The sequence below is a fragment of the Kitasatospora phosalacinea genome (assembly GCF_000716545.1).
GTDB lineage: Bacteria > Actinomycetota > Actinomycetes > Streptomycetales > Streptomycetaceae > Kitasatospora > Kitasatospora phosalacinea.
On the sequence record NZ_JNWZ01000024.1, the window covers coordinates 1 to 82843 of the forward strand.

78 protein-coding genes are annotated in these 82843 nt (G+C 74.4%); 31 read left to right on the top strand and 47 right to left on the bottom strand.

All coding sequences use genetic code 11. The features are described from left to right. Positions 1 to 111: 111 nt before the first annotated feature. Complete coding sequence (locus OO48_RS14380) at positions 112 to 1302, bottom strand: glycine C-acetyltransferase (protein WP_033216009.1); 1191 nt, start codon at positions 1300 to 1302, stop codon at positions 112 to 114. A 48-nt stretch (positions 1303 to 1350) separates the two neighbouring features. After that, positions 1351 to 2382 carry an L-threonine 3-dehydrogenase gene (gene tdh / locus OO48_RS14385; protein WP_033216011.1) on the bottom strand — a complete coding sequence of 344 codons (1032 nt, stop codon included), beginning with the start codon at positions 2380 to 2382 and terminating at the stop codon, positions 1351 to 1353. Positions 2383 to 2795: 413 nt separating this feature from the next. Here tdh and OO48_RS14390 point away from each other — a divergent pair, with 413 nt between their 5' ends. Continuing rightward, the gene (locus OO48_RS14390) at positions 2796 to 4754 is read left to right on the top strand and encodes a fibronectin type III domain-containing protein (RefSeq protein ID WP_063830674.1); all 1959 of its coding nucleotides are present in this window, start codon (positions 2796 to 2798) and stop codon (positions 4752 to 4754) included. Between the two features lie 60 nt (positions 4755 to 4814). On the opposite strand, the gene OO48_RS14395 is transcribed toward OO48_RS14390, so the two are convergent. Continuing rightward, entirely contained in the window at positions 4815 to 6032 is a 1218-nt protein-coding gene (locus OO48_RS14395) for an FAD-dependent monooxygenase (protein ID WP_033216013.1), read from the bottom strand. A gap of 169 nt (positions 6033 to 6201) precedes the next feature. Between OO48_RS14395 and OO48_RS14400 the strand changes: the two genes are divergently transcribed. Continuing rightward, positions 6202 to 7158 (top strand): TetR/AcrR family transcriptional regulator, encoded by a 957-nt coding sequence (locus OO48_RS14400; RefSeq protein ID WP_033216015.1) that lies wholly within the window; start codon positions 6202 to 6204, stop codon positions 7156 to 7158. Here OO48_RS14400 and OO48_RS14405 read toward each other — a convergent pair. Continuing rightward, entirely contained in the window at positions 7131 to 8195 is a 1065-nt protein-coding gene (locus OO48_RS14405) for an ATP-dependent DNA ligase (RefSeq protein ID WP_033216017.1), read from the bottom strand. The genes OO48_RS14400 and OO48_RS14405 overlap by 28 nt on opposite strands. Positions 8196 to 8296: 101 nt before the next feature. On the opposite strand from OO48_RS14405, the gene ligD reads away from it, so the two are divergent. Beyond that, the gene (gene ligD / locus OO48_RS14410) at positions 8297 to 9298 is read left to right on the top strand and encodes a non-homologous end-joining DNA ligase (RefSeq protein WP_209439481.1); all 1002 of its coding nucleotides are present in this window, start codon (positions 8297 to 8299) and stop codon (positions 9296 to 9298) included. 161 nt (positions 9299 to 9459) lie between these two features. After that, positions 9460 to 10932, top strand: a complete 1473-nt coding sequence (locus tag OO48_RS14415; protein ID WP_051732126.1) for a serine hydrolase domain-containing protein — start codon at positions 9460 to 9462, stop codon at positions 10930 to 10932. A 43-nt stretch (positions 10933 to 10975) separates the two neighbouring features. Here the strand turns inward: OO48_RS14415 and OO48_RS14420 are convergent, their stop codons facing one another. Then, complete coding sequence (locus tag OO48_RS14420) at positions 10976 to 11791, bottom strand: NAD(P)H-binding protein (RefSeq protein WP_033216113.1); 816 nt, start codon at positions 11789 to 11791, stop codon at positions 10976 to 10978. Positions 11792 to 11878: 87 nt separating this feature from the next. On the opposite strand from OO48_RS14420, the gene OO48_RS14425 reads away from it, so the two are divergent. Beyond that, positions 11879 to 12298, top strand: coding sequence for a winged helix-turn-helix transcriptional regulator (locus tag OO48_RS14425; RefSeq protein ID WP_033216021.1), 420 nt, complete (start codon positions 11879 to 11881; stop codon positions 12296 to 12298). A 32-nt stretch (positions 12299 to 12330) separates the two neighbouring features. Here OO48_RS14425 and OO48_RS14430 read toward each other — a convergent pair whose 3' ends face one another. Next, complete coding sequence (locus OO48_RS14430) at positions 12331 to 12948, bottom strand: helix-turn-helix domain-containing protein (RefSeq protein ID WP_033216023.1); 618 nt, start codon at positions 12946 to 12948, stop codon at positions 12331 to 12333. 119 nt (positions 12949 to 13067) lie between these two features. On the opposite strand from OO48_RS14430, the gene OO48_RS14435 reads away from it, so the two are divergent. Then, a complete protein-coding gene (locus OO48_RS14435) occupies positions 13068 to 14081 on the top strand; it encodes an alpha/beta hydrolase (RefSeq protein WP_033216025.1) in 1014 nt (337 codons plus the stop codon). A gap of 7 nt (positions 14082 to 14088) precedes the next feature. On the opposite strand, the gene OO48_RS14440 is transcribed toward OO48_RS14435, so the two are convergent. Next, a complete protein-coding gene (locus OO48_RS14440; RefSeq protein WP_033216027.1) occupies positions 14089 to 15525 on the bottom strand; it encodes an MFS transporter in 1437 nt (478 codons plus the stop codon). Between the two features lie 121 nt (positions 15526 to 15646). On the opposite strand from OO48_RS14440, the gene OO48_RS14445 reads away from it, so the two are divergent. Then, positions 15647 to 16645, top strand: coding sequence for an Lrp/AsnC family transcriptional regulator (locus tag OO48_RS14445; protein WP_033216029.1), 999 nt, complete (start codon positions 15647 to 15649; stop codon positions 16643 to 16645). A 149-nt stretch (positions 16646 to 16794) separates the two neighbouring features. Further along, the gene (locus OO48_RS14450; protein ID WP_033216031.1) at positions 16795 to 17160 is read left to right on the top strand and encodes a putative quinol monooxygenase; all 366 of its coding nucleotides are present in this window, start codon (positions 16795 to 16797) and stop codon (positions 17158 to 17160) included. Here the strand turns inward: OO48_RS14450 and OO48_RS14455 are convergent. The 3 genes from OO48_RS14455 to OO48_RS14465 are packed head-to-tail and all read right to left on the bottom strand — an operon-like array spanning position 17135 to position 20566. Continuing rightward, positions 17135 to 17863 (bottom strand): succinate dehydrogenase/fumarate reductase iron-sulfur subunit, encoded by a 729-nt coding sequence (locus tag OO48_RS14455; protein ID WP_033216033.1) that lies wholly within the window; start codon positions 17861 to 17863, stop codon positions 17135 to 17137. The genes OO48_RS14450 and OO48_RS14455 overlap by 26 nt on opposite strands. Beyond that, a complete protein-coding gene (locus OO48_RS14460) occupies positions 17860 to 19803 on the bottom strand; it encodes a fumarate reductase/succinate dehydrogenase flavoprotein subunit (protein ID WP_033216035.1) in 1944 nt (647 codons plus the stop codon). Before OO48_RS14460 ends, OO48_RS14455 begins: the two co-directional genes overlap by 4 nt. 31 nt (positions 19804 to 19834) lie before the next feature. Further along, positions 19835 to 20566 carry a succinate dehydrogenase cytochrome b subunit gene (locus tag OO48_RS14465; protein ID WP_033216115.1) on the bottom strand — a complete coding sequence of 244 codons (732 nt, stop codon included), beginning with the start codon at positions 20564 to 20566 and terminating at the stop codon, positions 19835 to 19837. Positions 20567 to 20650: 84 nt separating this feature from the next. On the opposite strand from OO48_RS14465, the gene OO48_RS14470 reads away from it, so the two are divergent. Further along, positions 20651 to 21598 (top strand): LysR family transcriptional regulator, encoded by a 948-nt coding sequence (locus OO48_RS14470; protein ID WP_033216037.1) that lies wholly within the window; start codon positions 20651 to 20653, stop codon positions 21596 to 21598. Positions 21599 to 21639: 41 nt separating this feature from the next. After that, a complete protein-coding gene (locus tag OO48_RS14475; protein ID WP_245194643.1) occupies positions 21640 to 22182 on the top strand; it encodes an MOSC domain-containing protein in 543 nt (180 codons plus the stop codon). Between the two features lie 18 nt (positions 22183 to 22200). Here the strand turns inward: OO48_RS14475 and OO48_RS14480 are convergent, their stop codons facing one another. The 7 genes from OO48_RS14480 to OO48_RS14510 all read right to left on the bottom strand — a co-directional run bounded on the left by OO48_RS14480 (position 22201) and on the right by OO48_RS14510 (position 33041). Beyond that, positions 22201 to 22851, bottom strand: a complete 651-nt coding sequence (locus tag OO48_RS14480) for an HD domain-containing protein (protein WP_033216039.1) — start codon at positions 22849 to 22851, stop codon at positions 22201 to 22203. Positions 22852 to 22934: 83 nt separating this feature from the next. Then, the gene (locus OO48_RS14485) at positions 22935 to 25700 is read right to left on the bottom strand and encodes a helix-turn-helix transcriptional regulator (protein WP_033216041.1); all 2766 of its coding nucleotides are present in this window, start codon (positions 25698 to 25700) and stop codon (positions 22935 to 22937) included. A 122-nt stretch (positions 25701 to 25822) separates the two neighbouring features. Further along, complete coding sequence (locus OO48_RS14490) at positions 25823 to 27973, bottom strand: M4 family metallopeptidase (RefSeq protein WP_033216043.1); 2151 nt, start codon at positions 27971 to 27973, stop codon at positions 25823 to 25825. A gap of 265 nt (positions 27974 to 28238) precedes the next feature. Then, positions 28239 to 29228, bottom strand: a complete 990-nt coding sequence (locus OO48_RS14495) for a formylglycine-generating enzyme family protein (RefSeq protein ID WP_033216047.1) — start codon at positions 29226 to 29228, stop codon at positions 28239 to 28241. Positions 29229 to 29345: 117 nt separating this feature from the next. After that, positions 29346 to 30731: a sulfatase family protein gene (locus OO48_RS14500; RefSeq protein WP_245194644.1), complete on the bottom strand. Its 1386-nt coding sequence runs from the start codon at positions 30729 to 30731 to the stop codon at positions 29346 to 29348. A 971-nt stretch (positions 30732 to 31702) separates the two neighbouring features. Then, on the bottom strand, positions 31703 to 32377 hold the full coding sequence (locus OO48_RS14505) for a hypothetical protein (RefSeq protein WP_209439482.1): 675 nt from the start codon (positions 32375 to 32377) through the stop codon (positions 31703 to 31705). 106 nt (positions 32378 to 32483) lie between these two features. Then, a complete protein-coding gene (locus tag OO48_RS14510; protein WP_033216051.1) occupies positions 32484 to 33041 on the bottom strand; it encodes an RNA polymerase sigma factor in 558 nt (185 codons plus the stop codon). Positions 33042 to 33353: 312 nt separating this feature from the next. Here OO48_RS14510 and OO48_RS14515 point away from each other — a divergent pair, with 312 nt between their 5' ends. After that, complete coding sequence (locus OO48_RS14515) at positions 33354 to 34169, top strand: SAM-dependent methyltransferase (RefSeq protein WP_033216053.1); 816 nt, start codon at positions 33354 to 33356, stop codon at positions 34167 to 34169. Positions 34170 to 34200: 31 nt separating this feature from the next. On the opposite strand, the gene OO48_RS14520 is transcribed toward OO48_RS14515, so the two are convergent. Further along, entirely contained in the window at positions 34201 to 34968 is a 768-nt protein-coding gene (locus tag OO48_RS14520; RefSeq protein WP_033216055.1) for a GntR family transcriptional regulator, read from the bottom strand. Between the two features lie 206 nt (positions 34969 to 35174). Between OO48_RS14520 and OO48_RS14525 the strand changes: the two genes are divergently transcribed. Beyond that, positions 35175 to 36692, top strand: a complete 1518-nt coding sequence (locus OO48_RS14525) for an alkaline phosphatase family protein (RefSeq protein ID WP_051732127.1) — start codon at positions 35175 to 35177, stop codon at positions 36690 to 36692. A gap of 42 nt (positions 36693 to 36734) precedes the next feature. Here the strand turns inward: OO48_RS14525 and OO48_RS14530 are convergent, their stop codons facing one another. Continuing rightward, on the bottom strand, positions 36735 to 37907 hold the full coding sequence (locus OO48_RS14530) for an 8-amino-7-oxononanoate synthase (protein WP_051732137.1): 1173 nt from the start codon (positions 37905 to 37907) through the stop codon (positions 36735 to 36737). Between the two features lie 203 nt (positions 37908 to 38110). On the opposite strand from OO48_RS14530, the gene OO48_RS14535 reads away from it, so the two are divergent. After that, entirely contained in the window at positions 38111 to 39301 is a 1191-nt protein-coding gene (locus OO48_RS14535) for a HEAT repeat domain-containing protein (protein WP_033216057.1), read from the top strand. Positions 39302 to 39308: 7 nt separating this feature from the next. Here OO48_RS14535 and infA read toward each other — a convergent pair whose 3' ends face one another. The 4 genes from infA to OO48_RS14555 form a co-directional block, all read right to left on the bottom strand. Continuing rightward, positions 39309 to 39533, bottom strand: coding sequence for a translation initiation factor IF-1 (infA, locus tag OO48_RS14540; protein WP_033216059.1), 225 nt, complete (start codon positions 39531 to 39533; stop codon positions 39309 to 39311). Between the two features lie 63 nt (positions 39534 to 39596). Continuing rightward, the gene (locus OO48_RS14545; protein ID WP_033216061.1) at positions 39597 to 40352 is read right to left on the bottom strand and encodes a GNAT family N-acetyltransferase; all 756 of its coding nucleotides are present in this window, start codon (positions 40350 to 40352) and stop codon (positions 39597 to 39599) included. A gap of 267 nt (positions 40353 to 40619) precedes the next feature. After that, a complete protein-coding gene (locus OO48_RS39795; RefSeq protein ID WP_342449646.1) occupies positions 40620 to 41030 on the bottom strand; it encodes a DUF6882 domain-containing protein in 411 nt (136 codons plus the stop codon). A 178-nt stretch (positions 41031 to 41208) separates the two neighbouring features. Next, positions 41209 to 41559, bottom strand: coding sequence for a DoxX family protein (locus OO48_RS14555; protein ID WP_033216063.1), 351 nt, complete (start codon positions 41557 to 41559; stop codon positions 41209 to 41211). A gap of 136 nt (positions 41560 to 41695) precedes the next feature. Between OO48_RS14555 and OO48_RS14560 the strand changes: the two genes are divergently transcribed. Beyond that, complete coding sequence (locus OO48_RS14560; RefSeq protein ID WP_245194646.1) at positions 41696 to 42547, top strand: LysR family transcriptional regulator; 852 nt, start codon at positions 41696 to 41698, stop codon at positions 42545 to 42547. Between the two features lie 59 nt (positions 42548 to 42606). On the opposite strand, the gene OO48_RS14565 is transcribed toward OO48_RS14560, so the two are convergent. The 4 genes from OO48_RS14565 to OO48_RS38300 form a co-directional block, all read right to left on the bottom strand. Beyond that, positions 42607 to 43083 carry a rhodanese-like domain-containing protein gene (locus OO48_RS14565; RefSeq protein WP_033216065.1) on the bottom strand — a complete coding sequence of 159 codons (477 nt, stop codon included), beginning with the start codon at positions 43081 to 43083 and terminating at the stop codon, positions 42607 to 42609. Positions 43084 to 43491: 408 nt separating this feature from the next. Then, entirely contained in the window at positions 43492 to 43638 is a 147-nt protein-coding gene (locus OO48_RS38295) for a hypothetical protein (protein ID WP_157845453.1), read from the bottom strand. Between the two features lie 62 nt (positions 43639 to 43700). Beyond that, entirely contained in the window at positions 43701 to 44402 is a 702-nt protein-coding gene (locus OO48_RS14570; RefSeq protein ID WP_051732128.1) for a class I SAM-dependent methyltransferase, read from the bottom strand. A 205-nt stretch (positions 44403 to 44607) separates the two neighbouring features. Beyond that, a complete protein-coding gene (locus OO48_RS38300; protein ID WP_051732129.1) occupies positions 44608 to 44853 on the bottom strand; it encodes a histidine kinase in 246 nt (81 codons plus the stop codon). A 173-nt stretch (positions 44854 to 45026) separates the two neighbouring features. Between OO48_RS38300 and OO48_RS38305 the strand changes: the two genes are divergently transcribed. Together OO48_RS38305 and OO48_RS14580 are read left to right on the top strand one after the other, a co-directional pair. After that, complete coding sequence (locus tag OO48_RS38305; RefSeq protein ID WP_157845454.1) at positions 45027 to 45173, top strand: hypothetical protein; 147 nt, start codon at positions 45027 to 45029, stop codon at positions 45171 to 45173. A gap of 482 nt (positions 45174 to 45655) precedes the next feature. Beyond that, positions 45656 to 46438: a class I SAM-dependent methyltransferase gene (locus tag OO48_RS14580; protein ID WP_209439484.1), complete on the top strand. Its 783-nt coding sequence runs from the start codon at positions 45656 to 45658 to the stop codon at positions 46436 to 46438. Here the strand turns inward: OO48_RS14580 and OO48_RS14585 are convergent. Further along, the gene (locus OO48_RS14585) at positions 46420 to 47094 is read right to left on the bottom strand and encodes a hypothetical protein (protein ID WP_033216067.1); all 675 of its coding nucleotides are present in this window, start codon (positions 47092 to 47094) and stop codon (positions 46420 to 46422) included. The genes OO48_RS14580 and OO48_RS14585 overlap by 19 nt on opposite strands. 201 nt (positions 47095 to 47295) lie before the next feature. Here OO48_RS14585 and OO48_RS35165 point away from each other — a divergent pair, with 201 nt between their 5' ends. Then, positions 47296 to 49434 carry a serine/threonine-protein kinase gene (locus OO48_RS35165; protein WP_157845455.1) on the top strand — a complete coding sequence of 713 codons (2139 nt, stop codon included), beginning with the start codon at positions 47296 to 47298 and terminating at the stop codon, positions 49432 to 49434. Between the two features lie 222 nt (positions 49435 to 49656). Here the strand turns inward: OO48_RS35165 and OO48_RS14595 are convergent, their stop codons facing one another. Beyond that, a complete protein-coding gene (locus OO48_RS14595; protein WP_081952120.1) occupies positions 49657 to 50160 on the bottom strand; it encodes a MarR family winged helix-turn-helix transcriptional regulator in 504 nt (167 codons plus the stop codon). Between the two features lie 110 nt (positions 50161 to 50270). Further along, positions 50271 to 51158, bottom strand: a complete 888-nt coding sequence (locus OO48_RS14600; RefSeq protein WP_033216069.1) for a nitroreductase/quinone reductase family protein — start codon at positions 51156 to 51158, stop codon at positions 50271 to 50273. A 348-nt stretch (positions 51159 to 51506) separates the two neighbouring features. On the opposite strand from OO48_RS14600, the gene OO48_RS14605 reads away from it, so the two are divergent. After that, the gene (locus OO48_RS14605; protein ID WP_033216071.1) at positions 51507 to 52961 is read left to right on the top strand and encodes a chitinase; all 1455 of its coding nucleotides are present in this window, start codon (positions 51507 to 51509) and stop codon (positions 52959 to 52961) included. Between the two features lie 32 nt (positions 52962 to 52993). Continuing rightward, positions 52994 to 55174, top strand: coding sequence for an RICIN domain-containing protein (locus tag OO48_RS14610; protein WP_033216073.1), 2181 nt, complete (start codon positions 52994 to 52996; stop codon positions 55172 to 55174). Positions 55175 to 55278: 104 nt separating this feature from the next. Here the strand turns inward: OO48_RS14610 and OO48_RS14615 are convergent, their stop codons facing one another. The 3 genes from OO48_RS14615 to OO48_RS14625 form a co-directional block, all read right to left on the bottom strand. Continuing rightward, positions 55279 to 56880 carry an MFS transporter gene (locus OO48_RS14615; RefSeq protein WP_033216075.1) on the bottom strand — a complete coding sequence of 534 codons (1602 nt, stop codon included), beginning with the start codon at positions 56878 to 56880 and terminating at the stop codon, positions 55279 to 55281. Between the two features lie 76 nt (positions 56881 to 56956). Continuing rightward, positions 56957 to 57460, bottom strand: a complete 504-nt coding sequence (locus OO48_RS14620; RefSeq protein WP_051732132.1) for a MarR family winged helix-turn-helix transcriptional regulator — start codon at positions 57458 to 57460, stop codon at positions 56957 to 56959. Positions 57461 to 57505: 45 nt separating this feature from the next. Then, on the bottom strand, positions 57506 to 57925 hold the full coding sequence (locus OO48_RS14625) for a VOC family protein (RefSeq protein WP_051732133.1): 420 nt from the start codon (positions 57923 to 57925) through the stop codon (positions 57506 to 57508). Between the two features lie 151 nt (positions 57926 to 58076). Between OO48_RS14625 and OO48_RS41020 the strand changes: the two genes are divergently transcribed. Further along, positions 58077 to 58757, top strand: a complete 681-nt coding sequence (locus tag OO48_RS41020) for a VanZ family protein (RefSeq protein ID WP_342449647.1) — start codon at positions 58077 to 58079, stop codon at positions 58755 to 58757. 59 nt (positions 58758 to 58816) lie between these two features. Here OO48_RS41020 and OO48_RS14635 read toward each other — a convergent pair whose 3' ends face one another. After that, positions 58817 to 59299: a macro domain-containing protein gene (locus tag OO48_RS14635; protein WP_033216077.1), complete on the bottom strand. Its 483-nt coding sequence runs from the start codon at positions 59297 to 59299 to the stop codon at positions 58817 to 58819. Between the two features lie 94 nt (positions 59300 to 59393). Continuing rightward, entirely contained in the window at positions 59394 to 59888 is a 495-nt protein-coding gene (locus OO48_RS14640) for a MarR family winged helix-turn-helix transcriptional regulator (RefSeq protein ID WP_033216079.1), read from the bottom strand. 130 nt (positions 59889 to 60018) lie between these two features. Here OO48_RS14640 and OO48_RS14645 point away from each other — a divergent pair, with 130 nt between their 5' ends. After that, positions 60019 to 60861: an NAD(P)H-binding protein gene (locus OO48_RS14645; RefSeq protein ID WP_033216081.1), complete on the top strand. Its 843-nt coding sequence runs from the start codon at positions 60019 to 60021 to the stop codon at positions 60859 to 60861. Positions 60862 to 60904: 43 nt separating this feature from the next. On the opposite strand, the gene OO48_RS14650 is transcribed toward OO48_RS14645, so the two are convergent. The 4 genes from OO48_RS14650 to OO48_RS14665 form a co-directional block, all read right to left on the bottom strand. Beyond that, the gene (locus OO48_RS14650; protein ID WP_033216083.1) at positions 60905 to 61903 is read right to left on the bottom strand and encodes a TIGR03842 family LLM class F420-dependent oxidoreductase; all 999 of its coding nucleotides are present in this window, start codon (positions 61901 to 61903) and stop codon (positions 60905 to 60907) included. Between the two features lie 33 nt (positions 61904 to 61936). Then, entirely contained in the window at positions 61937 to 63325 is a 1389-nt protein-coding gene (gene hydA / locus OO48_RS14655; protein WP_033216085.1) for a dihydropyrimidinase, read from the bottom strand. Positions 63326 to 63330: 5 nt separating this feature from the next. Further along, entirely contained in the window at positions 63331 to 64173 is an 843-nt protein-coding gene (locus OO48_RS14660; RefSeq protein WP_033216087.1) for a nitrilase-related carbon-nitrogen hydrolase, read from the bottom strand. 159 nt (positions 64174 to 64332) lie between these two features. Beyond that, a complete protein-coding gene (locus OO48_RS14665; protein ID WP_209439485.1) occupies positions 64333 to 64929 on the bottom strand; it encodes a hypothetical protein in 597 nt (198 codons plus the stop codon). 136 nt (positions 64930 to 65065) lie between these two features. Here OO48_RS14665 and OO48_RS14670 point away from each other — a divergent pair, with 136 nt between their 5' ends. Further along, positions 65066 to 65416 carry a PRC domain containing protein gene (locus OO48_RS14670; RefSeq protein ID WP_033216089.1) on the top strand — a complete coding sequence of 117 codons (351 nt, stop codon included), beginning with the start codon at positions 65066 to 65068 and terminating at the stop codon, positions 65414 to 65416. Between the two features lie 30 nt (positions 65417 to 65446). On the opposite strand, the gene OO48_RS14675 is transcribed toward OO48_RS14670, so the two are convergent. Then, a complete protein-coding gene (locus tag OO48_RS14675) occupies positions 65447 to 66061 on the bottom strand; it encodes a TetR/AcrR family transcriptional regulator (protein ID WP_033216091.1) in 615 nt (204 codons plus the stop codon). Between the two features lie 184 nt (positions 66062 to 66245). Between OO48_RS14675 and OO48_RS14680 the strand changes: the two genes are divergently transcribed. After that, entirely contained in the window at positions 66246 to 66839 is a 594-nt protein-coding gene (locus OO48_RS14680; protein ID WP_033216092.1) for a hypothetical protein, read from the top strand. Positions 66840 to 66872: 33 nt separating this feature from the next. On the opposite strand, the gene OO48_RS14685 is transcribed toward OO48_RS14680, so the two are convergent. Then, positions 66873 to 67352, bottom strand: coding sequence for a GNAT family N-acetyltransferase (locus tag OO48_RS14685; RefSeq protein ID WP_033216093.1), 480 nt, complete (start codon positions 67350 to 67352; stop codon positions 66873 to 66875). A gap of 194 nt (positions 67353 to 67546) precedes the next feature. Between OO48_RS14685 and OO48_RS14690 the strand changes: the two genes are divergently transcribed. Then, positions 67547 to 68497 (top strand): beta-ketoacyl-ACP synthase III, encoded by a 951-nt coding sequence (locus tag OO48_RS14690; protein ID WP_033216094.1) that lies wholly within the window; start codon positions 67547 to 67549, stop codon positions 68495 to 68497. A 28-nt stretch (positions 68498 to 68525) separates the two neighbouring features. Here OO48_RS14690 and OO48_RS14695 read toward each other — a convergent pair whose 3' ends face one another. After that, on the bottom strand, positions 68526 to 68846 hold the full coding sequence (locus OO48_RS14695; protein ID WP_033216096.1) for a hypothetical protein: 321 nt from the start codon (positions 68844 to 68846) through the stop codon (positions 68526 to 68528). Between the two features lie 203 nt (positions 68847 to 69049). Here OO48_RS14695 and OO48_RS14700 point away from each other — a divergent pair, with 203 nt between their 5' ends. Then, positions 69050 to 71542, top strand: coding sequence for a DEAD/DEAH box helicase (locus OO48_RS14700; RefSeq protein WP_425338542.1), 2493 nt, complete (start codon positions 69050 to 69052; stop codon positions 71540 to 71542). A gap of 7 nt (positions 71543 to 71549) precedes the next feature. Here the strand turns inward: OO48_RS14700 and OO48_RS38310 are convergent, their stop codons facing one another. Further along, positions 71550 to 71693, bottom strand: coding sequence for a hypothetical protein (locus tag OO48_RS38310; protein ID WP_157845456.1), 144 nt, complete (start codon positions 71691 to 71693; stop codon positions 71550 to 71552). Between the two features lie 135 nt (positions 71694 to 71828). On the opposite strand from OO48_RS38310, the gene OO48_RS14705 reads away from it, so the two are divergent. Continuing rightward, positions 71829 to 72623, top strand: a complete 795-nt coding sequence (locus OO48_RS14705) for an aminoglycoside phosphotransferase family protein (protein ID WP_051732134.1) — start codon at positions 71829 to 71831, stop codon at positions 72621 to 72623. Here OO48_RS14705 and OO48_RS14710 read toward each other — a convergent pair. Next, a complete protein-coding gene (locus tag OO48_RS14710; protein WP_051732135.1) occupies positions 72613 to 73482 on the bottom strand; it encodes a helix-turn-helix transcriptional regulator in 870 nt (289 codons plus the stop codon). The two genes, OO48_RS14705 and OO48_RS14710, sit on opposite strands and share 11 nt — an antisense overlap. A gap of 232 nt (positions 73483 to 73714) precedes the next feature. On the opposite strand from OO48_RS14710, the gene OO48_RS14715 reads away from it, so the two are divergent. Further along, positions 73715 to 74488, top strand: coding sequence for an SDR family NAD(P)-dependent oxidoreductase (locus OO48_RS14715; RefSeq protein ID WP_033216100.1), 774 nt, complete (start codon positions 73715 to 73717; stop codon positions 74486 to 74488). 25 nt (positions 74489 to 74513) lie between these two features. On the opposite strand, the gene cpt is transcribed toward OO48_RS14715, so the two are convergent. Together cpt and OO48_RS14725 are read right to left on the bottom strand one after the other, a co-directional pair. Beyond that, a complete protein-coding gene (gene cpt / locus OO48_RS14720; protein WP_209439486.1) occupies positions 74514 to 75077 on the bottom strand; it encodes a chloramphenicol phosphotransferase CPT in 564 nt (187 codons plus the stop codon). Positions 75078 to 75086: 9 nt separating this feature from the next. After that, entirely contained in the window at positions 75087 to 75695 is a 609-nt protein-coding gene (locus OO48_RS14725; protein WP_245194647.1) for a TetR-like C-terminal domain-containing protein, read from the bottom strand. A gap of 152 nt (positions 75696 to 75847) precedes the next feature. On the opposite strand from OO48_RS14725, the gene OO48_RS14730 reads away from it, so the two are divergent. Then, on the top strand, positions 75848 to 76858 hold the full coding sequence (locus tag OO48_RS14730) for a zinc-binding dehydrogenase (protein ID WP_033216102.1): 1011 nt from the start codon (positions 75848 to 75850) through the stop codon (positions 76856 to 76858). Positions 76859 to 77224: 366 nt separating this feature from the next. On the opposite strand, the gene OO48_RS14740 is transcribed toward OO48_RS14730, so the two are convergent. Beyond that, the gene (locus OO48_RS14740) at positions 77225 to 78448 is read right to left on the bottom strand and encodes an MFS transporter (RefSeq protein ID WP_051732136.1); all 1224 of its coding nucleotides are present in this window, start codon (positions 78446 to 78448) and stop codon (positions 77225 to 77227) included. 375 nt (positions 78449 to 78823) lie between these two features. On the opposite strand from OO48_RS14740, the gene OO48_RS14745 reads away from it, so the two are divergent. The 3 genes from OO48_RS14745 to OO48_RS14755 all read left to right on the top strand — a co-directional run. Continuing rightward, positions 78824 to 79807, top strand: coding sequence for an ArsR/SmtB family transcription factor (locus OO48_RS14745; RefSeq protein ID WP_033216106.1), 984 nt, complete (start codon positions 78824 to 78826; stop codon positions 79805 to 79807). A 183-nt stretch (positions 79808 to 79990) separates the two neighbouring features. Continuing rightward, positions 79991 to 80512: a carboxymuconolactone decarboxylase family protein gene (locus tag OO48_RS14750; RefSeq protein WP_081952123.1), complete on the top strand. Its 522-nt coding sequence runs from the start codon at positions 79991 to 79993 to the stop codon at positions 80510 to 80512. 220 nt (positions 80513 to 80732) lie between these two features. Beyond that, the coding region (locus OO48_RS14755; RefSeq protein WP_033216108.1) for a glycosyl hydrolase family 28-related protein at positions 80733 to 82843 on the top strand (2111 nt) is incomplete at its 3' end.

Sequence of the window (82843 nt, forward strand, 5' to 3'; positions counted from 1 at the left end):
GCCGGGAACGGCTCCCCGCGCCGGGCGGGCCGCCCCTGGGGGGCGGGTGCGGGCGGCCCGTGGGGTGGGTGCGGTTGAGGGTGCCCGCACCTGGTCCGGTCGGTTCGCGGGTCAGGCGTCCAGCGCGGTGCGGGCGTCGACGAAGGCGGCGACGGCGCGCTCGACGTCCTCGGTGCTGTGCGCGGCGGAGAGCTGGACCCGGATCCGGGCGGCGCCGTGCGGCACCACCGGGTAGGAGAAGCCGATCACGTAGACGCCCCGCTCCAGCAGCAGTTCGGCGAGCCGGCCGGCCCTGGCGGCGTCGCCGACCATGACCGGGGCGATGGCGTGCTCGCCGGGCAGGATCTCGAACCCGGCCTCGGTCATCTTCGTCCGGAACAGCTCGGTGTTGGCGCGCAGCCGGTCGCGCAGGTCGTCGCTGGTCTCCAGCAGGTCGAGCACGGTGAGCGAGGCGGCGGCGATCACCGGGGCGAGCGAGTTGGAGAACAGGTAGGGGCGGGAGCGCTGGCGCAGCAGGGCGACGATCTCGCGGCGGGCGGCGACGTAGCCGCCGGAGGCGCCGCCGAGCGCCTTGCCGAGGGTGCCGGTGATGATGTCGACGCGGTCCGTGACGCCGTGCAGTTCGGGGGTGCCGCGGCCGGTGGGGCCGACGAAGCCGACGGCGTGCGAGTCGTCGACCATGACCATGGCGTCGTAGCGGTCGGCGAGGTCGCAGATCTCGCGCAGCGGGGCGATGTAGCCGTCCATGGAGAACACGCCGTCGGTGACGATCAGGCGGCGGCGGGCGTCCTGGGTGTCCTGGAGCTGCTTCTCCAGGTCGGCGAGGTCGCGGTTGGCGTAGCGGTGGCGGCGGGCCTTGGAGAGGCGGATGCCGTCGATGATGGAGGCGTGGTTGAGGGCGTCGGAGATGACGGCGTCGCGCTCGTCGAGCAGGGTCTCGAAGACGCCGCCGTTGGCGTCGAAGCAGGAGGAGTACAGGATGGTGTCCTCCTGGCCGAGGAACTCGGACAGGCGCCGCTCCAGTTCCTTGTGCACGTCCTGGGTGCCGCAGATGAAGCGGACGGACGCCATGCCGTAGCCCCAGCGGTCCAGGGCGTCCTTGGCGGCGGTGACCACGGCGGGGTGGTCGGCGAGGCCGAGGTAGTTGTTGGCGCAGAAGTTGAGCACCTGGCCGCCGTCGCCGGAGGTGACGGTGATCTCGGCGGACTGCGGGGTGCCGATGACGCGTTCCGGCTTGAACAGGCCGGCTTCGCGGATCTCGGAGAGGGTGGCGGCGAGGTCGTCGCGGACGTTCTCGAACACGGGGTGTCGCTCCTAACGGCGGGTCGGCGGGCGGGCGCGGAGGGCGGGTTACAGCGTCGTCCAGTCGAGGATGACCTTGCCGCAGTTGCCGCCGGCGGCCTCGTCGAAGGCGGCCTCGTAGTCCCGGGCGGCGTGCCGGCCGGTGATCACCGGGGTGAGGTCGAGCCCGCCCTCGAGCAGCACGGACATCGCGTACCAGGTCTCGAACATCTCGCGGCCGTAGATGCCCTTGATGGTGAGCATCGAGGTGACCACGCGGGCCCAGTCGATCGGGAAGTCGTCGGCGGGCAGGCCGAGCATGGCGATCTTCCCGCCGTGCGTCATGTTGGCGATCATCGACTGCACCGCCTCGGGGCGGCCGGACATCTCCAGGCCGACGTCGAAGCCCTCGCGCAGGCCGAGCTGGTGCTGGCCGTCCTCGATGGTGTGCCGGGAGACGTCGAGGGCGAGGGTGACGCCGAGCTTGCGGGCGAGGTCGAGGCGGTACGGGGAGACGTCGGTGATCATGACGTTGCGGGCGCCGGCGTGCTTGGCGACGGCGGCGGCCATGATGCCGATCGGTCCGGCGCCGGTGACCAGGACGTCCTCGCCGACCAGCGGGAAGGACAGCGCGGTGTGCACGGCGTTGCCGAACGGGTCGAAGATCGCGGCGACGTCGAGGTCGACGGGGACGCGGTGCACCCAGACGTTGGAGGCGGGCAGCGCAACGTACTCGGCGAACGCGCCGTCCCGGTTGACGCCCAGGCCGATGGTATTGCGGCACAGGTGGCGGCGGCCGGCCAGGCAGTTGCGGCACTTGCCGCAGACCAGGTGGCCCTCGCCGCTGACCAGGTCGCCGACGTTGACGTCGGTGACGGCGGCGCCGGTCGCGGCGACCTCGCCGACGAACTCGTGGCCGATGGTCATCGGGGTCTTGATGGTCTGCTGGGCCCAGTTGTCCCACTTGCGGATGTGCAGGTCGGTGCCGCAGATGCCGGTGCGCAGGACCTTGATCAGGACGTCGCCGGGGCCGATCTCCGGTTCCGGGACGTCGGTCATCCAGAGTCCGGGTTCGGCGTTCAGCTTGACGAGTGCCTTCACGGCGAGCGCTCCTGACGCGGGTTCGGGCGGGTCTGCGGTCGGCAGGCCCTGGGGTGGGCCTCGCGGGGTCGCAGGCCCGGTGGGGCGGCCCGGCGTGCGGCGGTGGCCGGCCCGGCAGGGTGAAATCTGCCTGGTCACCGCGGGTGCGGTCCATCGAGGAATTCTTAACGGGTGCCACAGCTGGGCTGAACGATCGTGCCCGAGCTGGGCCCGGGCCTCCGCCTCGGCGTGCCGCAAGACACCCGGACGGAGCAGTGGCGGGGCGGCACCCGGAGGGTGTGCGCCGGGGCCTGACGGGGGGTCAGCGGAGTGTCCGCGCCTTGACCTAGCCTTGACATAACCAATTGGTCCAGTCCATTTTGTTGTGCGCGCTCCCTACGCACCTCCGCCCCCATCCCCCACTGGAGGTACCCGTGCACGCCCCCAACCGCCGCGCCACCGCGGTCGGCGCGGCCGCGCTGCTGCTGGCCACGGCCGCCGTCGCCGCCGTCCCGAGCAGCGCGAGCGCCGCGAACGTCCTGACCAACCCCGGTTTCGAGACCGGCACCCTGAGCGGCTGGTCCTGCTCCGGCGGCCTCGGCTCGGTGGTCTCCACCCCCGTCCACGGCGGCAGCAAGGCGCTGGCCGGCGCGGTCAGCGCCTCGGACAACGCCAAGTGCGTCCAGACCGTCGCGGTGCAGCCCAACACCACCTACTCGCTGTCGGGTTGGGTGCGCGGCAACTACGTGTACCTCGGTGTCACCGGCGGCACCTCGACCTGGACGCCGTCCGCGGCCGACTGGAAGCAGCTGACGGTGAGCTTCACCACCGGCGCCTCGCAGACCAGCGCCGAGGTGTACCTGAACGGCTGGTTCGGCCAGGGCACGTACTACGCGGACGACATCAGCCTGGACGGCCCGGGCGGCGGCACGCCGGACACCCAGGCGCCGACCGCGCCCAGCGGCCTGACGGCCACCTCGACGGCGGCCACCCAGGTCTCGCTGTCCTGGGGCCCCTCCAGCGACAACGTCGGCGTCACCGGCTACGACGTGTACCGCAACGGCACCCTGGTCAGCACCGTCACCGGCACCACGGCGACCGTCACCGGTCTGACCGCGGGCACGTCGTACACCTTCACCGTGAAGGCGCACGACGCCGCGGGCAACGCCTCGGCCGCGTCCAACTCGCTCTCCGTGACCACGCCTTCGGGCGGCGACACGCAGGCGCCGACCGCTCCGGGCAACCTGACGGCGACCGCCACGGCGGCCACCCAGGTCTCGCTGTCCTGGGGCGCGTCCAGCGACAACGTCGGCGTCACCGCGTACGACGTGTACAAGAACGGCGCCCTGGCGACCACCGTCACCGGCACCACGGCGACCGTCACCGGTCTGACCGCCTCGACCTCGTACACCTTCACCGTGAAGGCCCGCGACGCGGCCGGCAACGCCTCGGGGGCGTCCAACTCCCTCGCGGTGACCACGCCTTCGGGCGGCGGCGGCACGCCCGGCACCTTCAAGCAGGCCGCGCCGTACCTGTACAACGGCTGGGGCAACCCGCCGTCCCCGACCACCGTGATGAACGCGACCGGCATCAAGTGGTTCACCCTCGCCTTCGTGCTGGCGCAGAACGGCTGCAACCCGACCTGGGACGGCCAGCGCCCGCTGCTGAACGGCGTGGACCAGCAGACCATCAACGCGGTGCGGGCCGCGGGCGGCGACGTCGTCCCGTCCTTCGGCGGCTGGTCGGGCAACAAGCTCGGCCCGAACTGCGCCGACGCGAACGCGCTGGCCGGCGCCTACCAGAAGGTGATCGACGCCTACGGCCTGAAGGCGATCGACATCGACATCGAGAACACCGACGAGTTCGAGAACTACACCGTCCAGGACCGCATCCTGAGCGCGCTGAAGATCGTCAAGCAGAAGAACCCGGGCATCAAAACGATCGTCACCTTCGGCACCGCGACCAGCGGCCCGACCGCCCCCGGCAACCGGCTGATCGAGCAGTCCAAGGCGCTGGGCGCGGACATCGACGTCTTCACCATCATGCCGTTCGACTTCGGCAACGCGTCGACCGACATGTACGCCGCCACCGTCAGCGCGGCGAACGGCCTGAAGAACAAGCTCAAGTCGGTCTACGGCTGGGACGACGCCACCGCCTACTCGCACCTGGGCATCTCCGGCATGAACGGTCTCAGCGACAACAACGAGACCACCACCGTGGCCAACTGGACCGCGATCCGCGACTGGGCCAACACCAACCACATCGCCCGCCTGGCGTTCTGGTCGGTCAACCGCGACCGCGGCTGCGCGGGCGGCGGCCTGCAGGAGACCTGCTCCGGCATCGCCCAGTCCGACTGGCAGTTCACCTCCATCACGGCCGGCTTCACCGGCTGACGCACCACCACCCCCGACGGCCCCGGTCCCACCCCACAGGGACCGGGGCCGTCCCCGTGCTCAGGCGAAGGCCCGGGTGTAGTCGGGGAGTTCGACGGCGGAGGCCTTGGCGGCCTGGGCCTCCATGATGCGGCGGAGGGGTTGGCGGGTCATCCAGCGTATGGAGGCGGCGCGCAGGGCGATCATCGGGGCGCTGTTGGGGGCGTAGCCGCGGATGCCGCCGGGCGGGAGTTGCTGGGCCTGGGCGGCGTAGGGCCGCATGCGGTGCTGGTAGGCGGCGTAGGCGGCGGTGAAGTCGCCTCGGGCGGTGGCGAGTTCGCCCGCCAGGAGGTATGCGCCGACCAGGGCGAGGCTGGTGCCGAGGCCGGTGAGGGGGGTGGGGCAGCAGGCGGCGTCGCCGATCAGGGCGGTGCGGCCCCGGGCGTAGCCGTCGAGGCGGACTTGGCCGAGGTGTTCGAAGTAGAAGTCGTCGGCGTCGGCCATCGCGGCGAGCAGCCGGTCGGTCTCCCAGCCGGCGCCGGCGAACTTCTCGGTGAGCAGGCGCTGCTGGGCGGCCGGGTCGCGGCGGTCGTGGGCGATCGGGGCGGAGCGGAAGCTGAAGGCGACCTTGGTCTCGCCGGGCAGCCGGCCGGGGCGGGCCATCACGACCCGGCCGCCGGGGGCGTTGTACATCAGGAACCAGCCGTCGAGGTCGAGGTCGAGGCGGGCGGTGAACCAGGCGGTGTAGCCGCCGAGCGGGACGAAGTGCTCACTCTCCGGGCCGAAGGCGAGGCGGCGGGTGGCGGAGTGCAGGCCGTCGGCGCCGACCGCCAGGTCGAAGCGGCGGGGCGGGGCGTTCTCGAAGGTGACGTGGACGCCGTCGGCGTCCTCGCGCAGGGCGGTGAGGGTGTCGTCGAAGAGGTACTCGACGTCGTCGGCGACGGCCTCGTGGAGCAGGCCGGCCAGGTCGCCGCGGAGGATCTCCAGGTCGGAGACGATGCCCTCGCCGCCGAAGAGCTCGGTGGGCATCCGGGCGGTGTGCCGGCCGCGCCGGTCGACCAGGGCGATGCCGCGCTGGTCGACGGCGAGTTCTTCCGCCCGTTCCAGCAGGCCCATCCGCTCGATGACGGTGCGGCCGGCGCCGCGCAGGTCGACGGTCTGGCCGCCGGGCCGGGGGGCGGGGGCCCGTTCCACCACCACCGGGCGGAAGCCCGCCCTGCGTAGCCAGTACGCCAGGGCGGGGCCGGCGATGCCGCCGCCCGAGACGAGGATGTCGGGGTTGGTCGTCGCGTTCTCCATGACACTAAATGTACGCCGTACGCACTGCACTAGACAAGGGTGCTGAAGGGAGGTTCCGGATTGCTGCACTAGTGCGGTAGAGCACCTGGACGGCCGCCGGAGACTGGTGCCGCGCACCAGTCGGCAGCTAGCATGGCGCCCACTGGTGCACTAGTGCGGAGGTGGGCGGGTGGACCGCTACGAGCAGATCGCGGCCGAACTGCGGGAGCGGATCGAGCGCGGCGAACTGCGCCCGGGCGACCGGGTGCCCTCCACCCGGGAGATCACCCGCCGGTGGAACGTGGCGATGGCGACGGCCACCAAGGTGCTGGCGCAGCTGCGCGACCGGGGCCTGGTGCGGGCCGTCCCGGGCGTGGGGACGGTGGTCGCCGGGCGCCCGGACCCCGCACCGGCCCGTTCCGGGGGGCGGCAGCTGCCCCGGCGGCCCGCGCCGGAGGGCGTGCTGACGGCCGGACGGATCGTCGCGGCGGCGGTCGCGGTGGCCGACGCCGAGGGCCTGGAGGCGCTGTCGATGCGCCGGGTCGCGGCCGAGCTGGACGTGGCCACCATGTCGCTCTACCGGCACGTCCCGGACAAGGACGGCCTGGTGCACCTGATGATGGACCGGGTGTTCGCCGACGTGTCGTTCTCCGCCGCGCAGGGCGCGCTCGGCTGGCGGGCCCGGCTGGAGCTGGCCGCCCGCCTGCTCTGGGGCCTGTTCCGGGCGCACCCCTGGCTGGCGTCCGCGCTCTCGGTGACCCGGCCCCAGCCGGTGGCCAACGCGCTGCCCTTCGGCGAGTGGGTGCTCTCCGCCCTGGTCGCCGAGGGCCTGGGCGTGCAGGACGTGTTCACCGCCTACCTGACGCTGTTCAACTACGTCCGGGGCACCGCGCTCAACCTGGAGATGGAGGCCGCCGCGGAGGCCGCCACCGGGCAGGACTCCGAGGAGTGGATGGACCGGCAGGAAGGCGTGTTCATGGAGCTGGTCGCCGCCCACCCGACCTTCCTGCGGCTCACCCGGGAGGGCTACGACTTCGACCTCGACCGGCTCTTCGAGTTCGGCCTGCAACGTCTGCTGGACGGGCTGGCCGCGCTGATCGGGCGGGCGGCGGCGCCGGCTCAGGACAGCAGCGCGCCCAGGTCGTAGGAGACCGGCTCCTCCAGCTGCGCGTACGTGCAGCTCTCCGGCGCGCGGTCGGGCCGCCAGCGCTTGAACTGCGTGGTGTGCCGGAACCGGGTGCCCTCCAGGTGGTCGTAGCCGACCTCGGCCACCCGCTCGGGGCGCAGCGGCACCCAGGAGAGGTCCTTCTTCCCGGTCCAGCGGCTGACCGCGCCGGGCAGCCGACTGCCCGCCTGGGCCTGCTCGTCCTCCCAGTGCGCCCACGGGTGGTCGCCCATCCGCTCCGGGTCCAGGCGCAGCGGGGCGAGTTCGGCGGCGAGTTCGGCCCGGCGGGCCATCGGGAAGGAGGCGCTGACGCCGACGTGCTGGAGACGGCCGTCGCCGTCGTACAGGCCGAGCAGCAGCGAGCCGACCACCGGCCCGGACTTGTGCTCGCGGTAGCCGGCCACCACGCAGTCGGCGGTGCGGACGTGCTTGATCTTGAACAGGGTGCGTTCGCCGGGCCGGTAGGGGGCGTCGAGCGGTTTGGCGACCACGCCATCCAGGCCGGCGCCCTCGAAGCGGGAGAACCAGCCGCGGGCGGTGTCCAGGTCGGTGGTGGCGGGGGTGAGGTGGACGGGCGGGGCGGCGCCGGCCAGCAGCTGGGCGAGTTCGGCGCGGCGCTCGACCAGCGGGCGGCCGGTCAGGTCGTCGTCGTCCAGCGCGAGCAGGTCGAAGGCCACCAGGGTGGCGGGGGTGCGCTCGGCCAGAGTGCGGACCCGGGAGGCGGCGGGGTGGATGCGTTCCAGCAGCTCCTCGAAGTGCAGCCGCCCGTCGTGCGCGATGACGATCTCGGTGTCGACGACGCAGCGCTCGGGCAGCCCCTCCCGGACGGCCTCGACCACCTCGGGGAAGTACCTGGTCAGCGGCTTGCCGGTGCGGGAGCCGAGTTCGACCTCGTCGCCGTCGCGGAACACGATCGCCCGGAAGCCGTCCCACTTGGCCTCGTACTGCATGCCGGGCGGGATCGCGGCGACGGGCTTGGCCAGCATCGGGGAGACCGGGGGCATCACGGGGAGCTGCATGCCTCCGATGGTGGCCCGCCGGGGCGGGCGGGGACGGCGTGTCGGGCCGGGCGGCGTGTCGCGCGACGCGGGCGGGGCGGGGCGGTGCCTAGCGTGGGGGCATGGCTGGAGCAGCGGTGGAACTGGAGGTCGGCGGCCGGACGGTGCGGCTGTCGAACCCGGACAAGGTCTACTACCCGGAGCCCGGGTACACGAAGCGGGACGTCGCCGAGTACTACCTGGCGGTCGCACCGGGGGTGCTGCGCGGGCTGCGGGAGCGGCCGACCACGCTGCAGCGCTTCCCGGACGGCGTGGACGGCGAGTTCTTCTACCAGAAGCGGGCGCCGAAGAACGTCCCCGACTGGCTGCCGACCGCGCGGATCGCCTTCCCGTCCGGGCGCAGCGCGGACGAGGTCTGCCCGACCGAGGAGGCCGCCGTGCTGTGGGCGGCGAACCTGGGCTGCCTGACCTTCCACCCCTGGCCGGTGCGCCGCGCCGACACCGAGCACCCGGACGAGCTGCGCATCGACCTGGACCCGCAGCCCGGCACCGGTTTCGCCGACGCCGTCCGCGCCGCGCTGCAACTGCGGCCGCTGCTGGAGGAGTTCGGGCTGACCGGCTGGCCCAAGACGTCCGGCGGCCGGGGCCTGCACGTGTACGTGCCGGTCGAACCGCGCTGGACGTTCACCGAGTGCCGGCACGCCGTGATCGCGCTCGGCCGCGAGCTGGAGCACCGCTCGGGCGGCGAGGTCACCACCGCCTGGTGGAAGGAGGAGCGCGGCGCCCGGATCTTCGTCGACTACAACCAGATGGCCCGCGACCGCACCATCGCCTCCCCGTACTCGCTGCGCCGCCGCCCGCAGGCCACCGCCTCCGCGCCGCTGCGCTGGGAGGAGCTGGAACGGGTCTCCCCCGCCGACTTCACGCTGCGCACGCTGCCCGGGCGGTTCGCCGAACTCGGCGACGTGCACGCCGGCATGGACGGCCGACCCGCTTCGCTGGAGAAGGTGTTGGAGCTCTACGCGCACCAGGGGGCGGGCGACCTGCCCTACCCGCCGGACTTCCCGAAGATGCCGGGCGAGCCGTCCCGGGTGCAGCCGAGCCGGGCCAGGAAGCGGGACTGACGGCCGGGCGGGGGGCGGGCCGGCCGGGACGGGGACGAGGCGGGACGGGGAGCGGGAGGGGACGCGGGCGGAAAAGCCGTGGAACCCCGTCCGCGCCGTCCGTAGCATGCGCGGGTCGGCCCGCCCCCGCTCCAGGGGCCCGCACCTGTCAGGGAGTCAGGATGTCCGCTCCGCGCGCCCTGTTGCCGCGTTCCGCTCCGTCCGCCGCCGGCGTCTCGTCCCGGGCGGTCGGCGCGCTGCTGGACCGCCTGGCGGCGCGTTCCGTCGAGTGCCACTCCCTGATGGTGGTGCACCGGGGGCGGGTCGTCGCCGAGGGCTGGTGGGCGCCGTACTCGGCCGAACGCCCGCACCTGCTCTACTCGTTGACCAAGTCGTTCACCTCGGTCGCGGTGGGCCTGGCGGTCGCCGACGGGCTGCTGTCGACGGAGGACCGGGTGGTGGACGTGCTGCCCGAGCGGGTGCCGGCCGGCGCCTCCGAGCAGGCCCGCCGGCTCACCGTCCACCACCTGCTGACGATGACCGCCGGGCACCCCGTGGACAGCCTCGCCGAGGCGTGGGAGCGCGAGCCCGGCGACCTGGTGAAGGGCTTCCTGGGCCTGCCGTTCGCCGTCCCCGAGGGGACGCGGCACGTCTACGACAACGCGACCACCTTCCTGCTGGCCCGGATGGTGGAGCGGGTCACGGGGCGCGGCCTGCCGGAGTTCCTCGACGAGCGCCTGTTCGGGCCGATGGGCGTCGACCACGCCGAGTGGGACCGGGTCGGCAGCGGCGCCGCGTTCGGGTTCCACGGGCTGCACCTGAGGACCGAGGCGGTGGCGGCCTTCGGCGAACTGCTGCTGCGCGGCGGCCGCCGGGGCGGGCGGCAGCTCGTCCCGGCCGAATGGGTGGAGCTGGCGACGGCCCGGCACGTCGACTCGGTGCCGTTCCGGGAGGGCGTGGACGACCCGGACTTCTCCTGCGGCTACGGCTACCAGTTCTGGATGTCCCGGCACGGCTACCACGGCCACGGCGCCTTCGGGCAGCAGTGCGTGGTCGTCCCCTCGCACGACCTGGTGGTGGCCGTCACCGCGCAGGGCGACTCCCAGCCGGTGCTCGACGCCCTGTGGGAGTGCCTGCTGCCCGGTGTCGGCCGGGCGGACGGCCCGGACGACGACGCGGCGCTGGCCGAGCGGCTGCGGCGGCTCTCGCTGCCGCCGGTGCCGGGCGCCGCCGGGCCGGGGCGCTCGGCCCGCGCGGTGCTCGACGCCTCCCCCGAGGGCTCCGCGCTCCCGGACGGGGCGGCGGTGTCCGTCGATCCGGCCGACGGGGGGTGGCGCGTGCGCCTCGGCCCGCTCCCGGAGATCCTGGTCGGGCACGGCGGCTGGCGGGAGAGCGCCCCGCTGGGCCGCCCGGTCCTCGCGGTCGGCGCCTGGCAGGACGGCCCCCGACAGGACGGCCCCCGGCAGGACGGCCCCCGGCAGGACGGCGCCTTCGTCGCCGACCTGTACCCGGTCGCCACCCCGCACCGCGTCCGGTTGGTGGTGGACGGCGCGGCGGGGAGGGCCACGGCGGTGTGGAGCACCGTCCCGCTGACCGGTCCCCGGCTGGAGTTGCACCTGCGCTCGCCGCTGATGACCCGGCCGGACGTCGGGTAGCGCGGGTGCTCGGGTGCGCGCCGGGCGGGGCGCTGACCCACTGTCAGGCGATCGCGCTCGCGCTCGCGGCGGCGACGGAGACGGCGACGGCCAGCGGGTCGCGGGCGGGGCGGCCGAGGAGGTCGGTGAGGTCGGGGGTGGTCCCGGCGAGGAAGCCGTGGCGGATGCCGGTGGCGATCGAGGCGAGCATCGGCGGTTGGAACGGGAGGAGTCCGGGGGTCTCGTCGAGGAGGCGGCGGTACTCCTCCAGTCCGATGGTGCGGTGCGGGACGCCGAGCCGGTCGGCGACCTGTCCGGCCGTGACGGGCGGGCCGACCAGGTCGAGGGTCCGGCCGCGGTACGGGGCCGGGTCGGCCGCGACGGCCGCCGCGGCGTCGGCGAGGTCCGCCCGGGCGACGGCGGCCAGGGCGCCGTCGCCGAACGGGGATTCCAGGCCGCCGTCGTTCCAGGTCAGCAGGGCACCGAAGAGTTCGGCGTACAGGCCGTTGCGCAGGATCGTCCAGGGCAGGGCGCCGGTGCGCAGCAGTCGTTCGGTGGCGCGGTGGGCGGCGGCGAAGGCGAGGTGGTCGCCGGCCGTGGTGAGGCTGGTGTAGACGACGTGGCCGACGCCGTCGCGGGCGGCGGCGTCCAGGACGGCCGCGTGCCGGGCGATCACCCGGTCGTCCTCGGCGTAGCCCGCGGAGACCAGCACCAGGGTGGAGACGCCGGTGAGGTCGAGGCTCGCCGGGTCGTCGAAGTCGAGCCGGCGGGTCCCCTCCCCCGGGGTGCGGCTGCCTCCGGTCGCCGGGGTGCCGCGGTCCCGCAGGGCCGTGAGGATCGCCGAGCCGAGGTTCCCGTTCGCTCCCGTCACCAGGATCATGCCGGTCACCGCCTTCCGTCGTGGTTCTCTTCGGTAACTAGGCTTGATCCTCGATCGCAGCACCACCGGCCACAAGGAGGCAGTTCGGTGTCACTCACGCACACGGGAGTAACCACCCCCGCGGACCTCGACCCCTGCGGGCGGCACGACCACCCCGACTGCGGGATCCGGGACGTGCTGGACCGGATCGGCGACAAGTGGTCGGTGCTCGTGGTCGTCGAACTCGCGGGCGGGCCGCGCCGGTTCCGCGAGTTGCAGCGCGCCGTCGAGGGCATCTCGCAGCGGATGCTCACGCTCACCGTCCGCCGGCTCGAACGCGACGGCCTGGTGCGGCGCACCGTGTACCCGACCGTCCCGGCGCAGGTCGACTACCGGCTGACCGACACGGGGGCCGGACTGACCCACCTGGTCAAGGCGCTCGCCGACTGGTCGCTCGCGCACCGCGAGGTGATCGCCGAGGCCCGGGCGGCGTACGACCTGGAGCACCCGGGCCACGACATCCGCTGACGGCGCGCCACCGGCCTGCCCGGACCGCACACCTAGCCGGTGGCCGGGCGCAGGCGCAGGCGCTCGCCCTGGGGGCCGAACATGACCAGGTACTCGGTGGGGCGGTCGGGGGCGGCGTTGGCGACTCCGTGCGGGGTGCGGGTGTCGAACTCGGTGGCCTCCCCGGCGGTCAGGACCAGGTCGCGGTCGCCGAGGGCGAGGTGGAGGCGGCCGGAGAGCACGCACAGCCATTCGTGGCCCGGGTGGGAGACCTGGCGGGGCCGCGGCGGGGGCTGGGCGGTGTCCGTGGCGGGCGGGACGGCGGGCAGGACGTGCTTGTGGGCGTGCAGGCCGCCGACGTAGGGGGTCAGCGGGAGCACCGTCTTGGCGTTCGCCGGGCGGGCGCGGCGGGGCACGGACGCGGGTGCGGGCCGGGCGGTGCCGGTCAGTTCGTCGAGCGGGACGCCGTACTCCCGGGCGAGCAGGAGCAGCACCTCCAGGGTGGGTCTGCGGCGGCCGGTCTCCATCCGGGACAGCGTGCTGGGGGTGAGGCCGGTGGCGCGGCACGCCTCGCTGAGGCTGGCGCCGTGCCGTTCGCGGGCGGCGCGCAGTCGGGGTCCCATCGCGGCCAGCAGGCGGTCCACGTGGCCGTCCGGGGTTTCGGTGGTCATCCGCCTGGCGCCTCCTGCCTGGGGTTTTGCCGATACGGCAAGGATAGTCCCCCCGGCGGGACGGGGTGGCGCATGATCGACGCGTCCCCTCGTCCGTCCCGTCCGCTGGAGGAGCCGTCATGTCCGTCTCGCGAGGAACCGCCGCGCCGGGCCCGGTCGCCGGGCCGCGTCACCGAACCGTCGCCGGCCCCGGTGGGCGGCTGCACGCGGTGGAGCAGGGGGAGGGTCCGCTGGTGCTGCTGGTGCACGGGTTCCCGGAGTCCTGGTACTCGTGGCGGCACCAGCTGCCGGCGCTCGCCGCGGCGGGGTACCGGGCGGTGGCGCCGGACGTGCGCGGCTACGGGCGTTCGTCCCGGCCGGCCGGTCCGGCGGCGTACCGGATGCGGGAGCTGGTGGCGGACAACCTGGCGCTGGTGCGGGCGCTGGGCGCGGAGACGGCGGTGGTGGTCGGGCACGACTGGGGGTCGAACATCGCGGCGGCGTCCGCGCTGCTGCACCCGGAGGTGTTCCGCGCGGTGGGCCTGCTGAGCGTGCCGTACGCCCCGCCGGGCGGGCCGCGGCCGAGCGAGGTGTTCGCGGGGATGGGCGGGCCGGAGGAGTTCTACGTCTCGTACTTCCAGCGTCCGGGGCGGGCCGAGGCCGAGATCGAGCCGGACGTCCGGGGCTGGCTGGCGGGTTTCTTCGCGGCGCTGTCGGCGGACACCATGCCGGGCCCGGAGGCGCCCGACCCGCACTTCGTCTCCCGCGCCGAGGGGGCCACGCTGCGCGAGCGCTTTCCGCGCGGGGTGCGCCCCGGTTGGCTGTCGGAGGCCGATCTCGACTTCTACGCGGGCGAGTTCGAGCGCACCGGCCTGACGGGCGCGCTGAACCGCTACCGGAACATGGACCGGGACTGGGCGGAGCTGGCCGAGTTCGACGGCCGGCCGATCGAACAGCCCGCGCTGTTCGTCGGCGGGACGCGGGACGCCTCGACCACCTGGATGGCCGGGGCGATCGACGCCTTCCCGCGCACGCTGCCCGCGCTGGCCGCCGCCCACCTGCTGGAGGGCTGCGGCCACTGGGTGCAGCAGGAGCGCGCCGTGGAGGTCAACGAGCTGCTGGTCTCCTGGCTCGACGCGCTCTCGAAGGGCTGACGCTCCGTCAGGAGGGCTGCGGGGAGCGCTCCTCGACGACAACGGCGGGCTGCGGGGCGGGCGCGGCGGCGGCCGGGCGGCGGACCAGCAGGACGACCAGGGCGGCGGCGAGCAGTCCGGCCGCGCCGGCGGTCAGGTAGACGTGGTCGAGGGCGGCGGCGTAGGCGTGCCGTGGGCCGGCGCCGTCCCGGTCGCGCAGGGTGCGCTGGAAGACGGTGCCGAGGGCGGCGATGCCCAGGGCGTAGCCGAGCTGGCGGGCGGTGTTGAAGGCGCCGGAGGCCATGCCGGCGCGTTCGCGCGGGACGGTGGCGAGGGTGGCGGACATCATCTGCGGGGTGGCCAGGCCGACGCCGGTGCCGGTGCCCAGCAGGCCGGGCAGCAGGGCCGTCCAGTCGGAGCCGGACGAGACCAGGGCGAGCAGCAGGGTGCCGGTGCCGATCAGGGCCAGGCCGAGGGCGATCGGCAGCCTCGGGGGTGCGCCGCGCAGCAGCCGGGTGCCGAGCGGGGCGGTGACGAACGCGGCGGCGGCGAGCGGGCAGACGGCGAGTCCGGCGCTCAGCGGGCCGAGGTGGAGGACCTGCTGGAGCCACAGGCCGGTGTAGGTGAGTTGGGCGAAGGCGGCGGCGCTGAGCAGCAGTCCGGCGGCGGCGAGTCCGGCGAAGGCGGGGTTGCGCAGCAGGCCCAGGTCCAGCAGGGGGTGCGCGGTGCGCAGTTCGACGGTGGTGAAGACGGCGAGGGCGAGCGCGGCGGCGGCCAGGACGGCGAGCACCAGGGGGTCGGTCCAGCCGCGTTCGCCGCTCTCGATCAGGCCGTAGGTGAGGGCGGCGGCGAACAGGGTGAAGGCGGCGGCGCCGGGCAGGTCGAAGCGTCCGGCGGGGCGGGCGGTGCGGGCGGGGTCGGCGGCGAGGCGGCGGACGGTGAGCCAGCCGGCCAGCGCGGCGACCGGCAGGTTGACCAGGAAGATCGAGCGCCAGCCGAACTGCTGGGTGAGCAGCCCGCCGAGCACCGGTCCGGCGGCGGCCGCGGCACCGTTGACGGCGCCCCAGACGCCGAACGCGGTGCCCCGGTCGCGGCCCTGGTACGCGGTGTTCAGCAGGGCCGTGGTGGAGGTCATCATGGCGGCGCCGCCGATGCCCTGGACGGCGCGGGCGGCGATCAGGGTGCCGGCGCCGGGGGCGAGCGCGCAGACCAGCGAGGCGAGGCCGAAGGCGGCGAGGCCGGCCAGGTAGAGGCGGCGGTGGCCGAGGCGGTCGCCGAGCGAGCCGAAGACCATCAGCAGGGCGGCGAGGGTGAGGGCGTACACGTCGACCACCCACTGCAGGGCGGTGAAGGTGGAGTGCAGGTCCTCGGACATCTCGGGCAGCGCGGTGTTCACGATGCTGGCGTCGACCAGCAGCATGAACGCGCCGACGCAGATCGCCGTCAGGGGTGTCCACTTGCGCACGGGGCGGCCGTCCTTCCGGGGCGGGGTCGCTTGTTCTCCCCGTACTGTCGGGCCGGGGCGCGGCTTTCCCCTAGCCGGTGCGCCGCTCTCGGCGTTTTCCGACGCTGTCTATCATGGGGCGGTGGGATCCGACACGCACGACCTGATCGACCGACAGCTGGTGCACGCGCTGCAACTGGCCCCGCGGGCGGCGTTCAGCCGGCTGGCGGCGGTGCTGGGGGTGTCCGACCAGACGGTGGCGCGCCGGTACGGGCGGCTGCGCGGGACGGGGGCGATCCGGGTGCTGGGGTTGAGCGACCCGGAGCGGCTGGGCGAGGTGCGCTGGCAGCTGCGGGTGCGCTGCACGCCGGACTCGGCGGGGGCGGTGGCGGCCGCGCTGGCCCGGCGGGAGGACACCGTGTGGGTGTCGCTGAACTCGGGCGGCACCGAGATCGCCTGCACGACCCGCACCCCGCCGGACCGCTCGGACCACTCGCTGCTGCTCCAGCACCTGCCGCGCACGCCGAGCGTGCTGGGCGTGGCCGCGCACTGCGTGCTGCACACCTTCTTCGGCGGGGCGCAGAGCCTCACGGCCAAGTCCGGCGCGCTGACTGCCGAACAGGTCGCGGCGCTCACCGCGACCGGGCCGCGGGCGGCCGAACCCGACTCCCCCGCAGCGGAGTTGGACGCGACGGACCGGCGGCTGCTGGGCGTGCTGGCGGTGGACGGGCGGGCCCCGCTGGCCGAACTGGCGGTCGCCTGCGGGAAGTCGGAGAGCACGGTGCGCCGCCGGCTGGAGGAGCTGACCGCGTCCGGCGCGCTGTACTTCGACCTGGACGTGGACTGGCGGTTCTTCGGGCTGCGCACCCACACCTGCCTGTGGCTGAACGTGGTTCCGTCCGAACTGGCCGCCGCCGGTGCGGCGTTGGCCGGGCACCCGGAGGTGGCGTACGCCTGCGCGACGACCGGCCCGAGCAACCTGCACGCGGTGGTGATCACCCGCAGCGTGCGGGAGCTGTACGGCTACCTGACCACCCGGGTGGCGGCGCTGCCGGGGGTGCAGCACCTGGAGACCGCGCCGACCATCCGGATCGTCAAGGGGCCGGGCCCGCTGCCGCTGTCCTCCCCGCGCGACATCTGACGGCTCGTCAGACGGTCTGCGGGATGCGGGCGGTGAGTTCAGCGAGGGCGTCGCGGGCGGTGGCGAGTTCGCCGATCCGCATCATGTGACCCGCCCCACGCCGCCGCGACCTGAACCTCACACCGGTGTCACATCCCACGGTTGCCGACATGACGACGAACCAGGACACGAACGCGCACGCGCACGGCACCGACCCCACCGGGCCCGTCGCACTGTACGGCTTCCTCACCCCGAAGGACGGGCACCGGGAGCAACTCCGGGAGCTGCCGGCCTCGTTGGTGGAGCCATCGCGCTCGCACGCCGGCAACCTGGTGTACCGGCTGCACGAGCAGCAGGACGGCCGGTTCTTCCTGTACGAGCTGTGGGCGAGCCGGGCGGACCTCGCGCTGCACCACGGCACGGCCGTGCTCGAGGACGTGCTGGCGCGGCTTCCGGAGCACTTGGCGGGTGCCCCGGAAGCCCACGAGGGGTGGTTGGCCGGCGAGCCGGTCAGCTCCGCAGGAACTCGCGGTTGAGGCGGGCGATGCCGGTCAGCGGGATGCCCTTGGGGCAGGCGGTGGCGCACTCGCCGGTGTTGGTGCAGCCGCCGAAGCCCTCGGCGTCCATGGTCTCCACCATGTTCCGCACCCGGGAGGCGCGTTCGGGCGCGCCCTGCGGGAGGACGTTGAGGTGGACGACCTTGGCGGCGGTGAACAGCATCGCCGAGCCGTTGGGGCAGGCGGCGACGCAGGCCCCGCAGCCGATGCACTCGGCGTGCTCGAAGGCCAGGTCGGCGGCCTCCTTGGGGACGGGCGTGGCGTGCGCCTCGGGAGCGGAACCGGTGGGGGCGGTGACGTAGCCGCCGGAGCCGATGATCCGGTCGAGGGCGGAGCGGTCCACCATCAGGTCGCGGACCACGGGGAAGGCGCCGGCCCGCCAGGGTTCGACGTCGATGGTGTCGCCGTCGTCGAAGTGCCGCATGTGCAGCTGGCAGGTGGTGGTGCGTTCGGGGCCGTGGGCCTGGCCGTTGATGACCATGCCGCAGGCGCCGCAGATGCCCTCGCGGCAGTCGTGGTCGAAGGCGACCGGGCGTTCGCCGCGCAGGATCAGCTCCTCGTTGAGGGTGTCGAGCATCTCCAGGAAGGACATGTCCTCGCTGATCCCGGAGACCCGGTACTCGGTCATCTCGCCCGGGGTCTCCGGGCCTTGCTGGCGCCAGATGCGCAGGGTGAGGTTCACGCGTAGCTCCGCTGGGTGGGGTGGACGTGCTCGAAGACGAGATCTTCCTTGTGCAGGACGGGTGCGGTGCCGGTGCCGGTGAACTCCCAGGCGGCGGCGTAGCCGAACTCCTCGTCGCGGCGGGCGGCTTCGCCGTCGGGGGTGGCGGACTCGGTACGGAAGTGGCCGCCGCAGGACTCGGCGCGGTGCAGCGCGTCCAGGCACATCAGTTCGGCGAGTTCGAAGTAGTCGACCAGCCGGTTGGCCTTCTCCAGCGCCTGGTTGAGCTCCTCGCCGGTGCCGGGCACCTTGATCCGGCGCCAGAACTCCTCGCGGATCTCCGGGATCCGGGCCAGGGCGCGGCGCAGTCCGGCCTCCTCGCGGGCCATTCCGCACTCCTCCCAGAGGAGTTCGCCGAGTTCGCGGTGGAAGGAGTCGGGGGTGCGGTCGCCGTCGACGGCCAGGATCAGGTTCAGCCGGTCGGCGGACTCGGCTTCCACGGCGGTGAGTTCGGGGTGGTCGGCCGGGACGGCGTCCAGCTTGGTGCGGCCCAGGTAGTCGTTGAGGGTCGGCGGCAGCACGAAGTAGCCGTCGGCGAGGCCCTGCATCAGGGCGCTGGCGCCGAGCCGGTTGGCGCCGTGGTCGGAGAAGTTGGCCTCGCCGATCGCGAACAGGCCCGGGATGGTGGTCTGCAGGTCGTAGTCGACCCAGAGTCCGCCCATCGTGTAGTGGATCGCCGGGTAGATCCGCATCGGGACGGTGTACGGGTCCTCGGCGGTGATCCGCTCGTACATCTCGAACAGGTTGCCGTACTTGGCCTCGACGGCGTCCCGGCCGAGCCGGGCGATGGCGTCGGCGAAGTCCAGGTAGACGCCCTGCCCGCCGGGGCCGACGCCGCGGCCCTCGTCGCAGACCACCTTGGCGGCCCGGGAGGCGATGTCGCGGGGCACCAGGTTGCCGAACGCCGGGTAGATCCGCTCCAGGTAGTAGTCGCGCTCGTCCTCGGGGATCCGCGCGGGCGGGCGGGTGTCGCCCTTGGCCTTGGGGACCCAGATCCGGCCGTCGTTGCGCAGCGACTCGCTCATCAGGGTCAGCTTGGACTGGTGGTCGCCGGAGCGCGGGATGCAGGTGGGGTGGATCTGGGTGAAGCACGGGTTGGCGAACAGGGCGCCGCGCCGGTGGGCGCGCCAGATCGCGGTGGCGTTGGAGTTCTTGGCGTTGGTGGAGAGGTAGAAGACGTTGCCGTAGCCGCCGGTGGCGAGCACCACGGCGTCCGCGGTGTAGGAGCGGATCTCGCCGGTGACCAGGTCGCGGGCGACGATGCCGCGGGCCCGGCCGTCGACCACCAGCAGGTCGAGCATCTCGGTGCGCGGGTGCATCTCGACGTTCCCGGCGGCGATCTGCCGCGACAGCGCCTGGTAGGCGCCGAGCAGCAGCTGCTGGCCGGTCTGGCCGCGGGCGTAGAAGGTGCGGGAGACCTGGACGCCGCCGAAGGAGCGGGTGTCGAGCAGGCCGCCGTACTCGCGGGCGAACGGGACGCCCTGGGCCACGCACTGGTCGATGATCTCCACCGAGACCTCGGCGAGGCGGTGCACGTTGGACTCGCGGGCCCGGAAGTCGCCGCCCTTGACGGTGTCGTAGAACAGCCGGCGCACCGAGTCGCCGTCGTTGCGGTAGTTCTTGGCCGCGTTGATGCCGCCCTGCGCGGCGATCGAGTGGGCCCGGCGCGGGGAGTCCTGGAAGCAGAACTGGACGACGTGGTAGCCCTGTTCGGCCAGGGTCGCGCCGGCCGCGCCGCCGGCCAGGCCGGTGCCCACCACGATCACGGTGTGCTTGCGGCGGTTGGCCGGGTTGACCAGCTTGGCCTCGAACCGCCGCTGCTGCCACCGCTGTTCGATCGGCCCGGCCGGGGCGGCGGTGTCGGCGACGGGTTCGCCGAGCGTGTAGTCGAGGTAGCTCATCGGGGCGTCTCCATGGTTCGGGTGGGGCGGCTCATCGGACCAGTCCGGCCATCACGGCCACCGGCACCGACAGGAAGCCGGCGGTCAGCAGCAGCGCCAGCCCGTTCGCCGCGAGCTTCAGCCCCCGGTCCCGGCGCGGGTTGTTGGCGCCCAGGGTCTGCGCGGCGCTCCAGAAGCCGTGCCGCACGTGCAGGCCGAGCGCCAGCATCGCCAGGCAGTAGATCCCGCCCGAGTACCAGGTCGAGAACGAGGCCACGATGTTCTGGTACGGGTGGCCCTCCTCGGCGGCCGGGTTCACCGTGAGGGTGGTCAGGTCGAGGATGTGCCAGACGATGAACAGGCCGAGGATCACCCCGCCCCAGCGCATCGTCCGGGTCGCGTACGTCGCCCGCTGCCGCTGGTGGACGTACTTCACCGGGCGGGCCTTCAGGTCGCGGCGGGAGAGCTGGTAGGCGGCGGTGCCGTGGGCGAGCACGGCCGCCAGCAGGACCAGCCGGGCCAGCCAGAGGAACCAGCCGTAGTGCAGGAACGGCTGGCCCAGGGTGCGCAGCCAGTGCGCGTAGCCGTTGATGTCGTCCGGGCCGGAGAACACCTTGAGGTTGCCGAGCATGTGGGCGACCAGGTACGCCAGCATCACCAGGCCGCTGACCGCCATGACCGCCTTCTTGCCGACGGAGCTGCGCCACAGCGACGCCAGGGAGGACGGGTGCCGGCCTGGGGCGGGGGTCCGGGTCGTCCGGTTGGTCCGGGTAGCAGAAGCCATGACCATGACCGTAAGCCGGGTGTGTCGGAGGTGTCCAAGACATGGAAGCGCCGCTCACGATAGGTGGTGCCTATGATGGCTGGTGTGCAGTTGCACCAGCTCGCCTACTTCGTCGCGGTCGCCGACGCCCGGCACTTCACCCGGGCCGCCGAGCTGAGCCACGTCTCGCAGCCCTCGCTGTCCCAGCAGATCCGCTCCCTGGAACGGGAGTTGGGAGCCGAACTGTTCCACCGCTCGCGCTCCGGGACGACCCTGACCGACGCCGGGGAGGCGCTGCTGCCGCTGGCCCGCCGGATCCTGGCCGACACGGACAGCGCCCGGCGGGCCGTCGCCGAGACGGTGCAGCTGCGCCGCGGCCGGGTCCGCTTCGGCGCGCCGCCCTCGCTGTGCGCCAGCCTGGTCCCGCAGGTGCTGGGCAGCTACCGGGCCGAGTACCCGGGCGTCGACCTGCGGCTGACCGAGGGCGGCTCGCGCGACCTGGTCCGCGACCTGGAGGCCGGGCAGCTGGACCTCGCGCTGGTGGTCGCCTCCCCGGTGTCCGAGCCGTCCGCCGCGATGGACGTCACCCCGCTGCTGCACGAGGACCTGGTGCTGGTCTCGGCGTCCCCGCTCCCCCGCCGCCGGGCCCGGATCACCGACCTGCGCGGCCGGGGCCTGGTGATGTTCCGCGAGGGCTACGACGTCCGCGAGACCACCCTGGCGGCCTGCCGGGCGGCCGGCTTCGAGCCCTCGTACGCCGTCGAGGGCGGCGAGATGGACGCCGTGCTGGCCGCCGTCCGGGCCGGTCTCGGGCCCGCGGTGGTGCCCGGCATGGTCGCCGCCAGCGCCGCCCTGCCCAGCACCCCCTTCGCCCCGCCGGGCCTCGGCCGCACCATCGCCCTCGCGCACGGCCGCGACCTGCCGCTCACCCGCGCCGCGGCCGCGTTCCGCGGGGCGCTGCTCACCTACCTCCGCGAGGCCGACCGCACCGGTTCGCTGCCCCCGGGCACCCTGCTCCTCCCCCCTGCCCGAACCGGACCGGGCCCCGCGTAGGGTGGGTGCACGGAACATCGGTGCGACGAGAGGTGGTCCGGGTGACCGGGAACGTGGTGGCGGTCAGCAGGAACGAGGAGTACTCGTTCACGAAGCCGAACCGGGACGGGATCCGGCTGGTGGCGGGTCTCGGGGTCGAGGGCGACGTGCACGCGGGGACGACGGTGAAGCACCGCTCCCGGGTGGCGCAGGACCCCTCGCAGCCGAACCTGCGGCAGGTGCACCTGATGCACGTCGAGCTGTTCGAGGAGCTGGCGGAGGCCGGGTTCACCGTCGCACCCGGGCAGTTGGGCGAGAACGTCACCACCCGGGGCGTGGACCTGCTCGGCCTGCCGGTCGGGGCGCTGCTGCACCTCGGGGCGGAAGCCGTGGTCGAGGTGACCGGGCTGCGCAACCCGTGCGCGCAGATCGACGACTTCCAGCACGGGCTGCTCAAGCGGGTGGTGCACCGGGACGAGAACGGCGAACTGGTCCGCCGGGCGGGCGTCATGGGCGTGGCGCGGACCGGCGGCGCGATCCGCCCCGGGGACGGCATCACCGTCACGCTGCCGGACGGGCCGCACCGCCCGCTCGAACGGGTCTGAGCCGGGGCCCGGGCGGGATCAGGGGCCGGGGCGGGACCAGCCCCGGGCCTCGCCCTCGTCGATGAGGCGCCGGGCGGCGGCCCACAGGGCGGCGGACGCGTCGCCGATGACGGCCTTGCGGGCCCGCACGTCGGCCGCGGTGACTCCGGGGGTGCGCCAGGTGCCGCCGCGGGCCATCCAGTTGAGCAGGAGGGGCTGGAGGCGGTCCATGGCCTTGGCGAAGCGGGCCTCGGGGGTGCGGCGGGCCTCGAACTCGTCCCAGTGGGAGCGCAGCAGGCGGGTCTGGTCCTCGGGCAGCAGGGAGAACAGCTCGTCGGCGGCCGCCGCCTCGCGCTCCTCCTGGTCGACGGCCCCGGCGCTGTCGTACAGCGGGGTGTCGCCGGCGTAGATCTCCACCAGGTCGTGCAGCAGGACGAGTCGGACGGTGTGGCCGACGTCGATCGGCTCGTCGGCGTGTTCGGCGAGGACCGTGACCATCATGGCCAGGTGCCAGGAGTGCTCGGCGTCGTTCTCCCGGCGGTCGGCGGCGGCGAGCGGGGACTGCCGCAGGACCGTCTTGAGCCGGTCCACCTCCACCAGGAAGGTGAGTTGGGCGCGCAGCCGCTCGTCGAGACCGTCGGGGAAAGGGGTCCGGTCGACGAGCGGGCGTCGGCGTTCCTCGTCGCTCATGGCCCCCATCCTGCCAGACGGGCGTCCGGGCCCGGGGCCACGGGCCGGGTCCCCGGGTGGGCGCTCCTCCTCGACGGCGCGGATCAGTCCCGGTGGCGGGCGAGTTCGGCCCGCCCCCGGACGCCGTACTGGCGGTAGAGCCGGGTGAGGTTGGCCTCGACGGCCTTGACGGAGAGGTGGAGGCGGGCGGCGATCTCGCGGTTGGTGGCGCCGGAGCGGATCAGGGCGAGGATCTGCTGCTGCATGGGGGTGGGGTCGGCTTCGAGGGCGTCGAGGGCGGCGAGGGCGGCGGCGGCGTGCTGCTGCCAGGGCAGGCAGCCGGCGGCGGTGTAGCGGGCGTGGGCCTCCTGGAGCGCGGTGCGGGCGGCGGCGCGGCGGCGGGCGCGGCGTTCCAGGGCGCCCAGGGCGAGGTGGGCGCGGGCGAGTTCGAGCGGGTAGGGGTGGGTGTCGGGGATCAGGGCGCGCAGCGTGTCGGCGGCGCGGCGGGGGTCGGTGGCGGCGGTGAGGTGGGCTTCGGCGCGGTGCAGGCCGAGGGTGAGGACGTCGCGGCCGAGCCGGGTGGCGCGGTCGCGGGCGTCGGCGAGGGTGGCGGCGGCTTCCTCGGGGCGGCCGGAGAGGGCGAGCGCCTCGGCCAGGTCGGCGTCCACCAGGAAGAGCGAGGGGTCGGTGAACTCCATCCGTCTGAGCAGGAGTTGGCACCGGGTGAGGTGTTCGGCGGCGGCCGGGTGGTTGCCGCGCAGGAGTTCGACGCGGCCGCGCAGGCCGTGGGCGTAGGAGAGCCATTCGCGGTCGTGGTCGCTCTCGGCGGCGCGGATCGCGGAGTCGAGGAGGCGGGCGGCGCGGTCGGCGGTGCCGCCGTTGAGTTCGGCGGCGCCGCCGAGGACGCGGGCCGGGCCGGGGCTGGGTTCGATGCGTTCGCGCAGGTCGTGGGCGGCGCGGCCGGCGGCGTACGCCTCGGCGCAACGACCGGCGCGCTCGTAGACGGAGGCGGAGATGTAGAGGACGTTGGCGAGGTCCTCGGTACGGCCGGCGGCTTCGACCTCGGCCCGCAGGGATTCGACCTCGGCGACGGCGCGGGGCAGGTCGCCGCTGCGCAGGGCGGCGACGGCGAGCCCTTCGCGGCAGAACACGGCGGCGGCGGTGGGGGGCCGTCCGGCGGCGAGGCGGCAGCCGCGTTCGAGTTGGGCCAGGCCCAGGGCCGGGTCGGTGAGCAGGGTCAACGGGGCGCGCTGGGAGAGGAGTTCGACCAGCAGGTCGGGGTCGTCGGCGTGGTCGGCGTGCTTCTCGGCGGTGGCGAGTTCGGCGAGTCCTTCGGCGCGGTCGCCGCGGTGCAGGGCGCGGACGGCGCGTTCCTGGTGGACGGCGGCGGTGAGGGCGGGGTGGCCGCCGGTGTCCTCGGCGGCGGCGGCGAGCAGGGGTTCGGCGCCGGGGTGGTCGGGGCCGAGCAGGCGGGCGAGCAGGATCCGGGCGTGGACGCGGACGTCGGCGGCGGGGGCGTCCTCCAGGCGTTCGCCGCAGGCGCGGGCGAGGTCGGGCAGTCCGGCGGCGGCGGCGTTGCGGGCGGCGGCGAGCAGGCGGCGTCCGGCGGTGTCGGGGTCGGGGGTGTGGTCGGCGGCGAGGCGGAGCAGGTCGGCGGCGGTGCCGGGGGCGCCGCGGGTGAGCGCGGTGTCGGCGGCGCGGTGCAGCCGGGAGGCGAGCCGGGGGTCGGGGGCGTCGGCGGCGAGGGCTTGGTGGCGGACTTGTTCGACCGGGTCGGCGGCGAGGTGGGCGAGCAGTCGGTGGGCCTCGCGCAGGGCGTCGGGGGTGGCGTCGGCCAGGACCACTTCGGCGACCAGAGGGTGGCTGAACTGGGGCGCCCCGGCGGGGGTCTGCTGGACGATGCCGTGGCGGCGGGCGGCGGCGAGCGGTTCGGTGACGGCGGGGGGTAGGCCGGTGCCGCTGCGGGCGGCGGCCAGGACGGTGAGCGACTGCCGTGCGGCGTCGGGGAGTTCGCCGAGCCGGGCGGAGACCAGCGCGCGCAGCCGGTGCGGGACGTCGAGCGGGCGGGCGGGGTCGGCGGCGAGTGCGCTCTCGCTGCCGCCGGCGGCCAGCGACCGCCCCAACTCCAGGGCGTAGTAGGGGTTCCCGCCGCTGACGGTGTGGACGCGGGTGAGGGTGAGCCCGCTCAGGCGCAGGTCGAGCCGTTCGCGCAGCAGGGCGCCGGTGCCGCGTTCGCCGAGCGGTCCGACGGCGATCTCACGGGCGGCGGGCGGGCAGAGCGCGCCCATCTCGGGTGCCGCGTCGGCGTGTTCGGTGCGTTCGGTGACGGCGAAGCGGACCTGCCGGTCGGTGAGCCGGCGGGCGGCGAAGGCGATGACCTGGCGGCTGGCCTCGTCGAGCCACTGGGTGTCGTCGAGCAGGACGAGGACGGGGCCGCGCTGGGCGAGCCGGCGCAGCGCTTCGAGGACGGCCACCCGGACGGCCAACGGGTCGGTGGGGGTGCCGGGTTGGGGTGCGCGGTGGAGCAGGGCGCACTCCAGGGCCTGGCGCAGGTGGTCGGGCAGGTCCTCGGCGAGGCCGGGGAGGGCCTCGCCGAGGAGGTCGATCAGGGCCAGGTGCGGCAGGTCCGCCTCGGCGGCGGTGGGGCTGCTGCGCAGAACGGTTCGACCGGCCGGCCCGGCCTCCTTGGCGAGCGTGTCGAGCAGCGCGGTCTTTCCGATGCCGGCCGGCCCGTGCAGCAGGACGCCGCCGCTGGCGGCGAGTGCGGCGCGGATGTCGGCGAGCAGGTGGGCGCGGTCGACGAGTGGGGGCTCGGTCGGGTCCGCCGGGGTGGGGGCGGACCCGGCCGGTCCGGGGAGGAAGCCGGTCATGGCGGTCAGTGTGCCGCCTCCGCACCGGCTGCGCGAGGGTGTCGCATGAACACGACACCCTCGCGACCCGCTGTTAAGTCCCTTTTAAGGCTTGATCATTGGGGCCCGCGCGGGGCCTCCGGTCAGCCGACGCTGACGTCGTCGACCAGGAAGACCGTCGACAGGTAGGCGTCCTCCTGCCCGGTGAGGGCCAGGTTGACGGTCTGGCCGCGGAAGGCGCTCAGGTCGACGGTCTTCTGCACGTAGCCGGAGGAGGCGTTGGCGTTGGAGTACGTCGCCAGGGTCTGGCCGTTGGCGCTGACCTTGAGCGTGTCGTAGGCGGTGGCGCCGGTCTCCTGGGTGGTGACCTTCAGCCAGAAGGTGAGCTTCGGGCTGCCGGCGGACGGGACCGCGACGTTGTTCTGCGAGAGGGTCTCGCTGGCCGCGGAGCCGTAGCCCATCATCCAGGCGTACCAGGAACCGCCGTGCGCCTGCTGCTGGTTGGAGTTGGTGATGTCGTCGGCGCTCTGCGTCCAGCCGGTGGCGCCCTGCTCGAAGTCGCCGTTGGTCAGCGCGTTGCCGGGGTTGGGGTTGCCGGTGGGCGAGGAGGTCGGCGACGGCGACGGGGACTGGCTGCCGCCCGGGTCGGGCAGCGCGGTGCCGAGCGAGACGGCGGCCCACGCCTTGGAGACGAGGTAGCGCTCCTGCGAGTTGGCGCCGTACAGGTCGGCGGCGGCCTGCAGGGTGGCGGTGCGGGCCGAGGAGTAGTTGGTGGTGGAGGTCATGTAGGTGGACAGCGCCCGGTACCAGACGGCCGCGGCCTTGTCCTTGCCGATGCCGCTGAAGCTGTCGCCGTTGCACGGAGTGCCGTTGTGCGACAGGCCGCCGATGGTCTTGGCGCCGGTGCCCTCGGCCGCCAGGTAGAAGAAGTGGTTGGCGATGCCGGAGGAGTAGTGCACGTCGACCTGGCCGGCCCGGCTGCTGTAGCAGGACAGCGAGGAGCCGTCGGCGGCCGGGTTGTCCATCCGGCGCAGGTAGCCGTTGCCCATCCGGAGCTTCTCGCCGATGTAGTAGTCGCCGGGGTCGGTGCTGTTGCCGGCGTAGAACTCGACCATGGTGCCGAAGATGTCGCTGGTGGCCTCGTTGAGGCCGCCGGACTCGCCCGAGTAGTTGAGGTTGGCGGTGGCGGCGGTGACGCCGTGGCTCATCTCGTGGCCGGCCACGTCGAGCGCGGTGAGCGGGGTGTTGCCGTTCTGCGAGGAGCCGTCGCCGAAGGACATGCAGAAGCAGGAGTCGTCGTAGAAGGCGTTCAGCAACTGGTTGTCCACGTGCACGTACGCCGGGGCGCCGCGGCCGTCGTTGCGGATGCCGGAGCGGTTGAAGGTGCTCTTGTAGTAGTCCCAGGTCTTCGCCAGACCGTAGGAGGCGTCCACTGCGGCGCTCTCGCGGCTCGAAGTGGAGCCGTTTCCCCAGGAGTTGGTCGACTTGGAGAACGTCCGGGCGTTCTGCGCGGGGTTCGACTGCGGGCTGTTGTACGAGTCGTAGACGACGGTGGAGCCGTGCAGCGCGTCGGTCAGGGTGTAGCCGCTGCCGCCCTGGCTGGTCTCGATGGTGACCTGGCCGACGTTGACGCCGTTGCCGCTGCCGGAGACGGTCTGGTTGACCTCGTACTGGTCCAGCACCGCGCCGCTGGCGGCGTCCACCAGGACGGCCTCGCGGGAGTCGGCGCCCGCGTCACCGGCGCCGGTGACGGTGTTGCGGTAGGCCAGCACCGGGACCTTGCCGACCGCCCAGACCACCAGCTGGCTGGTGTCGAGGTTGGTGGTGCGGGCCTGCTTGACGTGCTTGGCGCTGCGCACGGCGGTGGCCGAGGCGTCCTTGTCGGACAGCTTGGGCGTCACGCCCGCCACCTTGATCGCGCCCTGGTGGGCCCAGGTCGTCGAGGTGGTCTTGCCGTTCTTGTCGTGGTGCACCACCAGGTCGCCGCCGATCACCGGCAGGCCGCGGTAGGTGCGGTCGTAGCGCACGTGCCGGGAGCCGTCGTTGTCGACCATCACGTCCTTGGGCAGCAGGCGCTCGTCCGGCCCGAGGCCCAGGCTCTTGGCGAGCCCCTTGGCCTCCTTCTCCGCCTGCTCCATGACCGCGACGCGACCCACCGGGGTCATCGCCTGGAAGCCGGCACCGTTCGCGGCGGTGCCGCTGGCCAGTGCGGGGGACTGGGAACTCGCCACCGCCACGGTGCCCAGGGTGAGGGCGGCCGCAACAGCTGCCGCCAGAGCGGTCTTGCGGTTCATCGGGTTTCCTCCCACCGAGCCGGGGTTGGTGGGGGACGGCCGGCGGCACCGATGGGGTGTGGTGTCGCGGCCGGTTTCAGCTCGGCGGCAGGACGCTAGGACCGCGGGGCGATCCCGCGACATGCCCTCGCCGACCCGGCAAGGGCCGGTCAAGGGTGCGGCCCGGCCGCTCCCGGGGAACCCTCGACGGGCCTTCGGCGGGCGTTGCCCGGCACCGGCGGGCGTTGTCGGGCGCCGGCGGGTGCCGACCGGCTGTGGCGGGTGTTCAGCGGGCCACGCGGAAGCCGATGTTCCCGCTGGAGCTGTCGGGGGTGTTCGAGGAGCGGGCGGCCAGCCGGTAGCGGTTGCAGTAGGAGGCGTGGCACATGTGGGAGCCGCCGCGCATCACCCGGGCGGTGCCGGTGGGCGGGCCGAGCGGGTCGTGGCGGGTGGCGGGCGTGTCGGGGCGGTGGTGGTCGGCGCTGAAGTGGTCGGCGCACCACTCCCAGACGTTCCCCAGCACGTTGTACAGGCCGTACCCGTTGGGGCGGTAGGAGCGGACGGGCGCGGTGGAGCGGTGCCGGCCGGTGTTGCGGCTCGGGAAGTCGCCCTGCCAGATGTTGAGCATCTCCCGTCCGCCGGGGGCGAGTTCGTCGCCCCACGGGTAGCGGGTGCCGCTGCCGCCGCCGCGCGCCGCGTACTCCCACTGGGCCTCGGTGGGCAGCCGGGTGCCGGACCAGGCGCAGTACGCCCGCGCGTCGTTCCAGGAGACGTGCACCACGGGGTGCTGCTGGCGGGCGGCGAAGTCGCTGCCGGGCCCCTCGGGCGCGCGCCAGGTGGCACCCTCGACGGCCCGCCACCACGGGGTGGCGGCGACCCGGGGAGAGGCGGCCCGCAGCCGGTCGGTGAGGAAGCCCTCGAAGACGAAGCTGGAGCCGAAGCGCTCGGCGTCGGTGACGTGTCCGGTCTCCCGGACGAAGGACGCGAACTCGGCGTTGGTGACGGTGGTCGCGGCGATCGCGAACGGTGCGAGCCGCACCTCGCGGACGGGCCCCTCCCCGTCGCCCGGGATCCCGTCCGGGTCCTGCCCGCCCATCAGGAACACCCCGCCGGGCAGCTCCAGCAGCCCCCGGGTGGCCCGCAGCGCGGCGGGCGACGGGGCGGCGGGCGCGGCAGGTGCGGCGGGCGCGGCTTGCAGGGTCAGGGCGGGCAGCGGCGACGGGGCGGGCAGGCCGAGGTCGGCGGGCTCGTGCCCGGGGGTGCAGCAGGAGAGCATGGCGGCCTCTTCGGTTCGGGTGGTGCGGGCGCGGGTGCGGGTGGGTGCGGGTGGGTCCGGCCGGCCACCGGGAGGCGACCGGCCGGGCTTCGCGGGGAACGCGCCGGGCGGTGGCGGTCAGGCCGTGCGCTCGGCGGCGAGGGCGGCCGCGAGGGCCGGGACGCCGAGCGCCTGCTCCTGCGCGGGCGTGGCCTGGTACAGCTTGTTGACCAGCTGGTACGGGTCGGCGTCCAGGTCGTAGTACTCGCGGAAGGCGACCTCGCCGGTGCCGACGGGCAGGCCGTCCGCGTCGGTGTGCAGCTTGTAGTACTCGGTGTACTGCTCGGTCTTCGACAGGTACGAGGACCAGGTGTGCGGCCGCCCGGCCTGGTGGACGCCCTGCTCCCAGTACTCGACCAGCAGGTGGTCGCGGCTGTGCGTGCCGAGCAGCGAGTGCCCGTCGAGCGCCCAGTCGGGGGTGATCCCGGCGGCCTCCAGGATGGTCGGGGCGAGGTCGATGTTGGCCACGATCCGGTGGTCGACGGGGCTGCCCGCGCCGAGTCCGCCGGCCGGCCAGGAGAGGTAGAACGGCACCTCGACGGAGGGCAGGTAGGGCACCGACTTCTTCGACCAGCCGTGGTCGGCCCAGGTGTAGCCGTTGTCGCCGAGGTAGATCACCAGCGTGTTGTTCAGCTGCCCGAGCGCGGCCAGCTTGTCGTGCAGCGCCTGCACGGCGTCGTCCACCGAGAGCAGGGTGCGCAGTTGGCGGGCCCGCAGCTGCCGGGCGGTGGCGAGGGTGGCGGTGGCGTCCTGGATCCACTGCGGCTTGTCGCTGCGGTCGGCCTCGTCGACGGAGGGGCGGCCGTTCCAGGCCGGAACGGTGGTGTCGGCGTACTTGGGCTCGGGCGTGTTGGGCTCGTGCGAGGCCTTCGGGGCGACGAACGCGAACCAGGGGCGCGGGTCGGTGGCGGCCTTGTCGAGGAAGGCCAGCGCGTGGTCGCGGATCACCGAGGTCGAGTAGCCGGGGATGGTGCGCACGGTGCCGTTGTCGTTGTACTGGCCGTCGCTGTAGACCACCGGTGCGGACAGCAGCCACTCCTCGAAGTGCGGCGGGTTGTCGGCCGGCTGCCAGGCGTTCAGGTACTTGCCGAACAGGCCGGTGCGGTATCCGGCCTGGCGCAGCGCCCGCTGGATCGTGTCGTGCTGGTCGAGGTTGTACGGGTGCCCGTTGTCGCGGACGCCGTGGTGGTGCGCGTACTGCCCGCTGAAGATCGACGAGCGGGACGGCGCGCACAGCGGCGTGGTGACGTGCCCGGAGGTGAACCGCACGCCGTGCCCGACCAGCCAGTCCACCGTCTTGGGGGTGGCCCACTCGGTCTGCTTGGGCTGGTCGTCGGTGAGGATCACCAGGATGTTGGGCCGGGCGCCGGCCGCGGCGGCGGCGCTGCGGGCCCCGAGGGCCAGCGGCAGCGCGGTCGCGGCGGCCACCGAAGCGGCGCCGGCCAGGAAGCCGCGACGGCCCAACTTGGCTTCGTCACGGGGAGGTTCGGGGTTCCGACTCATGGCGTGCAGGCCCTTTCGCTGAAGTCGCTGGATGCGCTGGAGTCCACTGGAGGGGTGGCGGCAGGCGGTGCGAGTCGGCGGGCGTCCCCGGCCGGGCGGATCGTGCGCGGCGCGCTGACGGTGAACCTACGGGCGCGCCGGAGCGGCCCGCAATCGACCGCGGACAGACAACGCACGCTTTTCACGGGCCCGTTGCAATGTTTCGCCCGTCGCCGTGCCTCTTGCGGAACCTCCGCCCCGGAGCCCGCCCCCGCATCCGTCCCGGCGCCGCGCGACGAAACCCGGTCCCGCACGGCGGCCCGGGCCTCCTGGACGACCGATTCCGCGGGCCCGGTCCGGTCCTGTGGCCTGCGGCCCGGGCCGCAGGCGGCCTCCGCGACGGCGAGCCACCCGAGGTGCCAACGACCACCAGCAGCACCGGCGACCTGCAGCCCTCGTCGCACAGGCCGAGCGCCCCGGCTGTGCGGTGCGGTCGCACTCCACCTCGACCAGGCGTTCCTCCCACGCGTCGAGGGCCGCGTCGAGATCGGCGAGGCGGTCGAAATCCTCCGCCGACGGCCGTCCGGCCGGGATCGCCACCGTGGCCGCCGGATCCGCCCCGCCCGGGAACGGCTCGGCGAACACGCCCGGCCCGACGGGTTCGAGGAGTCCGCCCGCCCAGTACCGGCCGGTGGAACCTCCGCGCCGCACCGGGAGGAGGCCGTGGGCCGGAGCGGCCCCGCCGGCTCCGACGTGCGGCAGGAACGAGCGGTAGTCCTCGGACAGGTCGACGTCCAGCCGCGACCGGAGGTCGGCGACCTCGGCGGCGGTCAGCGGGGCGTCGAGCGCGAAGCCGTGCACCCTCGCCCCGAACACCTCGTCGCCGCCCGGCCCGGCGGCGGGCGCCGGAACCCGTTCGCGCGCCCCGGTCCGGTCGGTCGTGGCGCCCGGCCCTACCGGCCGGCCAGGTCTCGGCCCCGGCCGGCCAGGTCACGGACCAGGGTGCTGCTCACCTGCGGGAGTTCGCCGTACTCGGGGTCGTCGCAGTCGACCGGGAGCTGGTGGATCACCGCGGCCAGCCGGGGCGGGAGCTTCACGTCCAACCCCTCGTGGCACAGTGCGAGGATCTCGGCGAGCACCGCGGACGGGAGCAGCGCGTCGCGGCAGCCCAGCACCGGCCGCGGGGGGCGGGGGCCGGTGGCCAGCGTCTCGGCCTGGCGGCGCCAGACCTCGGCGTCCAGGAACTCGCCGAGGCTGCGGTGCAGCAGGCTCAGGCAGGACGCGGCGGTGTACGAGCCGCCGCCGGCCGCGAACTGCCACCAGAACTGGGCGCCGTCGCGGTGGTGGGCCGCGTGCAGCAGGGCGCCCAGGACGAGTGCCCCCTCGGGGTGGATCCGCCGGTCGTTGACGAGCAGGTCGAGCGAGGCGGCGGCGGTCGGCATCGCGAGGACCAGGGTGGTGGCGAGGTCGAGTTCGTGGGCGGCCTGCAGGTGCTCGGAGGGGAAGGGGCGCGGCGCGGTCAGCAGCCGGTCCCAGGACACGCCGGTGTCGTCGGGGCGCGGTCGGGGCGCCCGGACGGGCGAGTGCAGGCCGTCGTGTCCGGCGCTCGTCGGTGTTCCCCTGGTCATCCGTGCTGCCCGCTCATCGGTGCTCCGCCTCTTCGCCCTCTTCCTCTTCTTCTTCCCGGCCGTCGCCCGCTCGGCCCGTACCGCCCGTCCGGGACGTGCCGCCGGTTCACCGCTGCCGCTCGCCGCGGGCGCCGAGGGCGGTGGCCAGGCGGTCGAGGGCCTGGCCCGCGGTGGAGCGCACGTTGGCCTCGGTGGTGGCCAGGCAGTCGGCGATCTGGGCGTCCGTCAGGCCGAGCAGGTAGCGGAGCACGACCACGTCGTGGCGCCGTTCGGACAGTCCGCACAGCGCAGCGTACAGCCGCTCGTGGCTGCCGTCGGCCTCCGGCAGGTGGTGCGCCCGCTCGGCGGCGGCCCGCACCGCGTGGACCCAGAGCGGGACGAACCCCGGGGAGGGCGGCGGTTGGCCGTCCATCATCCGGCGCAGCAGGGCCGCGCCGACCTCCTCCTTGAGGATCGTCCAGGCCTGGAACGCCGGGAACTGCTCGCGCAGGATCCACGGCCACTCCTGCCACACCCGGCCCTTGGCGGTCTCCACGGCCTCGCGCGCGTCGCTGTCGCGCAGGCGGGTGCCGGCGAAGCCGGACCACGTCCTGTGGTGGGTGTCGCAGAACGCGTCGAACGTCAGACGGTGCCGGTCCCCCACCGCCCAGTCACTTTCGTTCACGCGCCCGACTCCTCCCCGGCGCCACCGGACCGCCTGCCGGCAGCGCGCCACTGCGGGAACTCGCTTCCCCTGGAGGAACATTAAGGCGAATCAGGTACCGAGATGGTAATCCGGCCCAAGAGGTTTCAAGATCAGACATAAGTCGTTCCAGCCGAAAAGCTGCCTATCTGGCGCCCCGACCGGTTCCGACCGTCGGTTGATCACTTCCGATCGGTTCGTCGTGGTACCCCACCGGGTGAAGTCCGCACCCTTGATTGTCCGTTCACCCGTGTGGGCATAGTGGGCGCAGTGACGGACGATCAGGGGGAGCCCATGGCAGACGCACGCGAGCGGACCGACGAGGTCGAGGTCAGCCTCGACATCCACCTGGCGCACTCGGCCCGCATGTACGACTTCTACCTGGGCGGCACCACCAACTTCCCCGCCGACCGGGAGGCCGCCGGCCGCGCCCTGGCCGTCTTCCCGTACGCCCGCTCCGCCGCCCGCGCCAACCGCGCCTTCATGCGCCGCACCACCCGTCGGCTCGCCGAGGCCGGCATCCGGCAGTTCCTCGACATCGGCACCGGCATCCCCACCTCCCCGAACCTGCACGAGGTCGCCCAGCGGGTCGCACCCGACGCCGCGGTGGTCTACGCCGACAACGACCCGATCGTGCTGCTGCACGCCCAGGCCCTGCTGCGCGGCACCGAACAGGGCGTCACCGCCTACGTCCAGGCCGACGTGCGCGAGCCCGAGGCCCTGCTGGAGGCCGCCGCCCGCACCCTCGACTTCGACCGGCCGATCGCGCTCAGCATGAACGCGCTGCTGCACTTCGTCCCGGACGAGGCCCACCGGATCACCGAAGGGCTCAAGGCCCGGCTGCCCAGCGGATCCGCCCTGGTGATGAGCCACCTCACCCCGGACTTCGCCCCCGACGAGACCGCCCGGCTGATCCAGGTCTACACCGCCGCCGGCACCCCCGTCGCGGCCTGCACCAGCGAGGAGTTCGGCCGCTTCTTCACCGGTTGGGACGTCCTCGACCCGGGCATCGTCGCCACCCCCCGCTGGAACCCCTCCCCCGAGGACGACACCGAGCACATCACCGACGCCGGCGCCTCCTGCTACGGCGCCGTCGCCATCCGTCCCTGACACCCCCGGCGCGGCGGCCGGCCGGGCCGGGTCAGTCGGTGGTGGGTGCGGTCAGGTCGAGGGTGAAGCTGAACCTGTCGCCCCGGTAGAGGGTGCGGACGAGTTCCAGCGGGCGGCCGTCGGCGTCCCGGCTGCGGCGGTGCAGCAGCAGCATCGGCAGGGCGGGCGGGGTGCCGATCAGCAGGGCCTCGCGCGGGGTGGCGAGCACCGTTTCGATCCGCTCCTCGGCTCCGGCGAGGTGGACGCCGCGTCCGCGCAGGTAGCCGTAGAGCGAGCCGGCCGGGTCGAACCCGTCCGCCAGTTCCGGGGCGCGGGTCACCGGCAGGTAGGTGGACTCCAGGCCGACGCGTTCCTCGTCGGCGCGCAGCACCCGTTCGAGGTGCCAGAGCGGTTCGCCGGGCGGGACGGCGAGGCGGTCGGCCAGCACGGGGTCGGCGGGCTGCCGGTCCAGGGCGATCAGGGTGCGGCCGGGGCGCAGGCCCTGGCGGGTGACGCCCTCGGTGTAGCTGGCCGGCGACAGCGGCTGTTCGATCTTGGCGCCGGCCACCACCGTCCCGCGCCCCTGGCGGCGCAGCCGTCCTTCGACCAGCAGGTCGCGCAGGGCCTGGCGGACGGTGGCCCGGGCGACGCCGTACCGCTCGGCCAGGTCGGCTTCGGTGGGGAGCCGCCCGCCCGGCGCCAACTCGCCGATCAGTTCCTGGATCTCGGCCTTGACCAGGTAGTACTTGGGCACCCGCCCGTGCTCGGGGACGCCGGACCGGGCGGGGGCGGGGGGTGTGCGGGGGGTGCGGTGGTCCACCGACCCAGGGTATCGAGCGCCCGTCCGCCCCTCCTCCCGTTCCGGTCGAGCACCGACGGAACATCACGGACGGATAACGTGTCTGGACTGGATTTTGACACTTGTTCATACAAGCGTGGACTGGCTGCGGGCTCGCGCTCGTCCGCCCGGCCCATCCTCGGTTGCCGGTGCAACCGCACCGTTTCGCTTTCCCGTTGGGAGCCCCCGTGCGCAACTCCCGTTCCGCCAAAGCCCTTTCCCTCTCCGCCGCGGCCGTCGTCGCGGCCGCGCTGGTGCCGCTGGGCACCTCGTCCGCCTCGGCCGCCACCGGCGCGTACAACGGTCTGCCGAACGGCAGCAAGCAGGCCAAGACGCTGGTGATCGGCATCGACGGCACCCGGTACGACAAGCTGCTCGCGGCGGACGCGCCGAACCTGAAGTCGCTGATCGCCTCCGGCACCACGGCGACCTCCGACCTGTACGCCGACCCGTTGGCGCCGACGCTCTCCGGCCCGGGCTGGTCGACCATCGCCACCGGCGTGTGGCCGGACAAGCACAGGGTGCTGGACAACAACTTCACCGGTTCGCGCTTCGACCTGTACCCGGACTACGCGAGCCGGCTGGAGGCGGCCGACCGGGCCGAATCGACGCTGGTGATCGGCTCCTGGAACCCGATCACCGCCAACGTCTTCAACGGCACCGCCGACCTGCGGATCCCGGAGAGCGAGAACGACGCGAAGACCGCCTCCGACGCCGCCGACTACCTGGCGCACGGCAACCCGGACTCGGTGTTCCTGCACTTCGACGAGGTGGACGAGGCCGGGCACTCGTACGGCGGCGCGTCCAGCCAGTACCTGGCCGCGATCCACGGCGCGGACGGCCTGGTCGGGCAGGTGCTGGCCGCGCTCGAGACCCGCGCCACGTACGCCGCCGAGGACTGGATGGTGGTGGTCACCACCGACCACGGCCACACCGACGCGGGCGGCCACGGCGGCAACACCGCCAACGAGCGCCAGACCTGGATGGTCCTGAACGGCCGGGGCTACCCCGCCGGGGCGCACCGCTACGACGTCAAGCCGGTGGACATCGCGCCGACCGTGCTCAAGCACCAGGGCGCGCCGGTCGACCCGGCCTGGGGCCTGGACGGCAGGCCGGTGGACGAGATCGTGCCGGACGGGTTCGACGCGCTGCGGCCGAGCCTGCGGACCCGGGTCGACGAGACCGGCATCGGCTCGGCGGTCAAGGGCTTCACCCACACCCCGCCGGCCGGCTGGAGCATCGACAACTCGCGGATGCCCTCCGGCGGCGTCACCGAGTGGCGCGGCTGGGCGTTCGCCACCGACGAGTTCTGGACGGCGGCGCAGCCGGGCCAGAGCCGGGAGACCAACGTCCGGGCGCGCGACGTGTTCGCGGTCGCGGACTCCGACGAGTGGGACGACAAGTCGCACGGCACCGGCCAGTTCGACTCGACGCTGGTCAGCCCGGCCTACCCGGTGGCGGGCCGCACCCGCGGCACGCTGTCCTTCGCCACCGACTACGAGGTGGACGGCCCGCAGACCGGCGACGTGTACGTGTCCTTCGACGGCGGCGCCGCGCAGCCGGTGAAGTCCTACCGGGCCGACCTGAACACGGTCGAGCACCTGGACGTCGCCGTCCCGGCGGGGGCGTCGACGGCCAGGTTCCAGTTCCGCTACACGGGCACCAACTCGGCGTTCTGGACGGTCGACCAGGTCGTCTTCAACTGACCGCGCCCCCTGCGGGCGGGCCGGTTCCGGCGGCCCGCCCGCTCAGCGGGTCTTGAGCACCACGCCGACCGCGAAGGCGATCTGCTCGTCCGTCAGGTCGGCGCGGGCGGTCAGCCGCAGGCGCGGGACGCCGTCGGGGACGGACGGGGGCCGGAAGCAGCCGACGGCCAGGCCCTCGTCCCGGCAGGCGGCGGCCCAGCGCACGGCGTGCTCGGGGTCGTCGGCGCGGACGGAGACCACGGCGCCGTCGGGGGCGGAGGCGTCCAGGCCGGACTCGCCGAGCCGGTCGGCGAGTTCGCGGGCCACCCGCAGGGCGTCGGCGGCCCGGCCGGGTTCGGCGCGCAGCAGGCGCAGCGCGGCGAGGGCGGCACCGACGGCGGCGGGGGCGAGGCCGGTGTCGAAGATGAAGGTGCGCGCGGCCGAGACCAGGTGGCGGATCACCCGCTCGGGGCCGAGGACGACGCCGCCCTGGGAGCCGAGGGACTTGGAGAGCGTCGCGGTGGCGACCACGTCGGGCTGTCCGGCGATGCCGGCGGCGGCTCCGGCGCCCGCGCCGCCGGGGCCGAGCACGCCCAGGCCGTGCGCGTCGTCGATGACCAGCGCGGCGCCGTGCCGCCGGGCGGCGGCGAGGTGCGCGGCGAGCGGGGCGGCGTTGCCGTCGACCGAGAACACCGAGTCGGTGACCACCAGGGCGCGCGGTTCGGCGCGGCCGGCGAGGGCCTCGCGCACCGACGCGGGGTCGCAGTGCGCGGCGCGGGTGACCCGGCCCCTGGCCAGGCGGCAACCGTCGATCAGTGAGGCGTGGTTGTGGGCGTCGGAGACGATCAGGGTGTCCGGCCCGGCGAGCGCGGTGAGCACGGCGAGGTTGGCGGTGTAGCCGGAGGAGAACACCAGGGCGGCCTGGTAGCCGCAGAACTCGGCGAGTTCGCGCTCCAGCGCGGTGTGCGCCTCGGTGGTGCCGGTGACCAGCCGGGAGCCGGTCGCGCCGCCGCCCCAGCGGAGCGCGGCCTCGGCCGCGGCGGCGGTCACCGCCGGGTGGCGGGTCAGCCCCAGGTAGTCGTTGGAGGCCAGGTCCAGCACCGGGTCGTCGGCCGGGCGGCTGCGCAGCCGCCTGGTCAGCCCGGCCTCCTCGCGGACGGCCGCGGCCTCGTCCAGCCAGTCGAACACCCGGTCCGGTGCCGTGGCCTCTTCCCTGACCTGCGCGTCTCCCGCCATGCCCGGCACTCTGTCACCCTCCGCGAGGCCGGGGCAACGCGCTCCGCCCCGATGTGCGGCGTCCCACACTCCCCGCTCCGGCCCCTCCTGCCCGGGAGGCGTCCTGGAGCCGCTCGGGAACCGTCCCGGCACCGCCCTGACACCGCCCTGACACCGCTCGAAAACCGCTCGCCCGGACCGGGGCGGGGCGCCACACTCGCCCGGTGGACACCTCCCCGCTGACGGCCGCGATCGCGCGCGGCGACGAGTACCCGTTCCTCGTCCTGCTCGGCGAGGTGCCCGACGCGGAGCTGTCCGGCCCGACCGGGACGCTCCTGCTGGAGGCCGTCGCCCGGGCCGGCTGGACGAGGGCGGCGTGGGAGCTGGTCGGCAACCGGGGCGTGGACGCCTCCCTCCCGTGGGCGGACGGCGTCGACCCGGTCGACTGGGCGGCGCGGCAGGGTCTGGCGGAGCTCCTCGGGTGCCTGCTGGAGGGGCGCGGGGACCGGGCGGCGCTCGGTTCTCCGCACCGCCGCGCGCTGCGGACCGCCGAGGCCGCGATCGCCGCCGACCCCGGCGCTCCGGTGTCCTGGCGCGGCGTGGTGACGGCGGTGGAGCACGCGCTCGGCGTGCACCGCGAACCCGAGGTGCTGATGGCCCGCGCCCTGGTGCACGCCGCACCGGGCAGCGGGGACTGGGAGGAGTCGCTGTTCGCCCTGGCCCTCCGGAGCGACCGCGCGCTGTTCGACTGGGCGTGCGCGCGGGTGTCCGACGCCCGGTCGGTGGAACAGCGCCGCTTCGCCCTCGACGCGCTGCGGCACCTGCACCCCGGCCTGAACGTCCTCGCGGACGACGACGCCCCCGGCTTCTCGGCGGACGCCGTCGCCTTCCTGCGCCCGCTGCTGGACACCGAGGACGATCCGTACGCCCTGCGCGTGCTCCTGCACGCACTGGACGCACACGGCTGGGACGACTGCCGGACCGCGCTGCGGTACACCGGCCACCCGGACCCGGAGGTCCGCCGGGCGGCCGCCGGAACGCCGCTGCGGGCCGTCGCGCAGCACGGCGGCGGCGCGGGCCCGGACGTCCTCGCGTTCGTCCTGGCCCGCGCCGCCGACCCGCGGCCGGAGGCCCGGATCGCCGTCGCCGACGCGCTGTACCGCGCGCGGCACCGCGCGGGCCTGGACACGCCCGAGGTCCGCGCGGTGCTCACCGGTCTGCTGGACGACTCCGACACGCTGGTGCGGGTCAAGGCCGCGGGCGCGCTGGCGCTGTACGGCGATCCGCGCGGCCGGGCCGTGTTCGAGGGGATCCGGCGGGGTTTCACCGGCCGGCACGGCTACGGCGCCTGGCAGGCCCAGGAGATCGCCCACCTGGTGGGGACCTGCGCCGAGGCGCCGGCGCCTCGGGGGTGACGCCTGGTCAGTTGCGGTAGCGGTACATGATGCGACCCCTGGTCAGGTCGTACGGGCTGAGCTCGACCAGGACGCGGTCGAACGGAAGGATCTTGATGTAGTTCTTGCGGATCTTTCCGCTGATGTGGGCGAGCACGTGGTGGCCGTTCTGCAGTTCCACCTTGAAGGTGGCGTTGCGCAGGCACTCGAGGACGGTGCCTTCCAGTTCCAGGCCTTTTGATACGCGGGGCAAGGGATCTCGATTCTCTGGTGGGAAAACTGGGTGTCTGTCAGGAGTCTCTGACAGGAGTGTCCGTCAGGGGTGGACCAGGTGCAGGAGGTGACCCGTCCGTTCGGCGCCGAAGCCCTCCAGGAGGGTGACGGCGGCGGTGCGGGACTGGTCGACCTCGGTACGGGCGGTGGTGGTACCGGTTTCGTGCAGGGCGTGCAGGGCGTGGGCGAGCAGGGAGCGGCCGAGGCCGCACCGCTGGTGGGCGGCACGGACCGCGAGCAGCCCGATCCGGGCGGGGCCCCGGCCCCGGGGGCGGACCACCCGGACCAGGCCCGCGTACCGGCCTTCGTGGACAGCGACGGCGTACAGGGACGGGTCGATCAGAGTGTCCCCCGGCGGACCGGGTCGAACCTCGGCGGGCATGGTGTGCCAGCCGGGGCCGGCCGCGACCTCGGCGCGGATCTCCCGGTCCAGCAGTCGGAGTTCGGACTCGTCGGCCGTTCCGGCGGGCAGGACGGTGACGCCCGGGGTGGGGCTGGGGATAACAACGTCAGTGGACAGGAGATATTCCCATTCCTGCCGCTCGAGGACAAACCCGGCCCGCTCCCAGCGGGAGAGGGCACCGGTGTCGTCCCCCGCGAGCAGGGTGCGGAGCGGGGCGGGCAGGGCGGCGAGCATCGCGGTGGCCAGCGGTTCGAAGGCGGCGTCGTCCCACACGTCGATGCTGACGAACCGTCGGCCGTCGGGGCGCGCGAAGACATCGCCGTGGCCGACGACCACGTCGTCGGCGAGGGCCTTCCACTGGGTCTCGTCGACCCGGGTGATCTGCACGGTGTTCATGGCTTTCGCCTCTCAGGAGTGCTTGCGTTCTCACGCGGGCGCTCCCGACGACACCTGTGTCAGTCGTTACACCGTGGGGGAAGGGGGGAGCACCCGCCTCGATCCAGCTCTCATCGGGAACTCACCTCCTCGCTTCCGGTCACGGCGCTCCGAACAGTAGCAACCCGCCGCCGTCCGGCCAACTCATTTGTTTCCGGCCCGCTCCCCGCCCGGCCCGGTCCCGCCCGGCCCGGTCCCGTCCGGCCGGGGTCTCACCCGACCGGGATCTCACCCGACCTCGACGGTGCGGGTGGAGCCGTCCGCCCGGGTGAGGGTGACGGGGCCGAAGGTGATGATCGCGTCCGAGCGGGCGCCCGGGCCCCGGTAGAACCCGGTGGCCCGGGTGACCCGGACGGCGATCGCGGCCAGTGCGGAGGCGGTCTCGACGTCGGCCCCGAGCGCCGGGGCGGCGAGCGCCCCGTAGCCCCTGGCCTCGGCCCGGTCGCGGACGGCGCGGGCGTCCCGGCTCAGCTCGGGCAGGATGCTCTCGTCGGCCCAGGACCACATCCAGCTCTCCCCGCGCGGGCTCCAGCTCGCCAGGATCTGCGCGGGCGCGACGGCCGTCCGGTCCGGAACGTCCGGGTGATCAGCCCGGTCCGCTGGTCCAGCCCCCACCGGTCGGCCGTCCCCAGCCCCCACCGCGCGTGCGCCCCGGCGAGCCGCTCGATCTGCTCGTGCCCCTCCGCCGCCAGCGCCCCCAACTCCTCCTCGGTGCCCTCGTCCGGTCCTTCCGCCACGTCGATCCGCATGCGGCGTGGTCTCCCGCTCCCCCGCGCCGCACCCGGCGGCGGCCCCGGGCGCCCCGGCCGGACGAGCGTCAGGCGAGGGACAGCCACAGGGCCGCGGCCGCGGCGGTGAGCAGCGCGAGGTTGAGGCCGATGCGGCGGTCCCCGCCGGTCAGGTGCACCGGGACGGCGCCGACCTGCAGCAGCAGGAGGCCGGTCGCCGCGGCCGGGGCGGGCCAGGCGACGAGGGCGGTGGGCAGGAGCAGGCCGGCGGCGCCGAGCAGTTCGAGGCCGCCCAGGGCGCGCAGGGCGGGCAGCGGGACGCGGTCGACCCAGGCCATCATCGGGCGGAGCCGGTCGGGGCTGCGCAGTGCTTTCAGCGCGCCCGCGTAGAGGTAGAAGAGGGCGAGCGGTCCGGCGACGATCCAGTAGGCGATTCTCATGGCTCCCGTGGTTCCCGTGCGTGGGCGTCGGTGGCGCGGGCCCGGTCGGCCGCGCCCCGACGAGTCCACCGCCGGGGCCGGGCGGCTGTCCAAGACCCGTTCCGGGCCGCCGGTACCGGATGGGTATCGTCGCAGCGTGGAGCTACGGACACTGCGGTACTTCGTGGCGGTCGCCGAGGAGCTGCACTTCGGCCGGGCCGCCCGCCGCCTGCACATCAGCCAGCCGCCGCTGAGCCGGGCGGTCCGGCAGCTGGAGGCCGACCTCGGGGCCGCGCTGCTGGTCCGCTCGCCGGCCGGGGTCGCGCTCACCCCGGCGGGCGCGGTGCTGCTGGAGGAGGCGCGGGCGCTGCTCGCCGGGGCCGAGCGGGCCCGGCTGCGGGTGGGCGCGGCGGCCGGGAGCGCGGGCATCACCGTCGGCATCCTGGGCGACGGCACCGACCCGGGCGTGTTCCGGTCGGCGGCCGCCTTCCGCCGCAGCCGTCCGGACGTCGACGTCCGGGTGCGGGAGACCGACCTGACCGACCCGACCTGCGGGCTGCGCGCCGGGCTGGTGGACGTCGCGCTCACCCGGGCGCCGTTCGACGGGGCCGGGCTGGCGGTGCGCACGCTGCGGGCCGATCCGGTGGGCGCGGTGGTGCGCGCGGACGACCCGCTGGCCCGCCACGAGCGGCTGTGGCTGGCCGAGCTGGCCGACCGGCGCTGGTTCAGGTTCCCGCCGGGCACGGATCCGCTCTGGCAGGCGTACTGGCACGGCGGCGCCCCGCGCGAGGGGCCGGTGGTGCGGGGCGTCCAGGAGTGCCTGCAGTCCGTCCTGTGGAACGGCACGGTGGGCCTGGCGCCGCTCGGGCACGAGCTGCCCGCCGAGCTGGCGGTGGTGCCGCTGGTCGACCTGGAGCCGAGCCGGGTGGTGGTGGCGTGGGACGCGGACCGCAACGACCCGCTGGTCCGCGCCTTCGTCGAGACGGCGACGGTTGGGTACCGCGCCTGAGTGTCCGGGCGCCTGAGCATCCGGGCGCCCGGGCGCCTGAACGCCTGCGTACCGGGAGTTCAGCAGGCGCAGGAGATGCCCGAGCGCGGGGCGGTCAGGTCGTCGACCGGGCGCTGCTCGCTGCCGGCGGCGGTGTCGTACGCGAAGCCCTCGCGGGCCCAGTACTCGAAGCCGCCGAGCATCTCCTTGACGCGGTAGCCGAGCCGGGCGAAGGCCAGCGCGGCGCGGGTGGCGCCGTTGCAACCGGGGCCCCAGCAGTAGGTGACCACGGTCAGGAACGGGTCGATCGTCCCCGGCGCCAGCTCGGCGATCCGCGCGGTGGGCAGGTGGACGGCGCCGGGGATGCGGCCCTGGTCCCAGGCGGCCTCGCTGCGGGTGTCGACCACCACGATGCCGGGCACGCCGGAGGCCAGGTCGGCGTGGACGTCGGAGACGTCCGCCTCGAAGGCGAGCCGGGCCGCGTAGTGGGCCGCGGCCTCGGCCGGGGCGGCGGCGGGGACGTTCAGGACGGCGCTGGTGACGGCGGTGGCGGACATGGGGGTGCCTCGTTTCTGGCGGTGCTCGTGGTGGTGCGGGGGCTCCGGGCCGGGAGCCGGGGTTCCGGTGGGCCGTCCCGGTTGCCCCGGTCGGCGACGGCTCCAGTCTCGCGGCCCGCGCGCCCGCCCCACGAGTGGCGTGAGCGCCTACGACCGCCAAGATCCCGCCAGCCCGCCGCGCCCCGCACGCCGCGTCCCGTGCCCCCGTCGGTCCGGGGCGCACGGCCCCGGTCCCGTCCGGGTGCGTCCAGCGCGCCGGACAGCGGAAAACGGGCCGCCGAGTCGGGAAACGCCCGCTCAGACGGGGTCCGCGGCCCCGGCCCGGTCCACCGCCCGCAGGGCGTGCGACGCGGTGGCGCCCGCCGGGAGCCCGGCCTCCGCGACGGCCTATCCGGGAGCCGCCCGGCCCTACTCCCGGACCGCCACCGCTTCCTCCCGGAACGCCACCGCTTCGTCGCCCCGCTGCACCAACCGCCGCCGCCCCGCCCGGGCCAGCAGGCCGGTCATCGTCTCGGCGGCCCGGATGGCGGCGACCGGACGGGCGTGCACGGTCACGGGGACCTCCCGTGACGGGAAGGGCTGCGGCCGGGCCGCCCTGGTACCGAGTCGGGCGGCCTTCACCCGTCGCGGCGCTGGGGGCGGGCGTCGGCACCGTCCCCGCCAGGCGCCGGCGCGTGCCCGCTGTCGGCGCCGGCCGGGGCGCGGAAGACCAGCAGGTACCGCCAGAACAGGAGCCGCCGCATCCTGGCGCCGGGCAGCAGTCCGGCGGCTTCCCGCCGCGTCCGCGCGTAGGTCATCATCGGCGGCGCCACCGGTGCCCGGACCGCGTCGGGGCCGGCCGGGCGGGTGCCGCGGATCCGTTCGGCGAGCGCGACGGCGGTGCGCGCGGCCGCGTTGACGGGGACGGCGGCCAGGCTCCACAGCCAGTCCGTCCGGGACTCCTCCGGGTAGCAGCCGAGCACCACCAGGACCCCGCCGGGCGCCAGCGACTCCCGCAGCGTCCGAACGGTCTCGAACGGCATGTGGTGGAGGCTGGCCAGGCAGGAGATGAAGTCGTAGTGCGCCCGGGGCAGTTCGACCCGGGTGACGTCGGCGTGCCGGAACCTCGGCGCCCGGCCGTCCGCCCCCACGGCGGCCAGTGCCCGAGCCGCCTCGATCGCCTCCGCCGAGGGGTCGACCGCGTCCACCTCGATCCCCGACGCGGCCAGCCGCCGGGCGAAGCGGCCCGTTCCACAACCGACGTCCAGCGCGGTGCGGCAGCCGGGCGGGAGGTGGCGCAGCAGCAGGCGGTGGTAGTGGTCGTTGTGGTTGAAGGGCATGCGGCACACCCTGCCACAGGCCAACTCCCTTCCCTCAGCAGGATTCACCGCGTCCACACCGCTCGGCGCCCGCCGAAGACGGCCGCCGACGGTCCGGGCCCGGCGGGCCGGCCGTACCGGGTTCAGCCGCGTGCTCCGGGGGTGGCGGCCGCGCCGTCCCGCTGCACCCGGTCGGCCAGGGCGGCCGTGGCGGCCGCGGCCCGGATCATCGCCTGCTCGTCCCGGCCGCGCCGCACGACGACGGGCTTCCGGCCAGGTTGCCGAGCTCGGCGATGGCGTCCTTGGCATCCTGGTGGGCGGTGTCGATGACCTGGCGGGCGGCCTCCGGGAGGTCGTCGCCGAGGGCGGCCTTGGCCAGGCCGAGGTTGACCGCCATCGCCACCAGCCGCTGCTGGGCGCCGTCGCGCAAGTCCCGTTCGATCCGGCGGCGTTCGAGGTCTGCCGCGTCCACCACTCCGGCCCGGCTCGCGGCGAGGTCGTCCGACCCGCTGTTCGAGCCGCTCGGCGCGGCTCGGGCCGAGCAGGGCCGTGGCACCCCGGGTGTCGGCCCGGGGGAGGAGGCCCGCCGGCCTGGCGTCGGCCCAGAGCGCGGCCAGGCCCGTGACGGTGAGGCAGGCGGCCCAGGTGGTGTACCCGAGGTGGGCGACCTTCCAGGACAGCGGGAGCAGCATCGTCCACGCCAGCGCGGTGGACGCCGCCAGGCCGGCGAGCAGCAGCGCCAGGACGGCCGGCGCTCCCGCCCCGACCAGCGGGCCGACCAACAGGTGGTAGGCGATCCGGCGCCACGCCGGACGGGCGGCCCGGCTGCCCCGGCCGGGCCGCGGACCGCGGGCCGCGGGCCGCTGCGGCGCGGTATCTCGACGCCGAGCAGGGACCGGAAGCGGAGGCGGTGGACGGCGGTGGGCAGGAGCGCCGGCAGCAGGAGCAGCGCGCAGCAGAACCCGGCCGCCTGCGCCGGCACCCCGGCCGCCAGGAAGGTGATGTGCCGCCGTGGCGCCCCGAGTTCGCCGCCGAACCGCTCGACCGCACGGGTAAGGATTCGCATGCCGTCACGATAGCGGTGCGTGTACCGAGGGTCCCCCATGCAGGCTTCCGTCTTGATGGTGTATCCAGCACCACCGAAAAGACGGTAGGAGGCTTCAGAGACAGGGCTTTCCCGATCGGCGAACCTTGGGACCGACGACGCCGAGCCGGTTCGATCACCGCTTCGGCCAGCCGACATGACGCGACGTCAGGAAGTGGAGGAACTGGTGATGGGTGTTCGTTCGGTGCTCGGCAGGCCGGGGGTGCGCTGGGGCGCGGCCGCGGCGGCCGCAGGTGCGGCGGCCTGGTCCTGGTGGGCGTTCGACTCCGCGCCCTACCCGTACGCGCAGCACCGGCTGCTCGACCTGCCGCTGCCGCTGCTCGGCCAGCGGCGGCTGGAGTCGCTGCTACGGCCGCAGCGCGGCGAGCGGGTGCTGGAGATCGGGCCGGGCACGGGGCTGCAGTCCTTGCGGACGGCACCGCGGCTCGGCCCCGAAGGGCGGCTCGACGTGGTCGACGTCCAGCAGGAGATGCTCGACCACGTGATGGCCCGGGCCGCCCGGGAGGGCGTCACCGGCATCGTCCCGACCAGGTCGGACGCCGGCGCCCTGCCGTTCCCCGACGGCGCGTTCGACGCGGCGTACCTGGTGACCGCCCTCGGCGAGACGCCGGATCCCGGCACGACGCTGACGGAGCTGCGCCGGGTGGTGCGGTCCGGCGGGCGGGTCGTGGTCGGCGAGTTCTTCGACCGGCACCAGGTCCGCCGCACCGCCCTGGCCCGCCACGCCAACGCCGCCGGGCTGCACGTCACGGGGCTGATCGGGCCGCCCTTCGCCTACTTCGCCCGGCTGGAGCCGTGCCGTTCCGCCAGGGGCCACGACACCCCGCCGTCGGAGGCCCACATACCGGAGGCCCACATACCGGGGGCCCACCTGCCGACGGCCTGCGCACCGGCACCGAAGGGTCACCGACCGGAGGTCCGGCTGGCGGGGCCTCACCCGGCGGTCGGGTAGCCGATCTCCGCGATGTCCTCGGCGAGCTCGGTGAGGTCCAGCTCCGGGTTCAGCGCGCGCACGACCTCCCGGGTGAGCGGCCGCTGGGCGTACACGTGACGGACGGCCTCGAGGTCGACGCCCACCTCGTAGTACTCCTCGGCGAAGCTCCGGTACGCCTCGGGGCGGCCGTCCAGCAGCAGTTCGAACAGCCCGGCGGCGCCGCCGTCCTCGTCACCGCCGCCCGGCACGGGGGCGGGCTCGCTCGCCCGCCAGGCGGTGTCGGCCGCCTCACGCCAGAAGCAGACCGTGGCCTCCAACCACCCCTCCCCGTCGGAGAACGCGGGTTCCTCGACCTGCGCCCGGAACGCCTCCGGCACCCCGCCGAGCAGCCCGGGCCACGGCCCCGCCGCTCCCCGCCCGGCCGGGCTCAGCGCGGACTCGTGGTCGAATCCGCGGGCGAAGGCGCCCGCCGCCGTGAAGACGATCGAGTACTCGTTCCCGCAGCCGTCCCGCATCGAGGCCATCGTCTCCCTCGGCGCCCACCGGGAGTCGCACGAGTAGTACCTGTCCTCCCACACCGGGCTCAGGATCGCGTCCAGCACCGCCAGGGCGCGGCAGCGCTCCAGGACGACCGGGGTCTCGGGCAGACTACTGATCAGTTCGGCTACGTGCACCCGCCCATTCGAACACCCCCCGCCGACAGCGCCGGCCGTAGGGCCAGGCGCGGTGTTCGCCGCCCCCGAACGGCGGGCCCGGAGCGGTTCCACGGCGGCGGTCCGGCTCCCGGCCGGGCTGGTAGATTCCCGGACAGACCGGCCCGCACGCCCCGTGTCCCGCCACGGCGCGCCCCGGTCGGGGAGACCGGGGAGGCACTCTTGGCCGCAGGACGGATGCTCGCCGCGCGCTACCGGCTGGACGAGCCGATCGGGCGCGGCGGGATGGGCGAGGTCTGGCACGGGTGGGACGTGGCACTGGAGCGCCGGGTGGCCGTCAAGCTGCTGTACGCCGACCCGTACGACCCGCGCGGCACCGAACTGTTCCTCAACGAGGCCCGGATCGCGGCCCGCCTCACCCACCCCGGCATCGTCACCGTCCACGACCTCGGCCACGAGCCCGACGGGACAGCCTACCTGGTGATGGAGCTGCTCACCGGCACCAACCTGGCGGTCCGGCTCCGGACGGCCGGGCCGCCGCCGGTCGCCGAGGCGGTGAACTGGACGCTCCAGCTCTGCGACGCGCTCGCGTTCGCGCACGCCGAGCGGGTGGTCCACCGGGACTTGAAGCCCGCCAACCTGTTCCTGGACCGGAACGGCAGGCTGACGATCCTCGACTTCGGCATCGCCAAGTACCGCGAGGGCCGCTCCGACTCGCACAGCCGGGTGATGGGCACCGTGGCGTACATGCCGCCGGAGCGCTTCCACGGCCGCTCCGGCGACCACCGGGGTGACTTGTACGCGCTCGGCTGCGTCCTGTTCGAGTTCCTCACCGGCCTGCCGCCGTTCGGCACCGGCGACCCCGTCCCGCTGATGCTGCGCCACATCTCCGAACCGGCCCGCCCGCCCGGCCCCGAGGCGCCCCGCCCGCTTCCCCCGGAGCTCGACCGCCTGGTCCTCGACCTGCTCGCCAAGGAACCGGACGAGCGCCCCCGGTCCGCCGCCGAGGTCATCGACCGGATCCGCCACCTCTCCGCCGAGACCTCCGGAGCCGCGGACGTGCCGACGGGGCGGGACACCGTCCGGCTGCGGCCACCGGCCGCCCCGCCGACGGCCGTGACCGTCCCGCTGCCCGCGCCGGCACCAGCACCAGCACCAGCGGTCACGCCCGCCCCCACGACAGTGCCCGCACCCGCACCCACACAGACGCTCCCCGCCGACACCGTGAAGGCAACAGCGGTGGCCACGGCGGTGGCCACGACCCCGCTCCCCCGCCAGCCCCCACGACCTCACCCCCAACCCCAACAACCACAGCTCCCGGCGGACGCCGTCCCGGGCCCCGGGCTGCACGCCGAGGAGTCGGTGTACGTCGACTGGATCCGCACCCTGCACGCCGCCGGCCAACTCCCGCCGCCGGAACGGATGCTGGCCCGGTACGGCCGTGGCTACCAGTCCAGCGCCTGGGTCGGCGCGGTGGCCCGGGCCTGGCCGGCCGCCGGTCTCGGTGCGCTGCTCGCCACCTACGAGAACGCCCGGCTGCCGCACCTCGCCAACGAGATCGTCCGCAGCATCCCCACCCACCGCGAGAGCGCCGAGATCCCCGCCGTCCTCGCCGGGATGCGCGACGCCGGGCAGGAGCGCCGGCTCACCGCGCTGGCCGCCGCGTTCGAGGCCGGTGGCACCGACCAGGAACCGCCCGCGCCGGTCCCGCACGCCCAGCGGGCCGTTCCCGTCAGCGCGGCGCGGGCGGCGCTGTTCGCCCAGTTCGCCCACCGGGTGCGCGCCGTCGTGGCCCGCCGCTCGGCCCCGGTACCGCAGCGGCGGGCGGCACCGCCGTTCGCCGCGGTCGTGGCGGCGGTGGCAGCGCTCACCTGGGCCGGGTCCGCGGACGAGGCTTCGTTCCTCGACTGGATCCGCTCGCAGCCCTCGGACGAGGGCCGGTTCCGGGCGGAGTGGCTGCCGACGCTGCACCAGGTCCAGCACCCGGGTATCTCACCGGACGACCTGGTGTCGGCGGTCGCCCGGGCCTGGCCGGCCGCCGAACTCGGTGCGGTGGTGAAGTCCTTCCACGCCACCGGGCGGTTCCCGGTCGCCGAGCGACTGGTCCTCCTGGCCCCCTCGACGCGGACGCCCGAGGAGTTCCCCGCGCTGGTCACCGGGTTCCGGCGGGCCGGTCAGCACGGACGGCTGGAAGCCCTGCTGTGGGAGACGAGCCGGCTGCCCCAGCCGTTCGCCGTGTCGGTCGCCACCGCCCTCTCCGCCGCGGGCGACGCCGACGCCGCCGAAGCGGTCCTGCACCCCCGACCGATGACCGTGGGAGAGCACCGGAACCTGCTGCTCAACCGCGGCCCACTCCGCTGACCGTCCCGCCCTCCCAGCCCCGTCCCTCCCAGCCCTCAGCCCCTCCCCCTACCGTGCGGTGTCGCCCAGCGCGCCCCGCATGCGGTCGATGAGGTCGATGAACTCGGAGACCGGTAGTTCGACGGTGAAGGCCCGGTCGGCGTGCTCCGGTCAGCGGGGGTGCCGGAGCGGTGGGAGGAGCCGGACGAGCGGTTCCGGCGCGCGGGGTCGCCCGGCGGACGGTCAGGAGCCGTCCGCCGCGCCCTGCTCGTAGGCGGCCATGGTCCGGACGAACAGCGCGCGTTCGGCGGGGGTGAGCGGGGCGAAGGCGGCCTGCCAGGAGACGGCGCCGTTGGCGAGCCAGCGTTCGATGGCGGTGCGGGTGGCGGGGTCGGCGGTCAGCGAGACGATGGTGCGCCGACGGTCGGCCGGGTCGGGGCGGCGTTCCAGGACGCCCTGGCGGGTGAGGTCGCCGACCATCAGGCTGGCCGTGGTGTGGGCGACTTCGAGTCGTTCGGCGAGCGCGCCGACCGGCATCGGGCCGTCGAAGACCAGGTAGGCCAGCAGTGAAAGGTGCCGGGGCGCGAGGTGGAACCCGGCCAGTGCCTCGGGGACGGCGATCCGCTTGACCCGGGCGGCGACCCGGGGCATCAGCAGCAGCATCGCCCGGACGGCGTCGTCCGCGGACAGGCCCTCCCCGACGGAAGCGGAAGCGGGGACGGCGGCGGAAGCGGACGGGTCGGTCATCCGTCCTCCCGGGTCAGTGCACGCACGGTGCGCGTGCGGTACGCGTGCGGTACGCGTCGAGGTCCGGCGCCGCGGTTGCGGGGCCGGACCTCACGGTACCGGACAGCCGGTCAGCGCTCCGGGTGCGGGGCGGACACGGCGAGCAGGTGTTCCTCCTCGTAGGCGAAGTGCGCCTCCAGACCGTCGGTGAGCCGGTCGAGTTCGGCGCGCAGCGCGGCGGGGTCGTCGGCGCCGGGCGCGGCGAGGTGCGCTTCGAAGCGGGCGAGCGCGTCGGCGACGGTGCGGTGGTCGGCGCGCAGGCGGGCGATGACGGGGGCGAGTTGCGGGTACTGCCGCTGGAAGGCGGTGAACGCGCCCTCCTCGCGGATGTGGTGCATGTCGAGTCCGTGGCAGAAGCTCAGGCAGCGTGCGCGCAGCTGGGCCGCCAGGTCGGGGCCGGGAGCGGGATCGGCACCGTCCAACCGGCCGTGCAGGTCGGCGCCGTCCAACCGGCCGTTCAGGTCGGCGAGTTGGCGGCGGAGGTCCTCGTGGTGGAGCCGGAGCCCGGCGACGATCGCGGCGGGCAGGCCGGGGTCGCCGGAGAGGTCGAGCGGGTGCAGGGCGATGACCGGGATGGCCCGGCCGGCCCGGCCGGCGTACTCGGCGAAGGCGGGGACGCGGCGGGCCTGTTCGGCGTACTGGCGGGCGCGTTCGTCGGGGTCGAGTTCGACGGGGCGGACCGAGTGGGCGGCGATCCCGCCCGCGCCGTCGGGGAGTTCGGCGGTGCCGCCGCCGGCGGCGAGCAGGTTGCGGTACCAGAGCGGGTGCTGCGGGGCGCCGCCGTTGGAGCCGAAGACCAGGTAGCGCCCGGCGTCCTCGCGGTAGACGAGCGGGGTGGTGCGGGGTCGGCCGGTGCGCCGTCCGGCGGTGGTGAGCAGTAGCAGGTCGGAGAAGCCGTCGACCTTTCCACCGTTGGCCCGGAACTGTGCGATGACGTGCTGGTCGAAGCCCTCGGCCATGGTGCGTGCCTCCCCGTTCCGCGCGGCCCGTGACCGGTGCCGCGACGATTCATATTTGCCAGCAAATACAATTTAGGCGCGTCCCGACCTGCCGGTCAACACCAACATCCGCTCCGCACACGTCCTTCGAGTCCTGTAGGCACGGGGGTTGACGTGACCGCGCAGACGCCCCTAACTTCACGTCTTGAAAAAGGTCCAGACCAGAGCCGACAGGGCTGTTGGCCACCACCACTGATCCCCCGTCAGGGGGACGTTCCGCCCTGCCCGGACCACTCCGGACGCTCCCTCAGGCATCGCTTCGCGTTCACTTCATGAACGAGTGGACGTCGTCCCCCACGAGGAGCCGCCTTGATCCGCACCCGCAGCAACTCCCGCCTCCGCCCCCGCCCCCGCCTCCGCGCCGCGGCGGCCGCCGTCGCGCTGCCCGCCACGGTGGCCGGCCTACTGGTGGCCGGCGCCGGCCAGGCCGCGGCCGCCGCCAACGCCGGGCCCGGCTTCCCGGCGCACTACGCGGCGCCGTACCTGGAGACCTGGAACTCGCCGAACACCCTGGCGGACGCCCGCAACAGCGGCGGGCTGAAGTACGTCACCCTCGCCTTCGTGATCAGCGACGGCAGCTGCAACGCCACCTTCAACGGCAACACCCCGATCACGGACGCCGGCTGGACCAGCGCGATCAACGCGCACCGGGCGGCCGGCGGCGACGTGATCGCCAGCTTCGGCGGCGCCTCCGGCACCGAGCTGGGCCAGGCGTGCACCAGCGTCTCCACCCTCCAGGCCCAGTACAAGCGGGTGGTGGACGCGCTCAACCTGACCAGGATCGACCTGGACGTCGAGGGCGGCGCGCTGAACGACACCGCCGCCAACGACCGCCGCAACCAGGCGCTGGCCGCGCTCCAGCAGGCCCAGGCGGCCGCGGGCAAGCGGCTGGACGTCAACTACACGCTGCCGGTGAGTCCTTCGGGGCTCGAACCCAACTCGATCAGCCTGCTGAACAACGCCAAGAGCCGCGGGCTGACCGTCAACGCGGTCAACATCATGACGATGGACTACGGCTCGCCGATGGACATGGGCCAGGCCGCGATCAGCGCCGCCAACGGCCTGCACACCCAGCTGGGCCAGATCTGGACGTCCAAGACCTCCGAGCAGCTGTGGGCGATGGAGGGCAACACCCCGATGATCGGGGTCAACGACACCACCTCCGAGGTGTTCTCCACCGCCAACGCGCAGACCCTGGAGTCCTTCGCCGCGTCCAAGGGCATCCAGCTGCTCGCGTTCTGGGCGGTCGGCCGCGACAAGGCGTGCGCCACCACCGGCACGCTCTCGGACAGTTGCAGCGGCACCCCGCAGTCGGCGTACCAGTTCTCGAAGACCTTCAACGCGATCACCGGCGGCTCCACCACCCCGCCGCCGAGCGGCCGCACCGGGCAGATCACCGGCTACGGCGGCAAGTGCGTGGACGTGGCGGCCGCGAGCTCGGCCAACGGCACCGCGGTGCAGCTCTACGACTGCAACGGCACCGCCGCCCAGCAGTGGACGGTCGGCACCGACGGCACGGTCCGGGCGCTCGGCAAGTGCCTGGACCTGACCTCCGGCGGCACCGCCAACGGCACCCAGGCCCAGCTGTACGACTGCAACGGCACCGGCGCGCAGCAGTGGCAGGCGCAGGCGAACAAGACCCTGGTGAACCCGGCCTCCGGCCGCTGCCTGGACGCCACCGGCCCGTCCTCCGCGAACGGCACCCGGCTGCAGGTCTGGGACTGCTTCGCCGGCGCCAACCAGCAGTGGAACCTGCCCTCCTGACCTCCCGTCGACCTGAGAAAGGAGCGACCCCCATGCGCAGCAGCAGGAAGTTCCTCCCGCTGACCGCCACGGCCGGCCTGCTGGCCTCCGCCACGGCGCTGTTGGCCCCGGCCCCGTCCGCGCTGGCCGCCGTCCCGACCGGGGCGACCACCCTGGTGGCGCAGAACTCCGGCAAGTGCGTGGACGCCGCCGCGGCGGCCACCGCCGACGGCACCGCCGTCCAGCAGTACGCCTGCAACGGCACCACCGCCCAGCAGTGGCAGGTCCAGGACCTCGGCACCGGCTACGTCCGGATCAACAACCAGAACGACACCTCGAAGGCGCTGGACGTCACGGACGTCTCCACCGCCGACGCCGCCAAGGTCCAGCTGTGGACGTACGGCGGCGGCCTGAACCAGCAGTGGCAGGCGGTCGCCGAGGCGGGCGGCGCGTACCACTTCGTCAACCGCAACAGCGGCAAGTGCCTGGACGTGCCGAGCGCCTCCACCGCCGACGCGGTGCAGCTCCAGCAGTACACCTGCAACGGCACCGCCGCGCAGTCCTTCACCTTCGGGAGCACCGTCACGAACCCGCCCGGCACGCCCGACTTCGGGCCCAACGTGACCGTCTTCGACCCGTCGACGCCCGCCGCGACCGTCCAGGCCAAGCTGAACGCGGTCTTCGCCCAGCAGGAGACCAACCAGTTCGGCGCCCAGCGCCAGGCCCTGCTGTTCAAGCCCGGCAGCTACGGCGTGGACGCCAACGTCGGCTTCTACACCCAGGTCGCGGGCCTGGGCCTGTCGCCCGACGACGTCACCATCAACGGCGCGGTGCACGCCGAGGCGGACTGGTTCCAGGGCAACGCGACGCAGAACTTCTGGCGCTCCGCCGAGAACCTGTCGGTCAACCCGACCGGCGGCACCGACCGCTGGGCGGTCTCCCAGGCCGCGCCGTACCGCCGGATGCACGTGCGCGGCAACCTGCAACTGGACGACGGCGGCTGGTCCTCGGGCGGCTTCGTCGCCGACTCGAAGATCGACGGCCAGGTCCGCTCCGGCTCCCAGCAGCAGTGGCTCTCGCGCAACGCGCAGTGGGGCAGCTGGACGGGCTCCAACTGGAACATGGTGTTCGTCGGCGCCGTCAACGCGCCCGCCAACTCCTTCCCCAACCCGCCGTACACCACCGTGGGCCAGACCCCGGTGGTCCGCGAGAAGCCCTTCCTGTACGTCGACTCCGCGGGCGCCTACAAGGTGTTCGTCCCGGCGCTGCGCTCGAACACCTCCGGCACCAGCTGGGCGGGCGGCGCGCAGCCGGGCAGCTCGCTGCCGATCGACCAGTTCTTCATCGTGAAGCCGGGCGCGACCGCGGCCGACATCAACGCGGCGCTGGCGCAGGGCAAGAACCTGCTGTTCACGCCGGGCGTCTACCACCTGAACCAGACCCTGAACGTCAACCGCGCCGACACCGTGGTGCTCGGCCTGGGCCTGGCCACCCTCGTCCCGGACAACGGGATCACCGCCGTGAACGTCGCGGACGTGGACGGCGTCAAGCTGGCCGGCCTGCTGATCGACGCCGGTACGGTCAACTCGCCGGTGCTGATGCAGATTGGCGCGGCCGGCTCCTCCGCCGACCACTCGGCGGACCCGACCTCGCTGCACGACGTGTTCTTCCGGATCGGCGGCGCGGGCGTCGGCAAGGCCACCCAGTCGCTGGTGGTCAACTCCGACGACGTGATCGGCGACCACATGTGGCTGTGGCGCGCGGACCACGGCAGCGGGGTCGGCTGGACCAGCAACACCGCCGCCAACGGGCTGGTCGTCAACGGCGACGACGTCACCATGTACGGCCTGTTCGTCGAGCACTACCAGCAGACCCAGGTGATCTGGAACGGCAACGGCGGCCGCACCTACTTCTTCCAGAACGAGCTGCCCTACGACCCGCCGAACCAGGCCGCCTGGACGAACGGTTCGACCCGCGGCTACCCGGCCTACCAGGTCGCCCCCGGCGTCAGCACGCACGAGGCCTGGGGCCTGGGCTCCTACGCCTACTTCAACGTCAACCCGGCCGTGGTCGAGGACCACTCCTTCGAGGCCCCGAATCGCTCCGGCGTCCGCTTCCACGACATGGTGACCGTCTCGCTCGGCGGCACCGGCACCATCGCCCACGTCATCAACTCCACCGGCGGCCCGTCCAACTCCACCACCAACGTGGCCAACCTGGTCGCGTACCCGTAGACCCGGCCCCCACCGGAAGACCGGGGCCGCCCCTCCGTGCGGGAGGGGCGGCCCCGGTGCTCGCGGCGGCCGGGCCGGCGGCCGGCGAACTTCCTGACCCTCCGTCAGTCCTCCTTCACGGCGAGCCGCTTGGGCAGACCCGCCAGGGCGAGCAGGGCGCCGAGGGCACACAGGACGGCGGTGGTGAGGGCGGCGGTGTGCACGCCGTTCAGGAAGGCGTGGTGGGCGCCCTCGGTGACGGCGGCGCGCAGGTCGGCGGGCATGGTGCCGGTGACGGGGGCGACGCCCATCGCCACCGCGTCCTTGGCGGACGCCAACTGCCCGGCGGTGTCGGCCGGGACGCCCGCGGCGGTGAGCGCGCCGGGCAGGGTGGCGCCGACCCGGCTGCCGATCAGCGAGACCAGGACGGAGGTGCCGAGCGCGCCGCCGACCTGCAGCGCGGTGGACTGCAGACCGCTGGCCACCCCGCCGTCGCGCACCGGGGCGCTGCCGACGATGGCGTCCGAGGAGGCCGACATCACCATGCCGACGCCGAGGCCGATCAGCACGAACGGCGGCCACATCGCCGCGTACGGCGAGTGCGCGTCCCAGGTCAGCAGGCAGAGCGCGGCGACGCCCTCCAGGGCCATGCCGAGCGGCATCGTGAAGCGGGAGCCGAGGCGTCCGGTCAGCGCGGCGCCGAGCGGGGCGGCGACCACCGAGGCCAGGCTGAGCGGCAGGGTCCGCACGCCCGCCTGGACGGGGGTGAGGCCGCGGACGTTCTGCAGGTACAGCATCAGGAAGAAGATCACGCCGAGCAGCATGAAGAAGTTGACCGCGGTGACCACCGTGCCGATGCCCAGCGCCGGGCTGCGGAACAGCCGCATCGGCAGCAGCGGGTGCTCGACCCGCGTCTCGTGGCGGACGAACAGCGCCAGCAGCGCCAGGCCGGCCGCGATCGCGCCGAGCGTGCCGGCCGAACCCCAGCCCCAGCTCTCGCCCTTGACCACGCCGAACACCAGCGCGACCAGGCCGAGCGCCAGCAGCAGCACGCCCAGCAGGTCGAAGCGGTGCCGGCCGCCGGCGTCCCGGCTCTGCGGCAGCACCAGCGCGCCGAACGCCAGGCCGGCCAGGCCGATCGGCAGGTTGATGAAGAACACCGACTCCCAGTTGACGTGCTCGACCAGCAGGCCGCCGACGATCGGGCCGAGCGCGGTCGAGCAGGACGCGACCATCGCCCACAGGCCGACCGCGGTGCCGAACTGCCGGGGCGGGAAGACCGCGCGCAGCAGGCCGAGCGTGTTGGGGATCAGCAGCGCGGCGCACACGCCCTGCAGGGCGCGGAAGGCGATGACGCCGCCGATCGAGCCGACCACGCCGATCAGCACCGAGGCGACCACGAAGCCCGCGACGCCCGCCAGGTAGAAGGTGCGGCGGCCGAACCGGTCGCCCAGCTTGCCGCCGAGGATCAGCAGCGCGGCCATCGCCAGCAGGTAGGAGTTGGTGACCCACTGCAGCCCGGCGGTGGAGGCGTGCAGGTCGCGGCCGATCTCCGGGTTGGCGATCGAGACCACCGAGCCGTCCAGGTTCACCATGAACAGGCCGACCGCCACGGCCACCAGGGTCAGCCACGGGTTGGCGCGCGGCCCGCCGGGAGCGGATGCGGGAGCGGGTGCGGGAGGGGAGTGCGCGGGCACGACGGGGTGCCCCGCCGGGGAAACGGGCATGGAACTGCCTTGTCTGGACGAGTACGAGTACGAGTACGGCTACGGGTACGGCTATGGAAGGAACGCCGGCGGTTCGTCAGCCGGCGGTGCTGGTGCCGCTGGTGCTGTCGCCGTCGACGGCGTACAGCAGCGCGGTGAGCGCCTCCAGCGCGCCGCAGGCCGAGCCGAGCGCGCCGCGCTGGCCGTCGGTCAGGGCGGCGAGCAGCTGCGTCAGGTGCGCTTCCTTCAGGGCCCGCGCCTCGGCGAGGCGGCCCAGGGCGAGGGGCGTCGGGTGCAGGTGGGCGACCCGCTTGTCCGCGCTGTCCGCCCGGCGTTCCAGCAGGCCCTGCTCGGTGAGCTGGGAGACCAGCGCGCTGACGTTGTTCGGCTTCATCTGCAGCACCCGCGCGCTCTCCCGCACCGTGGTGCCGGGCCGTTCCTCGACCAGCCACAGCAGGGCGAGCTGGCCCTCGGAGAGCGCCGGGTGCGGGAAGTCCCGCGCGAGCCGCCGTTCCAGGGCCCGGTTCAGGGCGGGCAGCAGCGCCACGAGCACGGAGGCCGTGGGGTCCGCGTCGCCGCCGGGGGCGCTGGAGTCGAGCACGGGCCCCACTTTAGGTATGCATGGATACCTATGTCAACGTACCCATCACGCGTCGGCAGCACCGGCTGCCCCGGCGCCCCCGGTGGCCCCCGCCGCCCGCTCCGCCGCGCTGCGCAGCACGCAGAACTCGTTGCCCTCCGGGTCGGCCAGCACCGCCCAGCCCGTGCCGTCCGGGTGGCGGTGGTCGCCGACCAGGGTGGCACCGAGCGCCAGCAGGCGCGCCACCTCCGCGTCCCGCCCGGTGTCGTCCGGGCGCAGGCACAGGTGGACCCGGTTCTTGACCGTCTTGGCCTCGGGCACCTGGTTGAAGTACAGCACCGGCCCGCCCTCCGGGGTCACCTGCGTCTCCCGGTCGCCCGGTCGGCACTCCGGGTCGACCGGGCCGCCCGTCACCTCGCTCCAGAACCGGGCCAACCGGTAGGCGTCCGCACAGTCGATCGCCACGTTCTGCACCGTCGAAACCATGTCCGCGAGTCTCCCCGCCGGTGGCCCGGCGCGCGACCCGGCCGCGCCGGGGGCCGGAACCGCCCGGCATGGAGCCGCCGCCGCCGGGTATCAGGCGCAGGCACGGAACGGGGAGCCGGGGATCGGACGCGCGAAGGGGAGGACCTCGACGGTGGGCAACGGACGGACGGCGGAGGCCGGGCAGGGGAAGCCGGAGCGGGCGGGCATCGACCCGGCGGGCGGGAGCGCCTCCCCGTGGCACTGGCAGCACTGGAAGCACCGGCTGTCCCGACGGCCCGAGCCCGTCGAGTCCGAACCCGTCGAGCCCGAGCCCGTCGAGCCCGCGCCCGTCCCCACCGCCCGGCGGGCGGAGCGGTCCGGGCAGCCGTTCCTGCACCGTTCCGGGCCGGTGTCCGCCGTCGTCCGGTGGCTGATCCTGCTGGCCGGCCTGGTGCTGACCGTGGTGTTCGCGGTCGGGCTGGCCCGGGTGACGCTGGTGCCGGAGCCCGGCGCGCAGAGCCTGGTGCACCCCAACTTCCACCTCGGCGCCTCGCTCCGCGCCTACCTGGACCAGCCCGCCGTCCGGGCCGCGGTGCAGCAGGTCGGCGGGAACGTCCTGCTGGGCATGCCGTTCGGCGTGCTGCTGCCGGTGCTGTTCCCCCGGCTGCGCAGCGTCCTGGCCGCGACGGCGCTGACCGCGCTGGTGATGGTCACGGTCGAGGCGGCGCAGGGCCTCCTGGTGGAGGGCCGGGCGTTCGACGTGGACGACGTGCTGCTCAACACCTTCGGCGCCCTGCTCGCCCACCTGCTGCTGGGCCGCCGGATCGGCCGCGCCCTGTACGAGCGGCGCTGACCCTGAGGGGTGGGCGTTCGCCCGGGACGGCGTGCCCGTCCCGGGCGGGGAGGCCGCGGCTACCCGTGGTCGTAGACCGTCACCGGTATCCCCTGGTCGGTGAGGCGGGCGGTGATCAGCGGTTCGATCCGCTCCCACTTGCCGCCGGCCAGGCCGCAGCCGATCCGGGGCATGTGGACGGAGGCGCCGAGGCGCCGGGCTTCGGGGGCGAGCCTGGCGAGCGCGGCGTCGATCGCCTCGTAGCGGACGGGGACACCGGTGGAGCGGGCGGTGCGGGTGCCGCGCTGGCCGATCATGTTGGCGACCCAGAGGTGCGGGGTGACCTGGACCAACTGGAGGGCGCCGAGGGCGAAGTCGTTGCGGGAGCGCTCGCGGTGCCAGCGGCGGTAGGCGGCTTCGGGTTCGGGCCAGCGGCGGGAGAGGGCGAGGACGAATCCCTTGCCCCAGCCGCCGAGGTCGTTGCAGACGTGGGCGATGACCCGCGGGCCCTTGCCCCGGGGCGCGGTGGCGTCCCCGCGCAGGTAGGTGATCGTCTCGGCCATGCCCACCATCCTGGCAGCCGCCGCCGACGGTGCGCCCCGATCCGCCTCGGCCCTCGCGCCGACCTTCGCGCCGACCTTCGCCCCGACCGTCGCGTCAGCCGTCGCGGCGGCGGTCCTTCAGGCGGTCCAGGGAGTCGACGTACTTGAGCATCAGGCGGGCGAACTCCAGGCGTTCGCCGTCGGCCCAGTCGGCGGTGATGTACTCGAACGCGGAGCGCTGGTGGCGGCGGAAGCGGGCCATCAGTTCGGTGCCCCGGGGGCTGAGGTGCAGGACGGTGCGGCGGCCGTCGTGCTGGGAGGCGGCGCGGAGCAGGTAGCCGGCCTTGATGTTGTCGGTGACCATCCGGCTGGCGACGGAGGGATCGACGGCGAGGAGTTCGGCGATCGCGCCGACGGTGACCTCGGCCTCGGAGTCGCGGGTGTGCTCCAGGACGAGGTTGAGCACCAGGGTGCGGCTGAGGTCCTTGGCGGAGATGGGGTGCTCGACGTCCAGCAGCGAGGTGCGGCGCAGCTTGCCGAAGGCGGGGCCGACGGCGTCCAGCAGTTCGTCCGCCGCGGGGTGCGGCCGGTGGGCCTCGTTCTTCGTCATGCGCCCATGGTAGGCGCGCAACCCCGGCCAGGTGCATGGGGGAACACATAAGTGCGTTGCTTCGCAATTACGTGCATGACAGCATGTATCTGCGAGCGAACGCGCGCACTCTTCTCTCCCGGGGGTTCCCATGACCGTTCTCGTCACCGGCGCACGCGGCAAGGTCGGCCGCGCCGTCCTGGAGCGGCTGCACGCCGCCGGCCGGCCCGTCCGCGCCGCCAGCGCCCGCCCGGCCGAACTCGCCGTCCCGGCCGGGGTGGTGGGCGTCGAGCTGGTGCTGAACCGGCCCGCCACCTTCGCCGCCGCGCTGGAGGGCGTCCGCCAGGTGTTCCTGTACCCGGAGCCCGCGGGCATCGACGCGTTCACCGCGGCCGCCCGGGCGGCCGGCGTGGAGCACGTCGTGCTGCTGTCCTCCTCCTCGGTGCTCGCGCCGGGCGCCGAGAGCGACCCGCTGGGCGCGCACAACCTGCGGGTCGAGCAGGCGCTGGCCGTCTCCGGCCTGCCCACCACCCTGCTGCGGGCGGACGCCTTCGCCAGCAACGCGCTCGGCTGGTGCGCGGCGATCGGCGCCGGCCTGCCGGTCGAACTCCCCTACCCGGAGGCCAGCCTGGCCCCGGTCCACCCGGCGGACGTCGCCGACGTCGCGGTGGCCGCGCTGTCCGGCCCCGAGCTGCGCGGCCGTGCCGTCACGCTCACCGGCGGGCAGCGGCTGACGCTGCGCGAGCAGGTCGGCGTGCTGGCCGACGTGCTGGGCCGGCCGGTCCCGGTCGAGACGGTCACCCGGGCCGAGGCCGAACGCCAGTTGGGCCGTTTCATGCCCGCCCCGTTGGTCGGCTCCCTGCTCTCCTTCTGGGCCGCCGCCAGCACCACCCCCGCCACCATCGGCGACACCACCCGCACCCTGCTCGGCGTCCCGGAGCGCACCTTCCACCAGTGGGCGACCGAGCACGCGGCCGCGTTCACCGCCGGCTGACGCCCGGTCACCCCCCGCCCCCTCCGGGGGAGTCGGCGGGTGCTCAGGCCAGCGCCGGGATGACGTGCGCCCCGTACGCGTCGATGACGGCCTCGCGCGCGTCGTGCATCGCGTACAGCGCGAACTGGTCGACGCCCAGGTCGCGCAGGGCGCGCAGCTTCTCGACGTGGGCGGAGACCGGGCCGAGCAGGCAGAAGCGGTCGACGATCTCGTCGGGCACGAAGGCGGTGTCGGGGTTGTCGGCCCGCCCGTGGTGGGAGTAGTCGTACCCCTGGCGGTCCTTGATGTAGTCGGTCAGTTCGTCGGGGACCATGCCGGAGTGCTCGCCGTAGCGCGCCACCAGGTCGGCGACGTGGTTGCCGACCATGCCGCCGAACCAGCGGCACTGCTCGCGGGCGTGCTGGAGGTCGTCGCCGACGTAGGCGGGGGCGGCGACGCAGACGGTGACGGCGGCGGGGTCGCGGCCGGCCTCCTCGGCGGCCCGGCGGACGGCCTTGATCATCCGTTCGGTGAGGTAGGGATCGGCGAGTTGGAGGATGAACCCGTCGGCCTTCCGCCCGGCGAGGGCGAGCGCCTTGGGGCCGTAGGCGGCCATCCAGACGGGCAGCTTCCCGTTCTCGATCCAGGGGATGCGGACCGGGCTGCCGTCGACCTCGGCTTCCCGGCCCTCGGCGAGGTCGCGGATGGCGTCGATGGCGGCGCCGAGCCGGGCGAGCGTGTTGGGGCGGCGTCCGGCCACCCGCATCGCCGAGTCGCCGCGGCCGATGCCGCACACCGTCCGGTTGCCGTACATGTCGTTGAGGGTGGCGAAGGTGGAGGCGGTGACCTCCCAGGTGCGGGTGCCGGGGTTGGTGACCATCGGGCCGACGCGGAGTCGTTCGGTGTGCTCCAGGATGCGGCTGTGGATGACGAAGGGCTCCTGCCAGAGGACGGCGGAGTCGAAGGTCCAGCCGTGGCTGAAGCCGGCCCGTTCGGCGCGGCGCATCAGTTCGACGACCTTCGCGGCCGGCGGGTCGGTCTGCAGGACGAGTCCGAAGTCCACTGCGGGGGCTCCTCGCGGAAGAGAAGAGGGGTGTCAGAGGTACTGGCAGGCGGAGCGGGGCAGGAAGGCGCCGTGCCCGGGGCGGCCGAGGTAGTCGCCGCGGTCGAGCAGCACCTCGCCCCGGGAGAGCACCGTCTCGACCCGTCCGGTGAGGGTGCGACCCTCGTACGCCGAGTAGTCGACGTCCATGTGGTGGGTGGCGGCGGAGAGGGTCTGCACGGCGTGCGGGTCGTAGATCACCAGGTCGGCGTCGGAGCCGGGGGCGATGGTGCCCTTGCGCGGGTGGAGGCCGAACATCCGGGCGGGGGCGGCGCAGGCGAGTTCGATCCAGCGGGTGCGGCTGATCCGGCCCTCGACCACGCCCTGGTGGAGCAGGTCCATCCGGTGCTCGACGCCGGGCAGGCCGTTGGGGATCTTCGAGAAGTCGTCGCGGCCGAGTTCCTTCTGCCCCTTGAAGCAGAACGGGCAGTGGTCGGTGGAGACCACCTGCAGGTCGTCGGTGCGCAGGCCGCGCCAGAGCGCGGCCTGGTGGTCCTTGGGGCGCAGCGGGGTGGAGCAGACGTACTTGGCGCCCTCGAAGCCGGGTTCGGCGAGGTTGTCGGTGGACAGGAACAGGTACTGCGGGCAGGTCTCGCCGAAGACGGGCAGGCCGAGGTCGCGGGCGGCGGCGATCTCGGCGAGCGCCTCGCGGGCGGAGACGTGCACCACGTACAGCGGCGCGCCGGCGACGCGGGCGAGTTGGATCGCCCGGTGGGTGGCCTCGGCCTCCAGCAGCGCCTTGCGCACCTCGCCGTGGTGGCGGGGGTCGGTCTCGCCCCTGGCCAGGGCCTGTTCGACCAGGACGTCGATGGCGGGGCCGTTCTCGGCGTGCATCATGGTGAGCGCGCCGAGGTCGGCGGCCCGCTGCATGGTGCGCAGGATCTGTCCGTCGTCGGAGTAGAAGACGCCGGGGTAGGCCATGAACAGCTTGAACGAGGTGACGCCCTCGCCGACCAGGCCCGGGAGTTCGCGCAGCACCGGCTCGTTGACGTCCGAGACGATCATGTGGAAGGCGTAGTCGACCGCGCAGTTGCCGTCGGCCTTGGCATGCCAGTCGTCCAGCCCGGCGCGCAGCGAACCGCCCCTGCGCTGGACGGCGAAGTCGACGATGGTGGTGGTGCCGCCCCAGGCGGCGGCCCGGGTGCCGGTGGCGAAGGTGTCGGAGGCGCGGGTGCCGCCGAACGGCATCTCCATGTGGGTGTGCGCGTCGACGCCGCCGGGGACGACGTACTTCCCGCTCGCGTCGAACACCCGGTCGGCGCTCCACCGCTGGCTGCCCGGCAGGGCGAGCGCGACGACCCTGCCGCCCTCGACCAGCACGTCGGCGTGCGTCTCCTCGGCGGCGGTGACGACCAGTCCGCCGGTGATCAGGGTCCGGGTCACCGCGCTCAGCCCTCGGTCAGCGGGCCGTAGGCGTCCGGGCGCCGGTCCCGGTAGAACGCCCACTGCCGGCGGACCTCGTCGATCGTTCCGAGGTCGAGGTCGCGGACGACGAGTTCCTCGCTCTTGTCGGAGGCGACCTCGCCGACGAACTGGCCGCGCGGGTCGACGAAGTAGCTGGTGCCGTAGAAGTCGTCGTCGCCGTACTCCTCGACGCCGACCCGGTTGATCGCGGCGACGAAGTACTCGTTGGCGACGGCGGCGGCGGGCTGCTCCAGCTGCCACAGGTACCCGGACAGGCCGCGGCTGGTCGCCGACGGGTTGTAGACGATCTCGGCGCCGGCCAGGCCGAGCGCCCGCCAGCCCTCCGGGAAGTGCCGGTCGTAGCAGATGTACACGCCGACCTTGCCGACCGCGGTGTCGAACACCGGCCAGCCGAGGTTTCCGGGCTTGAAGTAGTACTTCTCCCAGAATCCGTGCACCTGCGGAATGTGGTGCTTGCGGTACTTGCCCAGGTAACTGCCGTCGGCGTCGATCACGGCGGCGGTGTTGTAGTAGAAACCGGCCTGCTCGATCTCGTACACCGGCGCGACGATCACGATGCCGAGCTCCTTCGCCAGCGCCCGCATCCGCCGCACCGTGGGCCCGTCCGGGACGGGCTCGGCCCAGGCGTAGTGCTCGGGTTCCTGCACCTGGCAGAAGTACGGGGCGTTGAACACCTCCTGGAACCCGATGATCCGCGCGCCCTGCCCGGCGGCGTCGCGCGCGGCGCGTTCGGCGGCGGCGAGCATGGTCTCCTTGTCGCCCGTCCACGCGGTCTGGAACAGGGCTGCCCTGACGACACGACTCATGGCCGTAACTCCTCGTCTCGACGGCGCGAAGGCGCGGCGGGGAATGGCGCGGTAGCGCTTCAGAGCGTTGAGACTAGGAGTTCCGCGGCGAATGGCCGGGTGCCACGCGGGAGGAACGGGAAATTGGCCGACCCGCGCATTCCTCCGATTTTCCGCCGGTCATTCCTTTTTCGCGCCGAGCCCGCTCTCGCCGAGCCCGCTCTCGCCGGGCTCGCTCTCCCCGGGTTCGCTCTCCCCGGGTTCGCTCTCGCCGGGCTCGCCCGCGTCGGGCCCGGCCCCGCCCGGCCCGGACTCGTCCCGGTGGGTGAAGGCCAGGGCGCCGCCCACGGCTCCGATGATGATGAGCGCGACGGCGATGCTGATCCCGCCGGAGTGTTCCCAGTAGACGTCGCTCAGATTGACGAGGTTGGCGGTCTCGTCGACGATCAGCGCGGTGCCGGTGCCGTAGGCCAGGCCCATCCAGGTCCGCCAGCGCGGCGACCGCTCGACCAGGCCGAGCGCCCCGACGATCATCAGGACGAGGATGCCCCACACGTAGTGGTGGAGGTGGACGCCGCCCGCCGAGACGTTGCCCACGCCGGCGGCGTCGATGTGGATCAGCCAGGTCAGCAGCCGCAGGAAGCCGAAGGTGAGGGTGAAGCCCCACCACGCCAGCACCAGGCCGCGGCGGGTGGGGGAGACCTCCCGCCAGCGGCGGGGACGGCGCCGGTCCGGCCCGCGCGGGGACGGCTGTTCCTGCTCCGGAGGTGCGTCCATCCGCCGACCCTAGCCCGTCGGCGCGGCACCGGACCCGCACGCCACACGGCCCCGCCCCGCCCGGGGCATGACCGGGCGCCGCCGGGGCAGCCGGGTCCCACCGGGGGATCTACGTGGACGGACGGAGGAGGCGGCTGTGGCCGACGGACTGTGGGACTACGAGGGTGCCGAGGGGTACACCGCGGGCTCGGACCTGACGGGTTACCGGGTCGAGGCGATCGACGGCCACATCGGCAAGGTCGACGGACACACCGAGGACGTCGGCGCGGGCTACCTCGTGGTCGACACCGGCCCGTGGATCTTCGGCCGCGAGGTGCTGCTCCCGGCCGGCACCGTCACCCGGGTCGACCACGACGGGAGGACCGTGTTCCTGGACCGCACCAGGGACGAGGTGAAGAACTCGCCCGCCCGCGACGGCGGCCACCACGGCGACGACCCGGCCTACCGCGACCGGCTCGGCGGCTACTACAGCGGCGGAACCCTCTGACCCCGCGCGGCGGCCCGGCCCGTCGGGGGCTCAGCAGGCGACGGCGGGCAGCAGGCGGTCCAGGGCGCGGCGGGTGCGGGTGGCGGCGAGCGGGTCGCGGAGCAGTTGCAGGGCCTGGTTGAGCGCCAGGTAGATGCCGGTCAGCTCGTGGACGACCTGCTCGGGGTCGGTGTCGGCGGACAGGTCGCCGGCTTCGACGGCGAGCCGGACCTCGCCGGCCAGCCGGCGGCGCCAGACCATCAGCAGCCGGGCCACGTTGCGCCGGACCGGCCCGTCGTGGGCGTCGAACTCGACGGCGGCGGTGGTGAACAGGCAGCCGCCGGGGAAGACCTCGCGGGCGTGCTCCAGGTAGTCGATCCAGTTCTGGCAGACCGCCCGCAGCCGGCGCAGGCCCGGGTCGACGGCCGCCGCCGGATCCCACACCAGGGCGGTGAAGAGGGCGGACGCCCGTTCCAGGGTGGCCAGTTGGAGGGCTTCCTTGGTGCCGAAGTGCCCCAGCACGCCCGCCTTGGACAGCCCGAGGTCACCGGCCAGCCGTCCGATGGTCAGCCCTTCCAGCCCGTCCACCGAGGCGAGGGCGACGCTCCGGTCGATGATCCGGGCCCGGGTCCGGCGGGCCTCGACCACGGTGCTGCGCGGGCTCATCGTTCCTCCTCCGTGCTCCGGCTCGTCCGGACGCCACCGATCCGCGCCCCGGCCCGGAATCCTACGTCGTGCGCCCCGGGGGCGCGGCGGACCGCGCCGCCCCCGCTTTTCGTCACAGCGACGAAAAGATGTTATCGTCCATCTGACGCTAATAGCTGCCCGACCGCCGCCCCAGGAGGACGCCGTGGAGGAACGCACCGAGGAACGCACCGAGGAACGCACCGAGGAACGCACCGAGGACCGCCCGGAGCGAGGCACGGAGGGAGAGCCGCTCTGCCGTGCCGTCTTCACGCCCGGCTGCGACCGGACGCTCCGCTCCCCCGACCGGCACCACCCCGACGAGTGGACCGTCGACTACGGCCGGCGCACCGGTCCCCGCCTGCGGGAGGACCTGCCGGAGCACCTGCTGCGCGCGCTGGCGACCAGCGAGGCCGTCGACGTCCTCGTCGCGGTGCTCGCCCACCCCCGGGTGCCGTCCGACCTGGTGGACGGGCTGCTCGACGACCCTTCGGAGCTCGTGCGGCGGGCCGCCACCCGGCGGACCGGCGACGTCGACGCGCTGTGGCGGGCGGCGGAGGACGTCCGGACCGTCCGGGTGGCCGCGGCCTCGAACCCGCACGCACCCGCCGACCTGCTGGCCGAACTCGCCCGCGACCCCGACCGGAACGTCCGGTGCACCGCCGTCCGCAACCCCGCCTGCCCGCCGGAGCTGCGCCGCCGCACCGAGGCGCGCACCGCCCCGGGCCCGGCCGCCTTCACCGGCGACCCGGCGGACTGACCCGAGGACCGGCGGACGGGGGACGCCCGGGCGTCACGGCTCGGGGCGGTGCTCCATCAGGAGGTTCCCGTCCCCGCCCGGCACCCGCCGGAAGCCGGCCTTCTCCCAGGCGCGCACGGCCCGGGCGTTGCCCGGCTCCGGGTCGACCGTCACCCGGCGCCACCCCAGCTCCCCGCGCAGGTGGGCGACCAGCGCCCGGGCGGCGTCCGGCCCCAGGCCCCGGCCCCGGGCCGCCGGGAGCAGCACCAGGTCGATGCCGCCGCCGTCCGGCCCGGACCACCAGTACTGGGCGTAGCCCACCGGCCCGCCGTCGGCCCGGACCAGGAACGATTCGACCCGCGGGCGGCGCCGCCCCAGGTACTTCTCGGCCACCTCCCGGCGCGGCAGCGGCGCCCCGCCCCAGTGCTCGACGAACGCCGGGTCGGCGAACCAGCCGGCCAGCAGGTCCAGGTCGTCCTCCCCGGTCGGGACCAGCCTGGTCCATTCCCCCTCCAGCACGGGACCGTCACCCATCGCCCGACACCTCCCCTTCCGCCGCCCGCCCCAGCCTGCCACGTCCGCCCAGCGGCGCGGGGCCGCGCCCGGCGGAGTCCGGCACTCCACCCGTCCACCCTTCGGGCCGCCGTTTAGCTTCCGATCGGTCGGTTGCTATATTCCAGGCCGTCGCCCCCGGCACCGGTCGGGTGCCGCCGCGGAAGGGGAACGCCATGCCCGGAGTCCGGATAGCCGCTCTCGGCCACCACCAGCCCAGCCGGGTGCTCACCAACGACGAGCTGGCGACGATGGTGGACACCAACGACGAGTGGATCCGGCGGCGCACCGGGATCGTGACCCGGCGGATCGCCGGGGCGGACGAGTCGGTGACCGACCTGGCGGCGGGGGCGGCCGCGAAGGCGCTGGCCGCCTCCGGGCTGGACCCGGCGGACATCGGGCAGGTCACGGTGGCCACCTGCAGCGCGGTGGACCGCTGCCCGTCGATCGCCGCGCAGGTCGCGGGCCGACTGGGCATCCCGTCCGCCGTGGCGTTCGACCTGAACAACGGCTGCGCGGGCTTCTGCACCTCGCTGTCGGTGGCGAGCCACTCGCTGCTGGCGGGCGCCGCGAAGCACGCGCTGGTGATCGGCGCGGAGAAGATGTCGGACCTGGTCGACTGGACGGACCGGCGCAGCTGCATCCTGCTGGGCGACGGCGCGGGCGCGGCGGTGCTGTCCGCCACCGGGGGCACGGACAGCGCGGTCGGCCCGGTGGTCTGGGGCTCGGACCCGACCCGGGCGAGCGCGGTGCGGCTGCTGGACGCGTGGCACCCGCAGTTCGAGCAGGACGGCCAGGCGGTGTTCCGGTGGGCGACCACCGAGCTGCCCGCGCTGGCCGAACAGGCGTGCCGGGCGGCCGGGTTGAGCCCGGCGGAGCTGGACGGGGTGGTGACCCACCAGGCGAACCTGCGGATCATCGAGTCGCTGGTGCAGAAGCTCGGCCTGTCCGAGGACGCGGTGATCGCCCGGGACGTGGTGGACTCCGGCAACACCTCGGCGGCCTCCGTCCCGCTGGCGCTGGCGAAGCTGGTGGAGCGCGGCGAGCTGCGCTCCGGCGCCCGGGTGCTGCTGTTCGCGTTCGGCGGCGGCCTGTCCTGGGCCGGCCAGGTGGTCACCTGCCCGTGAGACCGGCCCAGGGCCGCCGGAGAACCGGTCAGCAGGTGCAGCTGACGGTGAGCGAGATGCTCTCCGGCGGCGGCGGGGAGCCGTCGTAGGGGGCGATCCAGGCGGCGCTGCCCCGTCCGCCCTCGATCGTGGTGATGCGCCAGCGCTGGTCGGGGCCGAGCGGGGAGCCGTCGCCGTTGGCGACGTGGGCGTCGCCGGGGGTCAGGCCCTGCGGGCAGATGGCTTCGACGCCGCTCGGGGAGCCGACGGCGGTGACGGTCTCCGGTTCGAGGGCGGCGGCGGGGCCCGCCCCGACGGCCAGCAGGGTGGCGGCCAGGCCGAGGCCGAGGCCGAGGGTTCGCTTGCGCATGGGTGCCCTTCGGGTGCTTCGCGCCGCCCGATCGGTTCGGGGGCGATCGATCCGCATCATCTCCGTCACGCAGCGTGACGTACCGGTCGCCCGGGGCAACCACTCGTTCGGCCGGAGCGCGGGGGCGAACGGTGGTGCGGGGGCGAGCTTTGCCCGCGGTGATCCCGGACGGGCAAGATAGCGGGGTGACCCTCCTGGACCTGATGCCGAAGCCCGCCACGCCCGACTCGCTGTTCGAGACCTTCGCCGAGTGGGCGTCGGAGCGCGGTATCACCCTCTACCCCGCCCAGGAGGAGGCGCTGATCGAGCTGGTCTCCGGGAACAACGTGATCCTGGCGACGCCGACCGGCTCGGGCAAGTCGCTGGTCGCGGCGGGCGCGCACTTCGCCGCGCTGGCCGAGGGCAAGCGGACGTTCTACACCGCGCCGATCAAGGCGCTGGTGTCGGAGAAGTTCTTCGACCTGTGCAAGGTCTTCGGCACCGAGCAGGTCGGCATGATGACCGGCGACGCCTCGGTGAACCCGACCGCGCCGATCATCTGCTGCACCGCCGAGGTGCTGGCCCAGATCGCCCTGCACGACGGCCCGCGCGCCGACATCGGCCAGGTCGTGATGGACGAGTTCCACTTCTACGCCGAGCCGGACCGCGGCTGGGCCTGGCAGATCCCGATCCTGGAGCTGCCGCAGGTGCAGTTCCTGCTGATGTCGGCGACCCTCGGCGACGTGCGCCGCTTCGAGGAGGACCTGACCCGCCGCACCGGCCGCCCGACCACCGTGGTGCGCTCGGCGACGCGCCCGGTGCCGCTGTTCTACGAGTACCGGCGCACCAACCTGCACGACACGCTGGAGGAGCTGCTGAACACCGGCCAGGCGCCGGTGTACGTCGTCCACTTCACGCAGAAGGAGGCGGTGGAGCGGGCGCAGTCCCTGATGAGCATCAACATGTGCTCGAAGCAGGAGAAGGAGGCGATCGCCTCCCTGATCGGCAACTTCCGCTTCACCACCAAGTTCGGCCGCAACCTGTCCCGGTACGTGCGGCACGGCATCGGCGTGCACCACGCCGGGATGCTGCCCAAGTACCGCCGCCTGGTGGAGCGGCTGGCGCAGGCCGGCCTGCTGAAGGTGATCTGCGGCACCGACACCCTCGGGGTGGGCGTCAACGTGCCGATCCGCACGGTGCTGTTCACGGCGCTGTCCAAGTACGACGGGCAGCGGGTGCGGATCCTGCGGGCCCGCGAGTTCCACCAGATCGCCGGACGGGCGGGCCGCGCCGGGTTCGACACCGTCGGCCAGGTGGTGGCGCAGGCGCCGGAGCACGTGGTGGAGAACGACCGGGCACTGGCCAAGGCCGGGGACGACCCGAAGAAGCGCAAGAAGGTGGTCCGCAAGAAGGCCCCGGACGGCTTCGTGTCCTGGACGGAGGAGACCTTCGAGCGCCTGATCGGGGCCGACCCGGAGCCGCTGGTCTCCCGGTTCAAGGTCAGCCACGCGATGCTGCTGTCGGTGATCGGCCGGCCGGGCAACGCCTTCGAGGCGATGCGCAAGCTGCTGACCGACAACCACGAGGACCGCCCGGCGCAGCGCCGCCACATCCGCGCCGCGATCGCCATCTACCGCTCGCTGCGGGAGGGCGGCGTGGTCGAGCAGTTCGACGAGCCGGACGCCGAGGGCCGCATCGCCCGGCTGACCCTGGACCTGCAGGAGAACTTCGCGCTCAACCAGCCGCTGTCCACCTTCGCGCTGGCCGCCTTCGACCTGCTCGACCCGGAGTCGCCCTCGTACGCGCTGGACGTGGTCTCGGTGGTGGAGGCGACGCTCGACGACCCGCGGCAGATCCTCGCCTCGCAGGAGAACAAGGCGCGCGGCGAGGCCGTGGCGGAGATGAAGCGCGACGGCGTCGAGTACGAGGAGCGGATGAACCGGCTCCAGGAGATCGGCTACCCGAAGCCGCTGGAGGAGCAGCTCGGCCACGCCTACGAGGTGTACCGCCGGGCGCACCCGTGGATCGGCGACCACCCGCTGCGGCCGAAGTCCGTGGTGCGCGACCTGTACGAGCGCGCGATGACCTTCACCGACTACGTGGGCTTCTACGAGCTGGCCCGCACCGAGGGCATCGTGCTGCGCTACCTGGCGGGCGCGTTCAAGGCCCTGGAGCAGACCGTCCCGGACGACATCAAGACCGACGACCTGAAGGACGTCATCGCCTGGCTGGGCGAGCTCGTCCGGCAGGTCGACTCCTCGCTGCTGGACGAGTGGGAGGCGCTGGCCAACCCGACCGAGCCGGAGGCCGGCGAGGTCCGCCTGGACGACAAGCCCGCGCCGGTCACCGCCAACGCCCGGGCCTTCCGCGTCCTGGTCCGCAACGAGCTGTTCCGCCGGGTCGAGCTGTGCGCGCTGGAGCACTACGACGAGCTGGCCGAGCTCGACGGCGAGTACGGCTGGAACGCCGACCGCTGGGCCGACGCGATGGACGGGTACTGGGAGGAGTACGACGACCTGTTCACCGGCCCGAACGCGCGCGGCCCCAAGATGCTGCTGGTCGAGGAGGTCGAGGACGAGGGCCTGTGGCGCGTCCGGCAGATCTTCGACGACCCGAAGGGCGACCACGACTGGGGCATCTCCGCCGAGGTCGACCTGTACGGCTCCGACGAGGAGGGGCGCGCCGTCGTCAAGATCACCTCGGTGGGCGCGCACTGACCCGCCGTCAGCCCTCCGGCTGCCGCTCCGCCCGGTAGTGCTCCAGGTAGGCCCACAGCCGGGGGTCGGTGGGCTCCTCCTCGGGCTCGTCGCCGTCCTCGATCAGCCCGAGCACGGCCACCGACCGCTCCAGCGCGGCGAGTTCGGCCACCGCCCCGGACGGCTCCCCGCTTTCGAAACGAACGGTCGTGTGGGCCTCGCCGGTTGACGGGATGTCGACGCCCCGCAGGTTAGCGGCGCCCTCCGACGGCCCGGCTCGGGTCCGTAGGATGACCCGGTGGAAGAAATGGTGCGCGTACCGCCGGAGGTCCGGGCGCGGTTCGCCGTCCGGTTCGGGGCCGGGGTGGCCGACTGGTGCGACGCGCTGCCCGCCCTGGTGCGCGAACTGGCCGGGCGGTGGGGGCTGGAGGTGGTCGCGGCGGGCGGTGGCGGGACCTCGCGGGTGTTCCGGTGCGTGCGGGGCGTCGGCGGGGCCGTGGTGTGGCTGAAGCTGACGCCGGAGCCCGCGATCGCGCGCGAGGAGGCCGAGGCGCTGCGGGCCTGGGCGGCCGTGCCCTCGGTGGTTCCCCTGCTGGCGGCCGACCCGGCCGCCGGGGCCCTGCTGCTGGCGGACGTCCCGCCCGGTACGCCGGTGCGGCGGCTCGGCTGGAGCCTTCCCGAACTCGCCGCCCTGCTGCGGGACTTGCGCTCCCCCGCCGCGCCGGAGGAGGAGTCGGCGCTGCGGCCGCTGGCCGACCGGGTCGGCTTCGTGTTCGACCTCGCCGGGCGCCGGGGCAGGACCGGCCTGGCCGCGCACCGGGCGGCGGCCCTGGAACTGGCCTCCGGCGGTCCGGTCGGGCTCGTGCACGGCGACCTGCACCCGTCCAACGTGCTCTCCGGGCCGGGCGGCCGCCTGGTGGCGATCGACCCCCGCCCGTCCTGGGGCGACCCGGACTTCGACGCGGTCGACTGGGTGCTGGCGGGCGCCCCCGGCCCGGAGGCCCTGCGGGAGCGGATCGCCGCCCTGGCCGCGCTCGTCCCCGGCCTCTCCCCCGAGCGCCTGCACGCCTGGTGCCGCGCCCTGGCGCCCCTCATCGGCTGACGGACCCGGCGCCGCCGCGCGGTGCTGGAGGCGCGGTGGCGAAGGCGCGGCGGGCCCGGCTGCCGGGCGGGGCCAGGCAGGCGAAGACGTACCGGCCGGGTTCGGGGAGCGCGAGGACGGTGTACTCCAGCACGTCGGTGTCCAGCGCGGGGTGGCGCACGTGCAGGCGGCCGGGCCCCGGCGGGCCGGCCCGGTGCTGCGACCACAGCGCGGCGAAGGCCGGGCTCGCCGCGGAGAAGCGCCCGACCAGCTCGGCCAGCGCCCGGTCGGCCGGCCGGTCGACGTGGTGCGCCCGCAGCGAGGCGACCAGGTCCGCACCGATCGACCGCTCGGGGGCGTGGTTGTCGGCGCCGCGCGAGCCGTACGGGCAGCAGAACACCTGCCACAGCAGGTTCCGTTCGTGCGGCGGCCGGCGGGCGGGCTCGGCCATCAGCAGGGCGGCGGGCCGGTTCCAGGCCAGCAGGTCGAAGGTCGGGCCGGTGACGAACGCCGGGGCGGCGTCCAGGGTGTCCAGCAGCGCCAGGGTGCTCGCGGAGACCGTCTCCCGCCGCTCGGCACCGGGGCGGGGGCCGGGCGTCCGGGTGCGGCGGAGCCCGGCCAGCCGGTGCAGGTAGGCCCGCTCGGCGTCGGCGAGGTGCAGGGCGTCCGCGATCCCGTCCAGCACCGGCCCGGTCGGCACCCGCTGGCGCCCCTGCTCCAGCCGGGCGTAGTAGTCCGGCGAGATCCCGGCCCGGGCCGCGACCTCCTCCCGCCGCAACCCGGGCGTCCGCCGCCGACCGCCCGCGGCCAGACCGACGTCGGACGGCGCCAGCCGGGCGCGACGGGCGCGCAGGAACGCCCCCAGCGGAGTCTCGGACATGCGCGTCACCCTGCCACACCCGCCGCCGCCCATCCAGGACCTGCCGGGTCCCGGCTACCGGCGCAGCCGGAACCCGCCGGGACAGCGTGCGCCACCGCCCGGGCTCGGCCGCTGCGCACTGCGGCACCGACGCCCGGCCGGGGTCCGCCAGGACCTGCCCGGTCCCGGATCGGCGGTCCCCGGTCGGGGTGGCCGCTGGTGGGGCGGGGCGGGGTGGACCAGCCTCTCCGGTATGGGACTTCTCGAGGACAAGGTCACGATCGTCACCGGTGCGGGGCGCGGCATCGGGGCGGCCGCCGCGCGGCTGTTCGCCCGGGAGGGAGCGGCGCTGGTGCTGGCGGCGCGGAGCGGGGGCGAGGTGGAGGCGCTGGCGGCCGAGCTGCGGGGGCGGGGGGCGCGGGCGGTGGCGGTGGCCGTGGACCTGACCACCGCGGCGGGTGCGGACCTGCTGGTGGAGACCGCGCTGCGCGGGTACGGCCGCTTGGACGCGGCGTTCGACAACGCGGGCAACGGTCTGTCGCCCGCGCCGTTGGGCGAGCGCGCCGAGGACGAGTGGGACGCCGTGCACGCGCTGAACCTGCGCGGCACCTGGCTGTGCCTGCGGGCGCAGCTGGCGGCGCTGGTGGCGGGCGGGCGGGGCGGGGCGGTGGTGGTCAACTCGGGGGTGGGGGCACTGGTCGGCGGGTTCGGCGACGGGGTGCAGCAGGCCGCGAAGCACGGGCTGACCGGCCTGGTGCGGGCGGCGGTGGCGGACTACGCGCCGCACGGCATCCGGGTCAACGCGGTGGCGCCGGGCGTGGTGCGCACGCCGGGCACCGAGCGGTTCTTCGCGCTCGGCGAGCCCTTCGACGAGCTGGTGGCCCGGTCGACCCCGCTGGGGCGTCCGGCCCGGGCGGAGGAGGTCGCGCAGGCCGCGGCGTGGCTGTTGAGCGACCGCGCCTCGTACGTCACCGGGGTGACCCTGCCGGTGGACGGCGGGATCACCGCGACCCGCCGCTTCGACTGACCGGCCGGGCGCGGGTGACGGCGCGTCAACCGCGCTGCGCGAGCCGGTCGGCGACGGTGCGGGCGCAGGTGGCGGGCGGGGTGCGGGTGGTGTCGACCTCGAGGTCGTAGTGGACGCCGAGGTGGACGCGTTCGGCCTGGTCGGCGGCCATGCCGGGGGCGCGGTCGCCACGGGCGCGCTCGCGGGCGGCGGCCTCGGCCGGGTCGCAGCGGACGCCGACCCAGAGCACGTCCAGGCCGTCCAGGGCCTCGCGCCAGCGCTGTTGGGAGGCGGCTCCGGAGAGGAACACGTCGTCGACGACGACCGGCGCCCCGGCCCGGGCGGTGGCGGCGACGCCCGCCATCCAGGCGGCTTCGAGGGCGCGGAAGCCGTCGCCGACGGAGACGGTGCCGTCGGCGGCGAACCCGATGCCGTCGCCGCCTTCGCCACCGCCGTCGCCGTCCTCCAGCAGGGCGGGGGGCAGGGCCTCGACCAGGTCGTCGATGCCGAAGGCCAGCCAGGGTCGCGGGAGCGCCGCCTGGAGCGCCCGCGCGAGGCTGGACTTGCCGCTGCTGGAACCGCCGTTGAGCACGATCACCCGGGTCGTCACCGCTTCACCCTAGCGGTGACGGCGCGGGGCGAGGCCGTCCAGGACGAGGTCGACCAGGGCGGTGACGTAGTCGGGGGTGACGGGTTCGCCGAGCAGCAGGTGGCGGGCGAACAGCGGGCTCATCAGGGCCTCGACGGCGGCCCGGGGGTCGGCGTCGGGGCGGATCTCGCCGCGGGCGGCGGCCCGGTGCAGGAGCCGCTCGGCGCGGGCGAGGCGGTCGGCCCAGTAGGCGTCGCGCCCGCTGCGGGTCTCGGCGTTGGCGGGGGCGATGCTCAGGTGCAGCAGGGCCGGGCCCTCCGGGGCGTCGAGGAACGCGCCGAGCGCGGTGAGGAGTTGGCGCAGGTCCTCGCGCAGGCTGCCGGTGTCGGGCAGCGGTACGGCCTGGTCGGTGTAGTCGGCGAGCGCCTCGCGCAGCAGTTGTTCGCGGGTGCCCCAGTTCCGGTAGACCGAGGTCTCGTGGACGCCGGCGGCGGCGGCGACCGCCGCGACGCTGGCGGCCTCCAGCCCGCCTTCGGCGAGCAGGCGCACGGTGGCGTCGAGCACGGCCCGGCGCATCGCGGCGCCGCGGCGGCGCAGCGGGGCGGCGGCCTTGACCTGGGGAGTCTCGTCCTGGGGCACACCCGGAGCCTAACGCAGGCCACCTTGCGTTGCACCGGGCCGCGACGTAGCCTCGACAACGCAAGTCACCTTGCGATATCCCCCGGGGTGTCGCCCGCGGCAACGAGGCCGACGACGGCTCGCCGCCTGCCGTCGACCGGAGAGGACCGACCATGGCTACGATGCGCGCCGTCCGCCTGCACCTGCCCACCCGCACGCTGAGCGTGGAGGAGGTGGAGCGTCCGGTGCCCGGCCCCGGCCAGGTGCTGGTCAAGGTCGAGGCGGCGGGCGTCTGCCTGTCCGACGTCCACCTGATCGACGGCACCCTCACCCCGCTGTACCTGCCCGGCGAGAGCGTCACGCTGGGCCACGAAGTCGCGGGCACCGTCGCCGAATCGGGCCCGGAGCCGGGCCGCTGGCAGGTCGGCGACCGGGTGGTGCTGCAGGCCGGCGAGAAGCGCGACGGGATCACCTGGACGCGCGGCGTGGACTACGACGGCGGCTGGGCCGAGTACGCGCTGGCCCGGGTCGACACGCTGTTCGCGCTGCCCGAGTCGATCCCGTTCGAGCAGGGCTCGATCATCCCGGACGCGGTCTCCACCCCGTGGGGCGCGGTGACCACCACCGGCGGCGTCCGCCCGGCCGAGCCGGTCGGCGTCTGGGGCGTGGGCGGCCTGGGCGCGCACGGCGTGCAGCTGCTGCGCGCGATCGGCGCCAACCCGATCGTCGCCGTCGACCCGGCCCCGGCCGCCCGCGAGCGCGCCCTCGCCTTCGGCGCGGACCTCGCCCTGGACTCGGCCGACCCCGAGCTCGCCGCCAAGATCGGCGCGGCCACCGGCGGCGCGGGCCTGGCCGCCGCGTTCGACTTCGCCGGCGTGCCCGCCGTCCGCGAGCAGGCCATGACGGTGCTCGGGCCGCACGGTCGGCTGGTGCTGGTCGGGCTCACCGACAAGCCGCTGACGATCACGCACAGCATCCGCTTCTCGTACCTCCAGCAGCAGATCCTCGGCCACTACGGCTCCGAGGACGCCGCCGTTCCCCAGCTCATCGCCCTCGCCGCGGGCGGCCGACTGGACTTCTCCCGCTCCGTCAGCGAGGTCCTCCCGCTGGAGCGGGCCGCCGAGGCCGTGGAACGCCTGCACACCAAGCAGGGCGACCCGATCCGGCTGATCCTCAAGCCCTGACGGTCCGTCCGGGGGCGCTGTCAGGCTGCGGCCGTGTTCGAGTGCCACGGCTGGACGTGCGTCCTGACGAGCGCCGCCGCCGACGATGACGACGGTGAACCGGCCCGCACCCCGGAGGCCGTCGAGGAGATCGGGTGGCGGGGGCGGGAGATCACCAGCCGCTACCTGCTCGACGTGCGGGCGCGTGCGGACGACGGGGACCCCGACCGGTGGAACGAGGTCCGCGTCCTGCGGATGTCCGCGTCCTGCGGATGGTGCGCGGACGGGTGACCGAGCACCTGGAACCGCTGCTGTCGCCCTGCATCCCCGTCCTGGAGGACCCGGACCCCCTCCCGTCCGGGGAGTGGCCGCGCGGGCCGTCCCCGCTCAGGCCGCCCGCACCGGTTCGGGGGCGGCGGTGGGGGCCCCGGCGCGGGCCGGGCGGTACCAGGTGGCGATCCACAGGGCGGCCAGGACGGCAGCCGCGCCGGCGGCGGCCATCGCGGGGCCGGTGCCGGTGAGGACCGCCAGGGTGCCGAACAGCGCGGGGCCGACGCCCTGGAGGGTCATGTTGCCGGAGCCGAGCAGGGTGAACGCCTGGCCCTGGCCGTCCGCGGGGAGCGCGTCCAGGAAGGGGCGTTGCAGGCCGAGCGCGTAGGCGAAGCCGAAGCCGGCGACCAGCAGGGCCGCGGCGCACAGCGGGAGCGGGGCGGGCAGGGCGAAGACCAGCAGCGGCAGGCCCGTCAGCGCGGCCAGCGGCGCCACCAGGCGTTCCCGGGTCGCGGGGGCGGCGAAGCGGCCGACCAGCACGTCCCCCACGAGCATCCCGATCGGCAGGCAGGCCAGCAGGAAGCCGTACCCGCCCGCCGGGAAGCCCCGCACCCCGGCGTACGCGACGACCAGCGACTCGGCCCCGGTCACCGCCGCGGACGGCAGCCACTGGGCCAGCAGCAGGCGGCGCACGGCGGTGCCGCGCAGCAGTTCGCCGTTGCCGCGCCAGCTCTGCCCCACCACCGAGCCGTCGGTCCGCCGCCGGGCCGGCAGATCGGGCAGGCGCAGGCGGATCGCCAGGGCGTTGGCGAGGTGCAGGCCGGCGGCGACCAGCAGCGCGCCGCGCGGTCCGAGCAGGGCGACCGTGATGCCGCCGCCGGCCAGGCCGAGCAGTTGCGCGCCGGAGGAGGCGGCGTTGCTCAGCGACCGGCCCAGCACGTACGCGTCCCCGTGCAGGGTCTGCGCGACCAACCGGCTGGAGGCGCCGTTGAACACCGGCGTGAACACCGCGACCACGCCCACCAGCAGCAGACTGGCCGCGACCGGCAGCCGGACCAGCGCGAGCAGGGCCGCGGCGGCGCCGTCCAGCAGGTAGCCGAGGGCGATCAGCCGCCGGGGGCGCAGCCGGTCGGTGAGCGAACCGAGCAGCATCGAACCGAGCAGTTGCGGCAGGAACCCGATCCCGAAGGCGACGGCGCTCAGCAGCGCGGAGCCGGTGCCCGCGTAGATCAGCACGGCCAGGGTGGTGATCCGCAGCGAGTCCCCGACGATGCCGAGGGTGCGGGTGGTGAACAGCAGCCGGAAGCGTGGATCGCCCAGCACCTCGCGATAGGTCGTCATGCCGAGCAGCCTGGCCCCGGGAGCCCCGCGCGAGCGAGAGATTCGTCCCAGGACGTAAGGTCGCGGGGTACCGCGCCCGACCGGAGGCGGCGGGCCGGAAGCCGGGAACCGGGAACCGGAAGTCGACGGGGAGAGGCAGGGCCGCCACATGCCGCAGGACGGACTCGCCGGTACGCCGCGCCCGCCCCGCGCACCGGCCCGAACGCGGACCGGCGGGGGCTGCGGGGGTTGCGGGGCACTGGGCCGCGGGGCCGCCGCGCGCTGCGGCTTCGCGCTCGAACTCCCCTTCCCGCCAAGACCGGCAGGACCGGCAGGGCCGACCGGACCTGCCGGACCGGAGCGGTGTCGGGCACGGATCGGCGAGGAGGCCGGCCGGTGCTGAGGTACGAGGTCGCCGCGGAGGACCTGGCGCGCAGCCGGTTCGCGCTCTCCCCGGCGTTCGAACTCGCCAACCTGCTGCGGTTGTTGGACCGGGGCGGAGAGCGGGCGTTGCCGCCGGGGTGGCGGGAGCGGCTGCGGCCGGCGTTCGTCCGGCTGCGGGAGGATCCGGCGGTGCGGGCGGCGTTGGCGTTGCACAATCCGAGGTTCGGGGCGGACTTCATCGCCATTCCGCCGCGCGGCATGGACCAGACCTGGGCGGACGACCTGGCCGCGATCCTGGCGGCGCCGCCGGAGGCGGCCCGGGCCGAGATCCGCGCCTGTCTGGCGGCCCGGCCGGAGACCGACCGGGAGGCCCGGGCGGTGCTGGACTCGCCGGACGCCGTCCGGCTGGTCGCGGAGGCGCTGGACCGGGCGTGGCACGAGCTGCTGGCCCGGGACTGGCCGCAGCTGCGGGCCCTGTGCGAACGCGATGTGGTGCACCGGGCGGGCGAGTTGGGGCGGCGCGGGTGGGCGGCGGCGCTGGCCGGGCTGCACGAGAACGTCCGCTGGCGGGACGGCGGCATCGACATCCCGCCGTTCGACGAGACGACCACCTATTCGCTGCGCGGCAGGGGGCTGCTGCTGGTGCCCTCGGTGTTCGTCTGGCCGGGTTTCGCCGCGCACCACGAGGAGCCGTGGCCCTGCACGCTGATCTACCCGGCCCGGGGCATCTCCGCGCTGTGGGAGCCGGGGTCCGCCGTCCCGCCCGAGGCGCTGGCCGCGCTGCTCGGCCGGTCCCGGGCCCGGATCCTGGCCGCCCTGGACAGCCCCGCCAGCACCACCCACCTGGCCCGGTCCCTGGGGCAGGCCCCCGGCGCCGTCGCCGACCACCTCGCCGTGCTGCGCGCCGCCGGGCTGCTCTCCCGGGCCCGGGCGGGCCGCTCGGTGCTCTACCGGCGCACCCCGATGGGCGACGCCCTGATCGGCTCGGCGGGCTGACCGGCTCGGCGGGCTGAGGCGCCGGGCCCGCTCGGCCGGTCGGCGGGTCGGCGGGTCGGGCGCGCGGCCGGGCAAGCAGCCGGGCGCCCGGCCGGGCAGCTTGCCCTAGAGCACACTCCAACTCCTACTGTTTCCCACGTTCGCACCGCAACCAGGAAGCACACGAGACCCGGGAGCCCCGACATGACCACCGACCCCACCACCCCCGTCAACACCACCAGCGCCTCCGCTACCGACGCCGCGACCACCCGGCAGGAACGCCTGGACCACGGCCTGGAGGTCCTCGGCCGGATCGACGGCGACGCGGGCGAGGCCGTCCTGGCCGCGCTCTCCGACATCTCGCCCGAACTCGCCCACCAGGTCGCCGCCTGGGGCTTCGGCGAGATCTACGCCCGCCCGGGCCTGCCGCCCCGCGACCGCCAGTTGGTCACCCTGGGCATGCTCACCGCGCTCGGCGGCTGCGAGCCCCAGCTCCGCGTGCACGTCAACGCCTCGCTGAACGTCGGCCTCTCCCCGCAGGAGATCGTCGAGGCCCTGCTGCACACCGCCGTCTACTGCGGTTTCCCGCGCGCGCTGAACGCGACCTTCGCCGCAAAGCAGGTCTTCGCCGAGCGCGGCCTGCTGCCCGTCACCCCGGCGGACCCGGCGGACCCGGCAGACCTGCCGGACCCGGCCGCCGCCCCCACCCCCGGAGAAGGTGCGTAGTCCGCCGCCAGGGCCCTTCCCCTCGAACGGCTCCCGCGACTTCCCCCGCGACTCCCCGTCCGCGAGTCGCAGTCGGATTTCATCAATCCTCCACAGCTGATCTTGCGTCAAACTGTACCTTTTTTGCGTTCACCCGTGGACTTCCTGCTGTGCCGAGCCCTACGCTCGGCACGCCCGGCCACCACCCGGGCCCTCCCCCATGCAGGAAGCACGGTCACCCATGCAGAATCCCCCCACCCGCGCCAGGCGGACCGTCGCGTCACTGACCACTCTCGCGCTGGGCGCCACCGGCCTGTTGGCGGCCGCTTTCGTCAACGCCGGTGCGGCGCACGCCGCGGCGGTCCCCGCGCTGTCCCCGCTGGCCGTCGCGAACCGCGGCGCGAGCGTCCCGTTCATCGAGCAGGAGGCCGAGTACGCGGCCACCAACGGCACCGTGGTCGGGCCGGACCGGCTGTACGGCCACCTGGCCTCGGAAGCCTCCGGCCGGCAGGCCGTGACGCTCAACTCGGCCGGGCAGTACGTGGAGTTCACGCTCACCGCGCCCGCCAACTCGATCGACTTCCGCTACAGCCTGCCGGACTCGCCGGACGGCAAGGGGCGGGACGCCTCGATGGACCTGCTGGTCAACGGGCAGAAGCTGAAGAGCGTCGGCGTGACCTCCAAGTACAGCTGGTACTACGGCGGTTACCCGTTCAACAACAACCCGGGCGACAGCAACCCGCACCACTTCTTCGACGAGACCCGCACCCTGCTGGGCACCACCTACCCGGCCGGAACGAAGATCCGGCTGCAGGTGTCCTCCACCGCGCAGTCGCCGAGCTTCACCATCGACCTGGCGGACTTCGAGAAGGTCGCCGACCCGATCGGCAAGCCCGCGAACGCGATCGACGTCGTCGCGGACTTCGGCGCCGACCCCACCGGCGCCACCGACTCCACCGCCAAGTTCCAGGCCGCGGTCGACGCCGGCGCGGCGCAGGGCCGGACGGTCTACATCCCGCAGGGCAACTTCACGCTGTACGACCACGTGGTGGTCGACAAGGTGACGCTGGCCGGTGCGGGCCCCTGGTACAGCGTGCTGGGCGGGCGCGACCCGATCAACCGCAACCGGGCGGCGGGCGTCTACGGCAAGTACGTGGCCGGCGGCGGCTACGGCGGCGGCGTCCGGCCGCAGGAGGCCGGCGGCCCGAGCCAGAACGTCACGCTGAAGGACTTCGCCATCATCGGCGACGTGCGCGAGCGGGTCGACGACGACCAGGTCAACGGCCTGGGCGGCGCGATGTCCAACTCCACCGTGGACAACCTGTGGATCCAGCACACCAAGGTCGGCGCCTGGATGGACGGTCCGATGGACCGCTTCACCATCAAGAACAGCCGGATCCTCGACCAGACCGCGGACGGCGTCAACTTCCACACCGGCGTGACCAACTCGACGGTCACCAACACCTTCCTGCGCAACACCGGTGACGACGGCCTGGCCTCCTGGCCGGAGCGGCAGGCGAACGTCAACGACAGCTTCACCCACAACACGGTGGTCCTGCCGATCCTCGCCAACAACATCGTCACGTACGGCGGCAAGGACTTCACCATCTCGGACAACGTGATGGCCGACACCATCACCAACGGCGGCGGCCTGCACATCGCCAACCGCTACCCGGGTGTCACCTCCGGCAACGGCACCGCCGTCTCCGGCACGATCACCGCGGCCCGCAACACCCTGATCCGCACCGGGAACAGCGACTACAACTGGCAGTTCGGCGTCGGCGCGATCTGGTTCGACGGCCTGAACGAGCCGATCACCGGCGCGACCATCAACGTCACCGACACCGACATCCTGGACAGCTCCTACGAGGCGATCCAGACCATCGAGGGCGGTGTCACCGGCGTCAACCTGACCAACGTGAACATCGACGGCGCGGGCACCTACGCGGTCCAGGCGCAGGCCAACGCGCAGATGAAGTTCACCAACGTCAAGGCCAAGAACATCGCGCAGGCCGCCACCCCGATCCACAACTGCGTGGGCACCGGCTTCCAGATCACCGACGGCGGCGGCAACTCCGGTCTCAGCGGCTCGACCTGCACCGGCCAGTGGCCCGCGCCGGTCTGGACGTACAACGGCGTACCGGTGGGCGGCGGCACCTCCTCGCCGACCCCGTCCCCGTCCCCGTCCTCCTCCGCCCCGGCCTCGCCGTCCCCGTCGCCCTCCGCCTCCACCCCGCCGGTCTGCCCGAGCGGCACCGGCAACCTGGCCCAGGGCCGCCCGGCCACCGCGTCCGGCACCAGCCAGACCTACGGGCCGGGCAACGCGGTCGACGGTGACGCCACCACCTACTG

Excerpts from the sequence above, each read along its gene's own strand:
- OO48_RS14610 (WP_033216073.1), top strand. The coding sequence starts at position 52,994 with ATGCGCAGCAGCAGGAAGTTCCTCCCGCTGACCGCCACGGCCGGCCTG.
- OO48_RS14600 (WP_033216069.1), bottom strand. The coding sequence starts at position 51,158 with ATGGCCGAGGGCTTCGACCAGCACGTCATCGCACAGTTCCGGGCCAAC.
- OO48_RS14685 (WP_033216093.1), bottom strand. The coding sequence starts at position 67,352 with ATGGGTGACGGTCCCGTGCTGGAGGGGGAATGGACCAGGCTGGTCCCG.
- OO48_RS14640 (WP_033216079.1), bottom strand. The coding sequence starts at position 59,888 with ATGACGAAGAACGAGGCCCACCGGCCGCACCCCGCGGCGGACGAACTG.
- ligD (WP_209439481.1), top strand. The coding sequence starts at position 8,297 with ATGGCTGGAGCAGCGGTGGAACTGGAGGTCGGCGGCCGGACGGTGCGG.
- OO48_RS14635 (WP_033216077.1), bottom strand. The coding sequence starts at position 59,299 with ATGGCCGAGACGATCACCTACCTGCGCGGGGACGCCACCGCGCCCCGG.
- OO48_RS14730 (WP_033216102.1), top strand. The coding sequence starts at position 75,848 with ATGGCTACGATGCGCGCCGTCCGCCTGCACCTGCCCACCCGCACGCTG.
- OO48_RS14625 (WP_051732133.1), bottom strand. The coding sequence starts at position 57,925 with ATGGTTTCGACGGTGCAGAACGTGGCGATCGACTGTGCGGACGCCTAC.
- OO48_RS14395 (WP_033216013.1), bottom strand. The coding sequence starts at position 6,032 with ATGGAGAACGCGACGACCAACCCCGACATCCTCGTCTCGGGCGGCGGC.
- OO48_RS14715 (WP_033216100.1), top strand. The coding sequence starts at position 73,715 with ATGGGACTTCTCGAGGACAAGGTCACGATCGTCACCGGTGCGGGGCGC.
- OO48_RS14710 (WP_051732135.1), bottom strand. The coding sequence starts at position 73,482 with ATGTCCGAGACTCCGCTGGGGGCGTTCCTGCGCGCCCGTCGCGCCCGG.
- OO48_RS14690 (WP_033216094.1), top strand. The coding sequence starts at position 67,547 with ATGCCCGGAGTCCGGATAGCCGCTCTCGGCCACCACCAGCCCAGCCGG.
- OO48_RS14460 (WP_033216035.1), bottom strand. The coding sequence starts at position 19,803 with ATGAGCTACCTCGACTACACGCTCGGCGAACCCGTCGCCGACACCGCC.
- OO48_RS14570 (WP_051732128.1), bottom strand. The coding sequence starts at position 44,402 with ATGCCCTTCAACCACAACGACCACTACCACCGCCTGCTGCTGCGCCAC.
- OO48_RS14595 (WP_081952120.1), bottom strand. The coding sequence starts at position 50,160 with ATGACCGACCCGTCCGCTTCCGCCGCCGTCCCCGCTTCCGCTTCCGTC.
- OO48_RS14405 (WP_033216017.1), bottom strand. The coding sequence starts at position 8,195 with ATGCAGCTCCCCGTGATGCCCCCGGTCTCCCCGATGCTGGCCAAGCCC.
- OO48_RS14750 (WP_081952123.1), top strand. The coding sequence starts at position 79,991 with ATGACCACCGACCCCACCACCCCCGTCAACACCACCAGCGCCTCCGCT.
- OO48_RS14700 (WP_425338542.1), top strand. The coding sequence starts at position 69,050 with ATGCCGAAGCCCGCCACGCCCGACTCGCTGTTCGAGACCTTCGCCGAG.
- OO48_RS14695 (WP_033216096.1), bottom strand. The coding sequence starts at position 68,846 with ATGCGCAAGCGAACCCTCGGCCTCGGCCTCGGCCTGGCCGCCACCCTG.
- OO48_RS14430 (WP_033216023.1), bottom strand. The coding sequence starts at position 12,948 with ATGACCACCGAAACCCCGGACGGCCACGTGGACCGCCTGCTGGCCGCG.
- OO48_RS14580 (WP_209439484.1), top strand. The coding sequence starts at position 45,656 with ATGGGTGTTCGTTCGGTGCTCGGCAGGCCGGGGGTGCGCTGGGGCGCG.
- OO48_RS14485 (WP_033216041.1), bottom strand. The coding sequence starts at position 25,700 with ATGACCGGCTTCCTCCCCGGACCGGCCGGGTCCGCCCCCACCCCGGCG.
- OO48_RS14530 (WP_051732137.1), bottom strand. The coding sequence starts at position 37,907 with ATGGCGGGAGACGCGCAGGTCAGGGAAGAGGCCACGGCACCGGACCGG.
- OO48_RS14705 (WP_051732134.1), top strand. The coding sequence starts at position 71,829 with ATGGTGCGCGTACCGCCGGAGGTCCGGGCGCGGTTCGCCGTCCGGTTC.
- OO48_RS14420 (WP_033216113.1), bottom strand. The coding sequence starts at position 11,791 with ATGATCCTGGTGACGGGAGCGAACGGGAACCTCGGCTCGGCGATCCTC.
- OO48_RS14615 (WP_033216075.1), bottom strand. The coding sequence starts at position 56,880 with ATGCCCGTTTCCCCGGCGGGGCACCCCGTCGTGCCCGCGCACTCCCCT.
- OO48_RS14435 (WP_033216025.1), top strand. The coding sequence starts at position 13,068 with ATGTCCGTCTCGCGAGGAACCGCCGCGCCGGGCCCGGTCGCCGGGCCG.
- OO48_RS14505 (WP_209439482.1), bottom strand. The coding sequence starts at position 32,377 with ATGACCAGGGGAACACCGACGAGCGCCGGACACGACGGCCTGCACTCG.
- OO48_RS14740 (WP_051732136.1), bottom strand. The coding sequence starts at position 78,448 with ATGACGACCTATCGCGAGGTGCTGGGCGATCCACGCTTCCGGCTGCTG.
- OO48_RS14565 (WP_033216065.1), bottom strand. The coding sequence starts at position 43,083 with ATGTCCGCCACCGCCGTCACCAGCGCCGTCCTGAACGTCCCCGCCGCC.
- OO48_RS14415 (WP_051732126.1), top strand. The coding sequence starts at position 9,460 with ATGTCCGCTCCGCGCGCCCTGTTGCCGCGTTCCGCTCCGTCCGCCGCC.
- OO48_RS14675 (WP_033216091.1), bottom strand. The coding sequence starts at position 66,061 with ATGAGCCCGCGCAGCACCGTGGTCGAGGCCCGCCGGACCCGGGCCCGG.
- OO48_RS14495 (WP_033216047.1), bottom strand. The coding sequence starts at position 29,228 with ATGCTCTCCTGCTGCACCCCCGGGCACGAGCCCGCCGACCTCGGCCTG.
- OO48_RS14450 (WP_033216031.1), top strand. The coding sequence starts at position 16,795 with ATGACGACGAACCAGGACACGAACGCGCACGCGCACGGCACCGACCCC.
- OO48_RS14480 (WP_033216039.1), bottom strand. The coding sequence starts at position 22,851 with ATGAGCGACGAGGAACGCCGACGCCCGCTCGTCGACCGGACCCCTTTC.
- OO48_RS14665 (WP_209439485.1), bottom strand. The coding sequence starts at position 64,929 with ATGGACGCACCTCCGGAGCAGGAACAGCCGTCCCCGCGCGGGCCGGAC.
- OO48_RS14555 (WP_033216063.1), bottom strand. The coding sequence starts at position 41,559 with ATGAGAATCGCCTACTGGATCGTCGCCGGACCGCTCGCCCTCTTCTAC.
- OO48_RS14660 (WP_033216087.1), bottom strand. The coding sequence starts at position 64,173 with ATGAGTCGTGTCGTCAGGGCAGCCCTGTTCCAGACCGCGTGGACGGGC.
- OO48_RS14545 (WP_033216061.1), bottom strand. The coding sequence starts at position 40,352 with ATGAACACCGTGCAGATCACCCGGGTCGACGAGACCCAGTGGAAGGCC.
- OO48_RS14465 (WP_033216115.1), bottom strand. The coding sequence starts at position 20,566 with ATGGCTTCTGCTACCCGGACCAACCGGACGACCCGGACCCCCGCCCCA.
- OO48_RS14490 (WP_033216043.1), bottom strand. The coding sequence starts at position 27,973 with ATGAACCGCAAGACCGCTCTGGCGGCAGCTGTTGCGGCCGCCCTCACC.
- OO48_RS14645 (WP_033216081.1), top strand. The coding sequence starts at position 60,019 with ATGACCGTTCTCGTCACCGGCGCACGCGGCAAGGTCGGCCGCGCCGTC.
- OO48_RS14515 (WP_033216053.1), top strand. The coding sequence starts at position 33,354 with ATGGCAGACGCACGCGAGCGGACCGACGAGGTCGAGGTCAGCCTCGAC.